Source organism: Pedobacter heparinus, from assembly GCF_032678725.1.
Lineage (GTDB): Bacteria > Bacteroidota > Bacteroidia > Sphingobacteriales > Sphingobacteriaceae > Pedobacter > Pedobacter heparinus_A.
The window spans coordinates 115,343-230,685 of the sequence record NZ_JAVTSC010000008.1; the positions used below are offsets into that span (position 1 = coordinate 115,343).

The window sequence follows — 115,343 nt, forward strand, 5'->3', positions numbered from 1 at the left end:
AAAAATTACAGGCTTCGGAGATCACCAGGGTATTTTTTATGGCTTCAGGATGTTTCCGGAACAGCCGCTGCATTTCCGCAACTTCTTTAAGGTAACGCTCGGCATTCTGGTGCAGCCGGAAACCAGCCTCCTGGATGGTGCATTTTTCCCTTACGCAGGTCAGCACATCCTGCAATTCCCTGCGGGAAGGATCGTGGTAATGCACGTCGTTGGTGGCTACCATCGGAATGTCATAAAAGTCGGCCAGCTGTTTGGTCCGGAAGATCAGTTTATCATCGTTTCCCAAGTAAGACCTGGTTGCTGCCAGGTACAGCTGCCCGCCCAGTGCTTCCCGGTACTGGGCAACTGCAGCGATAAATGCAGGTTCATACTCAAACCTGCGGTTCAGCATGCCTGGCATGACGACCGTAAAGATCATCCCTTTGCTGTGCGCATATACATCGGCGCGTGACAGGTGACAGGAACCTTTTTCTGCACGCATATTGCCCAGTGTCAATAATGCGGATAACCTGCCATAAGCTTCTTTATCGGTAGGGTAAGCCAGCAAGCTTGGCCCGTCCAGCAGGTCCAGCCTGCAGGCCGGTATCAGCTTTATATTTTTTTTCCTGCAGGCTGCATGGGCACGGACAATGCCCGCCAGGGTATTATGATCCGTTATTGCAATTTTTTTGTAGCCAAAAGCCTCGGCTTGTTTTACCAGCTCATGCGCATGGGAAGCCCCCCGCAAAAAACTGAAATTTGAAGTTACCTGTAATTCACTATAGCCCATAACCCCATTCTTTAAGCAAAAAATCCATGAATAAACCATTGGTACTTCTGATCACCACCATAATGACCGGAACGAAAAAGCCAATACCGCTTGCCCTGATCGTCTTCCACCTGGTAATAATCCCGGTGTTCCCCGGTATCCAGCCACCATTCCCGTTCTATGCGCTCCGGCCCGTCAGCTTTGACGACCTGGTGCCGGACCCCTTTATAAACAAAAAACTTAGGCGGATGATCGGGGATGAGCGCCATCACCTCAATAGGATCGGGACATTTCAGTAATTCAGTAGGACGTGGTTTCTCTGTCCGCCAGTCAGCTAAAGGCTGCTCTGTAATGGAACTGGCCCTTAACACTGCCCGTTCCGGCCAGTAACGTGTAGCAGGCAGGTACCGGTGGATGACTTCTGGTCCAACCTTTCCCGCTACCCGGTCTAATAACCTGATGACACTCTGGTCATCCAGCCCTGGTTTGACTGTCCACATCGCTTCCTGCGGAACCTCGACATCATCCACCTTTGACGCATCCAAAACAAAGAGCTCAATTCCCAGTGCCGGGCGGATTTGGTCGATCTTTAACTGGAAGAGCTTGAATAAATGGCTGACGCTATGTGTGGCACCACTGGTTCCTATGGTTATTTGGACAACTTTGCCATCTATCCGGTAACCGGTTAATGTGCCTGTCCGCAGACCTTTTCCTTCAGTTTGCATGCGTTTGCACAAACTTTCCAGCATCCTGGTAATGGCAATCTCTATCCCTGTGCGGGTTTTGATCGGCTCCAGGCAAGGCAGGCGTTCCTGGAAAGGAACAGGAACCTGCAATGGAACCAGCGGTTCGTCTTCAGTTCCCAGTGCCTGTGCCAGGCGCAAGAGGAAATCTTCTCCAAAACGCCTGCGGAGTACAGACCTGGGCATGCCGATAAAACTTTTGATCTGGTAAAAGCCGAGCTTACGGAGCCTGGCCAGTACCGGCTGCTCCAAACGTAAAGCCTCCGGCACCAGACCAGGCAAAGCTTCGGGATGCCCGCCTATGGGAATCAGCGGCGTTACTTTGCCAAAATGCGATACCGCCCAGGCAGCTCCTGGTGTGTCCGCAATCGCCACCCGAACGGTATATCCCTTAGTTTTTAACCTGGAAACAATCTCTTTTAAATATTCGCGCTCCCCGCCCCAGAGGTGCGTGCAACCACTGACATCCATCAGCAGGCCATCCATTCCAAATTCATCAATGGCCACAATGGGGGAGTACCTTACGCACCATTCGCCAAGACCGCGGAGCAAATTGCGGGGACGCTCTGGCTTATCGTTCAGCACTTCCAGCCCAGGGCAAATTGCTTTTGCATCCGCTGCCCGCATACCGGGTTCCACACCAGATGCAGCAGCCAGTGGATTTACCGCCGTGATCATCATCCGCCCATGGTCTGGCGCCGCAAAAACAAAAGGCACCTCAGCCAGTTCCGGGCGACGGATGAGCTGCCAGTTTGCCAGCAGCTGGCGAAACCATATAGATACAAAACGCTTTTGCATGATACCTATCCAACTTGCCTGTCCTCCTGTTCAGACCAAACTGTTTCTTGAACCACTGGGGCAACCTCTTCAAAACCTTCACCGGCCCATTCCAATATCCAGCTGCCCGGATTGCCGTTCCGGACTTTTAACAGGTCAACCTGCCAGCGAGGGAAACCCAAGCCTGGCATCCCATCTATATTTTCAGTACGTACAGGACTGATCTTCCATCGTGCGGTTGCTACTGTACTGGCAGCTTTGCTGGCATCCTTACGTAATATAAAACCAGTAACCCCACTTTCTTCTACAGCAAGCTGTAACCTGCGGGACTCAATTAAACTCAGGTTATTCAGTTCGGCTACTACAGCGGCCAGCCCCTCGCACTTCAAGGCTTCTTCGGTTATCCAAAGCACATCTTTTTCCGTTTTCACATCCATAAAGATGATCCGCTCGGGCTCCACATTGAAAGTGCTGAGTGACGCGGGAAATAACTGTCTTGAAGTACTGACCCATATACAGGCCGCTCCGTTCTGCATCAGGATAGCGAGTAAACCGGCAATAAAACCATCGCTGGCTGCTGCATCTTCCGGTAAAACGGTGATAAATTCATGGATTGCCCGTTTGGGAAATACGCCACCTGGAAATGCCTGCTCGATTTGGCCGAGACCTATTTGTTCAGCACTGCCTGCTGCCTGGGGCTTAAAGCCCTGCCAGAGCAGAATGTCCTGCTGCAGTTTGATCAGTATTTCCTTTTTAGCATCCATGATTATCCCCTATAATTAACAGCCAAATATTTTAGCCTGTTAATTATATAACAAACGTAATACTAAAATTGTTAGTAAATATTAAAATGTGGAAAATTTAGTGTTTTTTGTTAATAATCATCATCTGTAAATCAATTAGGAATTTTCATTACTAATATTTTTAGTTTTTTTAACAAAATTTTTATATTTGTATAATGAAGCTATTTGCAGAAACGGAATTATTTGACGGAGGTGTAAAGCGCTATACGGACTTTGCCTTGCCTGATACCGAGTTGCGGTTATGGCAGCATTTTTTTGATAGACAGCAAGCCAGCAATTACTACAACATTCTTTTAAATGAGACCCCATGGCAGCAGCGCATGCGGAAGATGTATGACAAGCTGATTCCGGATCCCCGGCTGACCGCTTATTATGGCGGAGAAAATGGATATCCATGGACACCAATATTACTCGAAATTAAAAAAGCAGTAGAAATGGTCACGGAAATTCGTTTTGACCGGGTTTTGCTAAACCTCTACCGGAACGGGAAAGATTCGGTGGCCTGGCACAGCGACAACCTGCCAGCAGACGGTAAACATCACCACATTGCTTCGGTTACATTTGGAGATACAAGGATATTTAAGGTTCGTCATAAATCAAAGAAAGAAATCCCACAAATAGACATCCCACTAACCCACGGGAGCTTATTGTTAATGGGCGAAAGCATGCAGGAGCATTATGAGCATCACATTCCTAAAACCGCAAGAGCAGTCGGCCCACGCACTAACCTTACTTTCAGGATTTCAGAATCCTCAAAACCAGTTTATTTTGCCGGGATAAATGATAATTTATAGGTATATGGTAAATTCTCTATTTGGTAAAAGAAAGCTTTCATGATATGGGATAAATGGATTATTAAGCATACCTTTTCTCGGGCTGCATAATTATAGTCAATTACTTAATTCAATATGCTATGGAACAAATAGATAAATTTGTCATAATTTTGATTTAGTAAAAAAATGCATGTTGAATATACAGCCTCTTGTCTCCCATTGCAATAAGTTCTGCAACATTGAACCGGAAAAATTAAGTTTACTGGAACCGTTCTTTGAGTATAGAACCTATAAAAAGAAAGAAATGCTGCTTAGAGAGGGACAACGTTGTAATGAGAAGTTCTTCATTGTAAGGGGATGTATTCATCTGTATTACCTCAGACAAGATGGAATAGAACAGACCATTGATTTTGCTATAGAGAACTGGTGGACCTCAGATTTTATGGCCTTCCAGCACAACTCGGCAGCGCAATTCTCTATCCGCGCGCTAGAAACTACTGAAGTGCTGTGCATTACCGCTGACAACCAGCAGCAGCTGTTAACTGAAATGCCCGAACTGAATGCCTATTTTCATTTAATATTTCAGAAGGCCTATGCCGCTGCTCAAATGAGGTTTAGGATGCTTTACGAACTTTCCAAAGAAGAACTATATTTGGATTTTCGGCGCAATTTCCCTGCTTTTTTGCAGCGGGTTCCGCAATACATGCTGGCTTCCTTCCTGGGATTTACGCCTGAATACCTGAGTGAAATTCGTAAAAAGTTTATTTCTTAAACCAGTTTAAGAGCACAGGGACTTTTGTTTAGCAACTTTGTTAACGAATTAAAATAAAAAAAGTTATGCTAAATGTTATTAAATACCGCCTTGACGTATGGGAAGAAGAACCAATATATTGGGAACACATGGTCGGGATCGACAGACGTCTTTATGCTTCCTCATTGACGCGAAGTCTGATAGAGCTGATCAAAATCCGTGCTTCACAAATTAACAAATGTGTCTATTGTATTGACTATCATACGCAGGAAGCGATAGCGTATGGAGAAAGCCCGCGCAGAATATTTTTACTGGCTGCCTGGGAGGAAAGTCCGCTGTTTACAGATAAAGAGAAAGCAGTTCTTGAGGCAACTGAAGAAATCACCCACATTTCTGAGCATGGCCTTACTGACCAGACTCATCAAAAACTTCAAAAGTATTTCAGTAAATTAGAAATAGCAAATATCATTGTCTGCATTTGCCATATTAATTTTTTGAATCGGGTAGGCATCGCAACCAGAACAGTGGCAACTTAATAAAGTTAGAACTATGACAATACGTTGCTTCGGTTTTTCATGATCTGGGCCTCACACCCCATTACAGCAGTCGGGATAAAAGATTTGAAGTGGACGGGGCTAATGCAGCAAGGGAATTCCTGAAAGGCCATGGGCTCGCCCCACAGACTCTTCAATTGGTATGGGACATAGTTGCTTTACATACCAGCCCTGGCATTGCCGAGTATAAGGAAGCTGAAGTAGCATTATTAAATTACGGCGTAGCACTGGATGTAGTTGGCAGAGGTTATCAAGACCTGTCTGAGCAACAACGTCAGGAAATTATTATGCAGTTTCCACGTACCGATTTTAAGAAAACAATTATTCCTACTTTTTACGAAGGTTTTAAACATAAGCCTGATACTACCTTTGGTAATATGAATGCAGATATATGTGCATGTATGGCGCCTGATTTTCACAGAAAGAATTTTTGCGATGCTATCCTTTATTCTCCATGGGCGGATTAAAAATGCCTCGGGTATTCCCCTACCATAGTTCCAAATAAGAGCCAGGAGTTATTCTGGCCTATCCAAAAGTCTCCTTTGCCTTACCAATAGCTGCGATCATATCGATACCTTCAGCCAAAACACCTGTAAACAGGTCACCGGTCTCTTTCAGACGGTCTGGCGCATTGTGGATCGTAAAATCCCGCATCGTCAGCCCTGGCTTCACCTCATCCCAATGCAGTGGCATAGAAACCGTAGCGCCTGGTTTAGGCCGAAGGGAATACACCCCGGCGATTGTAGCGCCTGGGCGGTTTTGCATAAAATCCAGATACATTTTTCCGCCCCTGTTTGCAATCATCCTTTCCAAAGTGGTATAATCAGGAAGTTCTTTGTGTACCAGCTTGACTACCACCTGGGCAAAAAGCTGACTCTGATCATAGCTGTATTTAGCACCTAATGGCACATAAATGTGGATGCCGGTTGAGCCTGAAGTTTTTACATAGGACGGTACACCCATGCCATCTAAAACGGTTTTGGTCATCTGCGCGGCCTCGATCACCTGTTCAAAGGTATTTTTATCCGGGTCTAAATCTATCACGCAGTAATCAGGATGGTCCGGTGATTGTACCCGGCTAAACCAGGGGTTCATTTCAATGCAGCCCAAAGTCGCCATCCAAAGCAGCGTTGCCCGGTCGTTGCCCAGCAGATATTCCTTCTTTTCGCCTTTTTCGTTGATATGCGGCATAGTGCGTGCCCATGAAGGCGCTGTTTCTGCCACATTTTTTTGGTAAAAACTTTGTCCATGGATCCCGCCAGGAAAGCGGTTCAAAGACATCGGGCAATCTAGCAGATAAGGAACCATATAGGGCGCAACCTTATCGTAGTAATTGAACATATCCCTTTTGGAGATGCCATCCTCCGGCCAATATAATTTATTAAGGTTGGTAAATTTAATCAGGTGGCCATCTATCTTTTTTTCGGAAGTTTCATTTTTTCCATCTAATAGTCGCTTTTCAGGCATCTTGCGCTTAAGGCCGGCAATACTGGATTGATTAACCCTGGTGGCTTTCTTTACGTCTTTTTTTGCGAGATGATGTTTACTGGTATCCTGTTCCAACTCTTCAGCAAAGGTTGCAACAATCTCGGCAGTGTCACCCGCAATTTCCAGCACCACGTCTGCCGGGTCTTTATCCTCACGTAATCCTTTAAAAGAGGCCTGTCTCAATTTACCATCACTGGTTATCTCCGCAAATTCCACTTCGCAAACTAATTTTGGCCGTAGCCAGGTGGGTTTGGCACCCAGCCGCCGTGGTCGAAACCGTGAAGGTTCATCCACATCAGGTTCCACATCAAAGGGGCATGCCTTTGTTTCCAAAGGTTTAAACCGCTTGAGCAGATCCTTCTGCAAGGCATCGTTAAAGCCCGTACCTACTTTGCCAATATAGCGAAGCACTCCTGAAGCATTATAAACGCCCAGTGCCAGGGCGCTGAAAAACTTATTGGAATCCTCATTCCTGGTATATCCAGCAATGACCACTTCCTGCCGGTGCTTGGCTTTAACCTTTAGCCATTCCCGGGAACGTGAATCTCCGGTGTACAAACTATCCGCACGCTTGGCAATGATCCCTTCCAGTTTCGCACGTTTGGCCGTTTCGTAAAACTCCAACCCGTCGACATAAAAAATCTGGCTCAGGCGGATAGTTCCATCATTAGCAGGCAATATCGCTTCCAGGATTTTTCTCCGCTCCAACAGCGTGTAACCAGTTAACAGCTTTCCTTTATACCATAGGATGTCGAACACATAAAAAACCAGTTTCAAATGTTTAGCGTTCCGCCAGTTCTGTAAAGCCCCAAAGTCTGCCAGACCGGTTTCATTGATGACCACAATTTCTCCATCCAGCACTACGTCTAAATTCCAGCTTTCCAGTAATTCATTGATCGGGGAGAAGTGATCGTATACCAGATTGTTCCTGGAAACCAGTTCTACGGTACCTTTTTGTGAAAATTCCAGGGCCCGGTATCCGTCCCATTTGATCTCATAGACCCATCCCGGATCATGAAAGGGCTGGTCTACGGTTGTAGCTTTCATGGCTTTGATTTTTCTGGGCATTAGAGCGGAAGGCGCCTCATCAAGCAGTGTCTGTATTTCAGCGCTCAGGGAAATATCGGCGTCTGAAGGGTTACCGCCTTTTTCAGCAAGCTCAATCCAGACCGGTGCATGGTCACTGGATTTTTCCCAGCCACGCACTTCCTTATCCACACCGCCTGAACGCAGCCGCTCAGCGAGCTCAGGATTTAATAAAAAATGATCCAGGCGCAAACCGGCATCCCTTTCATAGGCCTTGCGGAGGTAATCCCAAAAGGTATAGATCCTTTCTCCGGGATTAAGCTCACGGATCGCGTCTGTCCAGCCCTGGTTTACCAGATTAGCATATGCTTTCCTGATTTCCTTCCTGAACAGTGCATTGTTAATGTATTTTTCCGGTTTGTAGGTATCCAGTTCGGTAGGCATCACATTATAATCGCCGATGAGCATTACGGGTAGCCCGGTGTTAAGCAAGGCCTCACTGTGTTTAGCCAGCCTTTTAAACCAACGCAGCTTATAGTCAAATTTGGGCCCTGGATAGGGGTTGCCGTTGGGCAGGTACAAACAGCCGATTACCATTCCAAAAGTAAAGCCTTCAATGTACCGGCTATGGATAAAGGAATCATCCTTCCCGGGCAGATCATCTCTTAAGCGTTTGATCTCAGCTTTTGATAGTATGGCTACTCCGTTCCAGCTTTTTTCTCCCTGCCAGATGGAATGATACCCGGCATCCTGGATTGCCTTTTCAGGGAAACGGGAATTTTCGCATTTGAGTTCCTGCAAACAAACTACATCAGGCTGCGCCTGTTTTAACCAACGCAGGAGGACGGGTAAACGGCCGTTGACGCCGTTAATGTTGTATGTTGCAATTTTCATGTGGAAGTTTAAAGCCCTTTCGGCTATAACAAGTAGTGTGAGCAATGGTTTTTAATTAAGCATCACTTTTCCCGGGCTGCATAACCACGCTGAAGGGGGTGGAGACGCTATGCCCTTGAAAAGGATGCAGAATTATGGTCAATTGCAGGATGGAGCCCTTAACTGTCATTATACGGTAATTAGGAATAGAATATAAATCCGTTTAGCTTTCTAATACGTTTGTTAAACAGAAGGCGTGAGATAGGAAGGTGAGGTTGAGTTGAGGGTGAACACACAGGGAGAGTTGATGGGGTAGGAGAAAAACCCGGCTTAGGCCGGGTTTTTCATTTTTGTATGATTTAAATACAGTTGCTGCCTTGAGCAGCAATGATGCCAATTTTGGTTTTTGTGATCCTTTTTTATGTTTTTTTCGCAAACTGTAAAGTATGTTGTGAAAAAACTGAGAAAATCCTGTAAAATTCTTTTAATTAACAAATTGATAACCTTTTACGATGGTTTTGAGCTGGATTTTGGTATGCAATTTGATTTATGGACAATTTGATTTATGGGTATTACCTAATTAAAAACAATTAAACATTTCATCTACTTATGGAAAACATTTCTTTGAACCACCAGATTTGTAATCATCGCTCTTGCCTGGAAAGCTTTGCGATGAAATTTACCAATGATGACAAAAAAATGCGGGGATTGATTTACGGCTTATATTATCCATCACTAAAAAGAATTGGACATTGCGGCATAACCGAGCGGCTGCAGGGAGACCTTATTTTTGGAATTGAGGCGAATACCAGTTTGGCAGGTTCAAGAGAAGGCGATGGGGTGTACCGAAAAATCAGGCACAAGCGGACTATTTATTGCTATGCGGACTGGACAAGGAATGGAGCTGTAAAATGAAAGCTGTAGAAATAAAAATGACCGGAGCAATCCGTAAACTGAAATTTGAATCCCTTCTCAGCTTTGAACTCTTTCAGTTCAAAATACCATTCTTTCATCTGATCCCTGTCAGTAATTGCTTTCCAGACCTTTTCAATCGGTGCATTGTAGCTGCGTTCTACAATTAGTGGTTTTGTTTCCATGCTAAAGTTTTTAAGATAGGATATTATAGTTGTGATAAGTCTTCGTTGTCAGGATGCTCCAGAAACTCGCCTGGTCCAATTAATTTATTTTTTATCTATGGAGAGCCTTTTGCTGAACATAATTTACTTATAAATATTTTTAGATTTTTAAAAGATCTGGATAAAACTCCTTTAGAACGAGGTGCTTTATCAGACGACAAGTGTTTGAAGAATTCTGCAAATGCATGATACGCGTCTGGATCTGGAATGATATTGGTTTCTACAGACAAGGCAGACTGAGCCATGATTACATCGTAATCCGTGCTGTTTCCGCAATGGGTTCCACTGGTGTCATGGCCGATATTGGTTACCAGAGATTGACCTGGATAGAGTGTTAATTTCTCTGCCAGAAATGCGGAGGCATACCACCTGATATCCCAATGTGTAGTATTGCCGATTGCCTGTTCTTTTAATGCTTTGAAATAAGGATAGGTATTGTTAAAATCAAATTCTTTCTGGAGTCCCTGCGCTATAATTCGATTTAACAACTTCATCCCATCATGTTCAAACAAGTTCCATGCTCTCCTCCATGTGGCCCATCCCCAGCAATCAGCCCCCTTTAAAAAGAAAACTTCTTTTAATTTTTGCTGAACGGGATAGACATATCCATGTATAGCAGCAACATCGTGTTGGTTTTCATAAAATTCGAGCGCTTCATTCATGAACTTTAAAAACCAGGGTGAGGTAACCAAATCGTCTTCAAGTACAATAGCTTTACCGTGTATATTGATCACCTCAGTTACACCTTGAATGGTATTTTCATCGACTCCGAGATTAGTTTCACGTAAATAAATATGAACGTTTTTAAAACCGGTTATGGTGGGTAAATAACTTCTAAGTTGGTTCACTTTATCGAGGGCATCTGAATCCTTTGCAGCATCAGCATAGATGTACAACTCGCTTTCTTGTGATAAGAAATTTTTCCTTAAGGCGGCTATAACCTGCTGTGTATGTAATACGCGGTTATATACAAAAAGAATAATTGGTGCTGTATTGGTCATTTGTTTTTTGATGTAGAAAATACCGATGTTTGAACATTCTCTAAAAATAGCACGTTTTAAGCTATTCTCTCCAATTTAAATGCGAAATGATAATTTTGCAATTCCTTAAACAAAAAATTGACCGACAGAAAATGAAAAGTTATTCCTTCCATGCAATGATAGAAATAATAGGGATTAATCCATATGTGCAAGTCCCGGAAACTATTTTGACCGAAATCTTTATTCAGGCAGGTAAAAATAAAGGACATATTCCCGTTACCGGGACTGTAAACAGTTTACCGTATCAACAGACCTTACTAAAGTACAGTGATCTTTGGCGACTTTATATCAATACATTAATGCTTAAAAATTCTCCCAAACGTATTGGAGAAACCATTAAAGTGACTATTGAATTTGACCCATCGGATAGAACGATAAAACCGCATCCCAGGTTAACAGAGGCATTAGAAAATAACATAGCAGCAAAGTCTGAATTTGATAAGCTCATCCCTTCAATGCAAAAAGAAATGGTCAGATACATTTCCTCCTTAAAGACAGAGGAAAGTAGAAATCGAAATATTGAAAGAGCCGTTAATTTTTTGTTAGGTAAAAGTTCGTTTATAGGAAAAAAGACGCTTTAATATTTTAATTGTCCCGAAAAAATATAAACGTCTTAATATTTTGTAACTTGCAGTGAGCAACATACCAAATATGCAAAATTACAGTGTATTTTCAGATCAGGAACTTATGGAAATGATCCGGAAGGATGATGATGTGGCTTTTGAAATGCTATACCAACGTCACTGGCAAAAACTTTATCAAAGTGCATTTAATGTTTGCAGGGATCGGGAAATCTGTATGGATGTTTGCCAGGATGTATTTATCTGGTTTTGGGAGCACCGGAATTCAGTAAGTTTCATCAATACTGTGCATAGTTATCTGCTAACTGCAGTCAAGTATAAAATGATCAGTTACATCAGGAAAGATAAGGTGAGAGCGAATTTTTTAATGATTGCTAAAGATCTGTCGGAAAGCTATACGATAGAAGAAAATATTCAGGTAAAGGAACTGCAGGCCATTATAGCCAGATTTGTAGGGGCACTCCCTGAAAAATGCGGTGAGATCTTTAAGATGAGCCGGAATGAGCACCTCAGCAATAAAGAAATTGCCGGAAAACTGGGTATTTCAGAAAAAACAGTAGAGAACCAGATCACTATAGCACTCAGAAAACTTAAAGGATCATTGGGTAACCTGAGGTGCTGGCTTATGCTGATGTAAAAAAAATAATTTTTCTTTTGGGGGCTAGGGTATTTTGAAACGCCTTACAGTTATATATCCCCATACTATGGAAAAAGAAAAATTGTCTGAACTTTTAGAAAAGATGGAATCTGGCACAGCTACAGCTGAAGAAGTGGCGATGTACAATCGGCTTTACATGCATTTTCAAAAAGTTGAAGACTGGGATATCACTACCATGGGCGAAAGAGCAGAAATTGAAGAAGAGCTCTATGCAAAGATCACAGCGGGTATCCAGGTTGCTCCAAAAAGGACTGGATCTTATCCGTTTTTCAAATATGCCGCTGCAGCGGCAGCCATATTTATGGCCATTTCCATCGGGATTTATTTCTTTAAAGCAAATCATTCGCCGGTGATAAGGGAACAAGCCTCAAAGTTGGTTGGCACTCATGATAGGTCACCTGGTGGCAATAAAGCGACACTAACGCTTGCGAATGGCACTAAAATTTCTCTTACTGATGCAACTAATGGTGATCTTGTAAAACAATCGAATATATCCATTACCAAAACTGCTGACGGACAGTTGGCTTATAAGGTTTCGGGTGCTGTTAAAAGACCTGGCAATGCCGCTTCAGAATTTAATAGCATTAGCACACCAAATGGAGGACAATACCAAGTCCTGCTGTCAGATGGATCAAAGGTATGGCTGAATGACGCTTCTTCATTGAAATTCCCAACAGTTTTTACTGGTGAAGCGCGTAGTGTTGAGTTGACCGGTGAGGCTTATTTCGAGGTGTCAAAAAATGAGAAAATGCCTTTTACTGTAAAGGCAAATGGCATGCAGGTGCTGGTTTTGGGAACACATTTTAATGTGATGGCGTATCCTGATGAAAAGCAGGTTAAAACGACATTGCTGGAAGGCGCAGTCAAATTAATTCATGCAGATGATGTGGCTTTTCTTAAACCAGGCCAGCAGGCAACGATAACAGAGAACGGAGCGGGATATCAAGTTAGTAAGGCAGATGTCGCTTCGGCCATGGCCTGGAAAAACGGATATTTCCTGTTGGACAATGCAAGTTTGCCACAGCTGATGCGTCAGATATCAAGATGGTATGATGTGGATGTCATTTATGCTGCAAATCTTAAAGATCACGAGTTTGTAGGGGAAGTAAGCAGGAAGTACAGCCTGATGAAGATTTTGAAAATTCTTGAACTAAGTGGAGTGACCTTTAAACTGGAGGGAAGAACATTAACCGTTAAATAACCAAATATAAACCAAGTATAAACCAATTAATGCATATGGAAAAATAGCTACCAGACGCCTTCAAAGGTTACCCTAGTTCCTTACTTAGGAACGAAAAGAAAAAACCAGATCCCGATTCCCGTCGGGACCTGGAAAAGTCAGGCTAACCTTAAAATTCTTATTGACAGAAATCTAAACCATTAACCTAACCGTACAAAAGTATGAAATTAAACCTATGTGGTAAAATTCCTCCTTTGTGGATTTTGCCCCTGAGCCAAACCATCAGGGTTATGAAACTAACCGTAATTCTATTAACCATTACCTGTCTACATGTATCTGCTAAGGTGTTTTCCCAACGCATAAACCTTAATGAAAAGAATGTAGCCTTTTCAGCGATAGTGAAATCTATTGAGCAGCAAAGTGGCTACAAATTTTTTTACGACAATAAACTGATCAATCCGCGGATAAAGCTTACGGTATCCCTTAAAAATGTCCCGCTGGAAGAGGCGCTGGAACAGTTGCTTGAAGATAAGCCGCTAACTTATACTATCGTCGATCAGATCATCGTATTGAAGCGGATGGATCTAAAAGCTTCAGTACCAGTTATGTTTGATCGGGTTACCGGCAGGGTAGTTGATGAAAAAAATATGCCAATGCCGGGTGTGAGCATTAAAGTTAAAGATAATACAGGCAAGGCTGTTACAGATGCTGACGGAAAATTTCAGCTGGTAGCAAAAAAAGGGGATGTATTGGTTTTTAGCTTTATCGGCTACACCAATAAGGAAGTAGTTTATGATGGGCAGGCTAATATGAGTGTTTCTCTTAGTGTTGCGAATATTGAGATGAATGAAATTGTAGTGGTTGGATACGGTGAAATTAAAAAGCGTGACCTTACCGGTGCACTTTCTTCGCTCCAGTCAAAAGACATTGTCAGATCTAACCCGGTACTGGCCGCAAAAGCCATACAGGGAACAGTTGCAGGAGCTACTGTTACCAAGGCGAGTAACCGGCCTGGGGCGCCCTATAACATTACCATCAGGGGCGAAAATACGATCAACAATTCTACCCAGCCGCTGATCGTGATCGACGGGCTGATGGGCGGAGACTTAAATACACTTAATCCTAATGACATCCAATCCATGGATATCCTTAAAGATGCTTCTTCCACTTCAATTTATGGTGCACGTGGTGCAAATGGAGTAGTGATTGTTACCACAAAAAAAGGTGTGTCTGGTGAGCTGAAGTTAAGTTATGATGCCTATGTGGGCATGAAGAAGATGGCCCATGGACCTGAAATGATGACCACACCGCAGTTTTATAAACTTGCCTATACAGATATGGTGGCAGCAGGCCTTACAGGAACGGTTTTCACGATTGCCGAAACCGCAAACATTGATGCAGGAAGAACTACCGATTGGGCCGATCTGATTACCCATAACGGTATTCAGACCAGTCATAACCTGAGCTTATCCGGTGGTACAGATAAAACAACCTACCGGTTTTCGGGAGGTTATTTAAATGAACAGGGTAATGTTAAATATACTGGCTATAAACGCTACAACTTAAACGCAGGTCTGGACAGCAAATTGGGGGAGCACGTAAAGGCCGGATTTACTTCTTATGTAACCTATAGCGATCAGAACTGGGGCTCACAGGAATCTTTAAGAGGCGCATACAGGGCGCGTCCTACCGGAACTCCTTATTATGCAGATTTAACCAATCCAAGCCAGAATGCGGATATCAATGTGGATGGCCTGGCCATATGGATGGGTATCAATGATAAACAGGTACCGAATCCGCTTGCCGATATTGATCCCAAAACATCTTTGCTTAAAACAATGACGCTTACTGCCCTGGGCAATGCTTACGTTGAAGTTTCTATCCTTAAAGGCTTGTCTTTCAGGAGTTCTCTTTCAGCTTCTTACAGCAATGCTAAAATAGGAGACTGGCGGGGCACCTGGTCGAAATCACAGATCGGGAGTTTGCCAAGGACCCAATTGGATACCAAGGGAATGGCGAATTATACTTTCGATAATATCCTCAACTATAAAAAGGATTTTGGAAAGCACTCCTTTGGTTTTACTGGTCTTTACAGTGCCTATTATCAGCGGGACGAAACCACCAGTATTGCCGTTAAAGACCTACCCTATACTTCTTACTGGTATGCTTTAAACACCGGTACGATAACTGCAAGGAGTAGTAACCTGGTGGAGCGTTCGCTGCTGTCTTTTATGGGCAGGATCAATTATGCTTACGATGACAGGTATTTACTGACAGTTACCGGCCGTTCAGACGGTGCTTCTCAACTTGCAACAGGTAATAAATGGGCATTTTTTCCATCTGTTGCTGTAGCCTGGAGAATGAGTGAAGAGCAGTTTATTAAACAGCTTGACCTGTTCTCTAACCTGAAATTCAGGGCCAGCTACGGTGAGGTGGGCAATGCTACGGTAAATCCTTACAGCACACAGGCGCTCCTGTTAAATACAGGCTACGATTTTGACGGCGCGGCTGCAAATGGTTTTGCGCCTGCGAACCTCGGTAATAAAAGCTTGAAATGGGAAAGAAGTAAAGAGCTAAATATTGGTATTGATGCTGGATTTTTCAACAACCGCATTACTGCAGCGATTGAAATATACAACAGGAAAACAGTAGACCTGATCCTGAATCAGAAAATGCCGACCATAACAGGGTTCGGCGAGGTAATTGCCAATGTGGGTAAAATTCAGAATAAGGGGGTAGAAATAACCTTGAATACCCAGAACATCACGACATCCGACTTTGGTTGGAACAGTACCTTTTCTTTCACGAAAAACAACAACAAGCTGCTGGAATTGTATGGCGGGGGCCAAACCTTTGATAAAGGGAACAAGTTGTTTGTAGGTTATCCTATACGTGCTAATTTTGATTACCAGTTTGCGGGCATCTGGCAACTTGCCGATATAGACCAGGCAAAAATTTATGGACAATTGCCTGGTTCCGTACGCGTGGTTGATCAGAATAATGACAATAAAATATCTTCCTCCGGTGATATTGATGACAGGGTAGTGCTGGGCACACAGTTACCCAATTGGTTGCTGGGGGTTACCAACCGTTTCAATTACAAGAATTACGATCTTTCTTTCTTTTTGTATTACAGGAATGGCGGACAGTACAGCAATTCAACCCTCTCCGGCACATTTGGCGAACTGGGTACCCGCTATAATTCATTGGCATCTTTAGATTACTGGACAAAAGACAATCCATCCAATACCTATTTCTCGCCGTATGTAGCTAATCCTTACAGAAGTGCGATCAACTACCAGGATGCAAGTTTTTTAAGGATATCTGATATCACTTTGGGGTATACCTTGCCAAAGAACGTCCTGCGCACATATAAAATTGCCAATGCCCGGTTCTATGCTCAGGTTTCCAACCCTTTTATTTTTACTAAATATACAGGGTTTGATCCTGAATTTAATTCGGCCATTTACCAGGATGATGTACCCTCTGCAATTTATTCTTTAGGTGTAAACATTAGTTTCTAACTTAAATTGACTACAATGAAATCAAGATTCACTTCAAAATATACCATACTGGCCATTGCTTTAATGTTGCTGGTTGTACCTGGATGTAAAAACTCTTTTCTCGATGAAACGCCGGTTTCTACACTCACAACAGACGTTTACTACAAAACAGAAGCGGGATTCGAAGATCTGGTGAGGTCCTGCTATCCTTTGTTGCGAAATATTCATCAAAGCCGGAGCCTGGTTTTACTGGGAACCGATCTTTTTAGTCCGGGTGCTTACAATGATCCGAAATTTGCAACAACAACACCTAATGCGGGTTCATTGAATCAATATGACGCGGGCCTGAACGCTTCTCTGGACGAATTCAGGGTGCTCTGGACGCTCTTGTACACAGAACTTGGACGGGTAAATACGGCCATAGGAAGGGCTGATGGAGTAACTGGGATGAATGAGACCTTAAAAAGTACCAGGGTATCGGAGGCGAAATTTTTACGGGCATTGATGCTCTTCTACCTGGTGCAGCAATGGGGTGATGTACCGATGCCACTCACAGAAACCCAAAGCGCCAGTAAAGTAGCAACAAGGATAGCCTCAGCAGAGGTGTATAAACAAATTCTGACTGACCTGCTGGATGCAGAATCGAAACTTCCCGCCGTGGCATCCAATTACGGACGCATTACAAAAGGTGCGGCGCAATTTCTGCTGGCCCGCGTATATTTAACCCGTGGCTGGAATTTTAAAAATTCCCTTGGGGGTTCCAATGCTGATTTTACTTCAGCATTGCAATATGCGGATAAGATCATAGCGGCCTATCCGCTGGCGGCAAATTATAAAGACCTGTTTCCAACACGTTCTAAAAACCCACTTGCACAATACACCGGTGCCCAGAATGATAAAAATGCGGAGATCGTTTTTTCTGTCCAGTATAATCCGGATGTGCTGACCAATAAAACGGACCCGGCATTTGCAGTAGATGCTGCCGGAGGCAATAACCTTCATTCTGTTTTTGGTGGTGGTGCCGAAAGCTTTCCTGGCAGCAAAGGCAGAACGAGCGATTACAACCGTACCCAACCCATTTATCCATTGGCGGCTACAACATACCGCTTATATGACCCTCAAAATGACAGTCGCTACGACCATAATTTTTTGGAAGTTGGTTATGCTTTGCTGCCAGTAACAGGTTTTAAACCCTTACCATTGTTAAACGCAAATCTTAGAATAAATATTAAAGCTGGCGATACTGTAGTTTATTATCGTCCCTGGAACAATCCTGCAACTGCCCTTAAAGACAGAGGGATAGATGTAGGTGGTACCAGGAATTATTCCGTGATCAACGGCGATGAGTGGGGAGGAGGCTATAATATTGTGAATGGTGTAGCCGCAAGTGGTTTTCCAGCGGGAGAACCGCATATGTGGAAATTCTGGCAGCCAAATATTCCTTATGGTGATGCTTATGGAACTTTCAATGAATCTATATTCCGTTCTGCCGAAGCTTATTTAATTGCTGCGGAAGCTATTGTTAAAGGGGCTACCGGGGGTCAATTGGGTACTGCTGATGTATATTACAATAAGGTGCTGAACCGTGCCCTTGGTACTAAAGTAGCTGCTGATCCAAAATGTGCGAAATTCCCTGGTGATATCAAATCCCTGGAAGCAGTTTCGTACCGGGCTACACCGGCCAATATTTCTATCGACCTTATTCTGGATGAAAGGGCCCGTGAATTATTAGGGGAATACGACCGCTGGTTCGATTTAAAAAGAACAGGCAAATTGATTGAGCGTGTAATGAAATATAATCCATGGGCGATCAAAAGCAATACGATCACAGACATTCATTATTTGCGGCCAATTCCTCAAAGTGAAATTGACCTGTCGTTTCCTGCCATGTCTCAGAATCTGGGTTATTGAGCTAAGCATTTGCTAAAAAAGGATTTATTCGCATCGTTCACATTTATGTGAATAAATCCTTTTTTCTTGTTTTTTATAATTTCATAAGGTGTGAATAGCTATGCTATTGAATCCTAAAAACAGAACAATACGATTATATTTATGAAAAGATGCCTTTTAACCCTGAGCATTTTATGGGCAACCAGTGCCTGCATTTTTGCTCAAATTACTAAGCGGACTGCACTGTCAAAGACAGAGCTGGTTGAGCCCATGGTGGATGCGTCCCATTCGCGATTCTTTTATTTCAGTTCTGCATCAAGACCTTTTGGCATGGTTAACCTGAGTCCGGATATGGAACTGAATGGTACCTGGAACTCTGGTTACCGTTATGACGAGGATACCATCAAATGTTTTAGTCATATTCACTGCTGGGAAATGTCGGGCATTCCGGTGTTGCCTACTACCGGTGAGTTTAAGGGACATCTGGGACCATCCGCTTATGGCTCTTCCTATACGCACCAGCAGGAGGTAGCCAGACCTGGCTATCATAAAGTGGTACTGAAAGATTACGGAATTACTGCTGAGCTGACATCTACCACAAGGGTTGGTTTTCATCGGTATCGTTTTCCAAAATCCTCATCTTCCAGCATTTTATTTGATTTTACAACGGTGCTCGGCTCATCCGGTACACAATCGGCCAGTGTTAAAAAAACGAGTGCGCATGCAATTGAGGGGGCGGTAACCATGGCTGCAACGATAAGACGCCCTAAACCGGTTACCATATTTTTTACAGCCGAATTTGATAAGGATTTCGAAAGCTTTGGTGGCTGGAAAAATGGAAAAATATTACCTGTAACGGAAACTGTTGAAGGCGAACATACAGGGGTTTTCCTCAGGTTTAAAACTGCAGAAAATGAAGTCCGGAAAATGAAAGTGGCCATTTCGTATGTGAGTATTGCAGAAGCGAAAAGAAACCTGCAGGCAGAATTGCCACATTGGGATTTTGATCGTGTGGTAAAGGAATCTGCCAATGATTGGAATGCCTGGCTGGGCCGTATTGAAGTAGAAGGCGGTACACTGACAGCCCAAAGACGTTTTTATACCGATCTGTGGCATGCCTTGCAAGGCAGGCGCATTGTAAGTGATGTAAGCGGTACCTACATCGACAATACCGGAGCAAGGTCAATTACCAGGCAAATGCCATTGGATGCCAATGGAAAACCACTGTTCAATTCCTACAATTCAGATTCCTTCTGGGGTGCGCAATGGTCGCTCAATACGCTATGGCACCTGGTATATCCGGAAGTAACGGAATCATTTATCAATTCTTTTTTAGAGATGTATAAAAATGGTGGCTTAATTCCACGTGGACCTTCGGGAGGCAACTATACTTATGTGATGACCGGGGCCACGATGACTCCTTTTATTGTAAGTGCGTATATGAAAGGCATCCGTGGCTTTGATGTCAATAAAGCCTATGAAGGGATGCGGAAAGACCATTTCCCCGGTGGAATGATGAGCAAGGCGGGATATGAACACAGCACTTTTAAAGGGGGGGGCATAGAAGAATACATCGGCATGGGTTACGTGCCTTATCCGCTGAGCAGTATCAAGTATGGCTACCACCAGGATGGAACCGCCCAGACACTGGAATACGCTTACCAGGACTATGCGCTTTCGCAAATGGCAAAGACGCTGGGTAAAACCGACGACTTTCTTTTGTTTGGCAAAAGGGCCCTGAATTATAAAAATGTTTTCAATAAGGATATCGGCTGGATGTGGACAAAGGATAGGACAGGTAAATGGAATCAGCCGGTAGATATTTTACAGTACGAACATGGATTTGTGGAGGGTAATGCAGCACAATATTCCTGGTTTGTACCACAAGATGTAAAAGGATTAGTCGAATTGATGGGTGGGACTGATTTGTTTACCAGCAAGCTGAATGGAGCTTTTGCCAAAGCAAAAACGCATGGTTTTGTTTCAGGTAAATCAGAAAATCCTAAAGACCAGGAACTAAACAGAAGGGTTTACATTAACTACGGCAACCAGCCTTGTATGCAAACCCCTTTCCTGTTTAACTATGCAGGTAAACCATGGCTAACCCAATACTGGACAAGACAATTGATTGATTCGGTTTACAGTGGCATTTCGCCACAAAAGGGCTACAGTGGCGATGAAGACCAAGGTTTGATGGGATCGCTTGCCGTGCTTATGAAAATTGGCTTATTTTCTACTAACGGCGGTACTTCGGAAAAGCCATTTTATGAAATTACCAGCCCCATCTTTGACAAGATCACCATTCACCTTAATCAAAAGTATTATAGCGGGAAACAATTTGTAATCAGTACTAAAAATAATAGCGCTGAAAACCTATACATCCAATCAGCCAGCTTAAATGGAAGACCTTTAAATCAGCCCTGGTTTTTACATCAAACATTGGTAAATGGTGGTCAATTGACCTTGCAAATGGGGGGACGCCCCAATAAATCATGGGGTAGCAATTTAAAAATGGCTCCGCCATCTATGTCTACAATACAATAAAAATGGATTTCAACATGGAAAAAAACACTTATTTTAAAAAGCGGGTATGGTTAACCCTGGTTATTCCTGTGGTTTTTCTGGTCCTTGTCAGTAAAACAAAATTACAGGCACAGCAGCAAAAGAACTTGCCCAATATTGTATATATCCTGGCTGACGATCTGGGCTATGGTGATATTAAAATTTATAATGCGGATGCAAAAGTAAATACGCCCCATATCGATAGGCTGGCAAACCAAGGCATGCGCTTTACAGATGCACATACTACCTCATCGGTCTGCACACCTTCACGCTATTCCATTCTTACCGGTCGCTATCCCTGGCGCAGCAGACTTCCGGTGGGTGTATTAAGAGGGTATAGCAGAGCATTGATTGAAGAAGGATTGCCGACGGTAGCCAGTTTATTAAAAACAAGATCATATCGGACAGCGGTAGTTGGCAAATGGCATTTAGGACTGGATTGGGTACCAAAAGACGCATTCAAAGATTCCATAAATCCTGCTTATAACAAAGACAGGCTGTACGGCATTACCGATGAAATGAACCCTGATCAGATTGATTTTTCGAAAGCGCCTGTTCGTGGCCCGCTTACACAAGGTTTTGATTATTCTTATGTGCTGCCAGCCTCTCTGGATATGCCGCCTTATTGTTATCTGGAAAATGACCAGCTAAAGGAGCCGCTTACAGGTTATACACCCGGCAATAAATTAGCAAGCGGTTATACCGGGCCATTCTGGAGAGCCGGATTAAAAAGTCCGTCATTTGATTTTTACGATGTATTACCGGCCTTTACCAATAAGGCTACTGATTTTATCAAAAAACAGGCTACTGCAAAAAATCCTTTCTTCTTGTACTTCCCCATGCCGGCACCACATACCCCATGGATGCCCACAGCCGAATACAGGGGCAAATCGCAGGCAGGAGAATATGGCGATTATCTGCAAGAGGTTGATGCTGCAGTTGGCAAAATAATGCGGGTATTGGACAGCCTGGGCTTATCAAAAAATACCTTAGTGGTATTTACCAGTGACAACGGACCTTACTGGCGGGATGATCTTGTGCAGAAATATGACCACCAGGCCGCGGGGCCATTCAGGGGAATGAAAGGTGATGCATTTGAGGGCGGGCATCGGGTTCCTTTCATCGTACGTTATCCGGGTAAAATAAAAGCAGGGAGCATTAGCCAGGTAAGTACTACACTTGCCAACCTGATGGCAACCTGTGCCGACTTAACAGGTAACCATGCTGTCCAATTTGAAACGGAAGACAGCTATTCCATTTTACCGGTGTTACTGGGTAAATCTGCAGGGATTGCAGAACAGCCTGCCATTGTTAATATTTCTTCCAAAGGATTTTATGACATCCGCAAAGGCCCCTGGAAATTAATTACCGGTTTGGGCTCGGGTGGCTTTTCAGTTCCTTCAATAATCAAGGCTGCTGATGGGCAGCCGGCAGGGCAGTTGTACAACCTGGATACAGATATCAGGGAAGAAACAAATGTATACAGCCGGTATCCTGAAAAAGTAAAAGAACTGAGTGCCCTGCTGGAAAAAATAAAAGCTGCACCGAAAGGGAAATGGGCAAAATAAAATTGAATAAAGATGAAAAGAATATTTGTACTTATCGTGTTGTTTTGTTTTGCTGGAGTATTGTCCGGACAATCGCAAAAGATCAACTATGTTCCAAAATTTGCAAATGAAAACCATGAACAGATCGGTTATTGGTTTATTACACCGGCACTGATAGGCAACATAGATAAAGCACTGGCCAATATAGACAGCATTGCCACCAAATGTAATTATACTATGCTGTTCTTAACGGCAAGGGAAGGTGCCGACTTCTTTGATTTGAAATTGCTGCATCCTTTTTTTAAACAACTGGTAGCCGAAGGGCACCGGAAAGGAATCAAAGTTGGTTTGCAGCTTTGGGGAAATTACAAAGATCAAACGATAGAGGGATCACAGCGGATGATCGTTGAAAATGAAGTTACATTGGATGAAATGGGCAGTGCTTCTTTTCTGGCAAAAGCCAGATACATCCGTTTTGAAGACCGATTGCTGAAATCGGACCTGTTTAAGGTATATGCGTTTAAAAAAACAGGTGAAGGATTTTATGATCCGGCTACGTTGAAGGACATCAGCAACCATTGCGAAGTCGTTTTACCCGATAAAGCAACTGTGCAGGTAAGCATCAAAGCTGGTGTAGCCTTAAAAGGGCTAACGGCCTGCATCATGACACAGCAGTACTGCAGCCAGAGCAGCATGTGGGATGATGTGGAAATCAAGGGTTTTACGGAAGCAATGACCGCATTCGCAGATATCCCTTTTGATGGATTTGCACTGGATGAATACGGCAATAAATTTATTGAAAGGATATTTGACCCGCATACGTCAAATCCCTTCAGGGGCCGCTGGTATTCTGCAGCAATGGAGAAAGCATATGCTGCTGAAACAGGAAATGACCTGGCCAAAACATTATTTGATGGCCGTTATGCACCCGAAGGAAAACCCGAAGTAAGGATAAAGGCGATCAATGCCTACATGGAATTTATGCGCAAGGGAGCACTAAGAGTGGAAACAGCTGTATTCCATAAATCAAGAGAAATATTCGGTAAAAATAGCTTCAGTGGCATTCACAATACGTACCACAATAGTCTGATCAATGATGAAATATGGGCCAATGGAATTGGCTGGTGGACTGCACCTCGTGCTTACGGACAAACGGATGAGAAAACATTTTTGCCAACACAAATGGGGGTAGCGATGTCGCACCGCATGAACGCTATGTACAATCAATACTATGATGCAGAATTGTCACCTGTAATTGTAAAAGCCATCCACGACCTGCGTTATGGCATCCGTACCCATTATCATGCCCTTAATGACAAAAGGCCATTGCGGTTTGACCTGGAATTCCCGGAAGCCATAGACAGCATTAACAAAATTGAAAATTGCGCCCGCCTGTTAAACAAGTTCAATCCATCATTGCCGGAGGTAAAACTGCTGGTGATTTTTGGCATGGAAGCCCTCAGCAACTGGTATCCGAATGATGCGGACCGTGGTGTATATGATATCAATGATAAACTGGGGATAGAAAGTAAAGCCCTGGAAATCTGGAAGGCGGGCTATCTGAATGCGCTGGTGCCTTCTGATTTAATTGTAAATCAGGTTTTAACCATTGGAAAAGATGGCAAGCCGGTAATGAACGGTCATAAGTTTGATGCGGTCTTATTTCTGAATCCGCAATACGCTAGGGAACCTGTTTTGGAATTTCTGGAAGCTTATCAAAAGCAGGGTGGTAAACTGATGGTCGAAGGAAAAGCCGACCGGGACTTTAAAGGCAACCTGATTACCGCAAGGTTCAAATCCATTTATGATCAGGCCACCGTTGTGGGCTATGCTATCAGCAGTCTTTCAAATCTTGGCTTGACAAAGAACTTTTTGCCTGATGGTTGTAAAAACGAAGATGGCTCCTATGTGTTTACAGAGCTGAATTCACTCAGAACCGGTCAGCCTGCGCGCTTTCTTGTTAGCATCAATGGTGACCGGTATACCGGCGAATATAAGGGGCTTGCGGTTCTTGCAGCAGATCAGAAAACAGGTGTTAAAAAATTTGCAGCAGCCGGCTGTAAATCATTAAGCCGGAACGGGAAAGTGATATTAAGTTTCTCGAAGCCAGTCGATTTTTATGCGGAAAAAAAGAACGGTGTCCTGCAGATGACCATAGCAGATGGTACAAAATCAGTTAAGCCATTGATCAATAAATTATAAAACACACAGTCCTGTAAGGGACCATTAAAAATAAAAGGTTATGAAAGGTAAACTACTGTTATTGTTTTCATTGGTGTACAACATCTCTGCAAACTGCCAGGTAAAAGATCAGTTGATCACAGCCAATGGAGCCGTGGCCGACGGGCAAACCAATAATGCTGCTGTTATTCAAAAATTGATTGACAAAGCAGCTGCAGGTGGAGGCGGAAGGGTAATCATTCCGCCGGGTAATTTTATGTCAGGTCCGGTGTTTTTAAAATCTGGCGTAAACCTGCATCTGGAACTAGGCGCCCGTTTACTCGGATCAACCAATCGGTCTGATTATGGAATTGAAGCCGGAAGACCGGCACTCGTTTCTGCAAAAGATCAGAACAACATTTCCATCAGCGGTAAAGGGATCATTGATGGGCAGGGCCAGGAACTGATGCTGGACATTTTTAAAAAACTCAGGAACGGGGAAATGAAACAGGATTCGGCCTGGCTGTACAAGCGGCCGGGAACAGGAAGAACAATGATCCTTACCTTTACTTCCTGTACCAATATAAAGGTAACGGGTGTTACCCTGAAAGATGCAACAGACTGGGTACAGGATTACCGGGAATGCGATGGGATAATCATTGATGGCATTACCGTACAAAGTACCGCCTATTGGAACAATGATGGCCTTGACATTACAGATTCTAAAAACGTAAGGATAACCAATTGTTTCATCAATGCATCTGATGATGCATTATGTTTTAAATCTGAAAACCCGGATAGTTTCTGCGAAAATGTTTTTGTAGACAATTGTACTTTGAGGTCCAGCGCAAACGGGCTGAAGTTTGGCACCAGGGGTGCCGGGGGCTTTCGCAATTTTAAGATCCGCAATCTTACCATCTTTGATACTTACCGCTCTGCAATTGCTCTGGAATCGGTAGACGGTGGTTTTATGGAAAATATTGACATTCAGCATGTGGTGGCTAAAAATACCGGTAACGCAATTTTTATACGCCGGGGGCACCGCAATGTAACCGGAGCAGTTGGCACATTAAAAGGAATCTATATCGCGAATGTAAAAGTGGAAACGCCTTTGTTAAAACCCGATCAGGGTTACCCGATTGAAGGGCCGCCTGACCACCTTCGTCCAGGCTTTGATAAAATGCCGGTACGTCCTTCTAATTTTCACATTTACGGACATCCCTTTTTGCCATACAACCTCATTCCTTCCTCCATTGTTGGTTTGCCAGGCTATCCTGTGGAAAATGTTACCCTGGAAAATATAGAGATCAGCTATGGTGGCAGGGCCAGTAAGGAAATTGCATATATTCCCCTTGATAAGATCAGTGAAATTCCCGAAAACCCGGCTAACTATCCTGAGTTTTCCATGTTTGGTGAACTGCCTGCCTGGGGATTTTATATCCGGCATGCGGCAGGGATAAAAATGATCAATGTAAAGATAAGTTACCTGGAAAATGATTTCAGACCTGCTATGGTGCTCGATGATGTGAAAGGAATGGAATTTACAAAAATGAAAATCCCAACAGTAAAGGAGCTGCCGGTGATCCAGCTGAACAATACGGCTGACATCAGCTTTAAAAATCTGGAGATGCCGGTAACTGAAGCAAAAGGTATTGTCAAAACAAATTACCGGTAATATGGGGCTACAGCAAATGTTTAAAGTGATGCTGTTTTATACAGCTTGTTTTTTGGCGGAACCCAACCTGGTTTATGCACAGAAAAACAGTGCCGTCTGGATGGACGATTTAAGTATCCGTACTTTTTCGGAAGGGATCCCGGCAGTGCTGGCAAAGAGTTCCGGCTCCGGTGAGGCGATTAGTATGAAGGGAACCAGATACAGTAGGGGTGTAGGCGTAAATTCTACCAGTGTACTGAGTTTTTTACTGAATGGGAATGCGCTGGAGTTTTCTGCGGTGGTGGGTGTAGATGACAATGGGGTAAAAAAACTGCCGCACCTGTTTTATGTGATCGGAGACCGGAAAATTCTTTTTGAAAGCGGAACAATGAAATGGGGTGATGAACCCAGAAAAGTAAAAGTAAATCTGGCTGGAGTTAAACGTTTGGGTTTGTTGGTGATTGTTGAGCTGGGCATTACCAAAACTTATTCTAACTGGGCTGATGCCCGGTTCATCATGAAAGACCAACAGCTTCCCTTGAATATTCCCAACACGGACGAACGGATTATTCTGACCCCTGCTGCGGGCAAAGCACCTAAAATCAATTCGGCTGCTGTTTTTGGGGGCAGACCTGGAAATCCATTTTTGTATACCATTGCCGCAACGGGCGACAGGCCTATTGTATTTTCTGCAGGCAATTTACCGGCAGGGCTCCGGGTTGATACCAAAACAGGTATCATCACAGGTAAGGTTGCCGCGAAAGGGGAATATACCGCAACATTGAAGGCTAAAAATTCAGCTGGTGAAGCGGTTAGACAGCTGCGGATAAAAATTGGGGATACCATTGCATTGTCGCCGCCTATGGGATGGAATGGATGGAATTCATGGGCAAGAGAAATTGACCAGGAAAAAGTAATTGCATCGGCAAATGCCATGGTAAAGATGGGCCTGGCCAACCATGGCTGGACCTATATCAATATCGATGATGCCTGGCAGGGTCAACGTGGTGGAAAATACAATGCCATTCAGCCCAATGAAAAGTTTCCTTCTTTTAAACAAATGACGGATTACATCCATGGGCTGGGTTTAAAACTCGGGGTATATTCTACACCCTGGATTACCAGCTATGCGGGTTACCCGGGTGGTTCTTCTAACCTGGAAAATGGTTTTTTCCCGGATGCTGTGCGGGACAATAAAAGAGATTTTCGTTATGTGGGTAAATACAGGTTCGAAAAAGAAGATGCCCTGCAAATGGCAGAGTGGGGAGTTGACTATTTAAAATACGACTGGCGGATAGATGTACAGTCGGCAGAACGCATGTCTGTGGCCCTGAAAAATTCGGGTAGGGACATTTTTTACAGCATCTCCAATTCAGCACCCTTCGGCCAGGTAACAGACTGGGCCAGGCTAACCAATAGTTACCGTACAGGGCCAGACATCAGGGACAGCTGGTTAAGCCTGTATGTCAGCGCATTTACGCTTGATAAGTGGAGCCCTTACGGTGGCCCTGGCCACTGGAACGATCCGGATATGATGATATTGGGTAATGTAACTACCGGTTCTCCTTTGCATCCTACCAGGCTTACACCGGATGAGCAATACAGCCATGTGAGTTTATTCAGTTTACTGGCGGCCCCACTACTGATCGGCTGCCCCATAGAGCAGCTGGATGCCTTCACTTTAAACCTGCTGACCAATGATGAAGTGATTGCTGTAAACCAGGATGCACTGGGTAAGCCTGCAAGGTTGGTAAGTGAAAAGAACGGTGTACAGATCTGGTTGAAACAGCTGGAAAATGGCGATTATGCAATTGGCTTGTTCAACATCAGTGGTTACGCGAAGACGCCAGCTTCTTATTTCCGATGGGGCGACGAAAAGCCGGTATCCTTCAGACTGGATTTAGCAAAAATCGGCCTGAAAGAAAAATACAACATACGGGATGTATGGAGACAAAAGGACCTGGGAGAATTTAAAGAAACATTTAATACCAGGATCAGGCATCATGGAGTGGTCATGGTCAGGTTATCAGCCCATCAATCAACAAAATATTAAAATACTATGCAATTAATTAAAAAAATAGTTCGGCTAAAAATATATGTACCAGCATTGTTGCTGCAGACCTTTCTAATGGTCAGTTTTTCATTACAGGCCCAGCCAAAACAGGATATCCAGGTACAGGTTGATGCCAGAACAGGAAATTATTCGGTAGGCTCTTCCAGTCTCAACTGGACCATGAGTGGCAGCATAGGAAAAGCCTTGCACCAATTAAAAAAGGAAAAGGGAAAAGACGCCATTGGCGCATATACCCGGATCTCTTTTCAATGGGAAAGCAATAACCTGTACATCGGCAGTATCCGCTGGTATACCGCATCTCCGGTAGTTGTGTTTGGGCTTACTACACCAAAGGGAGCAGATGGCCAATCTCTGGAAGCATTCCCTGATTTTACCCGCATGCCAGATTCATTAAATCACTTCAGTTACCACAACCGGATATTTCCGCTGGCACAATATTTTTTAGAGGAAACGTCTACTCCCTGGTTATTCTTCAACGATAAAAATGATGCTGCTATCTTATCTCCGGCATCGGATTTTATGGTGTCGCTGATGACAGGTGATGGCACTACTCATGTCAGGAGTGGCCTTAATCCGGAAGTGCAAAAGCTTCCTGCCGGTTTTACCCATTCTTCTATCCTGGTGATGCGCAAGGGTATACGCAATACCTGGGATGAATGGGGTGCCGCGTTGCGTAAAACCTATCACAGAAAAATTCCGGCAAATGATGCCGATGTAGTGTTGAAATATTTTGGCTGCTGGACCGATGTGGGTGGTGATTATTATTACAATTACGATCCGGCAAAAGGCTATGACGGTACCCTGCTGGCCCTTAAGGATCATTATAAAAAAGAGGGCATTCCATTGGGTTATATGCAGCTGGATAGCTGGTGGTACCAGAAATCGACCACCAATGTGCACAATGTGCCGAGTGGAAAAATAAAGAAACCGGAATTTCCCGAAGGCCCCTGGAACCGGTCAGGAGGTTTAATGGAATATAAAGCTGACACGGCCTTGTTTCCGAATGGGCTTGCTGCCTTTCAGCAACAGCTGGGCTTACCGTTGGTAACCCATAACCGCTGGATTGATCGCGCCAGTCCTTATCATAAAAGATTTAAGATCAGCGGGATTGGAGCAATTGATCCGGGTTTTTGGAAGGAAATTATGACTTATCTGAAAAGTTCAGGGGTAGCGGTATATGAGCAAGACTGGATCAATTACATCTATACCAATAACCCGGAGATGAAATCGGACATTACTGTGGCCAATGCTTTCACAGACAACATGGCGAAGGCTGCGCATGACGTGGGCATCAGTCTGCAATATTGCATGGGCTTGCCCAGGTATTTTATGCAGGGTGTAAAATACAATAACCTGACCACCATCAGGACAGCGGGAGACCGCTTTATGCCCAAAAGATGGATGTACTTTTTATTTACTTCACAGCTGGCTTATGAAATGGGCATCTGGCCATGGAGTGATGTTTTTAAGAGTGCTGAAATGGACAATATGATTGTATCTGTGTTATCTGCTGGTCCGGTGGGTACGGGTGACTTGATAGGTACAGAAAATAAGGCAAACATCCTGATGGCCTGCCGTGCGGATGGTGTGCTGGTTAAACCTGATGTGCCTTTGTTGCCGCTCGACCAGAATTACGTACAAATGGCGCGTAAAGAAGAAAGGCCGATTGTGGCAGCTACGCACACCCTTCACGGTAAGCTAAAAACGGGATATGTCTTTGCTTTTGGAAACGATACCACTAAGATCAACCAGTTCAGTTTTGGCTTGTCCGAGCTGTCGATGCAAGGCCGGTCGGTTGTATTTAATCCACAAAAGCATACGGTAGAAGTGCTGGAAGCTGGAAAAAGATTCAGCGCAGATTTGCCGGAAGAGAAATACGCTTTTTACATTGTGGCACCCATCACTACTTCGGGCATTGCTTTTTTAGGGGATGCAGGAAAAATAACAGCTACAGGTAAAAAGCGCATCACCGGTATTTCCGATGCCGGAAAAAAACTACAGGTAAAAGTATTGTTTGCCAAAGAAGAGTCAGCAGTAACCCTAAAAGGGTATTCCAGGCAGCGCGTAAAATCCAGCAAAGGAAAACTGAGCCAGGATATGGCTAATCATTTATTTACCATAGTGGTGTCCAGGCCCGTAAAAGGTGATGTGGAAACCATAATACTTCAAACAAACTAACATGAATAAGCTCATATCTGCGTGTTTTACACTTTTTTTAATCTTGTCGGTTTCCACAATTGTTGCGCAGCAAAGCCATACGGTATGGCTGGATGACCTTCCTATACAAAGTTTTTCAGATGGCATTCGTCCGGTGGAGGTAAAAGCCAATTATGGTAAAGATACCATGAGTGTAAAAGGTATTAAGTATTTAAGAGGACTGGGGGCACAAAGCATCAGTATCCTTAAATTCGACCTTTCTAAACAGGCCATACGTTTTTCGACAATGGCGGCTGTGGATGACCATGGAAATAAGGACATCGCCCTGAAGTTTTATGTATTGGGCGACGGAAAAATATTGTTTGAAAGCGAGGAAAAGCGTGTTGGAGATGAACCCCTGAAAATAGCGATAGACCTGAAGGGAATCAAACAACTCGGATTGCTGATCACGGATAAGGTAGGTGGCGTTGCTAATAAAAGGACTTATGCCAACTGGATCAATGCCAAACTGGAAATTATGGAAGGTCATTTTCCCGGGCATGTGCGGTATGCGGATCATAAATACCTGCTAACGCCGCCAGCCAAACAAAGTCCTAAAATAAATTCGGCCAGGGTATTTGGGGCAAGACCGGGCAACCCGGTTTTATATACCATAGCTGCATCGGGTAAAAGGCCCCTACAGTTTTGGGCGGTTGATTTACCCAAAGGTTTATCGGTATCTGCCTCAACAGGTATCATTACCGGGGTTGTTAAAGAAAGAGGCAACTACAGTATACTGCTGAAGGCTAAAAATAAGCTTGGTGAGGCGAAGCAAAAATTGCTGCTTAAAATCGGGGATACCATTGCATTGACGCCTCCGCTTGGCTGGAATGGCTGGAACTCCTGGGCAACGGAGATCGATCAGGAAAAAGTAATGGCTTCTGCCAGGGCTATGGTAAATAAAGGTTTACGCGACCATGGCTGGAACTATGTCAATATTGATGACAGCTGGCAGGGGGTCAGAGCAGTACCAGACCATGCCCTGCAGCCAAATGAAAAGTTCCCCGACTTTAAAGCTATGGTTGATGGCATACATGCATTGGGTTTAAAAGCAGGCTTATATTCCACACCTTATGTTTCCAGCTATGCAGGTTATGTAGGCGGTTCATCCGAGTTCCCGGCAGGTGGAGAAACACATGAGCGCATTAAAGTTAACCGACAACCTTTTATGCACATCGGCAAATACAGGTTTGAAGAAACTGATGCCAGGCAAATGGCCCGCTGGGGATTTGATTTTTTGAAATATGACTGGAGAATAGATGTAAATTCTACGGAACGGATGGCTGATGCCTTGAAAAAATCCGGGCGTGACGTGGTATTCAGTTTATCCAACAATTCACCTTTTGAAAAAGCAAATGACTGGATGCGTCTGTCGCATATGTACCGTACCGGTCCTGATATTAAAGATAGCTGGAACAGTCTGTACGCTACGGTATTTTCACTTGATAAATGGGCGACTTATACTGGTCCGGGACATTGGAGTGACCCGGATATGATGATTGTGGGTGAGGTGACCATTGGGCATGAAATGCAGCCCAGCCATTTAACAGCGGAAGAACAATATAGTCATGTCAGCATATTCAGTTTGCTGGCAGCCCCCATGTTGATTGGTTGTCCGATTGAAAAACTGGATGCATTTACGCTAAATCTGTTAACCAATGATGAAGTGATTGCCATCAACCAGGATCCGCTGGGAAAAGCTGGACGGCTTTTGTTAAAGGAATCTGGTATGGAGATTTGGGTAAAGCAACTGGAAGAGGGGGCTTATGGCATAGGAATTTTCAATACTGACGGATATGGTACCACACCCCGGTCTTATTTCCGCTGGGGTGATGAAAAAGAAAAATCGTATACACTGGATTTTACTAAGATCGGCCTGAAAGGTAAATGGCAGATCAGGGACGTGTGGAGACAGCAATCCCTCGGACAGTATAACGGAGTGTTTCGGACTACTGTTCCTTATCACGGTGTGGTCATGCTTAAGGTTTCGCCGGTTGGCCCGGCCTTATTGAAATAAAAATTTTATCAGTTATAAACAGAAAAACTATGAAGATAATCGTAACGGTAATCGTAATCCTATTGAGTATAACCGGCTTTGTGTTAAGAGTAGCGGCACAGGATCAGCGCTATAAAGTGCCTTCGATGCCGAACCCCGCGGCGCGCAAAGCTGTTTTGGAAAAGACATGGGCAGCACTGCAAACCAATCCTCCGCAATTGGCTGTGAGGGAGTGTTTTCTGTTTTTGGCGGATGCACTGGATACCCGCTTTCTAAAAGATGAACAAGTGGAATGGTTGTTGAAAAAAGTACAGCGTAGAATATTAAATGATCCGGCAGCGGGTAGACGCTATGGAAACATCTTCTTTGGATGGCAGGAAAGTGGTTTCAATATACTCGATGAGAATAACGTGCAGTTCTGTGTTCAATATGGTATGCTGATAAAGTTATTGTTTAATGACCGCCTTTCTAAAACGGCAGCCAAAACACTAGACGAAATTTTTGCGCTGGCTGCCAAAGGAGTAGTCAACCTGGAAGTACGGATTTCCTACACCAATATTTACTTAATGAAAATCTGGAACCAACTGGCGCTTGGACAGGTTTATCATGAGCCTGGTATGTTCGAAAACGGGCGTAAGCTTTTTGATATATGGCTGAGCCACGTAGCACAATATGGTAACCGCGAATATGACAGCCCTACCTATAGCGGGGTAGATCTGGAATCCTTGTTGCTGATGTATACCTTTATTAACGATACAGACCTCAAAACAAAAGCCGGGGATGCCCTTAACTTCTTAATCACAGATTTAAGTGCACATTACAACAAACGGGCCGGCATACTTGCAGGGGCCCATAGCCGTGACTACAATCGGGTTTTTAGCCGTGACCTGTTGGAGGAAAAATATTTTAATCCATTGCTGGGTGGTAAGAATAACAATACGCACCTATTTAACCAGGTTTGTTTTGCTGCCTTGCAGAAATTGGGTTTGTCAGCCAATCAGAAAGAGTTGATGAGCCGGAAGAACCGTTTTATGGTACAGCGCTGGGATAGTCTGGCCAACACTTATGCCTGCAATTTTGTAGGTAATAAGGCATCCATAGCTTCAGCCAACCAGACTTATAGCCCGGATGACAAGCCTTTTGTGATGTACCTGAGTAGTCCGCGCATACCAGCTATGCCGAACATTGCTTACGTATTGGAGGGGCGTGACGACCATTATGGTACCTGGGCGGCCACGGGTATGGGCGAAAAAATGAAAAGCCGGATGCCTGCCAATTACCCGGTAAATGGGGGCTGGAACAAGACCAGGCATCTGATGCCATTTCTGCAGTCTGCTCAGAACAAAGGTGAATTTGTGATGTTGGCTGCCGGAGAGAAAGACCACAATTGCACCAATGCTTACCTCAATTCCACCATTATTTTGCCCAATGCGTTTGATGAAATCTGGCTGGGTAATAAAAAAGTAAATGTACCTGATGCAGGCAAGAGCATTGAATTGGATACCAGCAGAACGTTCTTTGCCAGATTTGAAGATGTAGCCATTGCCTTCCGTTTTATCTGGGACGATACCGGAAATGGTGTTGCATCACTTTACAACGATGGTTTTAATTATCAATCTGCCAGGGAGAAATTTCAATTGAAACACAATAAAACCATGCGGCTGACCATGCGCCATGCTGATAATGGTAAAGCAGGCATCGCCATGTGGTGGAAGCAGGAAGAAGGGATAAGAACAGCTGCCGACTTTTTAGAATTCAGGAAGAGAGTACTGTCAGCTCCAATGACCGTAAATGTGCAAAATGGAGTGGTAGATATTGCGGTAATGACTGCGGAAGGAAAGCTGGGCGTAAAAGCAGATCTGACCAATAAAAAACGACTGAGCTATTATAATCCGTCACCGATGCCTGCCAGCTTTTTGTTCCAGGTAGATGGAGTAGAAATTGGTAAACCCATTATGCAAAAATACATAGTAAACTAACCTGCTAACCAAATATAAAATTATGAAAAGAAGAGACTTTATGAAAACCGGTTCAGCTGCATTGGCAGCTATTGCCGGCTGTATGATCCTCCCATCCCATGTAATGGGAAAACCATTTGGCCATATTTCACCAAGTGATAAGGTAGACCTGGCTGTTTGTGGCATTGGCAACAGGGGTGGCGAGCTGCTGAGTTCCCTGTACAAGACAGGGCTGGTAAATGTTGTTGCCCTGTGTGATGTAGATATGGGAGCGCCACATACACTGGAGAATATGAACAAGTTTCCGAATGCAAAACGTTTTAAGGATTTCAGGGAAATGTTTGATAAGATGAGTAAGGAATTTAATGCGATCTGTATTGGCGTGCCTGACTTTTCTCATTTTCCAATAGCCATGCTGGCCATGAACCAGGGTAAAAACGTGTATGTAGAAAAACCGATGGCGCATACTTTTAATGAAGTGACACTGATGATGAAAGCGGAAAAGAGGTATAAGGTAAAATGCCAGATGGGCAACCAGGGGCATTCCGAAGAAAATTATTTTCAGTTCAAAGCATGGACTGAAGCTGGTATCATTAAAGACGTTACCGCAATTACTGCTTTTATGAACAACGGCCGCAGGTGGCATGGGATGACCGCTACTGGCTTTTTACCTGCACAGCCCATTCCTGAAACCCTGGATTGGGATAGATGGCTCAGTACAGCTGCTTTTAAAAATTATAATAAAGGCTATATCAATGGCGATTGGCGTTCCTGGTATGAATTTGGAAATGGAGCTTTAGGAGACTGGGGTGCGCACATCATTGATACGGCACATCAGTTTTTAGAACTGGGTTTGCCTACAGAAGTTAACCCTATAAAAATGGAAGGGCACAGTAGCTATTTATTTCCTCAGGGCTCTACTTTATTGTTTAAGTTTCCAAAGCGTAAGCAGATGCCGCCCTGTGACATTACTTGGTATGATGGTTTTAATAACCGCCCGGACTTGCCTGAAGGTTTTGGTGAATATGTAAGGGCCAAAAATATTCCACCGCCCACAGCTGGTGCGGCCAATACCAAACGTTATCCCGGAAAAATAATTTACTCAAAAGAGTTAACCTTTAAGGGGGGCTCACATGGTTCGCCGCTTGAGATCATCCCGGCAGAAAAAGCTAAAGAAATGGCAGCTATGCTGCCGGTTGTGCCGGAAAGTCCATCGAATCATTTCGCAAATTTTTTAAAAGCCTGCAAAGGCGAAGAAGATTGCCGCTCTTCTTTTGCTGTTGCGGGTCCATTGTGCCAGGTGATGGCACTGGGTGTGTTGGCGCAGCGTTTAAATACCAGGCTTGTTTTTGATGCCCGTAAACAGCAGATCACCAATAGTAAAGTTGGTAACCAGCTGCTGACAGGTCCTCCACCAAGAAAGGGCTGGGGGCAATTTTATAAAATGTAAAGGGGCTTTTTAAATTATTTATTGATGAAACACTTAAATTTTTTTCCATGAAATATACTTTTTACTTATGGACAGTTTCCCTTTTGTTCATGGTTTCTGCTACTGCTTTTTCGCAGTCATGGGTTGATGGTGTAGACCGCCATGGCCGTGAGGTTTATATGCCTGCAGCTCAATACAAATGGGATTGGGGACAGGCCACTTTTCTGAATTCGTTGGTCCATCTGTACAACGCTTCAGGTGATGTGCAGAAAAAAACATACTTCAATTATATTAAGCAGGCCATGGACGCCACTTATGCCGTTGCCAACGGTAAACATCCAAATGCAGTAGCCTCTGCCCATGGAATGGCCTTTCTTGCCAGGATCACAGGTGAAAAAAAATACCTTGATAAATGTAAGGAGATCTATGCAGACTATTTAAAAATCCCGCGTGCACCAAACGGAGGTGTTTCTCATCGGGCAGAAACTATAGAGTTATGGGACGATACGGTTTATATGCTGAATATGTTTTTGCTGGAAATGTACCGGCTTACCGGTGATGAAAAATACATTGCAGATTTTGTGGAGCAATTTAATGCGCACCATGAAAAGCTGGTTGATGCCAAATCCGGTTTGTGGGTACATGGCTGGGATGCAGATCAGATTGACTACAATGATGGTTGTAGCATTATGGGCTGGCCAGATCCGGTTAGCAGGAAAAGCAGCGAAATCTGGGCCCGTGGAAACGGATGGATCGGCATGGCACTTTCAGATGCCCTGAATACCATCTCCGGGAAATCAAAATACCGCAAGCCACTGGAGAAGGCTTTTGTACAATATGTAGCAGCCATTGCACCATTGCAGAACAAGGAATCGGGGCACTGGTATCAGTTAATGACCTTGCCTGATGCGCCAAAAAACTTCCTGGAAAGTTCTGCTACTGCCATGTTTGCCTATACCATTGCCATGGGCTTGAAAATGCATCTGCTGGATCAGAAAAAATACGGGCCTATGGCAGCGCGCGCTTATAACGGCATTATAAAAAATAGTCTTAGGGATGCGGGCAACGGATACCAGGTGCCAGCAATGGTTTCTGGTGGCACCTGTATTGGCGATGAAAATTATTACCTGGGCCGTAAAATAACAGAAGGTACCGGTTTTGGCTATGGTTCATTCATCATGTTTGGGCTTGCTTATGAACAATATAAAGGATTACGTAAATGAACATAAAAAAAATAATTTCACTGCTGCTGTTATTTAGTACTGCAGGTGTATATGCCCAAAAAGCGGGTTGGAAAAATCTGTTTGACGGAAAAACACTGAAAGGATGGCACCAATTGAATGGCAAAGCAAAGTATGAAGTGGTTAATGGTACCATTGTAGGGACAACCGTTAGCGGGGAACCAAATTCATTTTTGGCCACCAATGAAGATTATGGAGATTTTATATTTGAGTTGGAATTAAAAGTAGGTCAGATGAATTCCGGTATACAATTCAGGAGTTTATCCGATCCTGCTGATCACAATGGCAGGGTTAGGGGATACCAGGTGGAAGTAGATCCTTCGGATAGGGCCTGGTCGGGTGGTATTTATGACGAAGCGCGGCGGGGCTGGATGTACCAGACAGAAATGCATCCTGCTGCAAAGAAAGCATTTGTAAAGAACGGCTGGAACAAGTATAGAATAGAAGCCATCGGACCAGTGATCAGGACCTGGGTAAATGATGTGCCTGTTGCGTATGTGGTTGACGATATGACCCCTAAAGGTTTTATCGCGCTGCAGGTACATGGTGTAAAACAGCGGACAGGTGGTGCACAGATCCAATGGCGGAACATCAGGATACAAACTGGTGCAGCTATGCGGCCTAGGCCATTGGATCTGTCGGTACCCGTGGTCAATTATACACTCAATACCATTTCGGCCCTGGAAAAGGCGCAGGGTTTTAGTTTATTGTTCAATGGAAAAGATCTAACCGGATGGCGTGCCGTTTTAAAACAGACGCCACCCGAAAAAGGATGGCAGGTAGAAAATGGCATACTGCAGATCATGCCTGCCGACAGCAGCGAAAAGACCAAATTTGGCGATCTGCTTAGTACAAAACAATACAAGGCTTTTGAGTTGAATTTTGATTTCAAATTAACTGAAGGGGCAAACTCCGGTGTAAAATATTTTGTAACTGAGTCGGAAAAATCAGCACGTGCCGGGCTGGGACTGGAATACCAGGTATTGGATGATGAGCGTCATCCCGATGCAAAACTGGGCACTGAAGGAAATCGTACGATGAGTAGTTTGTACGATTTGATCCCTGCTGATAAACTGGATCCACGCTTTCAGAAAAAGATAGGCGAATGGAACCAGGGCAAGATCATTGTCTATCCCAATAACCTGGTGCAGCATTGGTTAAATGGGTTTAAGGTAGTTGAATATATGCGTGGAAGCAATATCTACAAAGTATTGGTGGCACATAGCAAATTTGCAGGTAAAGAAGGTTTTGGTGTTGCTGAACGAGGACCTGTTTTACTACAGGATCATGGGAATGCGGTATATTATAAAAATATCAAGATGAGGGAGCTGAACTAGATGCTTTAGTGGATCAGGCCCGGTTTCCAAACCGGGCCTTTTTTTATCTCCATTTTAGAATTATATAGGTTTGTTGGTATTAAAATAGCTTTTCCTGTGGAGGCTTAACTCCAGCCAGGCGAAGATATACTGTTGTTTGCCCACGGTGATGTGCCTGATGTTCAAAAACCTTAGCTAAAACCATCCTTCTAGTCATATCAAATTTTCCAAACAACTTGATGCTTTCATCCAGTTGCACTTCGGACATCTTTTTGATGTTATCGATCACGAAATCATAGCTGGCAAGCACCAATTTGGTCACATTCGCTTTGGATTTATCATCGGTTTTTTCTAATTCGCCCTGACCATAAGGACTTTTCGTACCTGTTGCAGCCGAGGCGAAAGCATAGTTGGCATCTCCCAGGTGTAATACCTGCTCTGCAAAAGACCGAATTTCTGGTGTGGGCTTTAAAGCATAGCCACTTTCAGGCATTACATCCAGATATTCCTTAGTATAAGCTTTTGACCTTTCCCATTCCTTTACTATATCAGCTACTTTTACTTGTGCCAGTGCAAATTTACTACCTATGATTAAACATAGTACAATTGCTAAACTTTTAAGTTTCATATGATTAGTGTTTAAAATGAATAACTAGTTTTTTTGTCTGTTAAATTTACTGATTTTTCTTATGTTAAACTAAATTAAGTGGTTGCCCTTGTCCTGACAAAGTTATATAAGCTTTACTTAATGAGTTAAGGACCACTGCCGGAGAATATACAGGTGATATGGCATATTGCTGGAAACACCATGCAAATGTAGAAGGGATGTTGTGAGTACAAGTGTATACCTGTTGAACATTTGGCTTGACATTCAGAAAAAAACAAAACCGATTGCCCTTCCAATTGTTGTTAAACAATACGTCGTAATACATCGCATTAGCACGCATAACATGAGGCCTATCCCTGGCTAACATTTTTATGGTAAACATCCGGTCACGAGACCGATATCAAAGATAAAATCGATTTTTTTGGGCGGTTGAAGGGTGCGAAACAATTTCAGTGTACAATTAATTTAAATTCAAACCATATGAAAAGAGTGTTACATTCATTCAAACATGGTCAGTACCTGTTGGCATTACTTGCGGTAATGCTATGTGGCGAAATGACCCTGGCACAAAGTGCCAAAATTACCATTAGGGGTGTAGTAAAAGATGCCAGAGACAGAATGCCCATACCCGGGGCAGTTATACGAATTTCTGGAACTACAGCAAGTACGGCCACAGATGGAAAAGGTGCGTATGAGATTGTCGCGACAATCAACGGAACTGCTGTAGTAACTATCAGTTATACAGGATATAGTCCCTATTCAAAAACGATAACCGATAATGTCAGGAATGTTACGATAAATGCTGATCTCGCAGAAGGTGCACTTAATCTGAACGAGATTGTAGTAACAGGTACAGCTATTGCAACAAGCAAGCGAGAGCTGGGAAATGCGATTTCAACCCTTTCAGCAAAAGACTTACAAAGCGCTACTGCCACCTCCGTAGACCAGGCAATGGCCGGGAAAATCTCAGGTGCACAGATTTCACAAAACTCCGGAAATGCCGCAGGTGGTATCAGTGTGCGTCTACGTGGGAATTCTACAATAGCAGGTTCAAGTGATCCGCTTTATATTGTTGATGGGGTTATCATTAATAACAGTTCTGATCAGCTGATAGACCTCGGTGGCTATACTCAAAATAGGCTGGTGGATATCAATCCATCTGATATAGATCGTATTGAAATTATCAAGGGTGCAGCAGGAGCTGCCATTTATGGCTCTCGAGCCAGTAACGGCGTAGTGCAGATCTTTACTAAAAAAGGTAAGTCGGGGCAGGCGGTAATCAGTGTATCTACTCAATTTCGTAACAATTCTATACGTAAAAAACTGGACTATAATCACTACCCATTTCGCTTTACAAATACTACGGCTGGCGATTTAAGCCAGGTTCCCGTACAGCGCTACGATTTGCAGGACATGATATTTCAGAGTGCTTATGGTACCGAAAATAACATTTCAGTATCTGGTGGTAGCGATAATACCCAATATTATTTGAGTGGGGGTTTTCTGGGTAATCAGGGGATTATTGGCGGTACAAATTTTCACAGAGCCAGTACACGTTTGAGGTTGGACCATCGTTTTAACGATTGGATTAAGGCCAGTATGGGATTTAATTACAGTTTAAGTAGCAGTCGTGAAATACCAAACGGCGGATTGGTTGAGGCTTATGGTGCTTTAACCGGTTTTATTTTTGCAAACAACTTCATCGATCCGAATGCGAACTCTGTAACAGGCATTTATCCTTCGCTTGCGCCTACAGGATTGTTGCGCACCAATCCACTGGAAGCGATCAATAGGTTTGATTTTAAACAACAGACTTCGCGTTTTATAGGAGATTTTCAATTGACAATCACTCCGTTCAAAAAGATGACCATCAACTACACATTAGGATATGACAATTCTACGCAGCTGGCTACTGGTTTTATTCCTGTAGGTAATACTACACCAAGCTATGCAACAGGTTATTCAAGAAGGGCAGATCGGATAGGTCTTTTGCTCAATAATGACCTTACTGCTTCTTATAAAACTAAAATAGGTTCAGCTATAGAATCCTCTACTTCGTTGGGTGCAACTGCACAAACGGAACGGGTTAATTCTGCTTCTATAACCGCTACGCAATTAAATCCGGTGAGCCAGGTTGCCTCAAGCGGAGCAACAGTGGTGCCACTTGAAGCCCGGTCTACCATGAATATTCTTGGTTTTTTCGCACAGCAAACCTTTGGTTATAAAGATAAGATCTACATCACCGGAGCTATTCGAAATGATGTATCATCCATATTTGGAGCCAATAACAGGTGGCAGTACTATCCAAAATTAAGTGGTACTTATATCCTGTCGGAAGAGGGCTTTTGGAAAAACTCTTCCCTGGCATCAAACATACCTACGTTAAAATTAAGGGCGTCCTATGGACAGTCTGGTAATTTAACTGCTATTGGTGCTTATGACCGTTTAACCAATTATACAAATGTTTCTTTACCAGGGCTCCCTGGTTCTGGCGGACCTCCACAGCTGGGTAATCCGGACATTAAACCGGAACGCCAGATAGAAAAGGAGATTGGCCTGGACGCCAGTTTTTTAAATGACCGCCTGGGCTTTGAGGTTACTTATTACAATAAAGATGTAAAGGATTTATTGTTATTGTCTACGCTGCGGCCGTCAACAGGTTATTTAACCCAGATCCAGAATATCGGTACGATGACCAATAAAGGGATAGAGGTGTTGTTAAGGGCAGTACCCGTGCAAAGCTCAAATTTTAAATGGAACAGTACATTGATATTCTCTGCCAATAAAAACAAAGTGGACAATGTTCCGGGAGGGCTGGTTACTTTTCCTGGAGGCTTTGGACAGGTAGCGGCAGTTGATGGTTATGCTTTAGGAGCATTTTATGCCACATATTTTGCCCGGAATGCGGATGGTTCCTTATTGTTAAATCCAGCTGGATTTCCGCAGACGGAAAAGATTGGACGTGATGCCAACGGACAGCCCCTGGGTTCGAACCGCCTTAAAGTGATTGGTGATCCCAATCCAGACTGGACCGGATCATTTACCAATGAGTTTTTTATCGGTAAAAGCTTTTCATTGAGGATGCAATGGGATGCTTCTTATGGCAATGACGTGTTCAATTTTACCAGGCGCGTGGGGGAAAGGGATATTTATGGAGGTTTAGCCGGCTATGAGGCTGAATTAAAAGGCGAGGTACCTAAAGGAACTTCTGCGGCAACTTACAGCATTTTCGAAAAATTTATAGAAGATGGCTCTTATCTTAAACTGCGGGAATTATCTGCGTCCTATGATTTGAAATTGAAGCTTCTGAATGATAAACCTTTGCGCATTACGGTATCCGGACGTAATTTATTGTCTATCGATAACTATAGTGGCTGGGATCCGGAAACAAATGCAGCAGGTCAGAGTACTGGGGTAAGGGGCTTTGATTTTACTGAGGTTCCTATACCGAGAACCTTTGCACTTGGTTTGAACTATACTTTTTAATCATTCAAATTTAACGTTATGAAAAGGAAAATAAATTATATATATGTATGGGTTGCTGTAATGATCATGTGCTCGTCTTGTAAGCTGGACCAGATCAATCCTAATGCACCTTCAGATAAAGAGACGCTGACAACCAGGGAGGGGATCATTGCCTTAAGTATTGGACTGAGACAGTTTTATTCTACTACTGGCTTGAGCAATACCATGCTTACGCCTTGTGTAACTGCCCGGGAAGTCAAGGGTATTGCTACTTTTACCAATACGCTTGAGTTGGAAGCGGGTGGCACCACGCTTCCTACAGCGAATGGAAATATACTTGCGTTATGGTCTAGTATGCAGCGGGAAATGACTATGTGTGAAGACATCATCAATAATGCGCCTAATGTTACTACTATTGAACCTGCCTTGCTAAGTGGGATTATGGCGCAGGCTTATTTGTTTAAAGCTATAGCATTATCAGAGTTGGCCATGGCATTTGAGCAAGTCAATTTAAACACCAGCATAACAAGTCCGGTTACATTTGTGCCCCGTGCCCAGGTTTTTGCAGAGGCGATGAGGTTGCTGGACCTTGGGATTGGTATGATCGTGGCCAACCCACCAAATTCTGCCTTTACTACTTCGGTAAGCGGGCCTGATTTTGATCTCAGGAATTCTTTATATGCTATACAGGCGCGCATCAGTTTAATGGCGGGCAACAACCAGAAAGCCCTGGATAATGCAAACCTTGTTGACCTGGGAAAAACCTCAGCGTTTACTTATTCTACACTTAGCCCAAATCCACTTTATGTATTGTATAAAGTAACCATATCCTACCGTCCACGCGAGAATTTCGGATTGCCTGCAGGTTTATATGAAGCAGGTGATCAGCGGTATAATTTTTACTTTACTACTCCTAAAGCAGTAATTAACGGGGATGCCGTAACTTCAATGGCTGGGTTTGCAGCTGGTCAGACTACTGCTATTCCGGTGTATCTGCCTGATGAGATCAGGCTGATTAAAGCCGAAGCGATTTTAAGGCTCCGTGGAAGTATTCCTGATGCCATTACGTTGATCAATGCGGTCAGGACACAGACCAGTGGTGATCTCTTCGGGGTAAATGCAGGTTTGGCACCTTATAGTGGTGCTGCAAATTATGATGCTTTATTGGTTGAAGTATACAAACAACGCTGTGCAGAATTGTATTTAAGTGGCCTGAAATGGGAGGATACCCGTAGGTTTGGCCGCCCTGTACCGCCGGCAAATGTTACGGAAAGAAACAGGATATTTTATCCATATCCGGATCAGGAAAGGATAAATAATCCCAATACCCCTGCTGATCCGGCGATTTAATTGATGACCTTACAGGGGGGCTTATTGATGTGGCTTCCCTGTATTTTAAATTCACAGATGAAAAAACGACTACTTACGATGCTCTTTATTGGCTTTAATTCAATATTTGCGCAGCAAAATGTATTAAATCAGCAAATACTACAGAAAGCTACAACTGCCCAGGACAAGCTTCGCCTGCTGAATAACCATAAGGCAATGTTGCCATTGAAGGACATTAAAGATCTGAAAATAGCCAGCATACATTTTCAGGATGCCTATGCCCATGCTTTTGATAGCATAGTGAATAAATATTCCGGCGTTACGAGCATAGATGCCAGTCATATGAGGCTTACAACATCATTTAATGCTTTACACGACCAGCTTAAATTGTATAACCAGCTGTTCTTTTCCTTTAGCACAAATACGAGGTTTAATCCGGCACTGATAGGTTTTTTAAAGGATATGGCCAGCATAAATAAAGTAGTGATCAGGTTAACCGGAAATGAAAAGAGTCTGCAACAGTTAAAAGCACTTAACATTCCCCTGATTTATCTGCCAGATGACAACCAGGAGTCTGCTGCTGTTGCGGCACAAGCTATATTTGGTGGAATCGCTGTTAAGGGCATAAAGAAAATACGGTTGGGTTACAGTTTGCCAGAATCAGTAGGTGTGAACGGTAATCAGCTGGACAAGATCGATTCCTTAATTAAAGCAGGTATAGCTGCGCATTCTGCACCAGCCGTGGTGGTTTTGCTGGTGAAAGATGGGCGGGTAATCTTACATAGAGCTTATGGTAAGCATACTTATGAAGGCAAAATGGCAACTAAACCAGATGATATATTTGACATGGCATCAGTAACTAAAGTTACTGCTACTACCCCTGCAATTATGCGGCTGTATGATGAAAAAAAGATCAATCTGGATTCGGCAATCAGTAAATATGTTGCGTTGTTGAGAAATGTACCCGATAAGCGGGATGTCAAAATTAAGGAAGCGCTGCTGCACGAGGCAGGATTTACTCCTTACATCAAGTTTTATGAGCAATTGAAGCCTGGCGATACAAGTTCTGATTCCTCTGCTATATATCCCACAAAGGTGGCAGATGGTTATTATTTGCGGGCAAATTATTTTAATGATGTGATGTGGCCGGTAACCTTGAAATCTAAATCAGAAACCCGTGGTAAATATGTATATAGCGATTTAAGTATGTATATGATGAAAGAGGTGGTGGAAGAAGTAGCGCAGCAAAAACTAAATGATTTTGTTGCCAATGAGTTCTATCTTCCTTTAGGTATGAGGTCTAGCGGATTTTTACCACGCAATCGCTTCAATAAATCGAGAATTGTTCCTACCACGACAAATGACAATTGGTTTAGAGATATGCTGGTTCAGGGATATGTAAATGATCCGGGGGCTGCGATGGCAGGAGGGGTGGAAGGACATGCTGGATTATTTGCCAACGCCAATGACCTGGCTATATTTTACCAGATGTTAATCAACCAGGGAAATTATGGAGGGCATCAGTATTTAGAACCTGGAACTGTAAGCTTGTTTACTTCGCGACAATCAAAAGTAAGTATGCGTGGGTATGGTTTTGACCGGATCAGCGCAGATCAAAAGCCTGGAAACCCCCGTTCTGCACAGGGTTTTGGCCATAGTGGATATACAGGAACCTATGTTTGGGTAGATCCAAAATATAACCTGATCTATATCTTCTTATCGAACAGGGTTTATCCTGATGATGGCAAAACTTTTGGTCCTTCAAAAATTAACCTGCGACCAGCAGTTCTGGATATTTTTTACGAGGCCATTATCAAATAGGTTTATTTTCATCATTATCATGAAAGCCAGATGCCGGTAAAATTACTACCAGCGTTGTTTCTCCAGCTCTACTTTTAACTCATCTTTCATGTTTTTGGCTTTTTCTATCCACTCAGGGGCTTTTTCGCGCAAGTTATCTACCATAGACCTCCCGTTCATGTCCTTTTTGGTCATGTATTTAATCGCACCATATACTGCGGCGCCGATTAATGCTGTTTTAAATAATCCCATTTATTTTAAGTTTTTATATCATGATTAACACATGAAAAGACAAATAGTTTATTTAATATGCAACAGCAGAACAATCATGAAACTGCCTGATCCTCAGTCTGCACATATTTTTTAGGTTTTTTGTCAAAAATGGGTATCTTAGAGGTCGAGATTACTTATATGATTCAATTACGGGACTATCTCATCGGCAAAAAAACTTCTTTTACTTTAGAAGGCCGGATATTTCACTCTGTTTGTCTGATTGCATTGATGGGGCTTGCTGTATGCATACCATTTAATGCTTCCATGCAATTGTTCCGCCTCTCTCTACTTATGATGGGTATTTTTCTGGCCGTACTAACCATTTATTATTTTTCCCGGTTCAGGAACAAAACCAGCGCAGGTATTGTCATACTTTCGGTAATCAATAACCTGCTGCTTATTGTAAATTATTATTATAACTCAGGCGTCAATGGTCCAAGCACTGTAGTTTTTGCCTTATCATTTTTAATTACTGTTTCCATTGTTCCTAAAAAGCATTTCTGGATATGGCTTCCTTTAAACATAGTGATTGTGCTTGGCCTCTTGTCTTTTGAATTTAGAAATCCGGAACTGCTTAAAAATACTTACCCCAATGAAGCCGCTAAATTTATGGATATTGGCTTTACTTATTTATTGTGCGTAGCTATAATTTTGCTGATTACCTCTTTCATCCGCAATTCTTATTATGGAGAAAGAGAAATTACTATTCAGAATACCTTAGCTCTTGAAGCCAGTAATCATACTAAAAACAAATTGTTATCCATACTGGCACATGATCTTAAAGAACCACTTGCTTCTATACAGGGCTTTCTTGAGTTACTGACAGAATACAAGCTGGAAGAATCTGAACGCTTAAATATGGAAAAACAACTGCTGAGCCGGACGAAGGATACTGCATATATATTGGCAAATGTGCTTTCCTGGACTAAAGGGCAAATGGAAGCCGTTCAGATCAGTTTAGTGCCTTTGCCTTTAAAGGGAACCCTGGAAGGTACTTTTAAAGTAATGGAGGGCATAGCAAAGGAAAAGGGAATAGAACTGAAACAGCTGGTTACCGATGAAATCAGTGTGCTCGGTGACCGCGATATGTTGCAGTTGGTCATCCGCAACCTGATCACAAATGCCATTAAATTTACTTTTCCCGGTGGAGACATCATCGTTTCTGCCAGGGTACAACAAAACGAGTGTATCATCAGTGTTAAAGATAATGGGGCCGGCATACCATTTGAGCAGCAAAGCTCCATCTTTTCGCCGGCACTGAAACCAACTTTCGGAACGGGAAATGAAAGAGGGGTAGGCCTTGGTTTAATGCTTTGTAAAGAATTTACGGAATTACAGGGTGGCAAAATAAGTTTTGAAAGTGAACCGGATGTAGGAAGCACTTTCATGATCAGTTTGCCTATGAGCCAGGCAGCCAAAACACCAAATCATCAGCCTTTGAATATGGAACAGGTCGTTCCTAAAAGTTAGCTGAATGAGGGTTTTTCCTATACAGTAAAATACTTTTTTAACAACACTTGCAGCTCCTCGGCGTGAAGTGGTTTTTTTAACAGTTTAACAACATGTTGACTGGCTTCTGCCTTTTTGATGTCCCCAAAATCAAGTGTGGAAGAAAGCATCGCAATCAGGCATTTTTCAGTAAGCCGCTTGGGTAATTTTTTATAGTACTCTAAAAAATCAAAGCCGTCCATATCCGGCATCTGGATGTCCAGTAAAATGAAATCAGGTAACTTTTGTACATCACTCAAGTGCTGGTTCAGGTACGTTAAACCCTCTTCAGCTGATTGACAGACAACAATTTCATCAAACAGGTTTGAAATTTTAATGAGTTTTGAGTTGATCTTCAGGTCAACATCATTGTCGTCGATTAACAGTACCGTTCTTTGGTTATTTAGCATTGGGGATGGTTATTTTAAAGGTAGTACCTTCAGCTGGATCAGAGCTTACGGCAATTCTTCCATTAATCCTGTTCAATGCTTCTTTTACAATAAACAAGCCTAATCCGCTACCATGGTTAACTTTGCTTTTAAAGAATTGGGTAAAAATCTTTTCCAGGTGTTCATTCAGGATACCCATTCCGTTGTCATTAATAGAGATTTCAACCAGATCTCTTCTTACGGCTATATGTATGTTTACCTTTTTATCAACCTCTGTTTCTTTCTGATATTTTATGGCGTTCGAAATCAGGTTGCCCAATATTACTTCTATCCGGAATGAATCTCCGTAAAAAGCTACTTTCTGGTCTATATTAACATCAAAAGTAGTTTCTTTATCCGCATAAGAATACAGATCAATCAATTCAGGGATTAATTTATGGAAATCAATTAAGCTATTTTCTGAGATCGTTTTGTTGTTTTTGTAATATTGAAGGGTTTTCTGGATATAATAGTCGAGTTTATTGGAACAGGTTTCAATCAAGCTCCAGTATTCACCGCTTGACTCATAAAGGCCTTCCATCTTTACCAGGTTTACAATACCCATTGCCGATACCAGCGGAGCCCTCAATTCATGCGAAATGCTATAAATGAACCTATTTAATTCATCATTGGTCTTTTCCAGTTCCGCTATTTTATTGCGCAGGTCAATTTTAGACTTATAGGCATCATATGCATTTTTAATGGAATTGTGCAGTTCCAGATCGTTCCAGGGTTTGGTAATGTACCTGTATATATCGCCATGGTTAATCGCATCTGCAAGTGCTTCAATATCTGTATAACCGGTCAATAATATCCTTATCGGATCAGGATAGGTATCGGTTATGCTCTTGAAAAATTCCACACCAGTAGTGCCCGGCATTTTTTGATCTGCAAGAATAACCTGTACCGAAATATTCTCCAGTATCTTTAAACCTTCAGCAGCGGAAATAGCTGTATAGATTTCGTACTGCCGCCTAAAACTCGCTTTAAAAGCTTGTAAGTTATTTTCCTCATCATCAATATATAGAACTCTTACATTGTGTGCACTCATAGTACGGGCTTGGTTATTGTGTATTAACAGGTAATGTAATGATGAATTCTGTACCTTGATCTATTTCGGAGAGAACATCGATATGACCTTTATGTTTCTCAATAATACTAAAAACAATTGACAAACCTAGGCCTGTTCCTTCACCAACTTCTTTTGTGGTGAAAAAAGGTTCAAATATCTTATGTTTAACCTCATCGGTCATACCAGTTCCGGTATCTTTAATGCTGATTTTGACATGATCGTCTTCATACCAGGTCCTAATGGTCAGCAGTTCCTCATCCCGCTCCTTGCCATTCGATTTAATGGCCTGAATTGCATTAGAGATCAGGTTCATAAATACCTGGTTAATCTTGCCCGGAAGGCACTCTGTTTTAGGCAGATTGCCAAAGTCTTTGATCACTTTTACATTGTCAGGAATCGAATTTTTTACCAGCACCAGGGTAGAATGCAGTCCTTCATTAAGGTCAATCGGTTTCAGGTCATCCTCATCCAAACGGCTAAAGTTTCTCAAACTTCTGATAATTTCAGCAGTTCTTTTGGCCCCGTCAGTAATACCGGTAAGCAATGATTCTATTTCGTTGTTTATGAATTCCAGATCGATTTGCTTTTTGAAAGCTTCAATTTCCTGAATCTGCTCCATCACATCCGAACTGGAATAGTCAACCTGTTCGTATTTGGTAATAATTTCTTTCAGGTCATCAATATCAAGCTGCAAGGGTTTAATATTGGAAGTGACAAAATTGATCGGGTTATTGATTTCATGCGCAATACCTGCAGTTAACTGGCCCAGAGCGGCCATTTTTTCTGCATCAACCAGTTGCGATTGTGCATCTTTCAAATTTGTCAGGGCTACGTTCAAACTGGAGTTGGTATTTTGCAACTCTGTGGTGCGCTCATTTACTTTTTGTTCCAGTTCAATATTTTGTTCTCTTACCAGACGTTCATTTTCTTTCAATACCAGCAGGGCCTGTTTCTGTGCCAGCTCATTTTGATTTTTAAAGAAATTGATCCGGTCTGCAAGGGCAAATGATAGTAACAGGACTTCCAGTACTGATGCAAACTGAACGGAATACATAGAAAAAATAGAATACGGAATGATCTCATAGTCTTTTAAAATAAAGATCATCATGCCAATAAAAAGAAATGACCAGGAAACCAGGTAATAACCAGCAGGCTTAAAGTCTCTTTTAAAGTAGGCATTTAAAGCACTGATAAAAGTAACAATAGACCCTCCGAAAATTGAGACCTGCATGCCGATAAAGGAAACCTTTTTATAGCCCATAAAAAGTATTATCGTACTGATTACGGTTAGTACAAGTAAAATATTCAATATCTTATGAAGTCTTGCTGTATTTTTTTTGGTATTTAGAAAGGATTTGGTAAACAATATAGAAGCAATCAGCCCCAGGTTAGAGAAAAGAATGATGGATATATTGTTGAACCACAGGTTGTCTATATAAAAATACTTATCAAAATAACCCTGTATGGTAGTTTGCGTAAGCCAGGTAAACAGCACGCAAAATATATAATTCAGATAACTTACGTCCTTTACACTAAAATATAAGAATAGGTTATAGGCGAACATGATTAGCATGATACCCGTATAAATTCCGAAAAATACATCCCTAAGTGAGAACAATTCCAGCAAATTACTGGCCTTACTGATAAAGACCGGCGATATCACTACATCGTCTGAATGCAGTTTGATATAAATGACCGGATTTAAGGCTGCAATATCCCTGGGAATTTTAAAGGTTTTAAGGTTTCCTGAGGTCTTAACAGAAGCGACGAGCGTATAATTATTATACTGGATTTTTTTTAAAACCTGATTGTCCTTTACGAAATAAACCTCTGCCTGTTTTAACCTGGGTTGATCGATTAGAATATTTGAATATGCTTTCATGTCAATCGTTGCAGGTACGATTGTCTTTATCCAGACCGGGTTGGGGTAATTGCCAATATTAATGATATTAGAGGCTGGTTTTTTAAACTCATTCTCTCTTTTGATCACTGAATTGATCCCAAGGGTATCGGACTTGCTAATGTACAATTTTGAAAAGTGCAGGACGTTAATTAACGAATCCGGGGTTTGAATGTCGGCATTTGTTAAACTGTTCCCGTTAAAATTTGCGGAAAAGTATGCCGAAGCATCGTAATAAGTTGCAAACAACAACAAGGTGCTAATAAAAAGCAGATTTTTAATTCGCCCTATGATCATAATGCAATATCGATGTGGACATCAATAAAGCCATCATTCGCTTTATTGGGGATCTGGAATATTTGTTTTGGGCTCGCTTTGAAAGAAAAAATGTTGTTCCGTACCTCATCAATGGCAAGGGGTAAGGTTTGCAGTTCATCTGTAATTACCGCTGTCGCTGTTAAATCCTCTTTGGGGTAATAAAAACGGCCATTAATACCTATTTCTGTAATTACCCTAAAGCCACCCCTTACTGCATTGCGATGCGTAGCCGGTGCAGTTAAACCAAAAAGTGTGGTTAAACCAATTAAACTCGATAAGGCTACACTTACCTGACTTAAAAATAAACTACCCACACCAAGGCCGGCAATTTCCCAGGAGTTCCATACCCCACAAAGTTCGCCTGTCCCCTTTGGAGTCCGTTCGCTTACCATTGCATGGATTCTACTATCCATATAGCCCACGGCTTCCTCAATAGGAAGCGGATTAATGCCATTTGCCTGATGAATCCTCGAACCAGCAAGTGCTTTGCCGTTTTCTTCTGCGCTTACCAATACTGCGTAAACGTCAGGGTTAAGAACCCAGTCTATCTTTGCAGATGTAATTTTAGTAATACCAAATATCTCTAATACGTGTGTGTGTCCTTCAATAAATTTCATACAGGCCGCCCGATCGTCTACGGCCCTGAAAGCTTTAAAATAAAGCTTATTGATCTGCGGTTTATGCTGTTCCAATGGATAAAGTTTTATTTAAAGGTTTTCTAATTGTACGTTGTGGTGATGATTCTGCTTTAAATATTCTAAACAGGAATATTTCTGCAATATTATCAGTTATTTTAAACAAATGTTTGAATTTCTGATGTAAATTGAAAATTTGCTTTCTACTTTCTTCGGGCAGATCATTTAATTCCTGAAAATTATTCTTGTAAAAGAAGATTAATGGAACGTTTACGGGGTGTATCTGATAGCCTAATGCTGTGGCAGCCAGCCACATCTTTTCGGCAGCCATACCGCCTCTCAAATAATTTAGCGGGTTGCTTTCTGGAAAGGTAATTAAGCCAATTGCAGGGGAAGATTGGAATTGTTTAAGCGCAAGTTTTTTAAAGGCGCTGCCGCCTTTTATTTTTTTCAGGAACTGGACGGCCTTTTCATCTTTCATTAACCTTAGACCTATCTGGTCGTTATTGCTCAGGTCCAGGGTATTTATGCCAATGCCATCTTCAGTTTCGACGATTTCTTCTTTGTTCCAGCGCATTTCCTTGTTGATAAAATCATCATGTGCTTCAGGGATGAACATCCTCAGCAAATCTGCTTCTCCTGAAATATCGCCCAATGTCATTTTGTCTTCCGGATCAGTAATCCATTGCAGGTTAATTTCTGTGCCTGAAATAATGGCCTCCAGTTTTGCCAGGTCGGCTTCATTAATTTCAGCTGTCAGGCCGGTTTTTCGGTTGGTATGCCGGTTTGGAATATGGGCCGCCAGCCGTTGTTCTTCCTCACTGGCCTGATGCTCACCTGTGAAATTAAAAAGAGCAATATGGTCGGGGAAATACTCAGGTGTAAACTTCCAGGTTACTCCGAGTTTATTTATGGCGGCTTCGAGTAATAAATTTTCTATGGCCGCACCTAATGAAGTGTACGAAGAAATGTAATCCGGATCCAGGTAAGCACCCGAAACATTTTTGTTCATAAACAGGTGTAAAGTTCTCTGTTCATAGTGCCAGTGCCACGGCTGGTTGTTCCCTCCTGATGGCGCCTTTCCAGCTGCGTCAATTAGTTTACTAATTACTGCATCCGCAATCAGCTCGGCATCTGTACTTGTACTGAGCTGGTGAGTAGATAAATAGCTTTCAATTTCCGAAATATCGAGTTGCTTTCCGGTAAGCTCCTTAGCCCGTTCCTTTACGGGTTTTTCATCTGTGATCAGCTCATCAATATCAATGAAAAAACGGCCAGATACCTTTAAATTACCCAATAATATTTTTCTGGAAATATCGGCGGTAATCCCGCCACCATAGGTAACTGCACTGGCCAGCTGAGGCCAGGTAGAAATGGTAGTCATGATCTCGATAGCCGAGGCTTTCATTCTTGGAGACAAGGTCTCCACGCCGGTAACAGGGGCAATATAAGGCAATTTTTCATCTAAACTTTTTAAGGTTTTAAATGCACTCATGTCCATGTGGGCTACGTACCCGTGTAAAACAGGCCTGTCCGGTTCCAGATCAAAACGCTCAATATCGATCGTACATCTGTCGCTACCTTCCATTAAGACCGGGATGTTCAGTGCTTTGGCTTTTTCCCTGGCGCTGATTTTTACATCAAAACTGTCGCATTCATCAATTAGAAGATCAAGCTTGCCATTTTCAGTTAAAAAGGCATCAATATTCTGTTCTGTAATGCCTTCATGAAAGCAAATTACTTTTAAATAAGGGTCAAGCTCAGCAATTTCACGTGCTACAATAACCGTTTTCTGAAGATGTATATTATGTACACCGGTCCTGATTCGGTTTAAGTTGGAAAGATCAAGTTCGTCAAAGTCTGCAATGCGTAACTCTCCGAAACCCCTTTCAATAGCGAGGGTCAGGGATACAGATTGTCCAACAGACAATCCCATTACACCAATTTTCTTTTTTGAAAGTTCCAGCTGTTCTTCAGCCGTTATTTTATGCTTGTTCCTGTTTGTCCTTACTACCACAAATTCTTCCTCATCCAGCAAGTGTACCAGCTTTTCAGACCATGGATAATACACCCATATTCCGTAGTCTTCCAAGGGGGTATGGCCAATGTGGTTTTCAACCAGTTTTTTTAATTCAGCGGATTGAATACCCGGCTTTAAACATTTTATCAGCTCTTCAATCTGAGCCTGAATGGTGTCAAATACCTGAATGTTTATATTATTTATTAAAAGATCTGCAAGTTTTTGCTTTTCGGTACTGTTTTTGGTATTAAGTAATAAGGGATTGTAAAGTGTATTAAATTGTTTCGTTTTGTGTATTCGCGCTTCTAAATCTAAATCAGGATAAGCTTGAGATTGCATTTTTTTAATGTATGTAAGCTATAAAAATAAAAAAAAATAGGTAAAATATTGAAAGAACTAAAAATAGGCTTTTAAGAGTAATAATAAAAAAGTATTTTTAACTTTTATTTCCAAACAAATGAATGTGAATATCCTTTATGTTGATGATGAACCTCATAATTTAAGTGCTTTTAAAGCTACTTACAGGAGGTTGTATAATGTTTTTACTGCCGAGTCTGCTGATGAGGGCAAAATTATTTTGGATAAGGAAGAAATTCATATCATCATTACTGACCAGAGAATGCCTAAAACCACTGGGGTGGAGTTCTTAGCTTCGATATTAGAGAAGCACCCTGACCCAATAAGAATGATTCTTACAGGGTATACGGATATTGATGCAGTAATCGATGCAATCAATAAAGGGCAGGTATACCGTTACATTCAAAAGCCATGGATGGAGGCTGATCTGAAAATCAACATCGAAAAAGCATACGAAATTTATATGCTGAGAAAAGAAAACAGAGATTTAACTGCAAAATTATTATTGGCAAATCAACAACTTGAGTTTTTATTAAGACAAAATCTTTTATCTTAGATATCCTAAAGGGGTATCTAAGAAATGTACAGATTGGTTTTAATTGTATGGGCGCTCTCGTGTTTCCCATTTAATAATGCGGAAGCCCAGAACACGTCAAATAAAGGAAAGGAGTTTTGGGTAGCTTATACCGGTCATATTGATGGTACAACATCCAAAATGTATTTGTACATCACTTCTGATGTAAGTACAACTGCAGAAGTAAGAATTGGTGGACAACACATTCCCGGTTCTCCATTTACCATTACAGCCAATCAGATTCAGGCGGTGCCCATAGACCCCGCAGTGCTCAATGTATATATCGGTTCATCTGATGTTACGGAGAATGGTAAGGCTATTCAGGTTATTGCCGAAAAGCCGGTAGTGGTTTATGCACATATTTTCAGAGCTGCCAGGTCCGGAGCCACACTAGTACTCCCAACCAAAGTATTGGGGAGAGAATACTATACCGCCAATTATGTTCAGAATAAACCGGGTGGTGCCAATCCTGTGGCTTATTCTCAATTTACCATCGTTGCAGTTGAAGACAATACCATTGTAGAGATTACCCCAAAAGCCAAAGAACTGAATAACCGCTATGCCGCCGGCCAAACTTTTCAGATAACTTTACAAAAAGGGCAAATTTACCAGTATCAGTCTGAAACTGACTTATCTGGTTCGCACATTCTTTCTATAGCGGATGCCAGCGGCATCTGTAAGCCAGTAGCGGTATTCTCCGGTAGCAGCTGGGTAGGGTTCTGCAGCAATGTTACGGGTTCGGGCTCTGGAGGGGATAATCTTTACCAGCAACTGTACCCAATAACGGCATGGGGGAAGGAATTTATAACTGCCCCATTTATCCGTAAACCATATGATGTATTCCGGGTATACTTTAGCAAGGACAATACTACGCTCAACGTTAATGGGACAAATAATCCATCTACCTTTAACAAAGGAACTTTTTACGAATTTAACTCCAGCGAAGCCAACACCATCAAAGCCTCTGAACCGATCAGTGTAGTGCAGTATCAGATTAGCCAGGGATGCGATCCCATGAACCAGGGTTCTGGCGGCAATAATCAACCTCCGCCTCCGCATCCCGGAGATCCGGAGATGACGGTGCTAAACCCGGTTGAACAAACTTTATCAAAAATCACGGTTTATTCTGCCCTGCAAAATCAAACTCAGCCACCTACCAGGATTACAGAGCATTATATCAATGTTATTATCAAGAATGAGTTTAAGTCCTCTTTTACCATCAATGGTATCGCTCCATTGGGTGTATTTGTCCCTATTGGAAATACGGGTTATTCCTATCTTCAGGAAGATGTGACTTCAGCTTCAGCGATTAATCCAACCCATACCTTGATGGCCGATGGGGGCTTTTCGGCCATTGCCTATGGTTATGGAAATGTAGAATCCTACGGATACCTGGCAGGAGCTGATGCTAAAAACCTCTATCAGAACCTACAGATTTCTGATGCCATTACACACATAGAAAAAACTGATGTTTGTGTGGGGGAAACTGCTGCTTTTAAATTGGTTTTACCTTATCTCGCCACCAATATTACCTGGACTATTGACGGTCTTGAAGAACCACCGCTGCTTAATCCTCAACCGGATGAAACCGCGGTATTAAATGGCATTACCGTATATCATTATAACTACGGACGTATACTTCCTTTTTCGCAACCTGGGCCACACACAATTAAAGTAACTTCCTTGAATCCAAATCCTGCAGGATGTGACCCTAATGAAGAGATTAGCCTAGATTTTGAGGTTTTTGATTTGCCAGTCGCCAAATTTTCCACTGGAACACAACAGGTTTGTACAGGACAGTCTGTTACCTTTACAGATGAAAGCAATCCAAATGGGAAGAACATCGTCAAATGGTACTGGGACTTTGGGGATGGTAACCCACCCGTTATACGCCGGTCGGCCGCTCCGTTTGAACACCAGTTTTCCAATAGCGGTGATTACCCGGTAACACTCTACGTAGAAAGCGAATCAGGTTGTGTTTCCACATCCAGTACCCCCACAACGATACACATCAGCAAGTTACCATTGGCCGGGTTCAAATTTACTACTCCTTCCTGCGAAACCCGTACCATTACTTTTACAGATCAGTCGGTAGCCAGTGAAGGTATTATCAGCAAATGGAATTGGACCTTTGGTGACACAAATGCAGCTGGAAGCAATCCTGATGTTTCGACAGACCAGCATCCTGTTCATACATTTTCGGTTCCGGGTACCTATAAAGTTACTTTAACTGTAGAAACAGATAACGGTTGTATAAGCACTGTGCTGGAACAACAAGTGGTGATTAACAACCTACCTTTAAATGATTTTGATACGCCAGATGCCTGTGTGAATGACAATGCCGTAACATTTCACAATAAATCGACCAATCCTGATGGAACAAAAACAGGATTAACTTATTCATGGAACTTTGGCGATCCAGCTTCCGGGACAGCAAATACTGCAACCACTACGGATGGCATACATCAATATACTTCAGCGGGCAATTATAATGTAACGCTTACCGTAACTACGGCTAAAGGCTGCAGTTTTACCGAAGCAAGGCCATTCAGGGTAAACGGAGCAACCCCATCTGCATCCTTCCAGGTACTCAATGAAGTTAATTTGTGCAGTAACAAGGATTTCCTGGTAAAAGACGGCTCAACTATTGCCGGTTTTGATAACATTACCAGGCTGATCTGGTATATTGATGACCTAAAGGTTTTGGAAAAACAACATCCGGTAAGCAACGATACCTACGCTTTAAATTATCCGGCTTTTACCAGTCCGCTTACCAAAACGGTGCAGTTAAAATTAATTGCCTACTCGGGCGACGTAAAGGGGCCATGTCAGAATGTAAGTCTACAGGATATCGTGATGCATGCTGCTCCGGCTGTAAAATTTGATGCCCTGGCACCGGTATGTATAAATGCAGGGAAAATTCAGCTACTGGCTGAAGAATCTGGCGATGTGATGGGGAACGGTGTTTTTTCAGGGAAAGCTGTAACCAGCGTGGGGCTGTTCGATCCGCTCCGTGCGGGCCTGGGTACCTGGGACATTACTTATACTTATACCGCTGACAATGGCTGTCTGGATGCCAAAACGCAGTCTGTAGTAGTCAATCCGATTCCTAAGATAAACATTGCAAGCGATCTTTATGGATTTATTGATGGTACTATAGCCGTAAACGCCTCAGTAACTGAACCTGGTTTGAGATTTAAATGGTCGCCAGCAACAGGCTTAAGCAGGGACGACATTTTAAACCCAATAATTACTGTTGACGATGACAGGATATATACGCTCACTGTCAGTTCTAGCTTAAGCTGTGATGAAACGGTACAGGTAAGGCTGCATGCTTTAAGAGAGATTGTTCCGCCAAATGCTTTTAGCCCCAATGGCGATGGGGTAAATGATGTATGGAGAATTAACCATCTTGAGTCCTATCCCAATGTCACTGTTGATGTTTTTAACCGGTATGGTGAAAAAGTTTTTTTTAATCAGGGATATTCGATACCTTTTGATGGCAATTATAAAGGGAAACAGTTGCCGGTTGGAACCTATTATTATATGATCAATCCAAGAAACGGGAAAAAGATAATCACTGGCTCATTAACATTGATAAGATAAAGATGAGGTGCTCAATTTTAATGATTTTGGTATTATTGGTATATTGGCTGCCCGTTAAAGCGCAGCAAAAGCCCCAATACACCCAATACATATTTAACAACTACCTGTTAAATCCCGCAATTAGCGGGATAGAAAATTATGCCGATGTAAAAGTAGGCTACCGGAAACAATGGGCAGGTATAGAAAATGCACCACAAACCTCATTTGTTACCGCCCACTGGAACATGGGTAGCGATTACCTATGGAGAAACGCGCTTTCATTGCCCGACAAAGGCGATGACCCCATGAGCAGGAATTACATGCAAAATTACACTGCTTCACCTGCGCATCACGGCATGGGAGTTACTGCTGTTTACGACGAAGTAGGCCCCTTATCTCGATTGGATGCAAACCTGACTTATGCCTATCACCTCCGGCTAAACCATACCTTAAATCTATCAGTAGGACTGGCAGCAGGGATAAGCAGGATTGCACTAGATATCAATTCTTTAAAATTCGAAGATCAGAGCCTTGTTGATCCAGCCGTTTCCAATGGCATTGCAAGCCAACTTAAACCCGATCTGGGCTTAGGTTTATGGCTTTATGGAGGACGTTTTTTTGCAGGTGCATCAGTTCAGCAATTACTATCACAGAAGCTTTCCTTTACCAGCGATCCAAATTATACCACCGGAAAAGAGGTGCCTCATTTTTTTGTTACTGCCGGTTACCGATTGTATGTGGACGATGAAATATCGGCAATACCTTCAGTAATGTTTAAACAAGTAAGTCCGGCTCCGGCTTCCATAGATGTGAACCTGAAAATTGCATTTAAAGAGCGCTTTTGGCTGGGCGGAAGTTATCGTAAAAACGATTCGTTTTCTGCGCTGGCGGGCGTTAATATCAGCAAACTCGTAAACCTTACCTATGCTTACGATTTCACCACTTCGGGCTTAAATCAGGTGAGCAATGGAAGTCACGAAATTGTACTAGGCTTACAATTAAACAATGTTTACGAAGTTTTTAGCACCACCAGGCTGTGGTAGGCATTTAAATTATAGTTCTTTTCTTAACCTGGCTACCGGAATATTCATTTGCTCCCTGTATTTGGCAACTGTTCTCCGGGCAATATTATAGCCTCTTTCTTTTAGAATTTCAGTAAGTTTTTCATCCGCCAGGGGCTTGCGTTTGTCTTCATTGCCGATACAATCTTCCAGTATCTTCTTTACTTCTTTATTGGATACCTCTTCGCCACTTTCTGTCTGGATTGCTTCAGAGAAAAACGATTTTAACAGAAACGTACCGAATTCTGTTTGTACATATTTAGAATTGGCCACACGTGAAACCGTAGAAATGTCCATGTCTATTTTATCGGCTATATCCTTCAATATCATCGGGCGCATTTTACGCTCATCACCGGTTAGCAGATACTCATACTGATACTGCATAATGGCATTCATAGTTTTAAGCAAGGTTTGCTGTCTTTGTTTAATGGCATCAATAAACCATTTGGCTGAATCCAGTTTTTGCTTTACAAACTGTACCGCTTCTTTTAATTTCTTGTCTTTTTGGGCAGCTTTATCATAATGGTCAAACATATCGATATAGGACCGGCTCACCCTTAATTCAGGCGCATTTTTTGAGTTCAGTGTAAGGATCAGCACACCATCATTGTTAGATACATGAAAGTCAGGGATAATCTGTAGCTGTTTGGTGGTCACCTGGTTGGAGTCACCCGGTTTAGGGTTAAGCCTTAATATTTCAGCAATGATCTCTTTTAAATCCTCGCTGTTCAGGTTCAGGGATTTTTCGAGCTTATCGTAATGTTTCCTGGTAAACTCATCCAGGTAATTCTCCACGATCAGAATGGCTTTTTGAATGATGAGGTTATTTGGGTCTTTGCGTTTTAACTGCAAAGTAAGGCATTCCTGTAAGTCCCTGGCTGCAATGCCCGGTGGATCAAAATGCTGAATCACTTTTAACATCTCCAGTACATCTTCCTCTTCCACCATAACGTTTTGAGAGAAGGCCAGATCGTCAATCATCGAGGTGATGGGTCTTCTTAAATAACCATCGTCGTCCAGGCTGCCTATGATCTGCTTACCAATGATGAAATCCTGATCAGAAAGCGGTACCAGGTCTAACTGCTCCTGTAAACTTTCAAAAAATGTACTTTCAATCGCTATAGGTGTTTCCTTTTTTTCCTCATCATCGTCATTGTTATTATATGATGTGCTATAATCATTTACATCATCATCCTGTAAATAATCATCAACATTAAATTCATCTGTACTTTCTTCCTTGTTGCCGGCATCAAAATCCTCTGGTGTATCGTTCAGATCATCGTATTCTCCCTTAGGTTCTTCAGCGATCATTAAACTTGGATCTTCCAGTGCCGGATTTTCTTCCAGTTCTTCTTTTATGCGGGTATCTAATGCAACGGTTGGTACTTGCAGCAGTTTAATAAACTGGATTTGCTGCGGAGATAATTTTTGAAGTAATTTTTGTTGAAGATGTTGTTTTAGCATAAAATGATAAGCAGGAATTTAATGTACCCGTTTCAAAAATACACATTTCAGACAGATAAAAGTAATTACGGAAAGATAAATCAATGATTGTATTGATAAACAGCTGCAGTTAAATGTAAATTAACGGGTCGATATCACTTAGCTTAAGCCATACCACATTTGGAAGTGAAATTATTTTGTGCGTATTTTAGCAGCAACAAACCTGCTAAACTGAATCAAATGATGAAATTAATGCTGACGAGCATTTTAATGTTTTTTATAACTGTTTTTGCCAACATGCTTTATGCGCAAACAGATCACATCATTAATAATGACAATATCAAAATTATGGGTGAGGTAAAAAGCCACAGCGTAGATAAGGTGAAATTTATGCCCGTAGGGGAAAAGAAAGTGCAGAAGTTTAATGCACAGCAAATTAAAGAAGCCTACCAGGCAGGACATGGGTTATTCAGGTCTGTAATTACTGCTAATGGTAAAAAACCTTCCTTTTTGCAGGTGCTGGAAGATGGTAAAATAAAGTTATATGAATATTACAAGGGCACAATGATGTATAGCACCCCCGCATATGGCGGAGGAATGGCAGGGGGTGGTATGGGCTTTGGTACCGTATATAACAATACGAAAAAACGATGGTATGCACAGAAGGATGGTGGAGAAGTAGTTGAGGTCAAATCGAATGGGATATGGGGCAGCAGAAAGGACAGAAAGGATAATTTTTTAAACATGATAAAGGACAACGCACATGTGACGGGACGTTACGAGAAAGCAGATAAATTTAGTTTTGATTTTGTACAGTCGCTGATTGTGGAATATAACAACCTGAAAGCTATACCCTGAATAAATTCCTATTGTTCCTATTTGAAAAATAATTTATAAATGTTTAAAAAATGGTATGATTTTTATAAATTAGAGTAGACTAAAACAACTAAATATGGGATTTGTTAAAGAATTTAAAGAATTTGCAATTAAAGGTAGTGTAATGGACCTGGCTGTCGGTGTAATCATCGGCGGTGCATTTGGTAAAATCATTGACAGTGTTGTGAACGATTTGGTGATGCCGTTAATTTCGGCAGTTATCGGATCTGTAGACTTCAGCAATATGTATGTGGTTTTAAAAGGAACTGTAACAGAAGGTATGGCGCTTGTTGATGCAAGAAAGGTACCTGGCACTGTGGTTTTTGCATATGGTAACTTCATTACCGTAGCCATTAATTTTCTGTTGCTGGCTCTGGCGGTATTTATGCTGGTTAAAGGGATCAATTCGTTGAAACGCAAACAGGAAGCTGCTCCGGCTGCACCTGCAGCTCCATCACAGGAACAGGTATTGCTGACAGAGATCAGAGATCTGCTCAAAACAAAATAGATCAAAGCATTTTTTATACACCCGGATTGGTTATTGTAAGGTAGCCATCCGGGTGTTTTTGTTTCTGGATGTTTTGCTGTGAAATAATTTTCACCGGTGAAATAGCGGGCTTTACCGACTGTAAGTAATTATATACGTAACTCCCCTATGTTATGGTGATGGGTCTGTATACTTTTGATAAAGGATTAATAAAAAAATGGAAGAGATTAAGGATAAAAATTCGGATGCGCTAAAGCATAATAATTCAAGCAGAATTTGTGGAGGGTTGATCATTATTGGGGTGGGATTAGTATTCCTGTTGAAAAGCCTGGGATACGATGTTCCGGAATGGTTAATCAGTTGGCCGATATTACTGATCATCGTTGGGCTTTTGATTGGGTATAAGCGAAATTTTAACGGTCCCGGATGGATGATTATGATCCTCCTGGGTATCTTTTTTACGGCAAGGGCAATTATAGATTTTGACATTTCAAAATACTATTTGCCAATGATATTTATCATTTTGGGACTGGTGTTGCTTTTGAAGCCTAAGCGGTCGGCCCTTGACCGCGACAGGCGCTGTAAAGCCCGGTGGAAAAACAGGATGAGAAGGAAATATGCGGCTATGGGCGACCTGAACATTCCGGGGGAGGAAGGGAGCCCGGAAAATGATGGAAATGGGGTTAAATCTGTCGGACCAGATAAAAACGACATTTTGGAATCGGTTAACTTTTTTGGGGGCAGCCACCAGAAAGTGTACTCGCAAAAATTTAAGGGTGGGGATGTGATCGCTGTTTTTGGCGGGGCAGACATCAATTTAACGCAGGCAGATTTTGAAGGGGTGATCAAACTGGATGTGGTGGCCATATTTGGCGGGGTGAAGATCATTATTCCGCCAGGATGGGAAGTGAAATCGGAAGTGACTGCCATATTTGGCGGCATAGACGACAAGAGGACGCTTGGTGTGGCGGCGGTTGAACCGCGCAAAGTATTAATTATTGAGGGGGTGGCTATGTTTGGGGGAGTTGATATCAGAAACTTTTAAAATACATGAAGATGAAGTGGTTTGTAGTAAGGTATATTTATCAGATCATTACCGGCGAAGGTAATCATGCACCGCAATTTGACGAACAGTTAAGGTTAATCGTTTCCACGGATAATGCCGATGCGCTTTTTAAGGCCGAAGCCCAGGCAGAGGGTTTTCACTTGCCTTTTAGAAATTGCAGAGGCGAAATGGTAACCTGGAATTTCATCTGTGTGGCAGATCTTTATGAGATCCAGTCTCCTACAGATGGTGCAGAGCTGGCTTCTGTGCTGCATGAACCAGCCGATGTAGATGCATTTTTAGATAGTGTAAACCAACATAAGGCTTATCTGCAGCAACTGTTACCATTTTCAACACCCTCAATTAAGTTATTTTGACAAATACTCCATTATCAGTCCGCAAGATCAGGAAAATTGCTGCTATAATTTTTTTTGGCTGGGTATTGATATTTATTTGTCTTTTTTACGGTACGCTTAATTTCAGTCTGGCAATCTCCATCACTGATAGTGTGGTGACTAACAGCATGCTGGCCCTGGTCTGCATCATTTTAAGTAATTTGCTGGGCTATTATCAACCCAAAAATGAAACCATCATTTTTGTGCTCGCGCTTACCTTTATCAAGGCCCTTTTCATTACTTTTATGAGCAGGTTTATACTTGGTCTGTTCTTTGCAGACGAAAGTACTTATTTAAACTTTCTGAATTTTTCCCTTACAGTACGCTTTCTTATTTTATTTGTGTTTCTAGCCTGGTTTGCACTGGCCAATATTTTATGGTACCGGCTGGAAGAACAATCGGCCACCCAGGAAAGATTGCTGGCGGCACAAAATCTGAGCAAAGAAGCCGAATTAAATAAACTTCGCCATCAGCTGCAACCGCATTTTTTGTTTAACAGTTTAAATTCAGTTTATGCTTTAACTATGGTTAATCCTAAAGAGGCAGGAATAATGATTACCAAGCTGGCTTCTTTTTTAAGAGGAACTTTAAAAAGAGATGATGAGGTTTGGGTAAGCGTGGCAGAGGAAATGGAGTATATAGGATTATATCTGGACATAGAAAAAGTACGTTTTAGCCACAGGTTAAATATCGACGTGAAAATAGCTGAAGAAACGCTAAGTTTACGATTACCCGGAACACTTTTACAGCCTATTGTGGAAAATGCCATTAAATTTGGATTGTACAATACAGCTGCAGCGATCACCATTTCGCTTGATGTAAAATTGCAGCACAACCATTTAGTGATCAGGGTACAAAACCCTTTTGATCCGGAAATAAAAGCAGCAGGTGGGACAGGATTTGGCTTAACTGCTATACGCCGGAGATTATACCTGTTATTTGCAGATGAAAGATTGCTTAAAACAGATGTGATGGAAGAAAATATATTTGTAACGACCCTTAAAATACCCCAGCAGCATGATAAGAACGATATTGATTGACGATGAACCCTTAGCGAGAGATGTAGTTAAGCACTATTTGAAGCTTTTTCCGGAGGTGGAGGTTGTAGCCGAATGCAGCGATGGTTTTGAGGGAATAAAAGCGATCACGCAGCACCAGCCGGATTTTATATTTCTGGATATTCAGATGCCTAAAATTAGTGGTTTTGAAATGTTGGAACTGGTAGAAAAACATCCGGCAGTGATATTTACCACTGCATTTGATGAATATGCAATTAAGGCTTTTGAGGTAAATGCAGTTGATTATTTGTTGAAGCCAATAGAGCAGGGCCGTTTTGAACAGGCTATGCAAAAACTCCCCTCCAGGTTGAATCATACTGATGCCGTTACACAGGAACTGCTCGATGTTGCTGCACTCAGTCCGGCGCAGCACAACCGGGTGGTGGTTAAAAAGAACGGTGTGATTAAAATTATTGCTGTATCAGATATCCATTACCTGGAAGCAGATGATGATTATGTAAAACTGAGCACTGCTGAAGGGATTTACCATAAGAACAAAACCATGAGCTTTTTTGAACGGACCTTGGAACCCGGGCAGTTTATACGCATCCACCGTTCATACATTATCAATCTGGCCCAGGTTTCCAGGATCGAACTTAAAGAAAAGGACAGTTATGTGGTATTGTTGAAATCTGATATCTGGCTTCCGGTGAGTAAAACAGGCTATGTTAAATTGAAGTCAGCATTAGGTATGTAACTAACAATTAGGTTTTTGGAGCTGAAAAGTAATCGTTTTTTTTAGGAAAACAAAAACAACTTTAATTGTATTTGCAATTAAATAAAAATCGCCCTATATTTGCACCTCTTATTTAAAAATATTAGTCAAGATATAATACAGTTATGAAAAGAACATTCCAACCTTCGCAAAGAAAGAGAAGAAACAAGCATGGCTTCCGCGAAAGAATGGCTACAGCAAACGGTAGAAGAGTATTAGCTTCCCGTCGTGCAAAAGGAAGAAAAAGATTAACGGTTTCAAGCGAAGGCCGCCACAAAGCATAATTCGTTGATTGCAGCACTAGAAGTGTTGGCAGATCAGGATATCTGCAAATTTGCAATCAAAAAGATGAACACATTCCATAAAGAAGAACGGTTATGTAGCAGGAAATCATTAGACCTGCTGTTTAAAAACGGTTCTTCTTTTTTATTATACCCCTATCGCATATCGTATTTGCTGATTGCAGAAACCCGGCGTTTTCCTGCGCAGGTAGTGATCAATGTAGCTAAAAAAAGATACAGGAGGGCGGTAGACAGGAATCTCATTAAGCGTCGCACCCGGGAGGCTTACCGTTTACAAAAGGAAAAGGAACTTTATGTCTTGCTTACTGATGTAGACCGCTTGTTATTGCTTTCCATACAGTTTGTAGGTAAAAAGATCTATGATTTTTCTTTTTTGGAGAAGAAACTGAGTACTGCTTTTAAACGTTTGTCAGCAGAACTGGAAGTTAAAAAGCCTAAAGAACAGGGATTGGGTGATGAGCTTAATTAAACAGTTGATTGGATGGTTCTTTTTAGGGCTGATTAAGTTATACCAGTGGCTTTTGTCGCCTTTGCTGGGCGCAAGTTGCAGGTTTACACCTACCTGCTCTCAGTATGGAATAGAGGCGATCAAAAAACATGGCCCTTTTAAAGGTGGCTGGCTTACCTTAAAACGCATCGGACGTTGCCATCCCTGGGGTAGTCATGGTCATGACCCTGTTCCCTGATTTTTTTATTCTATTAATTTTAATATCCATGGCTACGATACTTCAAATTGAAACCGCTACACAAGTTTGTTCTGCTGCTATTTCCAGAGATGGGGAAACCATTGCTTTAAAAGAAGAGATGGCCAGTAACATTCATGCAAGTAGTTTAACCTTGTTTATTAAAGCGGCAATGGATAATGCGAAATTGGCTTTTACTGATTTGGATGCAGTAGCGGTCAGTAAAGGACCTGGTTCATATACGGGGTTAAGGATAGGGGTTTCAACCGCAAAAGGCCTGTGTTATGCCCTTGATAAGCCACTGATTGCAATCGATACCTTAAAAATGATGGCAGCTGGTTTTCTAAAGTTGAATACTGGTTATGCAGGCCTGATTTGCCCGATGATAGATGCCCGGCGGATGGAAGTATTTACTGCTGTATTTGACGGTCATTTAACTAACCTGGTGCCTACTGTAGCCAAGATCATAGATGAACAGAGTTTTGTTGAGCTAAGCCCGGCTCAGTTTGCCTTTATTGGTGATGGCGCAATGAAATGCCATTCTGTTTTACAACAGACAAATGCTGTTTTTATGGAGTCGAATTTTAATTCCGCAGCGAATATGAGCAATCTTGCAAATAAGGCTTATTTAGCAGGGCAATTTGAAGATATCGCTTATTTTGAGCCTTTTTACCTGAAGGATTTTATACTAACTACACCGAAAAAGAAGGTTTAGCTATTTTTTCTTTGAAAATACGCTGAATAAGCGCTGAAAGAAGCTTTTCTGTTCATCACCTATCCCCGGCATGGTACTGCTGTTTTGAGGATGCTCTACCGTATTGCCAAATTTAAAGCCAAGTCCCATATAAAAAGAAGCGCCGTTATAGCCGCTGCCAATACCGGCATCTCTGTTAACAGCTCCATTAATTTGCGTTACGGTCTTGAATAAATTATCTGATCCAAGAAAGACTTCGAAATTTGGTGTTTGATACACTCCCTGCAAACCCACGAAAAACAGGTTGTTGAAATTATAGGCCGGGATGGCACTGATGGCAAGATCCCTGTATTTGAGTTTGTTTACAAAAGCTGCATCTCCGCCCTTATAAAATAGATTTTTTGAAATGATCAAACTTGGGGTATAGGTAAAATCAGTTGTAGAAAGGGTAAAGGCTTTGGAAAGCATGAAATCTATTTTGGCGTTAATCGGGCTATAAAAACTGGCGCTGTCAGATTCATCTGTGGCGACGTCAGCAATTTCATTATTGATCTGGGTAGATGATTTTTGAGACAGGTTTTGAATGTTTACAATTGAGTTGATCTTATTTATATAGGCACTCTTTCTCCATTTGATAAAACCCAGATCTTTGACGTTAGCCATTAGAAATACGCCACTTTTAGCCTGGTAACTGGTACCAAAACTAAAGGCCATTCCAGGATTTTTAAAGGTAGGTATCAGGTTTCGTGAGGACAGTTCATCTGTTTCTGTAAAACTGGCTTTATAGCTTCCCTTTACCCTGACATTGATGAGGTCATTTGCCGGATCGAGCAGCAGGTAGGAATCGGAAATGTTGAGTTTATTATAGGTGATACCACTTAACAGACTCAATTTAACCCCAAAAGCAATGCGCTTGTTGTAGTTCTCTCTGTAGGTCATGCTGAACTGATGGTAGGATTGCGCATAGCCATCATTGTTAAATACATCATCATATGGATTGGTGTCAAATCTTTTATAGGTATCCAGGATAGCCAGGGTTTCGTTGGTATAGTCTATATGGGCATCGCTGCGCAGCTGCCAGGAAAAGCCCAGTTCTTTTTGCCATTTATAGGACTTGAATATTCGAAAGGTAAGCAGGTAAATATTGATGTTTTCGTATGCTGAATTGATGTTGCCTGTTCTTAAGGGAAGATTTTGTGCATTGTATTTGCCTTCATTTATGGCCAGTCTGATCAGATCGGAATTGCCTTTGTTGGCGCCACTCAAACCAAAGTAAGGCAGGAAAAAGTTGGAAGCGAATTTTCTGGAGGAATCCAGTACAAAGGTTTTTTGTGCCGGGTTTTCAAAGCCATCAAAAAGGGTTTTGGTATTGAACAATCCATACTGTTGGGCCTTTGATAAAAAAGGGAGAAAAAAAAACAAGCAAAGTATAGTATACTTTTTTAACATAAAGGAGGATTGATATTATAAAGCTAAAGAATCTTTTTGTAAAACTTCCGGCTGTTTGTTGATTAATATATTGGTTTGAAATTTACCCTTATCTCCAGTCAGCTGATAAGTAAAGGAGTCATATTTTTTTAAGCCTTCTGTTGCACTGATGTGTTTATAATAGGACAAATAGATGTTTTTCCTGAAAATATCGGCCGCGTTGCGATGGTCTATATAGAAAGTAATGCTGGAGTTGCCTGGTAGTTGGTTGTTGGCACTAATGTAATTAGGCGTGTTGATCAAAAGTTTATTATTTTTGTAGCTGCTCAAAAAGGAGTGCAGAGTGCTGGGATTGTTAGCAACCACCATATAATTGTCTATAATGGTATAATAAGGCTTTTTGAAAGCGATAAACGGCGCTCCAAAATAAGCATAAAGCAGATCCGGTTCTTTAAATATTTTTATTTCTTCATCGTAATCGTTGCTCAGGTCTAAGAGCAGTTGTGTCATTTTGTCGCCATTGCTTAGGTTTATCGCCCCAATTTTTTCAGCTGTACTGAGCTGGAAGGTGATGAACTGGTTTTTAAAGTATTTCGGGAACAGATCCTCTGGGTTGAGGTGATATTTGCTGTTGATGCCTGTAAGCAGCATTGTTATCTTTTTATCCTCATGGCGATTTAAGAACCAGGTGTCAAGACTCTTTTTCCAATTGGAATAATTGTCTACCGCAAAAATGGTATAGGAAGCGGTATGATCCGGGAGGATGTTATTGATGGTGATTTTTTGAGCCTGCAGGTTGGAAAACAACTGGTAATAATTGTTTGGGTCATCGTTAACCGTGGTTCCCGTTAATAGTACTTTTTCATTGCTGAAATTATAGGTTAAGGCAGCAAAGGCATTCTGGTTGGTAAAAACTGCCAGTTCTCCGCTCAATTTGCCCGCAATGATGTTCTTCAATAACCGGGGTAGCTGGCTAAAATTAATATACAATTGGGCAAGGCTATTTTTAGTGAATCTTTTACTGGCCTGGATGTAAGCTATAAACTCAACGTTTTTTTTCTCTGGCGTTTTGGCAAGGGCAGCGGCAGTTTGTTGTTCTGAATTAGAAATGATGGCCAGCTTATCTTTTATGCCCAGGTAAAAGATACTGCTGTCAGCCAAAGTAAGCCGGGTCAGTTTGTTTACGGTTTCAATGCGGATGCCACTGTTTTTTATAGACTGGAACAACTGTGGGATATATTCCCGACTGCTGATCTGGGTGCAGCATAAAAAGTCTATATCCTGATTAGCATTTGGCACAAAACCGATGTATATATTTTGTTTATCGATCAATTGGTTCACCTTAGGTAAAGCAAGCAGGTGTTTTTTTAAGGAAGTAAGCTGTTTATATTGGTTCGCACCCAGTATTTCTTCAAACAGCTGCTGCTCTTTTAAAATGTCGGTAATTCCTTTTTCGTTTTCGAAGGAGAAAATGAAGGCGGAATTTGCTGTTGCAGACTGCAAACCAACATCGGTAGTGTGCTGGTCGGTATTGAGCTTGGAAAAATAGAGATAGGCCATTGTAACAATGGCTATAAACAGCAGGATAATACTAATGATGAGCTTCTTCATAAATACAATACAAATTTAACTGAATAGTTTGGTTATTTAATTTAATCGTTGTTATTACTCAGTAAATACAGGCATTTTCTTAATTTTGCAAGATAAAAGCCGATCTGTCATGAGTAAACGTATCCTCTTAACCGCATCATTGTTTGGTGCCATTGCTGTAATATTTGGTGCCTTTGGGGCGCATAGTTTAAAGAATGTGCTGAGTTCCGGATCGCTTGAAATATGGGCCAAAGGAGTGGAGTACCAGTTTTACCATACTTTTGCCCTATTGTTTCTTGCGCAGTTCGCTGCCGAAGATGATCCGCTGGTTAAATGGACTTATCGCTTTTTTACAATGGGTATCGTTTTCTTTTCCGGTTCCCTATATTTGCTGGCTACCAGGGATATTTTAAATATTGGTTTTGTGAACTTTATAGGCCCGGTGACACCCATTGGTGGTCTTTGTTTTATACTGGGCTGGTCATTGTTGTTTTTTGCAGCTTTAAAACGTAAATAGGAATGGCTGCTGAACTGCTGGAATTCAGCGAAAGAGAAACTTTATTTGTAGAGGTGATCTTACCTTTGTCACTCGCTAAAAACTACCTATATCGTGTGCCATTCGATTTAAATAACGAGGTTGCGGTTGGAAAACGCGTAGTAGTGCAGTTTGGAAAGAATAAAATTTATACCGCCTTAATTAAAACCATCAGCAAAACTGCTCCTGAACTTTACCAGGCCAAGTACATCATCGATGTGGTAGATGAGCAACCGGTAATTACCGGAACGCAATTGCAACTATGGGACTGGATGACTGGTTATTACCTGTGTAATGAGGGAGATGTTATGGCTGCGGCCTTGCCTACCGGCTTAAAACTTGCCAGCGAGACCATTATAGTGCTCAGGGAAGAGGGCTTGCAGGAAGAGGTTTTAACAGGCAAAGAAAGCATATTGATTGCTGCGCTAAACCTGCAGAAAAGGTTATCCATAGCTGATGTATCTGCTTTGCTTGGACAAAAAACAGTTTATCCGATCATCAATTCATTGCTGGAAAAAGGACTGGTATATATCGCTGAAGAGGTGGTAGAGAAATACAGGCCCCTGCTAAAATCCTTTGTTTCGCTCCATACTTTTTATCAGGAAGAAGAAAATTTAAAACAGCTGTTTGCTATCCTGGAACGTGCACCTAAACAGCTGAATGCACTGCTGACCTTCATAAAGCTATCCAGGCAACAAAATATGATCCCCAAATCTCAGTTGCTGGAAGAAAGTGATTGCGGACAGGCGGCCTTTAAAACCTTGCTGGATAAAGAAGTATTTACGGTAGAAAAACGGCCGGTAAGCCGGTTGAAGGAAAATGACGATGATTTTGTAATGAACTTTGAACTAAGTACCGCGCAGCAACAGGCTTTAAAGCAGACGGAGACGGAATTTGAGCAGAAAGACGTGGTGTTGTTGCATGGGATAACGGCATCGGGTAAAACCCAGATCTATATTAAACTTATCGAAAAGGCAATTGAAAAAGGGGGGCAGGTATTGTTTCTGCTGCCGGAAATTGCTTTAACTACCCAGATTGTTCAGCGGATTCAGCGTTATTTTGGAGATGCCATTGGTGTTTATCATTCTAAATTTAACAACAATGAGCGGGTGGAGATCTGGAATAAAGTGTTAAACGGCAAATACCGGGTAGTACTCGGCGCCAGGTCGGCCGTGTTTCTGCCCTTTAAAGAGTTGAAGCTGATTGTGGTGGACGAAGAGCACGAATCATCTTACAAGCAACAGGAACCATCACCCAGGTACCAGGCAAGGGATGTAGCTGTTTACCTGGCTCATTTGCATAAGGCAAAGGCTGTACTGGGTTCTGCTACACCAGCTATAGAAAGTTATTACAATGCCCTTAACCAGAAATATGGCCTGGTTACTTTAAATGAGCGCTTTGGAGGAGTAGAACTGCCACTGCATGAGGTAGTGAGCATCTCTGAAGAGACCAAGAAAAAAAAGATGGTTTCTTATTTTTCAGGTAAGCTGATCGACGAGATTACGATTGCCCTTGAGCAAAAAGAACAAGTGATCCTGTTCCAGAACCGAAGGGGCTATGCCACCATTCTGATCTGTGCAACCTGCGGTTATGCGCCTAAGTGTGTAAACTGTGACGTTTCCTTAACTTATCATAAAACCAGTGGTAAGCTGCATTGCCATTATTGCGGTTATCATCAAAGTAGCATTAACATTTGTCCGGCCTGTGGTTCTGTACATATAGAGCAGAAGGGATTTGGGACAGAAAGGGTGGAAGAGGAACTCAGCCTGATTTTTCCGGAAGCTAAAATTGCCCGCCTGGACGTAGACAGCACACGTACTAAGAATGGTTTACTGCAAATCATTACTGATTTTCAGGAAAAGAAAACGGATATCCTGATTGGTACGCAGATGGTTGCAAAAGGGCTTGATTTTGATAATGTTACCCTGATTGGGGTCATTAATGCAGATACTTTGTTGAACTACCCTGATTTCAGGGCATTTGAACGCAGTTACCAGCTGCTGGCACAGGTAGCAGGAAGGGCTGGAAGAAGAGATAAACAGGGCAAGGTAATTATACAAGCTTACGACGATTCGCATCGCATCATCAGGCAGGTGATGGAGAACCAGTATCTGGAAATGTACAGGGACGAACTGGCTGAACGCCTTCAGTTTCATTATCCTCCTTTTACAAGATTGATCTTTATCAACGTTAAGCATAAAGACCAGGACCTGTTAAATCTGGCTGCGCAGCGTTTCGCAACTGCGCTAAGGGCTCAGCTTGGTTCCAGGGTATTGGGCCCGGAGCAGCCAATGGTAGCCAGAATCAGGAATTATTACCTCAAACAGGTGATCATTAAAAGTGACAAAGACACCTCTATTCAGAAGGTGAAATCGGTCCTTAAAGAGGTAATTGTTCAGTTCCAGGCGGAAAAGGATTTCCGGACAGTGAACATCCAGGTAGATGTTGATCCTTAAAAATTATTGAGATTGATTCTGTGTTGATTAGGCGTTTTTAACCGGAACGGGATTAAAAACATTGAATTATTAGTTTTCAAAAAGCTATTTTTGGAATGAAATGGCATATAAGTTTGTTGATAATTACAGAGAACAGGGGGCAAGAAAAAGATTGGCAGCACATTTGGAATCGAGAGGGATTGCAGATAAAAAAGTGCTTAAAGCAATAGGCAAAGTACCAAGGCATTTCTTTTTTGATGAAACCTTCTGGAACCAGGCGTATAAAGACATCGCTTTCCCTATTGGTGATGGTCAGACCATTTCGCAGCCTTATACCGTTGCTTACCAGAGCGAACTGCTGCACATCAAAAAAGGCGATAAAGTTTTAGAAATTGGAACCGGTTCTGGTTACCAGACCTGCATATTGATGGAGCTGGGTGCAAATGTGTATACTATAGAACGCCAGGAAAGTATATACCGACATACCATCAGGGTTTTACCGGGTATGGGTTACAATGCGCATTTCTTTTTCGGCGACGGATCTAAGGGAATTGCCGAACATGCACCTTATGACAAGATCATCGTTACTGCGGGTGCACCACTTGTACCTGAAATTTTATTAAAGCAACTCAGAATAGGTGGCATACTGGTGATACCCGTAGGTGATGAACATTCGCAAAAAATGGTCACGGTAATCCGGGTAAGTGAAACTGATTTTGAAAGGATAGAGTTGGATACCTTCAGGTTTGTACCGCTGCTGGGCGATCAGGCCTGGTAAGGATTTATACTTTCATTGCACGGTCCATTTCCCGTTTAGATTCCCTGTCCTTGATGCTATCCCTTTTGTCAAATTCCTTTTTACCCTGGGCCAGCGCAATTTCTATTTTAGCGAAGCCTCTTTCATTGGTAAATATACGCAGAGGTACAATGGTATACCCTTTTTCTTCGCTTTTTACTTTAAGCTTTTTTAGCTCTTTTTTATGGAGCAGCAGGACACGATCGCGCTTGATCTCGTGGTGATGAAAGGAGCTGTGGCTATATTCTGAAATGTGGAGGTTACGTACATAGAGTGTATTACCAATAAACATGCAGAAGGCATCGGTCATGTTGGCCTTACCTTGTCTGATTGCTTTGATTTCGGTGCCTAACAGGGCCAATCCGGCATTATATTTATCAATAATGTGGTAATCAAAGTAGGCTCTTTTGTTCTTTATCTGAATATCGTTCTTCATAACGGCCCGCTAATATCCGAATTTTATCTTACAATGAGCACAGGGATGGACACTTTATGGCGAACCGAATTCACGGTTGTGCCCAGTATCAGGTCTTTTAAGCCTTTATGCCCGTGGGCGCCCATTACCAGCAACTCCAGCTTATTCTCATTGCTGATGTTGACAATGGCTTTTACAGTACCACCATAACCGATGTGTGGACTGGCCTGATAGCCGAGTTCGGCCAGATTGTCGCAATATTTTTGCAGGTTTTCAGTATCACTTTGGGTTTCATAATCCATTACACTGTCGCCATAATACCTTGCTGCGGCAGTTTCTACCACATGGATCAGGTAATAATGAGCCTTTTTACCGCCTTGTATCAACGCATGCCGGATGGTATTGCGGTCGTTTTTAGAAAAATCTACAGTGATTCCAATCCGGAGGTAATCTATTTTTTCAACTGCTCCGATATTGAGTGCCTGTCCATGCGGTACGTTATTGCTTTCGCGCCTGATGCGGCTTAAGATAGGGTATATAAAAATATACAACAAAAGGATAGCTATCAATATGGCTGCTGGAACTACCAGTGCATAAATGTACCATTCACCACTTGCACCCCATGTTTTGATTTCTTCTATAACGAGTTTAACGTTTAAGCTGACAATGATCAGTGAGCTGACCCAGGCCAGTACTTTTACCCAGAGCTTTATGGCAAAACCTTTCATTGTTTGTTTATCGGAGGTGAGGTGGATCAGGGGAATTACCGCAAAACCAAGCTGCAGGCTCAATACCACCTGGCTCAGGATCAGCAAACCCCCTAAAGCATCGTCACCATACCAGAGTATGGTAAAAAATGCAGGTATAATGGCAAGTAAACGGGTAATTAAACGGCGTAGCCAGGGTTGTATGCGCAGTTTAAGGTGTCCCTCCATCACGATCTGCCCGGCCAGTGTTCCGGTTATCGTAGAACTTTGACCGGCAGCGATTAAGGCAATGGCAAACAACGCAGGGGCAACATTACCAAATATATTTTGAAGCAATTTATGCGCGTCCTGTATTTCGGCAACCTCATGCAAACCGTTTTTATAGAATGCTGCTGCTGCGAGGATCAGGATGGCGGCGTTTACAAAAAAAGCAAGATTTAAGGCTACAGCCGTATCTATGAAATTAAATTTTATGGCTTCCTTGATGCCTTTTTCATCCCGCTGGAATTTGCGGGTCTGCACCAGGGAGGAATGCAGGTACAGGTTATGCGGCATTACCGTGGCACCAATGATACCAATGGCAATATATAATGCTTCGCCACCCAGCATAGAGGGCTCAAAACCCCTGACAATTTCTTTTAGCGAAGGTTCTACGATGAACATTTCTACTAAGAAAGAAACGCCAACAATGAATACCATGGAAACAATGAAAGCCTCCATTTTGCGCATCCCTTTGTTGAGGAGGAACAGGAGCAATACGGTATCGAAAATGGTAATGCTGATGCCCCATATCAAGGGCAGGCCAAATAAAAGGTTTAAGCCGATGGCCATTCCTATAATTTCGGCCAGATCGCAGGCCACGATGGCCGTTTGGGCTAAACCAAACAAGGGAATGTTCACCCATTTGGGATAGGCATTCCTGGAAGCCTGGGCAAGATCCAATCCCCTTACAATACCCAGGCGGGCACTGAGTGACTGCAGCAATAAGGCAATAAGGTTGGACATCAGGAGCACCCAGATGAGCTGGTAACCAAACTTGCTGCCACCAGCAAGGTCTGTAGCCCAGTTGCCCGGGTCCATATAGCCTACACTAACCAGGTAAGCCGGGCCGATAAAGGACAATATCCGCTTCCAGCCAGTACGTTTGCTGGTGTCTACGCTTTGATGTACTTCACTTAAGGATTGAGGATCTTTGTGTTCCGCGTGCTTCATGTTATAGTTTGATGAGGATATGTTTGGCTACTTCCCGGCTTACACTGATGTTTTTTTGTTCCAATGTTAATTCTATAGAACCGTCAAAATCATTGATTTCAATTATTTTGATCATTTTTCCCAGGGTTAAACCTGATTTTTCGAGGTGTCTCAGAAAAGCAGAGGAATGTTCGCTTACCCCCATGATCAGTCCCCGGTCCTCCGGTTTAAGTTTGTTCAGTTTGATAAATGCAAGGGCATCGAACTTCCCGCTTTTATCTGGTATGGGATCGCCATGCGGATCACTTTTAGGAAAAGCCAGAAATTCGTCCAGACGCTCAATAAGTTCCGCAGAATTGATGTGTTCCAGTTCTTCTGCAATGTCGTGCACTTCATCCCATTTGAAATTTAACTTTTCAACCAGGAATACTTCCCAAAGCCGGTGCCTGCGGACGATGTTTATGGCTGCAGCCCTGCCAGCCGGACTGAGTTTTACTCCCTGGTACTTTTTATAGTCTACCAATTCCTTATCAGCCAGTTTTTTGATCATATCAGTAACTGATGCTGCTTTGGTCTGTATTTTTTCAGCAATGGCATTGGTTTGAACCGCCTCATCATGATTTTGAGATAAATGGTATATGATTTTCAGGTAGTTCTCTTCTGTGAATGATTGCATTTTTGTTTACCTAACTAAATGTTTAGACAAATCTAAAAAAAAACGGGAGAAATAAACTATAAATTATTTGATTTTTTTTAGAATAAAATTTGGCGGGTAATGTATTCTTATTCTATATTTGGGCATAATTTAAAAATAATGGCGACAGAACTAGATAAAACGGATTTTAAAATTCTTAAATTATTGCAGGAGAACGGCAGGATGACAAATTTACTGTTGTCCCAGGAGATCGGGCTTTCACCTGCGCCAACCTTAGAACGGGTAAGGAAATTGGAGGTTTCTGGATTTATTAAGAGCTATCATGCCCTGGTTGATGAAGAAAAACTGGGTTTGGGAATAAAAACCTTTATACAGGTTCAATTGGATTTTCATAAGAACAATACCATTCAGATTTTTCTGGATGAAGTAAACCAGATTAAAGAAATTACGGAGTGTCACCATGTGACCGGGCAGGCTGATTTCTTATTGAAGGTATATGTAAATGACATTAAAGCTTACGAACGCCTGATTATGGATAAGATCAGCAAGATCTCGGTGGTGAAAACTTTTCAAACCATGATGATCATGTCTACCACCAAGAAGGAGCCTATTGTTCCTTTGGAATATTAAGCAATGAATTTTAAAATTGAAAAAGGGTAAAAGCTGCATTTGCAGCTTTTACCCTTTTTCTTTTAGGTAATTTGCCAGTTGATGGGACTAGCGCCTTGCTCGATTAGCTTAGCATTAGCTCTTGAAAAAGGCCTGCTGTCCAGAAATCCATTGTAAGCTGAGAAAGGAGAGGGATGTGCGGCAGCGATGATGGTATGCTTTTTCTGATCGATTAATGCAGCCTTGTTTTGTGCATATCTACCCCATAGCAGGAAAACCAGGCCTGTTCTTTTTTCTGATAATTCGCTGATGATCTTATCGGTAAAGGTTTCCCAACCTTTACCCTGGTGTGAGCCGGCTTCATGCGCCCTAACCGTTAAAGTTGCATTAAGCAGTAAAACTCCTTCATCTGCCCATTGGGTCAGGTTGCCATGATTTGGGCTGCTGAAGCCGGGAATATCACTGGACAATTCCTTATAAATGTTTTTTAGGGATGGAGGGATGGCCACACCTTTTTGTACAGAAAAGGATAGGCCATGCGCCTGTCCGGTGCCATGATAAGGATCCTGACCCAGGATAACCACTTTCACTTTATCAAAAGGAGTATGGTTAAGGGCGTTAAATATATCAGGACCTTTAGGAAATACAGTATATCCTTTTCGTTTTTCTTCCAGTAAAAAGGCTTTGAGCGATTTCATATAGGGCTTCTCGAACTCATCTTTTAATACCTTTAACCAGCTTTCTTCTATTGAAACAGACATCTATTATTTGAGGTTTATAAAAAATTGACCATTTGCCTTTTTGGTGGCGACCATGAATTGAAAGCAATTCTTTTTTTGTTGAAATTATAAATTAAATCTAATTTTTGGTATTTAAACACGATATTTGCAAAAAAAATATAATAGAATATGCCAAATGTAGTTCGTCTTATTGTAGGTTTTGCAGTGCTGGGAGGTTCGATTGCCCTTATGATCTTTGGTTTCTGGGGATGGGGGATTTTGGCTTTTTTTATCAGTATATTAATTGGAGTTACTTATTTCTTTAATGAGAATATGTTATTGGCCCAGTGGTTTTTAAGAAAAGACAATATGTCCAAAGCAGAAGTTTATTTAAAGAAAATCAGCAATTACGAAAAACAGCTGATCAGGGTTCAGCATGGCTATTACCACCTGTTGACCGGTTTGATTGAGTCTAGAAAAGCACCGATGCAATCAGAGAAATATTTTAAAAAATCGCTTTCCCTGGGTATGCACATGGATCATAACATTGCGCTGGCAAAATTGAGCCTTGCAGGAATAGCAATGGCCAAACGGAACAAGCGTGAAGCCCAAATGTACCTCACGGAAGCCAAAAAGGCCGATAAAAATAAATTACTGGCCGATCAGATTAAACAAATGAAAGATCAGCTGGGCATGCTGGATAAACAGCAGCAGGTAAGATACAGATAAGCAAAAGCCACATCAACGATGTGGCTTTTTATTTTTCGCTTAACCGGTCGAAATTCTCGTGTGCTTCTGAACGATTGGTTCTGCTGATAATGTCATCTTCCATGTCATCCTTGCTCCTACTGAAGAACAGTTGCTCAGACTGTATCCTGGTGATCAGCTGACGGATTAGTGTCAGGTCAAAGGCTTCTTTGCTTAATTTTATACAGTATTCTTTTTCTGTGATCTCTAAACTTGAACTGTTCATAATCTTAGTAATTTAAATATGCATAAAAGTAAAAAAGGCTTGCTACAATTTTTGTAGCAAGCCTTTAAGCTTTTGTTACCTTTATGTTAAGCAAACCAGGTGCTAAACTCTTCTTTGGAAGGCATGACCAGGTCCAGTTTAAGCTTTTTACGCATGCCACCCAGGTCGTTAAAGACCTTATTAGGGTTTGCCGTTTTCAATTCCTCTATGGTATTAATACCCATTTTTCTGATCGCCTGCACCCATTCTGCAGGGACACCCGCATTTACAAAATCTTCATCGGTGGTTATTCTGGCTTTCTTTTCCGGTCTCATTTGCGGGAAGAACAATACTTCCTGTATCGTAGACTGGTTGGTCATGAGCATCACCAGGCGGTCTATACCGACACCTAAACCTGAAGTTGGCGGCATACCATATTCCAGTGCGCGGACAAAATCGTCATCCATGACCATTGCTTCGTCATCGCCTCTGTCAGCTAGTTTTAGCTGGTCTTCAAAGCGTTCACGCTGGTCTATCGGATCGTTGAGCTCCGAATACGCATTCCCGATTTCTTTACCCATTACAAACAACTCAAAACGCTCTACGAGGCCTTCTTTACTTCTGTGTTTTTTAGCAAGCGGGGTCATTTCCAGCGGATAGTCTGTGATGTAGGTAGGCTGGATCAGATTGGCCTCAACTTTTTCACTGAAAAGCTCGTCAATCAGCTTTCCTCTACCCATGGTCGCGTCAATCTCAATATTCAAACTTTTACAAGTCTCTTTTAATTCCGCTTCCGTCATGCCCGATACATCAATGCCGGTATATTTCTGGATGGACTCGTACATTGTCAGTTTTTGATACGGGCCCTCAAAGTTGATCTCGTGATCGCCAACCTTTACAATTGCCGTTCCGTGAATGGCTAAGGCAATTTTTTCCAGGCATTCTTCCAGCATCCCCATCATCCAGATGTAGTCTTTATAGGCGACATAGATCTCCATGGCCGTATATTCAGGGTTGTGTGTTCTGTCCATCCCTTCATTTCTGAACATTTTTCCAAATTCAAATACCCCATCAAATCCTGCAACGATTAAACGCTTTAAGTATAATTCGTTGGCGATACGCAGGTAGAGGGGCATATCCAGCGTGTTGTGATGTGTAGCAAACGGGCGTGCAGCAGCACCACCATGTATAGGCTGCAGGATCGGCGTTTCCACTTCCATCCATCCCTGGCTATCGAAATAACTGCGCATGGTATTGATCACCTTCGAGCGGTTGATGAAGATCTGCTTATAATCCGGGTTAACGGTTAAATCTACATAACGCTGCCTGTACCGCATTTCAGGATCGGTAAAGCCATCGTAGATATTGCCTTCTTCATCGCGTTTTACAATTGGTAAAGGCTTTAAAGATTTAGAAAGTAATTTAAATTCGCTGACGTGTACAGATATCTCACCGGTTTGTGTGGTAAATACATAACCTTTAATACCGATAAAATCACCCAGGTCCAGCAGTTTTTTAAATACTGTATTGTATAAAGTCTTGTCTTCCTCAGGGCAAAGGTCATCTCTTTTTAAATAAGCCTGTATTCTTCCTGTTGAATCCTGTAGCTCAACAAAAGAGGCACTTCCCATAATCCTGCGGCTCATGATACGGCCAGCAATACTGATGTTCTTGTAAGCTGTTTTATCCCGTTCGTAGTTTGCTAAAATGTCTGCAGCATTGGCATTGACCTCAAATGCTTCGGCAGGGTAGGGATTGATGCCCAGCTCACGTAATTGGTTTAGCGAATTACGGCGCAATATTTCTAATTCTGATAGTGCTGTACTCATATATTTTTTTATCAGGCACCTGGCCAGATAGCTGATTTGTATATTAAATTAAAATTAGGCAAAAATAGGGATTTACATCAGTTCTTTATACCTGTTGGTATAAGAAAGGTAAAATAATATTTACAGGACTTAATCGGTCTCTACGGGCGCTGCATATAGCTCATTGATGGCTTCGGCATATTTTGTTTCAATAACCCTGCGTTTGGCTTTTAGTGTAGGGGTAATTTCACCTTCTTCCATACTAAACGGATTGCGTTTTACCTTAAAGTTTTTGATGCGTTCAAACTTGGACAGTTCATTGGCCTGCTTTTTCAGATCCTGTCCAATCCAGTCAATAATCTCCTTTTCAGAGATGAAGACAGCTGGTTGTTCAAAGAAAGACTCCGGCAATTTAAAGGTCTCCTGCAGGTTTTCCTTATTGGGGATTACAATGGCCGTAAGGTATTCACGCTTATCACCAATCAGGAAGATCTGATCTATTTTAAGGCTTTTCAGGTAAACATTTTCTACCGGGGTAGGATAAACATTTTTACCATAAGCGTTTACGATCATATTTTTAAGCCTGTCAGTGATCTGCAGGTTACCGCGGTAAAACCGACCAATATCACCGGTATGGAACCAGTCGTCTTTATCAATGGCCTCAGCAGTTTCTGCCGGCTTGTTAAAATATCCCTGCATCACACAATGACCCCTTACAATGATTTCGCCCTCTGCACATTCAAAATCTTCATTAAAACTATCATGGGTCTGGATGTTGATCATTTGTTTGGTCTCCACATCCTGTATGCCGATCTCAATACCAGGAATTACCCTTCCCACAGTACCATAAACCTGCCTGTGGTATTCTGTAACCGCCATTACAGGTGACGTTTCCGTTAAGCCAAAGCCTTCCAGTATCTTAATGCCCAGGTTTCCGAAAAATTCGCCCACATTCTTGGGTAAGGCAGCACCTCCCGAAATCATGAATTTTAACCGTCCCCCTGTTTTTTCTTTGATCTTGCTGAATACCAGTTTCTCCGCGATGGCTTTTTTTGCACTGCTCACCAATCCCGGGGCTTTCCCTGCTTCCTTGCTGCGCCGGTAATCCTGGCCGGCCTCCAGTGCCCAAAGAAATACCTTAGCTTTAAGGCCGCCACCTGCAGTACCACTTTTGATGGCCTTGTCGTGTATTTTTTCCAGTAGCCTGGGTACACAGCTCATTACCGTCGGCTTAATTTCAGCCATGTTTTTAGCCAGCAGTTCCAGACTTTGGGCATAAGCTATTTTACAGCCCTGTGCACAGCATACATGGTAGGTTGCTGTTCGTTCGAAAACATGCGATAGCGGAAGAAAAGAAAGGAATGTTTCCGTTTCATCAATTACAGGGATCTGCTGTAAACATACTTTTACATTCTCCACAAAATTGCTGTGAGAAAGCATAACACCTTTTGGGGTTCCGGTTGTACCAGAGGTATAAATCAATGAAGAAATGTCGGAAGGCAATACGGTATTCCGGATACTGCTGACCGCTGCAAGCTGACCGGCAGTTAATTTTCCTGTTTTAGCCAATACTTCTGCAAAAGGAATGATCTGTACTTTTAAGTCTTCCGGAACTTCAACTTTTTGATATTCAGCAAAGACCGGTATGATGTATTCCAGCTGCCGGCAATTGGCAGCGATCTTCAGGATCTTTCTATACAGGAAGGTATTGCCGATCAGGATGGCCCGCATACCCGAATCATTCACAATATATGCTATCTCATGTTCGGATAGTGTTGGGTATATGGATACGTTAATGGCACCAATTTGTTGTATGCCCTGATCATAATACACATATTCAGGTGAATTTTCGATCATCAGGCCCATTCTGTCACCTTTAACAATACCTTTTTCCATGAAAAAGGCAGCAATGGCATCTGCACAATCCAGCGTATGCTGATAAGAAATCTCTTCCCAGACCGTATCCTTTTTATGGATCAGAAATGTCTCTTCTGGTTTGTGAATGTTTGTTACAACATTACGCAATAAGCTTGGAATGGTAGAATGCGCATTAAATAGTTCCATGACATTTTGGTTATTTATAAAACAGGCCGGTACAGATGGAACTGTACCGGCCTATGCAAATATAATATTTGTATTTAAACAGAAAAACTCTCGCCACAGCCGCATGAACGGCTCGCATTTGGGTTGTTGAAATTAAAACCCTTTCCGTTTAAACCATCAGAAAAGTCAAGTTCAGTTCCTGCCAGGTAAAGGAAGGATTTCATATCTAAAGCTATTCTGATGCCCTTATCTTCAAAAAACTGATCTCCCGCACTTTCTTCATTATCGAAGTCCAGGTTATATGATAATCCTGAACATCCCCCTCCCTTAACAGATACCCGCAAAAAATAAGTGGTATCCATCTGCGATTCTTCCATTAACTGGTCGATTTTGCTTTTCGCTTTTTCAGTGATTGTAATCATTTTATGTTAATATTTTGATTTCGTGATGGTATAGCTCAAAAGACGTACCAGATTGAAATCAGTCAAATATTGATTAATGATGAGATTTGGCCAGTTCAATTGGCTCCATGCCATTTTTAACGCGGTAATCATTGATTGCTGACTTAATTGCGTCTTCAGCTAAAACCGAGCAATGGATTTTTACCGGTGGCAAAGCCAGCTCTTCCACAATATCCATATTGTCTATTGTCAAAGCCTCATCTATGCTTTTACCTTTTAACCATTCTGTAGCCAGTGATGACGATGCAATCGCAGAACCACAACCAAATGTTTTAAATTTAGCATCGGTAATCATGTTGTTTTCATCAACTTCAATTTGCAGGCGCATTACATCGCCGCACTCAGGTGCACCCACAAGGCCGGTACCAACTGATTTACTGTCTTTATTTAAAGTACCAACGTTTCTGGGGTTGGTATAATGTTCTATAACTTTTTCTGAATATGCCATCTTTCTTGTTTTTTGATTTTAAAAATTAATGTTCTGCCCACTCAATTTTACTTAAATCCACACCCTCTTTAAACATTTCCCAAAGCGGAGAAAGGTCTCTCAGGTGATTTACTGCTTTTTTAGTATTTTCTATTGCGTAATCAACTTCTTCTTCAGTAGTAAAACGGCCCAATCCATAACGGATAGATGAGTGTGCCAGATCGTCAGATAAACCAAGGCTTTTCAATACATAAGAAGGTTCCAGAGAAGCAGAGGTACAGGCCGATCCTGAAGATACCGCTAAGTCTTTCATGGCCATCATTAAACCTTCACCTTCCACATATTTGAAAGAGATATTAGCTACATGAGGTAAGCGGTGCCGGGTATTTCCATTTACATAACTTTCTTCCAGTTCAGTAAGTGCATTTTCCAGTTTGTCCCTTAAAGCTGACAATCGTCTGGCCTCTTCGTCCATCTCTAAACGGCATAACTCACAGGCTTTACCTAATCCAACAATTCCTGGTACGTTTAAGGTACCCGAACGCATGCCACGCTCATGGCCACCGCCATCCATTTGTGCCGTTACTTTTACCCTTGGGTTTTTACGGCGCACATACAATACACCAACACCTTTAGGTCCGTACATTTTATGTGCAGAAAAAGCCATCAGGTCAATTCCGTCTGCATTTACATCTACAGGTATTTTACCTACAGCCTGTGTGGCATCTGTCATGAACAATGCGCCAAATTTATGGGCAATAGCGGATATTTCTTTAATAGGCTGGATTACACCGATCTCATTGTTTCCATACATAATGGTAACCAGGATCGTTTGCTCAGTCATCGCCTCTTCAAGCTCCTGAAGGTCAATTAATCCATCTTCTTTTACTTTCAGATAAGTAACCTTTGCGCCCAGTTTTTCCAGGTGTTTACAAGTATCCAGCACAGCTTTATGTTCCGTAGTAGCTGTAATGATATGGTTGCCCTTTTCCTGGTACATTTCAAATACACCTTTAATGCCCAGATTGTCAGCCTCTGTAGCTCCTGAAGTGAAAATAATCTCTTTTTCAGTACAGCCAATCAATTTGGCAACTTGTTCGCGTGCGTAGTCAACACCTTCTTCGGCAACCCATCCAAATGCATGGTTACGGCTTGCAGCATTGCCAAATTTATTGGTAAAATAAGGCAGCATTGCTTCCAGTACCCTTGGATCAAGAGGAGTAGTTGCGTTATTATCTAAGTAAATAGGAAGTTCCATTATATATTTTTATGCTTATTAATGTACAAAGATACAAAAAAAGATTGCCAACAATTATAAATAATGCCTATGACGGTATAGTTAAAACATGCATTTTTACATTCTTTTAACGTTAGGGTTGCCAGGAATTGACCGTCACATGCAAGTACTGGAAAAACCGGATGAATAGAAAAACAACAATTAAGATGATAAAAATAGAGCATATAGGTATTGCAGTGAAGGATATGGATGTTTCCTGTAGCATTTACGAACAATTACTGGGTACAGCCTGCTATAAAAAGGAACAGGTCGCATCAGAAGGTGTAAATACTGCGTTTTTTAAAACCGGGGAAAATAAGATCGAATTGCTGACCGCTACCACTGCTGAAAGCCCGATTGCTAAATTCCTGGAAAAAAAAGGAGAGGGGATTCATCACATTGCTTTCGATGTACCCGATATCGTAGCAGAGATGGATCGGCTAAAAGCAGCTGGTTTTGTGTTGTTAAATGAACAACCAAAAAAAGGGGCGGATAACAAGCTGGTTTGTTTTGTGCACCCGAAAGGTACAAATGGAGTATTGGTAGAACTGTGTCAGGAGATTAAATAATAATAGTCAATGGAAGATTTTAAGTCCTTAAGCCTGATAGTAGGTAAAGATTTTGAGATAGATGATGTTTTGTATGAAACCTTGTTGCGTGCGCGTTTGGTCGAGGCCTTTGCTTATCTGCTGGACCATAATATTTCTAAAATGATGAATATTCTTTACCGCACAGATGTGAACGAAGAAAAGCTAAAGGCCTTGCTCATCAGCAATTCCAGTTTGCCCTCGGCTGAAGTGATAGCCGATGCTTACATCAGCCGGCAAAAAGAGAAGATCGAAACCAGGAAAAAATACAGCAGATAATTTTTCCACACATACTTGCGATTAAAAAATAAAATACTGATATTTGCATCCTTAAAAATAAGCGACAAATAAGTATATAATAATATTATGAAAAAAGATCTGCATCCATCAAACTATAGATTTGTAGTGTTTAAAGATATGTCAAACGAGTATTCTTTTTTAACTAAATCTTGTGTAGATACTAAAGAAACTATCAAATGGGAAGATGGCAACGAGTATCCTTTATATAAATTAGAGATTTCTCATACTTCTCACCCTTTTTATACTGGTAAAATGAAATTGGTAGATACTGCTGGTCGTATCGATAAATTCAAAACGCGTTACGCTAAAAAGTAATTATACACAAATAAAAAATTATTTAAAGTCCCGGTGCTGTTGCTTCGGGACTTTTTTTATTTTTGTAACTTATGATGATCAATTTATTTGATGATAATGCCTGGCTGTCCCTGCGTCCATTATCTTTTACCAGGCCTGTTGCAGATCTTCGTGTAGGAATTCTGACCATTGCTGAAAAGTGGAAGAGACATTTAAGTGCATCGTATGGCTTTATTACCGCCGAATACCTGTCTGTTAAATACCCTGCGCTTCCAGACGTTCAGTTGTATATCAATGGCTCGGTCTGTCCCGATTACGCGTTGCTTGAAGCAATTTCGGCAATCAAAACCGGAGAATCGCTCCATAAGAACGATGTTTTGATTGCTTATAAAATTGATGCGGGAACAAACCATATCCCGGGTATAGCGGCGCAGTTAAAACCTAAAGCCTATTCAGGGGATTTTGTCAGGATCCTTTTTCCTGAAGATATATTCAGAAATAACGATACAGAACTAAAAAAGGATTTTGCGTTATTGACAAAAGGCAGAACTTCCCGACTGCTTAGCCATACCAATATTTTAATGGGTGACCAGATCTTTGTAGAGGAGGGAGGGGGAGCCGAATGTTCCACATTCAATAGTTTAAACGGGCCCATATATATCGGAGAAAATTCACAGGTATGGGAAGGCTGTCACATTAGGGGCTCTTTTGCGCTGTGCCACAATTCGCAGGTAAAAATGGGCGCCAAGATTTATGGACAAACTACCATAGGCCCTTATAGCCGTGTTGGTGGCGAAATTAACAACGCTGTAATCTGGGGCTATTCTTCCAAAGGCCATGAAGGTTATTTGGGTAATGCCGTAATGGGGCAATGGTGTAACATTGGCGCCGACAGTAACAATTCTAATTTAAAGAATAATTATGCTGAAGTCAGGTTGTGGGATTATGCCGCTGAAACTTTTCGTAAAACCGGTTTACAGTTTTGCGGGCTGATTATGGCCGATCATGTCAAGTGTGGCATCAATACCATGTTCAATACCGGAACGGTTGCAGGGGTCAGCGCAAATATTTTTGGTGCGGGCTTCCCCAGAAATTTCATTCCTGATTTCGCCTGGGGCGGAGCACATGGCTTCGACACTTACAGCCTGAACAAAATGTTTGAAACCTCAGAAAAGGTTTATGAACGCAGAAACATTGCCTTTGACCAGACAGAACAAGACATTTTAGCTGCTATTTTCGAAATGACCAAAAGCTACCGGTACTTTTAACTGACCTGAATTTGAATTAATAACAAGAAACCTACTAATACAATATATAATGACAAGAAAAAAAATAGTTGCAGGAAATTGGAAAATGAATCTGGATTATGCTGCCGGCATATCCTTATTTTCAGAAATAGTTAATATGGTAAGAGATGAGAAAAAAGGCGATCAGATCGCAATTATCTGTGCTCCTTACATTCATTTAAACAGCCTGGCTAAATTAGGCGCTGATGTTGTTAAAGTTGGGGCACAGAATTGTCACCAGAACGATAGTGGTGCCTATACAGGTGAAATCTCTGCAGGTATGGTTAAGTCTGTAGGCTGCGATTATGTAATCATTGGTCATTCCGAAAGACGTGAATATTTTGGAGAAAGTGATGAGCTGCTGGCCCAAAAAACGGTGAAAGCATTGGAACATGGGTTGACCCCTATTTTTTGCATTGGAGAAACACTGGAACAAAGAAACAATGACAGCTATTTTGAGGTGTTAAAAGCCCAGCTGGAGAAAGGGATTTTTGAATTAAGTTCAGCCGATTTTTCTAAAATTGTAATTGCTTACGAACCAGTTTGGGCAATTGGAACAGGCTTAACTGCTTCTTCCGATCAGGCCCAGGAGGTACATGCTTTTATCAGGAATGAAATTGCTGCCAGTTATAATGCTGAAGTGGCGGAGCTTACTACCATACTTTACGGAGGAAGCTGCAACCCTAAAAATGCTGCAGAGTTATTTGCCCAGAAAGATATTGACGGAGGTTTAATTGGTGGCGCCTCACTAAAATCAAGAGATTTTGTGGATATCGTTAAAGTTTTTAATTCTTAAATGAGGTATATACAGGTAACCTTTAGTTTTACAGCCATTGAGGAGTACCAGCAGGATCTTTTGATTGCCGACCTGGCTGATATCGGCTTCAATACTTTTCAGGATACAGACGATGGGTTTGTGGCATTTATAGATGCCGGTACCTACAAAGAGGATGAACTGAAAAATCTACTGGAACAACATGCTGAAGAATTTCAATGCAGCTATGTTGCTGCTGAAATTGCCGGAAAAAACTGGAATGAAGAGTGGGAAAAGAATTTTGAACCACTCCTCATTTCCAATCAGTGTTATGTACGTGCAACCTTTCATCAGCCAGAGCCACAGTATGCTTATGAGATCGTTATTGATCCGAAAATGGCTTTCGGTACCGGGCATCATCAAACCACAACGATGATGATCGAGTATTTGCTGGATGCAGACGTAAAGGGTAAGGCTGTATTGGATATGGGCTGTGGAACAGCAATCCTTGCTATTCTGGCGGCAAAAAAAGGAGCGTCGAAGCTGGTAGCAATAGACAATGATGAAGTCTGCTATCAGAGCACCATTGAAAATGCTGCATTGAACAATATTGTTCATATGGAAGCCTTTTATGGCAGCAAAGAAGTTATCCCTGCAATAGATTTTGACGTTATTCTGGCCAACATCAACCGCAATATCCTGTTAGACCAGATCCCATCCTATGCAGCCGTTTTGAAACCGGGAGGAAGCATTTTCTTTAGCGGTTTTTACGAATCACCGGATCTGGATATGATTAAGACCGCATGTAAACCTTTTGGGATCGAATACGTTGATCATAAAAAGATGGGTGATTGGGTGGCAGCTTATTTTACAAAATAGATTTCAGCAATGCGTATACATTTTATAGCCATTGGAGGTAGTGCCATGCACAACCTGGCCATAGCACTACACAAAAAAGGATTCCACGTTACCGGATCAGATGATGTTATTTTTGAACCCGCCAGCAGCCGATTGGTTAAATATGGCATTTTGCCAGCAGAGATGGGTTGGAATGAAAACAACATTACAGCTGATCTGGATGCTGTGATTTTGGGCATGCATGCCCTTACAGATAATCCTGAATTGCTGAGGGCCCAGCAACTGGGACTTAAAATATATTCTTACCCTGAGTATATTTATGAGCAGAGTAAAGATAAACTCAGGGTGGTTGTAGGCGGCAGTCATGGTAAAACAACCATAACAGCCATGATACTGCATGTGCTGAACTACTATAAAAGAGATTTCGATTATTTGGTTGGCGCACAGCTTGCGGGTTTTGACACTATGGTAAAGTTGAGCAGCGATGCACCTTTAATTATAATTGAAGGCGATGAATACCTGGCCTCTCCAATAGACAGGCGACCTAAATTTCATATATATAAAGCAAACATTGCTGTGATCAGCGGAATAGCCTGGGACCACATCAATGTGTTTAAAACCTATGCAGACTATGTAAAGCAATTTGCATTGTTTATTGATACGATACAATCAGGAGGTAAACTCATTTACTGCAAGACCGATAAGGACCTGGTTAAAGTTGTGGAGGAAGCCAGGGCTGACGTAGAGAAAATTGCTTATGAAATTCCCGGACATCTGGTTAAAGATGGCATTACTTACCTGATGCCTGGAGAAACGCCGCTAAAAGTATTTGGTGACCATAATTTAATGAACCTTAACGCAGCTAAATTAATTTGTGCGCAACTCAATATTAACAGTGGTCAGTTTGATGCTGCCATCAGCTCTTTTATTGGTGCTGCAAAAAGACTGGAACTGCTGAGCAGTGTTAACCAGACCAATGTGTATAAAGATTTTGCACATTCGCCATCAAAATTGAAAGCTACTATTGAAGCGGTGAAGGCCCAGTTTCCCGACAGAAAATTAACAGCGTGTATAGAGTTACATACATTTAGCAGCTTAAATAAAGACTTTTTAGTGCATTATGCCGATACGATGAAAGCTGCTGATACTGCAATTGTATACATTGATGAAAAAACTTTTCAGCATAAAAAATTGGAACCTTTTAGCAAAGATGATGTTCAGACCGCATTTAAAAGTGATAAATTACAGTTTTTTAATAAGCCTGAAGCCTTACAGGAATGTTTATTAAAGGTAAATTTTTATCGTACAAACTTACTTTTGATGAGTTCTGGAAATTTTGGTGCACTCGATCTGGTTAAATTGGCACGCGAGTTGAATACAGATGAACAAGGAATATAATACAAGATTACACACCTAAATTTAAAATATGAATATCATTGGAAAAAACATTAGACAACTGCGCCAAAAAAATGGTTGGAGCCAGGGGGAAGTGGCTAAACGTCTAAATATTTCAATCCCGGCGTTCTCAAAAATTGAAACTGGTATCACTGATATTAACATTTCAAGACTGGCACAAATTGCCAATCTTTTTGAAGTCTCTACGATGGACATCATATCCAAAGAAGGAGAAAATCCTCAATCACTTAATTTCGAAGAAATTAATGGCTTAAAAGAAAAGCTTGCACAAAGAGAAGAAGAGATCATCAAACTTCAGAAGAAAGTGATAGATCTTTATGAAGAAATAAGAGAAAAATAGCGTTAAAAAATTTTCCGCATAGTCAGGTGCCGCTTTCCAAAAGTGGCACCTGTTGCTTGATGGATAGCCAGCATTTTGTCATTAAAGTCGCCTACCCAGGACAATTCCAATTCATCATACTGGTTCATTGGCAATACATACTCTTTTAGTTTAATAAACAAGGCCGATTCCAGGCCATGCTTCTGATAGGCTGCTTTGGTGCCCATGACAATGGCTCGCATGCGGTTTACCCCAAGCCAACGCCTGTAAACAAATTGGAATTTTTGTAGCAGTCCCAGTTTTCCGTTAAACCCTTTGATCATCTGATTCGCATCCGGAATGATGACCACAAATGAGGCGGGTTCCCCATTTATATAGGCAAACCAGATCAGTTTTTCGTCCATGATGGTCTGCATTTTTTTAAAGCTTTCTTCCAGCGTTTCTTTTTTGATGGGTACAAAATTTTCAAAATCTTTCCAGGCATCATTGTAAATTTCCATGAGGTCATTCACATACTTTTCCGCATTTTTTTTAGAAAAATGCTCAAATGTATAACCCGGTTTAGCGGCCACCCAATTGGCTATTTTTGTAAAACGTTCCGGAAAAGGATTTTTTACCGCTAAATGGTTGGTGATCTGCTCATATTCCGTTTTAAATCCATAAGCTTTAAAAAAGTCATGATAATAGGGGTGATGGTAATTCATCCCATAAGATGGTGGTGTAAAGCCTTCCACCAGCAATCCCCAGAAAGAATCATTTTCTCCAAAATTTATAGGGCCATCCATTGCTTTCATGCCATTTTCCCTGAGCCAGGATTTGGCGGTCTCAAATAACAAAAAAGCAGCAGCTTTATCGTTTACGCATTCAAAAAAGCCAATACCTCCTGTCGGCTGCTCATATTGGCACGCTTTTTTATCATTTATAAAGGCGGCAATCCTGCCAATGCTTTTGCCACTGTTATCCTGTAATATCCAACGGATACATTTACCATGTTTAAAGAAAGGATTTTTATGGATGTCAAATATTTGTTCAATATCCTGATCCAGGGGGCAGATCCAGTTTTTGTCATCCTTATAAATCAATCGGGCAAGGGCTAAAAAATCTTTTTCTGAACGCTTTCCGGATACGGTTGTTAATTGCATTGTAGGCTAATAGGAATAGGGTTAAAATAAAAGGCATCCCATAAGGATGCCTTTTTGAACTTTATTTTTACCTGTTAATAAGTGTCGTCATCATCGTCGTCCGAACCAAAGCTGTCAAAAGAGTCCAGGTCATCTAATGGCGCGTCAAAGTCATCCTCATCGTCGTCATATGACTTCTTTTTACTTGTTCCTTCATACGAATCTTCCAGCTCTTCTTCTGGATCTTCTGCTTGACTTTTGTTGATTGGTTTTTTTGGAGTTTTCATTACAAAAAATATAATTCCGTAAAGTGTTTTATTGATATGTTAAATTTACTAAAAATCTTTTTAAATCAAAAGAACGATGTTTTTTTTTAATTTTCAGCCTTTCAAAAGTAAGACAAAAAGAAATTCCTCAAAGAATTTTTTGAAAAAAAATATACACAATTTTTAGCGGGATGTCCTTTACAAAAAAGAAGGAGATGAAGGGGCAAAAAAAATGGTAAAGCTATGAACTTTACCATTTTTTAACACACAAATGAAACCTGAATTGAGATATAGTTTTAGGTTAGGTAAAAATATCTTGATCAATCCTATAAGAACGTTTTTTACAAACTACTGTTTGTTTTAATATCTATAACAAGTTTAATGCTAATTACAGAAGGATTCTTATAAAGTTAGTAAGTGGTATGAATAATTGAGTAAACGGTAATTTAGTGGTTTAATGGGATCAATATAGACACGTAAGTGCCCGAAATACCGTTTTGTCTGATCTCGATCTGTACCGGATTTGCTTCAATCTGGTTCAATAAATTTATCCTTTCCCTGGTCAGGCTCATCCCTTTACTTTGGTGGTGTCCCTTCTTACTGCGCAATGAATTTTCAATTCCAACGCCGTCATCAATGATTTTAATGGACAAATGATCTTCCCCATGCAGGTCAATCAAGATGTCAATTTTTCCGCCCTCCTCTCTGGGCATTAAGCCATGCCATATTGCATTTTCTATATAAGGCTGCAGGATCATAGAAGGAATCATGGTTTCTTCTTTATCAATAAGCGGGCTTACCTGTACGGTATATTTAAATTTTTCGCCAAATCTTTTCTTTTCCAGGCTCAGGTACAGCTCCAGGTATTCCAGCTCTTCATCCAGACTAATAAAGCTTTTTGTACAAATTTCCAGGTTCTTTCTAATCAGCTTTGCAAAACCTGTTAAAATTTTATTGGCCGAATTGGTGTCTTTTGTATTGATATAATGCTGAATGGAGTTCATCACGTTAAAAACAAAGTGAGGGTTCATCATAGCCTGCAGCGCACGCTGTTCCAGTGCCAGGATCTTGTTTTTTAACAGCAGCTGCTGTTGCTCTTTATTTTTTTGTCTTTTTGTAACCACCACCGCGGCTTTGTAAAAGGCCAGTCCGGCTAAAAGGAATATGCCTACCAAAAACCAGGCAGTTTGCCAAAAATGCTTTTTTAATGAAAAATTAACCTTGGCAGGGGCGCTCCAGTTGCTGTTGTTTGATTTTGCACTTAACTCAAACACATAATCGCCAGGTTCCAGGGAAGAAAATTCCTGTCTCCTGTTCTTGGTTTCAGTCCAATTGGCATCTGTTTTTAAACGGTAGCGATAGGTAATGTTCTTGTTTTGAAAATCTATGGCGCTGTAGGTGAAAGTAATGTTGTTATTGGAAGGGGCAAGGTTATAGTTTTGTTTGTTCAGTTCCAGCTTTATCTTATTATTTATGATGGAAGAGATGAACACTTTCGGGGCTTCGTTAACATGATTTGAGCTGCGGTATGAAAAATAGATGAGCCCGTTGTTGGTCGCAAAATAAGCATAGCGGTTGTCTATATATAAGGAGTTCACATCGTCAAGCAGTATGGAATTGGTATACTCAAAGGATTCGACCTTTAACTGGCTATTCTTTAAATAGATCCTGTTGATCCCATTGTTCGTAATGATCCATACGTAATTGTCTTTCACAAACAGCCGTTTACATATGTTATCCGCAAGCCCGTCTTTCTGTGTAATCAATTTTATGATCCGTTTGTTTTTGACGAATATGACCCCATATCCATCCGTAGCGAGTACAATGGTTCCGTCGTCCATTTCCTGTATGTCGTTAATACGCTTGGTCAGGAGCAGGTTATCCCCATAATAACTGTATAAGTTACCTGCCGAATACTCCGATAAGCCGGTGATATTAGAGAACCATAAACTTTGCTCTTTATCATAAAAAACGCGGTAAGAACGGTTACTGAAAGCACTTCTGTCCAGTCTGAATTCGAATTGGTTAATGCGGTCAGGTAAAATAAATACACCGGAGGATAAAGCCAGTGCCATGCGTTTGTCTTTGGCTAAGCTAAAAGCTTTGACCACATAGTTCGCATGGTTACTTTCTTTCAGGTATTCAATTTCCCTGTGCCTGCTATAAATGTTATTTATTCTTCCTAAGCCATATTCAGACGCAAAATATACCGTATGTTGAAGCGTATCATAAACCAGTTGTTTGATGAAATTGTATTTTTTTTTATCAGGCAGGCGGATCTGCTCTGTTGCATAAGTGTTCAGGTTCAGGATATTGATGTTCCCTTCATCCAGGCCAAGCCAAAACCTGTTCCTGCTGTCCTTTATGATACTTTTAACCATATCTGAGCTCAAACCATTGTCTTTATCGAACAGGTACAGGCGCTCATCCTTTTGAGGAAGCATATAGATGCCCGAACTGGTGGTAAACCACATGTTGTTTTTAGCGTCCTTGATCACCTGGCTGGAAGAGATGTTGTTCAGGTACCTGGTGGTTTTTCCGGAGGGTTCCTTATGATAGATGCCATTACTGTTGCTCAACCATAGGTCATCGTTCTTGTCCAGGAAAAAATATCCTGGATCATTGTTCAGTAAAGCGGTATCGATCGGAAATTGTAGATCTTGCCTGCGGCCATTTCTTACCGTCAAACCCTTATGGTCAAGATAAGCCATTTTACGGTCGGGCAGGTTCAGGGAAGTTTTATAGGATAGCGGCAGGCTGGAATGTGGCACCACCGTAAATTGCATATTGCTAAAGATACGCTGACATTTATTGCTGAATGCCCAGATATTTCCGGCCCTGTCTTCGTGGACAAAAGTATTGATGAATTGTCGTTCCTGGTTGGCTGAAATGTATTTCATAATGGTTTTTCCATCCCACATGACCAATACATTTTTGTTGGTGCCAAACCAGATCCGGCCTTTGCTGTCTTCAAAAAAAGAGACGATGACACCATTAAATTTTAACAGCTTTAACAGCCGGTTGTTGTTCTCATTGTAAATCTTGCCATTATAAAAGTAACTCAACTGCCCATTAAGTGCTAAAAACCAGATCTTTCCACTCTTATCTTCCTTGAGCTGCAAAATCTGGTTGTCCGGTAAACCATCATCTATAGAAAAAGTTTCGAATAACTTGCCATCAAACCTGCTCACTCCGGCATCAGTTCCAATCCATATATAGCCCTTGGAATCCTGGAGTGTGTAATAGCAATTGTTACTGGGTAATCCATTTTTTGTACTGAAATGCTGTAAATAAGTAGTTTGCGACCAACAAGGGAGGCCCAAGCTTAGCAATAAGGCCAAAACCAAAATTGACCAGTAAAGCCTTTTACTTATCATGGTTAAAACTGGTATATAATTTAACCTTCTCTGCAAAATCACTTGCACGTCTTCTTGATACCGCAATTTTTTCCCCATTTTTAAGGATAACTTCAAGCCCGTTCTTAGAATTGTATTCTTTCAGGTAATTCAGGTTAACGATGCTTGATTTATGGATCCTTACAAACTGGTTGTCCGGCAGGATCTCTTCATATTCCTTTAAAACCTTCGAAACAGTGATCTTGTCTTTGTTGGCAAAGTAAAAGATAGAATAATTGCTGTCAGCCGCGATGTGTATGATGTCATCAATATTTACCAGGGAATAGCCCTGGCCATTCGGAAGGCTTATTTTGCGGATTTCGTTGCGCTCAGTAAGGTTGGCAGCCAGGTTCTGCAGGCTTTCATTCCGGTTATTTTCATTTTTATTCAGCGATATAAACCGTATTGCTTTGTCTACTGCAATTTTCAGTTCATCAATATCAATTGGCTTTAACAAATAATCAAGGGCATTTGCTTTTATGGCCTTAAGCGCATATTGATCATAGGCCGTAGTAAAAATGATGTGTGCCTTGCTGGATTGGGCATAAGGGATCAGCTCAAATCCATTTTCCCCGGGCATCGCTATATCCAGAAAAATAAGGTCAATGGTATGTTGGGTTAACAGGTTCCTGGCTTCTGTTACTGATTTCGCTATGCCAGAAATGTGTATGTGCGCACAATTTTCCTGTAATAAAAAATACAAGGAAGATCTGGCAAATTCTTCATCATCTACAATAATAGTATTCAGCACGGCTTTATGTGTTAATATGGTGAATCTACTACTTTTTTGATAAATATAAAGCCATCCAAAAACCAATCGGTTTTTTCTTTCGTAAGTGAGGTGAAGACATTTACCTAAAATGACCTAAAAACCTTAAAATTAAAACTACAATTATGAAAAATTTAGAACAAGAAAAGCTGGATATGGTTCTCGAGGAGAGCAGCATACTTACCGCCAGCCTACAGCGTCGTTCCTTTCTTAAATATGCAGGAGCTGGTGCTGCCGGAATTGCGCTGATTGCCGCAGGATGTAAAAAGGACCGCGGCGGAAATCCAATGACAGGGACTACCCTGGATTTTAAAGATGATTTTGGTGTATTAAACTATGCTTATGCTTTGGAGCAGCTGGAAGCTGCATTTTATATACAGGTGGCCTCAAATCCGCCATCAACATTTAGTGCGGCAGAAAAACTTTATTTCCAGGACATTCAATTTCATGAAATTGCCCACAGGGAATTCTTTAAAAAAGCACTAGGTCCGGCTGCAATTGGAAGTTTAGAAGTAGATTTTTCCAGTATCAACTTTACAGACCGCACAAGTGTGCTTGGCGCCGCAAAAGCATTTGAAGATTTGGGTGTTGCCGCATATAATGGTGCCGGTGTAAGGATTAAAACTGATGCTTACCTGGTTATAGCCGGACAAATTGTTTCGGTAGAAGCCCGTCATGCTGCTTACGTCAGGGATTTAATTTCTAATGGAAGCTTTGCAGACTTGAATGACCTTGCTGCCTCAGGCCTGGGCGCAGATAATGCCAAAGGACTGGATGGAGCCTTAACACCAGATAAAGTACTCGGCATCGCTGGCAAGTACATTAAAACCAAAATTAATGTAATCAATCTTTAACCTTAAAACCAGAAATCATGAATATCGTAAATATATTAGAAGAAATTGAAAAGGTCGACGGAGAAATCTATGAGCGTATAAACCCTAGAAGGGCCGCTATGAAAGACTTTTTCAACATGGGTAAAAAGATCTCACTGGCAGCTTTGCCATTGGCGATGGGTTCTATGTTTCAAAAAGCGTATGGTCAGACCACACCAGCTGCGGTAACAGACGTATTAAATTTTGCCCTGGCACTGGAATACCTGGAATACCATTTTTACAACCATGCATTGGTAGCTGCACCAAACTTGGTTCCTGCGGGGGCTCCGAGAACAGCGATCACTACCATCCGCGACCACGAGTTGGCGCATGTTAATTTATTAAAAGGGGCATTAGCAGGTAATGCACGGGCTGAAATTACTTATGCCATGACCGATTTTACAGCAGGTGGAACTTTTCCCCTGGTTTATGACGATTATGTAACCTTTTTAAAAGTTGCTTTGGGATTTGAAGATACAGGAGTGAGGGCGTATAAAGGTCAGGCCCCGGCATTGAAAGGTAATGCTGTATTGACAACCGCCCTGCAGATTCACTCAGTAGAAGCCCGTCATGCTTCCCATATCCGTCAGATGCTGGCAGCAAATGGTGCAACTGGTTTAAAACCATGGATCAGTTTAGGCCCTGGTGGTATATCCAATGATACCGGTGTTTCGGCAGTAGATGCTGTTTATGCCCGCGAAAATACAGATGTACAGGCAGGAATCACCATTACGGGTATTGCTACCGGTGTAACAAAAGCGGCTGCGGTAGAAAGTTTTGACGAGTTCTTATCAAAAGCCGAGGTCGTAACTATTGCAAACTTATTCCTTAGAACAGGATTTAAATTATAAGATTTGTTTGTTTATTTTAAGATGGGGAAGCGCAAGGATTGCGCTTCCTTTTTTTATTCCTTTTAACTGCTAATAATTGATCACCTGTTCTTCCAGGTGATCGGGCAGGTCACGGTAATTGTATTGCTGTCCCCTCAGCTGTGGCTCAAAACCAGCTTCTCTGATGGCATCCTGTATACCTTTTGCCGTAAAACGATGTGGTGCACCGGCAGCAGATACCACATTCTCTTCAATCATAATCGATCCAAAATCGTTTGCACCGGCATGCAGGCAAAGCTCTGCCACATTTTTACCCACAGTAAGCCAGGAAGCCTGGATATTTTTGATATTGGGCAGCATGATGCGGCTTAAGGCCAGCATTCTGATGTATTCGTCTCCCGAAATAGTATTGCTGATGCCCCGTAAGCGTTTCAGCAAAGTGCCATCATCCTGAAACGGCCATGGAATGAAGGCCAGAAAACCCTTGGCATCCGCTGGTTTTTCACTTTGTACTTCCCTGATCCACACCAGGTGTTCAAAGCGTTCTTCTATGGTTTCCACATGGCCAAACATCATGGTTGCAGAGGTAGTAATGTGCAATTGATGCGCAGCACGCATCACATCCAGCCATTCCTGTCCGCCGCATTTTCCCTTGGAGATTAGCCTCCTTACCCTGTCGTTTAGTATTTCTGCACCTGCACCAGGCAAAGAATCCATACCTGCAGCTTTCAGGGCGGTTAATACTTCCGTATGTGAAATGCCTTCCAGTTTAGCTACGTGCGCTATCTCGGGCGGGCCCAAAGCATGCAGTTTTAAATCAGGATACAATTCTTTAAGCTGTTTAAACAGATCTGCGTAGAATTTTAAGCCCAGATCAGGATGGTGCCCCCCCTGTAACAGCAGCTGATCACCACCCAGGCGAAAGGTTTCCTCTATTTTCTGCTTGTAGGTTTCTATATCAGTGATGTAACTTTCCTCGTGTCCCGGGCGCCGGAAAAAGTTACAGAATTTACAATTGGCGATACAAACATTCGTGGTGTTCACATTTCTGTCTATCTGCCAGGTTACCTTTCCACTTGGTACTTGCTTTTTTCTCAGTTCATTGGCTACATAAGCCAATTCAGCTGTTGCTGCATGATGGTATAAAAACACACCTTCTTCTTTTGTTAAAAAGTCAAAATGCAAAGCCCTCTGTAATAATTCGGCAGTATTCATGGTACAAAATTAGCTAAAATTGCCATAAGTTCTTTTCTTTTTATTTCACATTAATATCACAATTCGCCACCTCATATTTCCTATCTTTGCCGCAATTATTTTCAAAATATGGTAGATTTTAATCGTTTTACATTGGCCAATGGCTTGCGTGTACTGGTACACGAAGATGATACCACACCCATGGCGGTGTTAAACATTTTATACGATGTAGGTGCAAGAGACGAAGAAGAAGGTAAAACAGGTTTTGCCCATTTGTTTGAGCACCTCATGTTTGGCGGCTCTGTAAACATTCCAAGTTATGATGAGCCATTACAGCGGGTAGGTGGCGAGAACAATGCCTTTACCAGTAACGACATCACCAATTATTACATTACCCTGCCGGCAGTAAACCTTGAAACTGCCTTTTGGCTGGAAAGCGACCGGATGCTGAGCCTTGCTTTTTCCGAAAAAAGCCTGGAAACACAGCGTAACGTGGTTTGTGAAGAATTTAAACAACGTTACCTGAACCAGCCCTATGGCGATGTCTGGTTGAAATTAAGGCCATTGGCCTATACCGTACACCCTTATCGCTGGGCAACCATCGGGCAAGACCTGCAGCAAATTGAAAATGCTAAAATGGAAGATGTGAAAGCATTTTTTAAAAAGCATTATAATCCTCAAAATGCCATTATGGTAGTGGGTGGGAATGTAAAAACAGCAGCGGTAAAAGCCCTGGCCGAAAGGTGGTTTGCACCAATTCCGGCAGGAGAAAAGTACCTGAGGAACTTGCCCAAAGAGCCGCGGCAGACCGTGGAAAGAAAGGAAACCGTTACCGCTGATGTACCTTTAAATGCCATTTATATGGCCTTTAAAATGCCTGCCAGAAACGATAGTGAATACCAGGTATACGACCTGATGTCCGACGTGCTCTCCCAGGGGCAATCCTCCCGCTTATACAATAGCTTGCTTAAAGAGCAGCAGCTGTTCAGCGATATCCATGCCTACGTGACCAGCAGTATAGACGAAGGCCTGTTCGTCATAGAAGGTAAACTGGTGGAAGGCGTAAGTATGGAAACTGCAGAAAATGCCATATGGAATGAGCTGAACTACCTGAGCTCGGCACTAGTTACCGATCAGGAGATCACCAAAGTGAAGAACAAGTCGGAATCGATCATGGTATTTGCCGAGATGAACCTGCTGGATAAAGCCATGAACCTTGCATCCTACGAATTACAGGGCGACGCCGCAGGATTGAATACCGAAATCGATAAATACCTGGCCGTTACCCCTCAGCGGATGCTGCTGGCTGCCCAAAAAACTTTTGTGAAAACACAATGTTCAACTTTATACTATTTAACTGCCAAAGATGCTTAACCGTACACTAGCCCCGGAATCAAAACAGGTTGATGAAATTAATTTCATTGAGCCATTAAAACAAACACTGGATAACGGCATACCGGTTTTCACCATCAATGCAGGTAAACAGGAATTGGTACGCATTGAATTCATCTTTGAAAATGTAAACTGGGATCCTTCAAAGCCCTTACAGGCCATTGCCGTAAGCCACCTGATCAACAATGGTACAACCCATCTCAGTGCCAAAGAAATCGCAGATAAAGTAGATTACTACGGGGCCTTCCTGCAAACAGAATATGGCGCCGATCAAACCTGCGTGAAACTCTACACGCTGAATAAACACCTCTCTGCAGTATTGCCTATTGTCAGGTCTATCCTGAATGAAAGCATTTTTCCTGAGCAGGAACTGGCTATTTTTATCCAGAACCAAAAACAATCTTTACAGGTAAGCCTGCAAAAGAACGATTTCCTGGCGAGGAAACACTTTGCAAATGCGCTGTTTGGTGATACCCCTTACGGTTCCAATATCGGGCTTTCCGATTATGATGGATTGAAAAGGGCTGACCTTTTAAACTATTTTAAAGCAGCTTACAAGCCGGAAAACTGCACCATATTTGTCGCCGGTAAGTTTGAGGAGCAGGAATTTAATACCCTGAACGCCATTCTCGGAAAGGCCTGGGACAATAAAGGACAATCAATACCCAATAAATTCAGCTTTACCAACAGTCCTAAAGGAGAGATCCTGATCGATAAACCTGAAGCCATACAATCAGCAATCAGGATGGGTACCCTGGCCATTACCCGTAAGCACCCCGATTTTCCTGGTTTCCAGGTATTAAATTGTTTGCTGGGTGGCTATTTTGGTTCCAGGTTAATGGCCAATATCCGCGAAGATAAAGGCTATACCTATGGCATTGGTTCTGCTGTAGCTTCTTTAAAAGATGCCGGTTATTTCTTTATTGCCACAGAAGTAGGGACAGCCGTATGTGAAAGTGCAATGCTGGAAATAGAAAAAGAAATCGATATCCTTAAAACAGAGCTGGTTGCCGAGGATGAGCTTACGCTGGTAAGAAATTACATGCTGGGTGCTATGCTTGGTAGCCTGGAGAATGCTTTCTCCCATGCCGATAAGTTTAAAAATGTATATTTCTCCGGTCTCGATTACAATTACTACGAAAACTATATCGAAACGGTAAAGTCCATCTCGGCAGCAGATTTAAAAGCCCTGGCCAATACCTACCTCAATACCGAAAACTTTACAAAAGTGGTAGTGGGTAAAAACTAAATTATCCTGGCTATTCAACTTTAGCCAGGATACCTTTTTGTTTATCAGCTTGATAAATCTTTCTATGAAAAGCCACAAAGTCGTTGTACTTTTCTGGCGGATAGGCCTTGCTGGTCATGGTTTTTGTGCGGGTATAAACCAACGTATTGTCCTTAGCTACCACTTTCGCCGTATATTTGCCAAACTCCGATTCGATCAGCACATCTTTGGGCATAAATTCTACTTTATACCCTTTCGGTATGGTATAGGTGATCTCATCTTCATCATTAAAACTATAGTCAATGCTGAAAAAGGTTTTCCGGTCTTCCAGGGCAGTTACTGCAGTTTCCTGCCTGTTCAACAGGTTCAGGGTCATAAATAACTTATCTCCACCCTTGGTCAGCAGCTGTGAACATTTTAAACCGATCTGCTCCTTCAGTACAGGCAGATTCTTATCCGGTTGCGTATAGCTCAAAGTGCCAATCTGCATGTTGGGGATGCTTAGTGAATTCATGATCCTTTTCCGCTGTGCAGTAGGGTCTATCACCAACATGGATACATTGTCTTCATACTGGGCATTACCATACTGGGTTTCAATGCTGATCTCAGCAGCACCCTCTTCATCCAGGTTCACTTTTGTACTGCGTTTCTGGTAATTGCTTGCCGGATAATATGCCGGCGTCTGCACCAGTTTACCCCCGTTTTCGGTGATCAGCAATACCGTTCTGTTGGAATTGGAGTTGCCAATAAAACCTGCCGGCATTAACTGGCTGGTACATTCCAGCCATACCGTATCTTTTTCCAGCGGAACGCATAGAATCATGTGATTGGTCTGGTTCATGCTTGCATATTGTTTATTTAAGGAAGGCAGATCGTTACCAATAATTACCAGTTCCGATTTGATGCCCGCTTCCTGCAACATCGCTTTCATGTAATTTGACAAACCCTTGCAATCCCCGTAATTAACAGCAGCAACTTTATCTGCAGCAATGGGTTTATAACCGCCAATGCCCAATTGTACCCCCACATATCTGGTATTCGATTGCAGGTAATTGTACAATATCTTTATTTTTTCTTTTGGATCCTTCGCATCTTTAACAAGCCCCTGTACCAGGGTTTTTTTGGCTTCAGGAAGTACCTGCATGCCGTTGCTCAGGTTAAACAGCCAGGAACCAAGGTTAGACCAGTTTTCAATATTGGCTTTTGAATTGTCAAATTCAAACTGGTTTGGTGCCACCGATACCCAGGGCATCACGTTTTTTAAACCTGTACTCATCGATTCATATTCCAGTGCCGGGATGTTTTTACAGCTCCATTGGTACTGCATTTTATCCTTCAGCTTTAAGGAATCGGTTTTTACCTGCTTACTTTTCAGGTATTTGAAAGTCATCGTTTCAGGAATCCTGAAGGTGTACTCAGATTTCTCTATCGCATAGCCCCAGCTGCTTGCCGGATACCAGGTTGGATAAGAGCGGATGCCACTATAATCTACTGTATAGCTAAATTCTATCGTATAGGGGTAATCCGTATACATAAAATCGAGATATTTTACCCTGTCATCCTGGTACAGTGTGCCATCCGAAACCGCACTTCTGTCCTTAAAATCTGAGCTCCTGTAATCTTTAACCTTAATTCCCTTGTCATTATAAAGGCAGGCTTTCAGGTTAGAAATACTCGAGAACTTATCGTAAAACTCGTGCATGCTGGAGGCATCCTCTCCGTTCTTGTTCAAAATGGTTATTGCGGTCTTATAGTTTAAAACGGCATTTCCCGGATTTTTCACTTCATACACCTGTTCTTCATTTCTGATGATTACTGAAGCGTTTTTCATTAAATCAGCAGGAATTTTACTCACATCGTAAAGCCCCTGGGCATTTACGCCGCTAAAGGTCAGTAAGATAACTGTCAAAAGGACTGATCTTTTCATGCTTAACTTTTCTTAAATACAATTTGTTCGGCCTGTTTTCTCACGATATTCTTAAAAAGTTCTTTTAAATAATGATATTCTTCCGGACTGAAAAATGCTTTTTTCAGGGAGATCTTACTTGTGATCATCAGTTTATTTTCTTCAGCAGCAAATATAAAAGTGAAGGAGGCGGCATCATCCGGTAATACTACTTTTTCATTTTTAGGCGATTTATCCAGGTGGTATTCTTTAGGGAATTCCAGGGTGATGCGGTAATTTTCTTCTTTAGGATAAGCAAAATCAACAGGATAAATCCTTTCTTCCAGTTTAAACGGATTTTCCTTCGTTCTTTCAAACAACAGCGGCGCAAAATAAGCCAGGTTTCCCGCTTCCTCCACGTTGTCTTCGATCGTTACATCCATACTTTCCACCAGTGGCTCTCTAAGATCAGCAAGGTTCTCGATTTTGTAATTTTTTATACCCAGGCCCGGTCTGTCGGTTTTATAACTCTTCAGAAAATCAGTTTCATTTGTGGCTAAATTATACTTTCCCCTGCGGTTTAAGGCTTCATAATGGGTAGAGGACAGAAATAATTTACCACTAAGTTTATTCTCCTTGTCCAGGGTCAGCATTAAATTGATATTTGTTTTACTCAGATTGGCTTCTTCCAGCGATATCCATGCGGCCGTGACGTCAGGAAGGTTTACTTTCAAACCCTGATGGTTCAGGTTTTCGTAGCCAATCATGTTGGGCGCGTGGTCTTTATCGGTAGCATCTAAAAGGATCATCCGGTCACCAATTTCTGCCTGAACAATAACATTATTAAAATCGGTGATCATCGGGAAGCCAGGATGAGCACCATTTTCGCGCGTACTCAGCAAAACAGGGGAGGCATTAATGTTTGCTTCCTTTAAAAGGCTCAGCAGACAAAGATTGATATCGGCCGAATTCCCGACTTTTTTCTCGAAAATTGTTTTGGGATTAGTTTCTGAAGTATAAACGCGATAATTGTCGTTCCATTTGATGTGATTTTTTACATAATTAAAAATGAGCTGCAATACCGTATCCGGTTGTGTGGCTGTTTTAACAATGTCTTTTAAAATGCTTTTGCTGTAACTTTTCTTAGTTAGAAAAAGGCCAAAGTTCTCTTCGGCTTTCAATCCTGTAACAATTTTAGGCCAGGAAGACGTATATTCCCTGTACACTTGTCCGGGCACAGTTACCGAACTCAATTCAAAACCTACTTTGCTGACGTAATCTTCCATCGTGGTGATGAAGTTTTCTTTCTTCAGGGCAGGCACATTTTCAACCTGATAGTGCATTTTTAAACAGGAGGTATTCAAGGTTTCTCCCGACGCCATAAAAGTTTCATTCACCGTTTCCTGTTTAGGGTTTAAAAACAGATAGCCACCAGACCTTACCTTGTATTTATAATATTCCGGAATGCTGACTTCGAACTCCGAATACAAAGTAGGAATACTTCTTTGGAAATACCAGGGCTGAAGGGTGAAAATAAAGTCAGATTTTGTTTTGTATTTATATTCCACAATAGCGCCTTCCTTGATATTCGGCAGGGCAAACTTTTTAAGGGTATAGTTTTTATCCTGCTTTTCAGAAAATTTGGCATCTTTATTTATTTTGCTGACTACAATTTTACCGTTTTCCAGGTTGTAGGTGGCAGCATCCATAGATTCTAGTTTTTCTTCGGCCGAATTCTGCTTGTAAAACCGAAGCTCCAGGTTTCCGTAATCGTACCCGGCCTTATTGATGATCTGATAACGGATGTGCCTTTCAAAAACGAAGGCAAAATCACCGGTTTTTGGGCTGATCTCAAAATACCCTTTTCCAACATCAAAGAGGGTTATTGCAGCAGCAGCCGAATCTGCACCCATAGCTTTGGTTTCAAAGTCTGCGGGTGCAATTTTTCCGTATTTAAAAGATTTCGATTTGCTGACTACATTTTCCTGGGCATACGAAAATGATACTAGCAGGAGCAGGCAGCATAAAAAAAGATTTTTCTTGCGCATGGAGCGATAATTTATTTACACAATTATAACACATATCAGCAGAAGAAAAAAATTTATTTACTTAACCGTCAGCAGCGTCACAAATCCATCCATTGTGGCTACCAAAATGGCATTTTTGCTCAGTACATTTACAGTATTTACCATGGAGTTGTCTATTTTATGTGCCCAGACAGTTTTGCGGACTACAGGATCAAATGCATAAACTACGCCGTTGCGGGTGCCAAAAAGTACCTCTTTGTCTTTTGCGATGAGCATGGAAGGTACATGTTCATAGCCAAAACCCATATTTAACCGCCAGAGTACACCCGGATCTATCGCCTGAGTTTTATAAGCTACAATTTCATCATTCATGGTTTTTCCAAAAATCATGGATCCATCTTCGGAGAGTCCTGTCGATTCCCTTACTGTAGCTTCCTTATTTCTCCAGAGTGTCGTACCGTTATTTACATCAAGGGCGGTAAGTACCCTGTCTGGAGCCGCAAAATAAACTATGTCATTGTGGGCAACAGGTGTACACATGGCCGGTGAGAACATGCGGTTGGCATGTCCATTGTTCCATTTCCATAACAGACGGCCATTGTTTTGGTCAAGGGTATACAAATGCCGGCCCCAGGAACCAAATAGTACTTTACCTTTATACAGCAAAGGTTTCCCCACAATAGTACCTTCAACCTCATTAAAAGCCCAGATCTGTTTGCCAGTCTTCAGGTCAATCGCCCGGAAGTGGTTGTCGCTTCCGCCAATGAAAACTACACCATTATCAATTACCGCTGAACCCAAAACAGCAGCTCTGGTGTTAAACTTCCAAAGCAGTTTACCCGTGTTGAGCTGCAGTGCATAAATGCTCCCGTCGCCAGAACCCAGTACAACCGAATTTCCTGCTATCGCAGGAGAAGAGTAAATAGCCCCTTTTGTTTTGTAGCTCCATTTTTTGCTTCCGTCCTTAAGCGACAAGGCTTCTACTTCTCCAATGGCGTTGCCGAATATGACTAGGTTGTTGCTGGCAGCAGGAGTGAGTACGACGTTGGCAGGGGCATGGTAGCTCCAGGCCTTTTTTACCTGCGGATAAGTGTTGTTTATGGCATAAGATGGTCTTTCTACCTTTCCGGTACTGCTGGACGTAAATTTACCCAATGCAATTTTTCTCCAGGGGTTTTCCAGAGAAAGGCCAGGTTTTTTTACTGCAAACAATACGGAGTCTTTGCGCATGGTTACGATATTATACCCACCCAGGCTATCTTTTGCCCTTAAGTTGGAGCGGCCCATAGTGCCGGGAATACCTTCAAAATTAAGCGCCTGATTGGAGTGGCCATGCCCGCATATGGCATATTGGATGTTGTATTTTTTTATCCTGTCGGTTGCCTCATACCAGTTGTCTAAACTGCTGTCAACAGGGTAATGGTTGATAAAAATAACAGGCATGGTAGCTGAAGTATTTTTTAATATCTTATCCATCCAGATCACGGCGTCCCTGGGTATGTGCCCATCAGACATCCTGACATAAGGTCCGGAAGCACAAGCTATAAAACGGAAACCGTTGTGATCAAAAGTAAATTTATCATCTCCAAACTCCCTGATGAAATCTACTCCACCGGATTCTGACCAGCCGGTATCATGATTGCCGGGAATTACATAATAAGGCTTTTTCAGTTGGCTTAAAATGGATTTCGCAAGCTTGAGCTCCAGTTTTGTGCCCATTTCAGTTACATCACCCGTAACCACAATAAAATCGAGTTCTGTTTGTTTATTGATGTCAGTTACCGTCCTTCTTAAATCTTCTTCACCAGTTGCGGTGCCCACATGGGTATCGGTAACAAAAGCATATTTAAAAGTCTGCGCATTGCTGTTTGAAAAGCAACAGATGAAAATGGCAAAAGAAAGGAGCAGTCTCATGTTTTACGGTTATTTTTTGTGTCGCTCAATTTACAGCTTTTTGATGAGATCTGAAAAGAATAGACCCGCAATCGTATGCTCAATTATCTATTAAAAAAATTATTAAAACATTATTAGAACATTTATAAATCTTTCTAAAGGTTATTTAACCTAGCAAGGACCTAGCAACGTCCTATAAAGGTCCTAATAAAGATCAAAAAAGTTTAAAAAAATAATTAGGCAGTAGTTGAGCTGTTTAACCCTTTAAATATGCGGGAATTGTGCTTAAATTTAATACCAGCAGGATAGCTGCAATAAAACTTAATCTGATTGTAATGTTTTAAAATCAATAGCCTTAATTCGCAAAACTATTGCGTAGTATCAATAATAATCGTATTTTTGCCCGGCAAATAGTAACTCTTAAATTATTTGCTATGCAACTCGATCCCAATAAATTTATTGCTGAAGGACTAACTTACGATGACGTATTATTAGTGCCCGCCTATTCTGAAGTTCTGCCACGTGATGTGGATACCGGAAGTTTCCTGACCAAAAAAATACGCATTAATGTTCCCATAGTTTCTGCCGCAATGGATACGGTAACCGAAGCTGGCCTGGCCATTGCCATTGCCCAGGCAGGTGGTATAGGTATGTTGCACAAAAACATGAGCCTTGAACGCCAGGCAGAGGAGGTAAGGAAGGTAAAACGCTCAGAAAGCGGTATGATCCAGGATCCGGTTACCTTAAGTGCCAATGCTAAAGTTGCTGATGCTTTCCAGATCATGAAAGATTTTAAGATTGGTGGCATCCCGGTTATTGATGCAGATAATAAACTTGTCGGTATCATCACCAACAGGGATCTGCGCTTTCAGAAAGATATGCAGCGTAAAGTTTCAGAAGTGATGACCAGGGAAAACCTGATTACCGCACCTGAAGGCACCACGCTTTTACAGGCAGAAGAGATTTTGCAGGATTATAAAATTGAAAAACTTCCGGTGATTGATGCACAGGGGCATCTGGCCGGATTGATTACTTTTAAAGACATTCAGAAATATAAAAACTACCCCAAAGCCTGTAAGGATGAACGCGGCCGTTTACGTGTAGGCGCTGCGGTGGGTGTAGCTGCCGATAATATTGACCGTGTTGCGGCACTGGTACAGGCAGGAGTGGATGTGGTTACTGTTGATACTGCCCATGGTCACTCTAAGGGTGTAATTGATATGGTAAAGGCCATTAAAGAAAGATGGCCGGAACTACAGGTGATTGCCGGTAACATTGCTACAGCTGATGCTGCACTGGCTTTGGCAGCTGCAGGTGCTGATGCCGTTAAAGTAGGTATTGGCCCGGGTTCTATTTGCACTACCCGCATCATTGCCGGGGTAGGTGTACCCCAGTTGTATGCGGTTTTTGAATGTGCCCAGGCGCTTATCGGAACAGGGATTCCGGTTATTGCCGATGGGGGTATCAAACAAACCGGAGATATTGTAAAGGCTATTGCTGCTGGTGCCAGTTCAATTATGGCGGGATCCTTATTTGCAGGGGTGGAAGAGTCGCCGGGTGAAACCATCATTTACGAAGGTCGTAAGTTTAAATCTTACCGTGGTATGGGTTCGGTTGAGGCCATGTCACAAGGATCAAAAGACCGTTACTTTCAGGATGAAACCGATGTAGTAACCAAACTGGTTCCGGAAGGTATTGTTGGTCGTGTACCTTATAAAGGAACATTGGCAGAAGTGATTTACCAATATGTAGGTGGCCTGAGGGCGGGCATGCACTATTGCGGTGCGGCTACTATTGAAGATCTGCAGAAAGCTAAATTTGTACGCATTACAGCAGCTGGTATGAGAGAAAGTCATCCACATGATATTTCAATCACTAAAGAAGCGCCAAATTACTCAAGATAGTAATTTCTACTTTATATAAAAAGGCCTGTTTATGATTTAACAGGCCTTTTTGTGTATTATAAAAAATCATTCGGGCTGATCTCCCAGGTCCAGGGTTTTTTAAAACTACTAAATGTACGCAGGGTCTTTACGGCTAAAGGTTGTTCAAAGGTTTCATTTGCCGATCTTCTGTTGCTGACGGTGCCGCTGGTAATGGTACGCTTTTTATTGATAAAATCGTATTGCTTATCATTCATTTCGCCCGAACCCGAATGCCAGGCATAATTATTAGCCTTGGTCAGCTGCCAATCCTTATCCTGGTACTTAAAGGTATAGTGCAGTTTCCAACGCCAGTTTGCGCCGCCTTCAAAGGCCAATGAAAGCTTATTGGAATCAATGCTTATAGGCCTTAAAGGGTCGCCCATGGCTCCTCCTTCTTCAGAACGCAGGATGAAATTGTTATTTTGGGCAGCGATCCGGTAAGCGCCCGAAGCGGAACGTCTGAAATAGATGGCCAGTATCCTTGGTTTTTGCACTTCCGTAATGATTTCGGTTTCATTGTCCCCGTAGGCGCGGTTTTCTTTTACCGGCCGGTAAAATTCGAGGATAAGGGCCAGGTCTTTGACCTTGTCGTTGTTCAGGTCTCCGGAAATGCTGTCAATGACCGTCCAGTTTTGCGGAACAAGTACAGTTACCGATTTTCCCTGTTCCGGGAGTACAGGAAATACAAAAGGCTGGGCCTGCAATGCGGTATAGCAAATTAAAAATAAGAGGGTCAGTTTAAGCTTCATATAGGAGAAGGAACGCTAAATATCGTTAAATAGTGTTCAGGAATTGATTTTGGGCAGCTGAAAGGAAAAGGAGACCGAACTGTCGGTAAGCTTAACTTTCAGTTCGCTGCCATTGGCTTTAATGTATTCCCGGCACAAATGGAGCCCCAAACCTATCCCTTTTTCCTGCCCTGTACCATAGCTGGCTTCAAAAGTATTTGGGTTGGTCAGGTTCTGTATGTTTGGCCCCCTGGCATCGGAAATAGGGTTGCTCACATAAATTTCGGTATGGTGATGGTCTTCTGTCAGGCTGATTTTGATGCTTTGTGATGCCGCGGAGAACTTTATGGCATTGTCAATCAGGTTACGGAATACCAGTTGTATCTGGTTCTCATCCGCATAAACAATCAGGTTGTCTGGCAATTCCAGGTCTATGCGCAGACCTTTCAGCTGAGTTAATGGGGAATAGACCAATACCAGGTCTGCAATAAGCAGTTTCAGGTCAAATGCGGAAGGTTGTGTGTTTAGGCCCTCCATTTGGCTTTTTGCCCAATATAACAGGTTATTTAAGGTGTTGTGTATGGTATCAATGCTTTTTTTATTCTCATTAAGCAGCATTTTAAGTTCATCCAGGTTTAGCAGGTTCATGTCCTTTAAGGAGAAAATACTGACCAGGCTATTGAACGGACTTCTCAGATCGTGGGCGATAATAGAGAACAATTTATTTTTTACGGCATTAGAGTCCTTGAGCTGTACAATGCTTTCACTTAATTTTAAAGTACGGTCTGCCACCTGTTCTTCCAGCCGCTGGTTTTGGGACTGTACCAGTAAAAGATTCTCTTCACGGGTGATCCGTTCCTTACTGATAATGCTGCGGTAACGGTCGCCCAGGGCAAAAGCCAGCAATAGCAATTCAATTGTTGAACCTACAGGTACAAATTCAAAACTGTAGTCATGGTAATCAAATATTCCTTCCATGCTCAGTACTGCAGCAATAATGGTCAGGGCAATAAAGGTCCAGGCCAGTACATAGTATCTGGCTGGGCTATAACCTTTTTTATAAGCCATTAAGCCTAAAGTCCATAAAATAACAGAAGAACTGATAGAAATATATTGGGCCAATGTTGCTGATATGCTTTTATAACCTGCGATACTCGTCAGGAACATGAGGATGGAAATGCCAATTAAAAAATTACATACCTGTATAGCGCGTGGTAACGTCGTCTTCAGGTTCAGGATCTTTTTAGAAAAGAGGATGCAGGAGATGGAGGATATGCTTAACAGCAGGTGCGGGTATAGGTTGATGAACATTTTGAAGTTGTTGCCCAATAAATAACTATAGCCCCTTAAATAGCCCACTACATACAAAGCCAATGAAAAAACATAGAGACTATAATAAAGATAGGTCCTGTCTTTCATGCTAAAATAAAGAAAGATGTTAAACAGGAACAGCGTAAGCAACACGCCGATATAAATGGCTTGCAGTTTGCTTTTTACCGATTGTCCGGGTAAAAAATTCTCTGAAGTAGCCATTTTAATGGGAAGTAACATGATGTTGTTTGTTTTTACGCGCAACCAGATGCTGGACGGACCTGTGTTTTCTGCCTGGGCGGGCAAACTGAAAATATAGTTATTTGTGGAAATAACACCGGGAACAGCAGGATATAAAGCACCTGTTCTTCTGTGTATAAAGCCTTTTTTGACAGGAATATACGCATCTATGTGCTCAATGTTAGGTACATCAATAATCAGGTAATCCCGGGTATTGTTAACACTTAAGTATTCGACTTTCAGCCAGAAGGCGGATTTGGTATTGCCCAGGTTAAGTATTTCTTTTTGGCCCTGCTGAAATTTTCCGGCCTTTTCCAGGCTGATCACCTGGCTGAGTTTAAGACTGGCGTTTTTATCTTCAAAATAAGTCAGCGCTTTACCCAGGTTATGATGGGGCGTATGGGCGTCAAGGCGTATGGGTTGTGCAAAGGTATTGACATTCAGGTATCCTAAAAAAAAGAGAAGGAGAGTAATTAAACGCATATAATTCGGTAAGGACTATTCTAATGTAAACAATTTACTAAAGAAACTGAACAGAAGCTGTAATTTTACAAATAGGCAGGAATAAATAGCAGATCATGAATGAGCTTTTAAAACAGGATTTATTGAATATTGCAGGGATACTTGAGCAGGTGAAGGTGGAGGGGCTCGACTTTTTGAATGGAATAAACGGGCGGCCAACCAGCGTGGATACGCCAATGCAGGCCAACCCAGCTTTACTGGAAGAAAGGGGAATGGGAACATTGGAAGCGCTTAAGGAATTTAAAGCAAGCTTTGACGCGATTATTGTGGCTGCTGCAGGGCCACGGTACTGGGGTTTTGTAACCGGAGGGACAACACCGGCTGCCATTGCCGGCGATTGGCTGACTTCAGTTTATGATCAGAATACACAATCCATAAAAGGGCAGGGCGATGTTTCTGCACTGATAGAGCTGGATACCATTCAATTGTTATTGCAATTGCTGGGTTTGCCAGATGATTATACCGCTGGCTTTGTAACGGGTGCCACCATGGCTAATTTTACCTGTCTGGCTGTGGCCCGACAATGGGCAGGTAAGCAGTTAGGGCTGGATGTGGCCAGAAATGGTGTTCCGGCGGGCATAAAGGTATTATCGGCCATGCCGCATTCCTCTGCTGTAAAATCGCTGGCCATGCTGGGGATAGGCAGCCAGAATTTTATTAAACTGCAGGTATTGCCCGGTAACAGGGAAGCCATGGCTATAGCCGATTTGGAAGCGAAAATACAGGAACTGGATGGGCAGCCTTTTATCCTGATTTCGAGTGCAGGAACAGTAAATACGGTAGATTTTGATGATTTTGAAGCGATCTTTAAGCTGCGGGATAAGTATAATTTCTGGTGGCATATTGATGCTGCTTTTGGTGCCTTTGCAGCATGTGCGCCTGATTACCGGCATTTGCTGAAGGATTGGGAGCAGGCAGACAGCATTACGGTAGATTGTCATAAATGGCTGAATGTGCCTTATGAAAATGCCTTTTTCCTGATTCGGAAACAGCACCAGCACCTGCAGGTAGAAAGTTTCCAGAATTCTAATGCACCTTACCTTGGCGATCCTATGGATAATTTTAGTTACCTGAACTTTTTGCCCGAGAACTCCAGGCGCTTAAAAGCCTTGCCGGCATGGCTCTCCTTAAAAGCATACGGGCGTGCCGGGCAGCAAGACATTGTCATACAGTCAATAGCCATGGCTAAAGCGCTGGGCGATTTTATCGCAAACAGTACTGCTTTCGAATTGCTGGCGCCAGTACGTTTAAATACCGTTTGTTTTACGTTGAAAGGCGACGAAAATCAGGACAAAGTTTTTAAATACCTTCATTTGTTAAATGAAGGGGGACGGGTGTTCATGACCCCTACAGTGTACCAGCAAAAAAATGCCATCAGGGCCGCTTTTGTAAACTGGCGCACCAGTCAGGAAGACATGGACATCGCCATTGCAGAAATGGAAAATGCGCTGCTAAGTATCTTTCCTTAAAACTTCAAGGGGTGGCTGATTCAATACTTTTCTGCTACTCCACACACCGGTAATGATGACCATTAGCGTTATGGCTGCAAAGAAGGCCACTATGGGCCAGATTGCAGGTGTAAAGCTGGTAGAGAAACTGTATTTGGCCAATACCCAGCTTCCGGCCATGGCCAGGATCATTCCGGCTGCTGCGGCCAGCGCGCCCAGAAACAGGTATTCAATTGCGGTGATGCTGAAGATCTGTTTTCTGCTGGCACCGAGTGTTCTTAACAATACACTTTCGCGCAAGCGTTGACCTTTACTCGTCAGTACGGCCGAGAGCAGTACAATCCAGCCGGTGGCCATGCTGAACAGGGCCATAAACCGGATTACAAAACCTATTTTACCGAGCAGTTCATCCAGTACCTGCAGGATCAGGCCAAGGTCTATGACCGAAACATTTGGGAAATGCTGCACAACCGCTGTTTGAAAAGCTGCAGATGCTTTGCCGGAAGGTACACGTGTCATCAATACATGGAACTGCGGGGCATCTTCGAGTACACCTTTTGGAAAAACCACACGGAAATTGGTCTGCATCCTGCTCCAGTTTACTTCCCTTAAACTGCCTACAACGGTAGGGATCAGTGCGCCCTGGACATTAAACAGTATGCTGTCGCCTACTTCTACATGGATGCGTTTGGCATAATTTTCTTCCAGAGATACGTATACGATATGATCAGGGGCTTTTACTGTTCCGCTCCATGTGCCTGCTGCTATTTTTTCGGCAGCTGTCAGTGTATCCTGAAAGGTAACCCGGAGTTCGCCCCGGAATGCCCTTTGTGAGGGTTCCCGTTGTTTGGAAGTGGTATCGGTACTATCGGCCGCTGCCAGTGCCGCGGCGGTTTTACCGTTGATTTCGGCAATGCGTACAGTGACAATAGGCACCTGGTTCATTACTGGGAGCTGATGTGACTTTACCAGTCTGGCCACGGCTTCCTGCTGGTCGTTCTGGATATCGAATAAGATCATATTGGCCTGGGTTTTACCGGAGGAAAGCGTTACGCGGTTCATCAGGATGCCCTGCACAAAGAAGAGGGTACAGATAAAGGCGGTAGACAAGCCAATGGATACCGTAAGCATCAGGGTTTGGTTGTTGGGCCGGTAGAGGTTGGCAAAGC

Annotated in this window: 94 protein-coding genes (2 of these 94 running past the window's edge); 57 read left to right on the forward strand and 37 right to left on the reverse strand. The window is 42.1% G+C overall.

Annotation, left to right across the window (positions count from 1 at the left end; translation table 11 throughout):
* The 3 genes in view from R2Q85_RS13665 to R2Q85_RS13675 are tightly spaced (at most 11 nt apart) and all read right to left on the reverse strand, a layout consistent with a single transcriptional unit that may run on beyond the window.
* Positions 1 to 769, reverse strand: partial view of an error-prone DNA polymerase gene (locus tag R2Q85_RS13665; RefSeq protein WP_316812355.1) — the start only. It extends 2,462 nt beyond the left edge of the window; only the first 769 of its 3,231 coding nucleotides appear in the window; its start codon is at positions 767 to 769; the stop codon falls past the left edge of the window.
* Positions 770 to 780: 11 nt separating this feature from the next.
* Positions 781 to 2,289 carry a DNA polymerase Y family protein gene (locus tag R2Q85_RS13670; RefSeq protein ID WP_316812356.1) on the reverse strand — a complete coding sequence of 503 codons (1,509 nt, stop codon included), beginning with the start codon at positions 2,287 to 2,289 and terminating at the stop codon, positions 781 to 783.
* 5 nt (positions 2,290 to 2,294) lie between these two features.
* Positions 2,295 to 3,032: an Error-prone repair protein ImuA gene (locus R2Q85_RS13675; protein ID WP_316812357.1), complete on the reverse strand. Its 738-nt coding sequence runs from the start codon at positions 3,030 to 3,032 to the stop codon at positions 2,295 to 2,297.
* A gap of 194 nt (positions 3,033 to 3,226) precedes the next feature.
* Here R2Q85_RS13675 and R2Q85_RS13680 point away from each other — a divergent pair, with 194 nt between their 5' ends.
* From R2Q85_RS13680 to R2Q85_RS13695, 4 genes are all read left to right on the forward strand, one after another.
* Positions 3,227 to 3,865: an alpha-ketoglutarate-dependent dioxygenase AlkB family protein gene (locus tag R2Q85_RS13680; protein WP_316812358.1), complete on the forward strand. Its 639-nt coding sequence runs from the start codon at positions 3,227 to 3,229 to the stop codon at positions 3,863 to 3,865.
* Between the two features lie 169 nt (positions 3,866 to 4,034).
* Positions 4,035 to 4,616, forward strand: coding sequence for a Crp/Fnr family transcriptional regulator (locus R2Q85_RS13685; protein ID WP_316812359.1), 582 nt, complete (start codon positions 4,035 to 4,037; stop codon positions 4,614 to 4,616).
* 65 nt (positions 4,617 to 4,681) lie between these two features.
* Positions 4,682 to 5,131 carry a carboxymuconolactone decarboxylase family protein gene (locus R2Q85_RS13690; protein ID WP_316812360.1) on the forward strand — a complete coding sequence of 150 codons (450 nt, stop codon included), beginning with the start codon at positions 4,682 to 4,684 and terminating at the stop codon, positions 5,129 to 5,131.
* Positions 5,132 to 5,220: 89 nt separating this feature from the next.
* A complete protein-coding gene (locus tag R2Q85_RS13695; protein ID WP_410478889.1) occupies positions 5,221 to 5,616 on the forward strand; it encodes a hypothetical protein in 396 nt (131 codons plus the stop codon).
* Between the two features lie 58 nt (positions 5,617 to 5,674).
* On the opposite strand, the gene ligD is transcribed toward R2Q85_RS13695, so the two are convergent.
* The gene (ligD, locus tag R2Q85_RS13700) at positions 5,675 to 8,557 is read right to left on the reverse strand and encodes a DNA ligase D (RefSeq protein ID WP_316812361.1); all 2,883 of its coding nucleotides are present in this window, start codon (positions 8,555 to 8,557) and stop codon (positions 5,675 to 5,677) included.
* Between the two features lie 588 nt (positions 8,558 to 9,145).
* Here ligD and R2Q85_RS13705 point away from each other — a divergent pair.
* Entirely contained in the window at positions 9,146 to 9,451 is a 306-nt protein-coding gene (locus R2Q85_RS13705) for a hypothetical protein (protein ID WP_316812362.1), read from the forward strand.
* Here R2Q85_RS13705 and R2Q85_RS13710 read toward each other — a convergent pair.
* Together R2Q85_RS13710 and R2Q85_RS13715 are read right to left on the reverse strand one after the other, a co-directional pair.
* Entirely contained in the window at positions 9,415 to 9,633 is a 219-nt protein-coding gene (locus R2Q85_RS13710; protein ID WP_316812363.1) for an SRPBCC domain-containing protein, read from the reverse strand. The genes R2Q85_RS13705 and R2Q85_RS13710 overlap by 37 nt on opposite strands.
* A gap of 95 nt (positions 9,634 to 9,728) precedes the next feature.
* Positions 9,729 to 10,673: a glycosyltransferase family 2 protein gene (locus tag R2Q85_RS13715; RefSeq protein WP_316812364.1), complete on the reverse strand. Its 945-nt coding sequence runs from the start codon at positions 10,671 to 10,673 to the stop codon at positions 9,729 to 9,731.
* Between the two features lie 131 nt (positions 10,674 to 10,804).
* Here R2Q85_RS13715 and R2Q85_RS13720 point away from each other — a divergent pair, with 131 nt between their 5' ends.
* The 16 genes from R2Q85_RS13720 (at position 10,805) to R2Q85_RS13795 (ending at position 38,678) form a co-directional block, all read left to right on the forward strand.
* Entirely contained in the window at positions 10,805 to 11,293 is a 489-nt protein-coding gene (locus tag R2Q85_RS13720; protein WP_316812365.1) for a YdeI/OmpD-associated family protein, read from the forward strand.
* Positions 11,294 to 11,363: 70 nt separating this feature from the next.
* The gene (locus R2Q85_RS13725; protein ID WP_316812366.1) at positions 11,364 to 11,930 is read left to right on the forward strand and encodes an RNA polymerase sigma-70 factor; all 567 of its coding nucleotides are present in this window, start codon (positions 11,364 to 11,366) and stop codon (positions 11,928 to 11,930) included.
* A 67-nt stretch (positions 11,931 to 11,997) separates the two neighbouring features.
* The gene (locus tag R2Q85_RS13730; protein WP_316812367.1) at positions 11,998 to 13,152 is read left to right on the forward strand and encodes a FecR family protein; all 1,155 of its coding nucleotides are present in this window, start codon (positions 11,998 to 12,000) and stop codon (positions 13,150 to 13,152) included.
* Positions 13,153 to 13,352: 200 nt separating this feature from the next.
* The gene (locus R2Q85_RS13735) at positions 13,353 to 16,655 is read left to right on the forward strand and encodes a TonB-dependent receptor (RefSeq protein ID WP_316812368.1); all 3,303 of its coding nucleotides are present in this window, start codon (positions 13,353 to 13,355) and stop codon (positions 16,653 to 16,655) included.
* 15 nt (positions 16,656 to 16,670) lie between these two features.
* Positions 16,671 to 18,545: a RagB/SusD family nutrient uptake outer membrane protein gene (locus tag R2Q85_RS13740; protein WP_316812369.1), complete on the forward strand. Its 1,875-nt coding sequence runs from the start codon at positions 16,671 to 16,673 to the stop codon at positions 18,543 to 18,545.
* A 141-nt stretch (positions 18,546 to 18,686) separates the two neighbouring features.
* Positions 18,687 to 21,068 carry a GH92 family glycosyl hydrolase gene (locus tag R2Q85_RS13745; RefSeq protein WP_316812370.1) on the forward strand — a complete coding sequence of 794 codons (2,382 nt, stop codon included), beginning with the start codon at positions 18,687 to 18,689 and terminating at the stop codon, positions 21,066 to 21,068.
* A 14-nt stretch (positions 21,069 to 21,082) separates the two neighbouring features.
* Positions 21,083 to 22,654 carry an arylsulfatase gene (locus R2Q85_RS13750; RefSeq protein ID WP_316812371.1) on the forward strand — a complete coding sequence of 524 codons (1,572 nt, stop codon included), beginning with the start codon at positions 21,083 to 21,085 and terminating at the stop codon, positions 22,652 to 22,654.
* Positions 22,655 to 22,666: 12 nt separating this feature from the next.
* Positions 22,667 to 24,835, forward strand: a complete 2,169-nt coding sequence (locus R2Q85_RS13755; RefSeq protein WP_316812372.1) for a hypothetical protein — start codon at positions 22,667 to 22,669, stop codon at positions 24,833 to 24,835.
* A 40-nt stretch (positions 24,836 to 24,875) separates the two neighbouring features.
* Entirely contained in the window at positions 24,876 to 26,468 is a 1,593-nt protein-coding gene (locus R2Q85_RS13760) for a glycoside hydrolase family 28 protein (RefSeq protein WP_316812373.1), read from the forward strand.
* A gap of 1 nt (position 26,469) precedes the next feature.
* Positions 26,470 to 28,500, forward strand: a complete 2,031-nt coding sequence (locus tag R2Q85_RS13765; protein WP_316812374.1) for an NPCBM/NEW2 domain-containing protein — start codon at positions 26,470 to 26,472, stop codon at positions 28,498 to 28,500.
* A 6-nt stretch (positions 28,501 to 28,506) separates the two neighbouring features.
* A complete protein-coding gene (locus R2Q85_RS13770; RefSeq protein ID WP_316812375.1) occupies positions 28,507 to 30,699 on the forward strand; it encodes a hypothetical protein in 2,193 nt (730 codons plus the stop codon).
* Position 30,700: 1 nt separating this feature from the next.
* Entirely contained in the window at positions 30,701 to 32,734 is a 2,034-nt protein-coding gene (locus R2Q85_RS13775) for an NPCBM/NEW2 domain-containing protein (RefSeq protein WP_316812376.1), read from the forward strand.
* Positions 32,735 to 32,763: 29 nt separating this feature from the next.
* Positions 32,764 to 34,692 carry a hypothetical protein gene (locus R2Q85_RS13780; RefSeq protein WP_316812377.1) on the forward strand — a complete coding sequence of 643 codons (1,929 nt, stop codon included), beginning with the start codon at positions 32,764 to 32,766 and terminating at the stop codon, positions 34,690 to 34,692.
* Between the two features lie 22 nt (positions 34,693 to 34,714).
* Positions 34,715 to 36,121, forward strand: coding sequence for a Gfo/Idh/MocA family oxidoreductase (locus R2Q85_RS13785; RefSeq protein ID WP_316812378.1), 1,407 nt, complete (start codon positions 34,715 to 34,717; stop codon positions 36,119 to 36,121).
* 47 nt (positions 36,122 to 36,168) lie between these two features.
* Positions 36,169 to 37,323: a glycoside hydrolase family 105 protein gene (locus tag R2Q85_RS13790; RefSeq protein WP_316812379.1), complete on the forward strand. Its 1,155-nt coding sequence runs from the start codon at positions 36,169 to 36,171 to the stop codon at positions 37,321 to 37,323.
* Positions 37,320 to 38,678: a DUF1080 domain-containing protein gene (locus R2Q85_RS13795; protein ID WP_316812380.1), complete on the forward strand. Its 1,359-nt coding sequence runs from the start codon at positions 37,320 to 37,322 to the stop codon at positions 38,676 to 38,678. Before R2Q85_RS13790 ends, R2Q85_RS13795 begins: the two co-directional genes overlap by 4 nt.
* Before the next feature lie 79 nt (positions 38,679 to 38,757).
* Here the strand turns inward: R2Q85_RS13795 and R2Q85_RS13800 are convergent, their stop codons facing one another.
* Positions 38,758 to 39,285, reverse strand: a complete 528-nt coding sequence (locus tag R2Q85_RS13800) for a DinB family protein (protein WP_316812381.1) — start codon at positions 39,283 to 39,285, stop codon at positions 38,758 to 38,760.
* A 459-nt stretch (positions 39,286 to 39,744) separates the two neighbouring features.
* On the opposite strand from R2Q85_RS13800, the gene R2Q85_RS13805 reads away from it, so the two are divergent.
* The 3 genes from R2Q85_RS13805 to R2Q85_RS13815 are packed head-to-tail and all read left to right on the forward strand — an operon-like array spanning position 39,745 to position 45,879.
* A complete protein-coding gene (locus R2Q85_RS13805; protein ID WP_316812382.1) occupies positions 39,745 to 42,750 on the forward strand; it encodes a SusC/RagA family TonB-linked outer membrane protein in 3,006 nt (1,001 codons plus the stop codon).
* Between the two features lie 18 nt (positions 42,751 to 42,768).
* A complete protein-coding gene (locus R2Q85_RS13810) occupies positions 42,769 to 44,079 on the forward strand; it encodes a RagB/SusD family nutrient uptake outer membrane protein (RefSeq protein ID WP_316812383.1) in 1,311 nt (436 codons plus the stop codon).
* A gap of 57 nt (positions 44,080 to 44,136) precedes the next feature.
* Positions 44,137 to 45,879, forward strand: coding sequence for a serine hydrolase domain-containing protein (locus R2Q85_RS13815; protein WP_316812384.1), 1,743 nt, complete (start codon positions 44,137 to 44,139; stop codon positions 45,877 to 45,879).
* Positions 45,880 to 45,924: 45 nt separating this feature from the next.
* On the opposite strand, the gene R2Q85_RS13820 is transcribed toward R2Q85_RS13815, so the two are convergent.
* Entirely contained in the window at positions 45,925 to 46,110 is a 186-nt protein-coding gene (locus R2Q85_RS13820; RefSeq protein WP_316812385.1) for a YtxH domain-containing protein, read from the reverse strand.
* Between the two features lie 159 nt (positions 46,111 to 46,269).
* Here R2Q85_RS13820 and R2Q85_RS13825 point away from each other — a divergent pair, with 159 nt between their 5' ends.
* Entirely contained in the window at positions 46,270 to 47,601 is a 1,332-nt protein-coding gene (locus tag R2Q85_RS13825) for a HAMP domain-containing sensor histidine kinase (protein WP_316812386.1), read from the forward strand.
* A gap of 17 nt (positions 47,602 to 47,618) precedes the next feature.
* On the opposite strand, the gene R2Q85_RS13830 is transcribed toward R2Q85_RS13825, so the two are convergent.
* The 5 genes from R2Q85_RS13830 to R2Q85_RS13850 are packed head-to-tail and all read right to left on the reverse strand — an operon-like array spanning position 47,619 to position 54,331.
* Complete coding sequence (locus R2Q85_RS13830) at positions 47,619 to 48,029, reverse strand: response regulator (RefSeq protein WP_316812387.1); 411 nt, start codon at positions 48,027 to 48,029, stop codon at positions 47,619 to 47,621.
* Complete coding sequence (locus tag R2Q85_RS13835; RefSeq protein WP_316812388.1) at positions 48,019 to 49,098, reverse strand: hybrid sensor histidine kinase/response regulator; 1,080 nt, start codon at positions 49,096 to 49,098, stop codon at positions 48,019 to 48,021. Before R2Q85_RS13835 ends, R2Q85_RS13830 begins: the two co-directional genes overlap by 11 nt.
* A 13-nt stretch (positions 49,099 to 49,111) precedes the next feature.
* The gene (locus R2Q85_RS13840; RefSeq protein ID WP_316812389.1) at positions 49,112 to 51,268 is read right to left on the reverse strand and encodes a 7TM diverse intracellular signaling domain-containing protein; all 2,157 of its coding nucleotides are present in this window, start codon (positions 51,266 to 51,268) and stop codon (positions 49,112 to 49,114) included.
* A gap of 44 nt (positions 51,269 to 51,312) precedes the next feature.
* Positions 51,313 to 52,029: a hypothetical protein gene (locus tag R2Q85_RS13845; protein WP_316812390.1), complete on the reverse strand. Its 717-nt coding sequence runs from the start codon at positions 52,027 to 52,029 to the stop codon at positions 51,313 to 51,315.
* Positions 52,016 to 54,331: an Rv1355c family protein gene (locus R2Q85_RS13850; RefSeq protein WP_316812391.1), complete on the reverse strand. Its 2,316-nt coding sequence runs from the start codon at positions 54,329 to 54,331 to the stop codon at positions 52,016 to 52,018. The genes R2Q85_RS13845 and R2Q85_RS13850 overlap by 14 nt, the downstream gene beginning before the upstream one ends.
* Positions 54,332 to 54,449: 118 nt before the next feature.
* Here R2Q85_RS13850 and R2Q85_RS13855 point away from each other — a divergent pair, with 118 nt between their 5' ends.
* Genes R2Q85_RS13855 through R2Q85_RS13865 form a run of 3 tightly spaced genes read left to right on the forward strand, consistent with a single transcriptional unit; the run spans position 54,450 to position 59,551 of the window.
* Entirely contained in the window at positions 54,450 to 54,905 is a 456-nt protein-coding gene (locus tag R2Q85_RS13855) for a response regulator (protein WP_316812392.1), read from the forward strand.
* 24 nt (positions 54,906 to 54,929) lie between these two features.
* Positions 54,930 to 58,529, forward strand: a complete 3,600-nt coding sequence (locus R2Q85_RS13860) for a PKD domain-containing protein (protein WP_316812393.1) — start codon at positions 54,930 to 54,932, stop codon at positions 58,527 to 58,529.
* 20 nt (positions 58,530 to 58,549) lie between these two features.
* A complete protein-coding gene (locus R2Q85_RS13865; RefSeq protein WP_316812394.1) occupies positions 58,550 to 59,551 on the forward strand; it encodes a type IX secretion system membrane protein PorP/SprF in 1,002 nt (333 codons plus the stop codon).
* 9 nt (positions 59,552 to 59,560) lie between these two features.
* Here the strand turns inward: R2Q85_RS13865 and rpoN are convergent, their stop codons facing one another.
* Positions 59,561 to 61,033 carry an RNA polymerase factor sigma-54 gene (gene rpoN / locus R2Q85_RS13870; protein ID WP_316812395.1) on the reverse strand — a complete coding sequence of 491 codons (1,473 nt, stop codon included), beginning with the start codon at positions 61,031 to 61,033 and terminating at the stop codon, positions 59,561 to 59,563.
* A gap of 219 nt (positions 61,034 to 61,252) precedes the next feature.
* On the opposite strand from rpoN, the gene R2Q85_RS13875 reads away from it, so the two are divergent.
* The 10 genes from R2Q85_RS13875 to tsaB all read left to right on the forward strand — a co-directional run bounded on the left by R2Q85_RS13875 (position 61,253) and on the right by tsaB (position 67,288).
* Entirely contained in the window at positions 61,253 to 61,870 is a 618-nt protein-coding gene (locus R2Q85_RS13875) for a hypothetical protein (protein WP_316812396.1), read from the forward strand.
* Positions 61,871 to 61,964: 94 nt separating this feature from the next.
* The gene (mscL, locus tag R2Q85_RS13880; RefSeq protein ID WP_316812397.1) at positions 61,965 to 62,396 is read left to right on the forward strand and encodes a large conductance mechanosensitive channel protein MscL; all 432 of its coding nucleotides are present in this window, start codon (positions 61,965 to 61,967) and stop codon (positions 62,394 to 62,396) included.
* 196 nt (positions 62,397 to 62,592) lie between these two features.
* Entirely contained in the window at positions 62,593 to 63,420 is an 828-nt protein-coding gene (locus tag R2Q85_RS13885) for a LiaF transmembrane domain-containing protein (protein ID WP_316812398.1), read from the forward strand.
* An 11-nt stretch (positions 63,421 to 63,431) separates the two neighbouring features.
* Complete coding sequence (locus R2Q85_RS13890) at positions 63,432 to 63,797, forward strand: DUF4288 domain-containing protein (RefSeq protein ID WP_316812399.1); 366 nt, start codon at positions 63,432 to 63,434, stop codon at positions 63,795 to 63,797.
* Complete coding sequence (locus tag R2Q85_RS13895; RefSeq protein WP_316812400.1) at positions 63,794 to 64,855, forward strand: sensor histidine kinase; 1,062 nt, start codon at positions 63,794 to 63,796, stop codon at positions 64,853 to 64,855. Before R2Q85_RS13890 ends, R2Q85_RS13895 begins: the two co-directional genes overlap by 4 nt.
* Positions 64,833 to 65,570 (forward strand): LytR/AlgR family response regulator transcription factor, encoded by a 738-nt coding sequence (locus tag R2Q85_RS13900; RefSeq protein WP_316812401.1) that lies wholly within the window; start codon positions 64,833 to 64,835, stop codon positions 65,568 to 65,570. Before R2Q85_RS13895 ends, R2Q85_RS13900 begins: the two co-directional genes overlap by 23 nt.
* Positions 65,571 to 65,713: 143 nt before the next feature.
* Positions 65,714 to 65,872, forward strand: a complete 159-nt coding sequence (rpmH, locus tag R2Q85_RS13905) for a 50S ribosomal protein L34 (RefSeq protein WP_015807371.1) — start codon at positions 65,714 to 65,716, stop codon at positions 65,870 to 65,872.
* Positions 65,873 to 65,936: 64 nt separating this feature from the next.
* Positions 65,937 to 66,359 carry a ribonuclease P protein component gene (locus R2Q85_RS13910; protein WP_316812402.1) on the forward strand — a complete coding sequence of 141 codons (423 nt, stop codon included), beginning with the start codon at positions 65,937 to 65,939 and terminating at the stop codon, positions 66,357 to 66,359.
* The gene (gene yidD, locus R2Q85_RS13915; RefSeq protein WP_316812403.1) at positions 66,346 to 66,576 is read left to right on the forward strand and encodes a membrane protein insertion efficiency factor YidD; all 231 of its coding nucleotides are present in this window, start codon (positions 66,346 to 66,348) and stop codon (positions 66,574 to 66,576) included. Before R2Q85_RS13910 ends, yidD begins: the two co-directional genes overlap by 14 nt.
* A 28-nt stretch (positions 66,577 to 66,604) precedes the next feature.
* Positions 66,605 to 67,288: a tRNA (adenosine(37)-N6)-threonylcarbamoyltransferase complex dimerization subunit type 1 TsaB gene (gene tsaB, locus R2Q85_RS13920; RefSeq protein ID WP_316812404.1), complete on the forward strand. Its 684-nt coding sequence runs from the start codon at positions 66,605 to 66,607 to the stop codon at positions 67,286 to 67,288.
* On the opposite strand, the gene R2Q85_RS13925 is transcribed toward tsaB, so the two are convergent.
* Positions 67,289 to 68,644, reverse strand: coding sequence for a DUF5723 family protein (locus tag R2Q85_RS13925; RefSeq protein ID WP_316812405.1), 1,356 nt, complete (start codon positions 68,642 to 68,644; stop codon positions 67,289 to 67,291).
* 87 nt (positions 68,645 to 68,731) lie between these two features.
* Positions 68,732 to 70,306 carry a hypothetical protein gene (locus R2Q85_RS13930; RefSeq protein ID WP_316812406.1) on the reverse strand — a complete coding sequence of 525 codons (1,575 nt, stop codon included), beginning with the start codon at positions 70,304 to 70,306 and terminating at the stop codon, positions 68,732 to 68,734.
* A gap of 109 nt (positions 70,307 to 70,415) precedes the next feature.
* Between R2Q85_RS13930 and R2Q85_RS13935 the strand changes: the two genes are divergently transcribed.
* The 3 genes from R2Q85_RS13935 to R2Q85_RS13945 all read left to right on the forward strand — a co-directional run bounded on the left by R2Q85_RS13935 (position 70,416) and on the right by R2Q85_RS13945 (position 74,033).
* Positions 70,416 to 70,802 (forward strand): DUF423 domain-containing protein, encoded by a 387-nt coding sequence (locus R2Q85_RS13935; protein ID WP_316812407.1) that lies wholly within the window; start codon positions 70,416 to 70,418, stop codon positions 70,800 to 70,802.
* A 2-nt stretch (positions 70,803 to 70,804) separates the two neighbouring features.
* Positions 70,805 to 73,276 (forward strand): primosomal protein N', encoded by a 2,472-nt coding sequence (gene priA, locus R2Q85_RS13940; RefSeq protein WP_316812408.1) that lies wholly within the window; start codon positions 70,805 to 70,807, stop codon positions 73,274 to 73,276.
* Positions 73,277 to 73,376: 100 nt separating this feature from the next.
* On the forward strand, positions 73,377 to 74,033 hold the full coding sequence (locus tag R2Q85_RS13945; RefSeq protein WP_316812409.1) for a protein-L-isoaspartate(D-aspartate) O-methyltransferase: 657 nt from the start codon (positions 73,377 to 73,379) through the stop codon (positions 74,031 to 74,033).
* Between the two features lie 4 nt (positions 74,034 to 74,037).
* Here R2Q85_RS13945 and smpB read toward each other — a convergent pair whose 3' ends face one another.
* The 3 genes from smpB to R2Q85_RS13960 are packed head-to-tail and all read right to left on the reverse strand — an operon-like array spanning position 74,038 to position 77,040.
* Positions 74,038 to 74,487, reverse strand: a complete 450-nt coding sequence (gene smpB, locus R2Q85_RS13950; protein WP_316812410.1) for an SsrA-binding protein SmpB — start codon at positions 74,485 to 74,487, stop codon at positions 74,038 to 74,040.
* Between the two features lie 23 nt (positions 74,488 to 74,510).
* Positions 74,511 to 76,385, reverse strand: a complete 1,875-nt coding sequence (locus R2Q85_RS13955; protein WP_316812411.1) for an Nramp family divalent metal transporter — start codon at positions 76,383 to 76,385, stop codon at positions 74,511 to 74,513.
* 1 nt (position 76,386) lies between these two features.
* Entirely contained in the window at positions 76,387 to 77,040 is a 654-nt protein-coding gene (locus R2Q85_RS13960) for a metal-dependent transcriptional regulator (RefSeq protein WP_316812412.1), read from the reverse strand.
* 138 nt (positions 77,041 to 77,178) lie between these two features.
* Here R2Q85_RS13960 and R2Q85_RS13965 point away from each other — a divergent pair, with 138 nt between their 5' ends.
* On the forward strand, positions 77,179 to 77,649 hold the full coding sequence (locus R2Q85_RS13965) for an Lrp/AsnC family transcriptional regulator (RefSeq protein WP_015807383.1): 471 nt from the start codon (positions 77,179 to 77,181) through the stop codon (positions 77,647 to 77,649).
* Between the two features lie 62 nt (positions 77,650 to 77,711).
* On the opposite strand, the gene ung is transcribed toward R2Q85_RS13965, so the two are convergent.
* Positions 77,712 to 78,389: a uracil-DNA glycosylase gene (ung, locus tag R2Q85_RS13970; RefSeq protein ID WP_316812413.1), complete on the reverse strand. Its 678-nt coding sequence runs from the start codon at positions 78,387 to 78,389 to the stop codon at positions 77,712 to 77,714.
* A 147-nt stretch (positions 78,390 to 78,536) separates the two neighbouring features.
* On the opposite strand from ung, the gene R2Q85_RS13975 reads away from it, so the two are divergent.
* A complete protein-coding gene (locus tag R2Q85_RS13975; protein ID WP_316812414.1) occupies positions 78,537 to 79,076 on the forward strand; it encodes a DUF2892 domain-containing protein in 540 nt (179 codons plus the stop codon).
* Positions 79,077 to 79,104: 28 nt separating this feature from the next.
* On the opposite strand, the gene R2Q85_RS13980 is transcribed toward R2Q85_RS13975, so the two are convergent.
* The 6 genes from R2Q85_RS13980 to R2Q85_RS14005 form a co-directional block, all read right to left on the reverse strand.
* Positions 79,105 to 79,320 carry a hypothetical protein gene (locus tag R2Q85_RS13980; protein ID WP_316812415.1) on the reverse strand — a complete coding sequence of 72 codons (216 nt, stop codon included), beginning with the start codon at positions 79,318 to 79,320 and terminating at the stop codon, positions 79,105 to 79,107.
* 86 nt (positions 79,321 to 79,406) lie between these two features.
* The gene (gene lysS, locus R2Q85_RS13985; RefSeq protein WP_316812416.1) at positions 79,407 to 81,128 is read right to left on the reverse strand and encodes a lysine--tRNA ligase; all 1,722 of its coding nucleotides are present in this window, start codon (positions 81,126 to 81,128) and stop codon (positions 79,407 to 79,409) included.
* A gap of 129 nt (positions 81,129 to 81,257) precedes the next feature.
* Complete coding sequence (locus R2Q85_RS13990) at positions 81,258 to 83,171, reverse strand: long-chain fatty acid--CoA ligase (protein WP_316812417.1); 1,914 nt, start codon at positions 83,169 to 83,171, stop codon at positions 81,258 to 81,260.
* A gap of 74 nt (positions 83,172 to 83,245) precedes the next feature.
* Positions 83,246 to 83,572 carry an iron-sulfur cluster assembly accessory protein gene (locus R2Q85_RS13995; RefSeq protein ID WP_316812418.1) on the reverse strand — a complete coding sequence of 109 codons (327 nt, stop codon included), beginning with the start codon at positions 83,570 to 83,572 and terminating at the stop codon, positions 83,246 to 83,248.
* A gap of 73 nt (positions 83,573 to 83,645) precedes the next feature.
* Positions 83,646 to 84,059 carry a Fe-S cluster assembly scaffold IscU gene (iscU, locus tag R2Q85_RS14000; protein WP_316812419.1) on the reverse strand — a complete coding sequence of 138 codons (414 nt, stop codon included), beginning with the start codon at positions 84,057 to 84,059 and terminating at the stop codon, positions 83,646 to 83,648.
* 25 nt (positions 84,060 to 84,084) lie between these two features.
* Positions 84,085 to 85,296, reverse strand: a complete 1,212-nt coding sequence (locus R2Q85_RS14005) for an IscS subfamily cysteine desulfurase (RefSeq protein ID WP_316812420.1) — start codon at positions 85,294 to 85,296, stop codon at positions 84,085 to 84,087.
* 185 nt (positions 85,297 to 85,481) lie between these two features.
* On the opposite strand from R2Q85_RS14005, the gene mce reads away from it, so the two are divergent.
* The 8 genes from mce to R2Q85_RS14045 all read left to right on the forward strand — a co-directional run bounded on the left by mce (position 85,482) and on the right by R2Q85_RS14045 (position 91,149).
* Positions 85,482 to 85,883 carry a methylmalonyl-CoA epimerase gene (gene mce / locus R2Q85_RS14010; RefSeq protein WP_316812421.1) on the forward strand — a complete coding sequence of 134 codons (402 nt, stop codon included), beginning with the start codon at positions 85,482 to 85,484 and terminating at the stop codon, positions 85,881 to 85,883.
* A gap of 9 nt (positions 85,884 to 85,892) precedes the next feature.
* Entirely contained in the window at positions 85,893 to 86,180 is a 288-nt protein-coding gene (locus R2Q85_RS14015) for a hypothetical protein (RefSeq protein WP_316812422.1), read from the forward strand.
* A gap of 87 nt (positions 86,181 to 86,267) precedes the next feature.
* A complete protein-coding gene (locus R2Q85_RS14020; protein ID WP_084292318.1) occupies positions 86,268 to 86,516 on the forward strand; it encodes a type B 50S ribosomal protein L31 in 249 nt (82 codons plus the stop codon).
* Positions 86,517 to 86,587: 71 nt separating this feature from the next.
* Positions 86,588 to 87,763 (forward strand): GlmU family protein, encoded by a 1,176-nt coding sequence (locus tag R2Q85_RS14025; RefSeq protein ID WP_316812423.1) that lies wholly within the window; start codon positions 86,588 to 86,590, stop codon positions 87,761 to 87,763.
* A gap of 49 nt (positions 87,764 to 87,812) precedes the next feature.
* Positions 87,813 to 88,577 (forward strand): triose-phosphate isomerase, encoded by a 765-nt coding sequence (gene tpiA, locus R2Q85_RS14030; protein ID WP_316812424.1) that lies wholly within the window; start codon positions 87,813 to 87,815, stop codon positions 88,575 to 88,577.
* Positions 88,578 to 89,414 carry a 50S ribosomal protein L11 methyltransferase gene (gene prmA, locus R2Q85_RS14035; protein WP_316812425.1) on the forward strand — a complete coding sequence of 279 codons (837 nt, stop codon included), beginning with the start codon at positions 88,578 to 88,580 and terminating at the stop codon, positions 89,412 to 89,414. It abuts the gene before it with no gap.
* A 9-nt stretch (positions 89,415 to 89,423) separates the two neighbouring features.
* Positions 89,424 to 90,791: a UDP-N-acetylmuramate--L-alanine ligase gene (locus R2Q85_RS14040; RefSeq protein ID WP_316812426.1), complete on the forward strand. Its 1,368-nt coding sequence runs from the start codon at positions 89,424 to 89,426 to the stop codon at positions 90,789 to 90,791.
* A 28-nt stretch (positions 90,792 to 90,819) separates the two neighbouring features.
* Positions 90,820 to 91,149, forward strand: a complete 330-nt coding sequence (locus R2Q85_RS14045) for a helix-turn-helix domain-containing protein (RefSeq protein WP_015807399.1) — start codon at positions 90,820 to 90,822, stop codon at positions 91,147 to 91,149.
* A gap of 2 nt (positions 91,150 to 91,151) precedes the next feature.
* Here R2Q85_RS14045 and R2Q85_RS14050 read toward each other — a convergent pair whose 3' ends face one another.
* The 4 genes from R2Q85_RS14050 to R2Q85_RS14065 form a co-directional block, all read right to left on the reverse strand.
* Positions 91,152 to 92,270, reverse strand: a complete 1,119-nt coding sequence (locus R2Q85_RS14050; protein WP_316812427.1) for a GNAT family N-acetyltransferase — start codon at positions 92,268 to 92,270, stop codon at positions 91,152 to 91,154.
* A 74-nt stretch (positions 92,271 to 92,344) separates the two neighbouring features.
* Positions 92,345 to 92,536, reverse strand: a complete 192-nt coding sequence (locus R2Q85_RS14055) for a hypothetical protein (protein ID WP_316812428.1) — start codon at positions 92,534 to 92,536, stop codon at positions 92,345 to 92,347.
* Positions 92,537 to 92,961: 425 nt separating this feature from the next.
* Positions 92,962 to 95,892 carry a two-component regulator propeller domain-containing protein gene (locus R2Q85_RS14060; protein ID WP_316812429.1) on the reverse strand — a complete coding sequence of 977 codons (2,931 nt, stop codon included), beginning with the start codon at positions 95,890 to 95,892 and terminating at the stop codon, positions 92,962 to 92,964.
* Positions 95,882 to 96,661, reverse strand: a complete 780-nt coding sequence (locus R2Q85_RS14065) for a LytTR family DNA-binding domain-containing protein (protein WP_316812430.1) — start codon at positions 96,659 to 96,661, stop codon at positions 95,882 to 95,884. The genes R2Q85_RS14060 and R2Q85_RS14065 overlap by 11 nt, the downstream gene beginning before the upstream one ends.
* A 143-nt stretch (positions 96,662 to 96,804) precedes the next feature.
* On the opposite strand from R2Q85_RS14065, the gene R2Q85_RS14070 reads away from it, so the two are divergent.
* Both R2Q85_RS14070 and R2Q85_RS14075 read left to right on the forward strand, forming a co-directional pair.
* Positions 96,805 to 97,533 carry a ferritin-like domain-containing protein gene (locus tag R2Q85_RS14070; RefSeq protein WP_316812431.1) on the forward strand — a complete coding sequence of 243 codons (729 nt, stop codon included), beginning with the start codon at positions 96,805 to 96,807 and terminating at the stop codon, positions 97,531 to 97,533.
* Between the two features lie 17 nt (positions 97,534 to 97,550).
* The gene (locus tag R2Q85_RS14075; protein WP_316812432.1) at positions 97,551 to 98,402 is read left to right on the forward strand and encodes a ferritin-like domain-containing protein; all 852 of its coding nucleotides are present in this window, start codon (positions 97,551 to 97,553) and stop codon (positions 98,400 to 98,402) included.
* A gap of 69 nt (positions 98,403 to 98,471) precedes the next feature.
* Here the strand turns inward: R2Q85_RS14075 and mqnC are convergent, their stop codons facing one another.
* Complete coding sequence (gene mqnC, locus R2Q85_RS14080; protein WP_316812433.1) at positions 98,472 to 99,596, reverse strand: cyclic dehypoxanthinyl futalosine synthase; 1,125 nt, start codon at positions 99,594 to 99,596, stop codon at positions 98,472 to 98,474.
* A gap of 108 nt (positions 99,597 to 99,704) precedes the next feature.
* On the opposite strand from mqnC, the gene R2Q85_RS14085 reads away from it, so the two are divergent.
* Both R2Q85_RS14085 and R2Q85_RS14090 read left to right on the forward strand, forming a co-directional pair.
* Positions 99,705 to 100,949, forward strand: a complete 1,245-nt coding sequence (locus R2Q85_RS14085; protein ID WP_316812434.1) for a pitrilysin family protein — start codon at positions 99,705 to 99,707, stop codon at positions 100,947 to 100,949.
* Entirely contained in the window at positions 100,942 to 102,216 is a 1,275-nt protein-coding gene (locus R2Q85_RS14090; protein WP_316812435.1) for a pitrilysin family protein, read from the forward strand. Before R2Q85_RS14085 ends, R2Q85_RS14090 begins: the two co-directional genes overlap by 8 nt.
* A 10-nt stretch (positions 102,217 to 102,226) precedes the next feature.
* On the opposite strand, the gene R2Q85_RS14095 is transcribed toward R2Q85_RS14090, so the two are convergent.
* From R2Q85_RS14095 to R2Q85_RS14105, 3 genes are read right to left on the reverse strand one after another with little or no spacing between them, the layout of a single operon-like run.
* The gene (locus R2Q85_RS14095; RefSeq protein ID WP_316812436.1) at positions 102,227 to 104,122 is read right to left on the reverse strand and encodes a DUF3857 and transglutaminase domain-containing protein; all 1,896 of its coding nucleotides are present in this window, start codon (positions 104,120 to 104,122) and stop codon (positions 102,227 to 102,229) included.
* 2 nt (positions 104,123 to 104,124) lie between these two features.
* Entirely contained in the window at positions 104,125 to 106,128 is a 2,004-nt protein-coding gene (locus R2Q85_RS14100) for a DUF3857 domain-containing protein (protein ID WP_316812437.1), read from the reverse strand.
* Between the two features lie 57 nt (positions 106,129 to 106,185).
* Positions 106,186 to 108,021 carry a PQQ-binding-like beta-propeller repeat protein gene (locus R2Q85_RS14105; protein WP_316812438.1) on the reverse strand — a complete coding sequence of 612 codons (1,836 nt, stop codon included), beginning with the start codon at positions 108,019 to 108,021 and terminating at the stop codon, positions 106,186 to 106,188.
* 413 nt (positions 108,022 to 108,434) lie between these two features.
* Here R2Q85_RS14105 and guaB point away from each other — a divergent pair, with 413 nt between their 5' ends.
* Positions 108,435 to 109,904, forward strand: coding sequence for an IMP dehydrogenase (gene guaB, locus R2Q85_RS14110; RefSeq protein WP_316812439.1), 1,470 nt, complete (start codon positions 108,435 to 108,437; stop codon positions 109,902 to 109,904).
* Between the two features lie 56 nt (positions 109,905 to 109,960).
* On the opposite strand, the gene R2Q85_RS14115 is transcribed toward guaB, so the two are convergent.
* Both R2Q85_RS14115 and R2Q85_RS14120 read right to left on the reverse strand, forming a co-directional pair.
* Positions 109,961 to 110,674 (reverse strand): hypothetical protein, encoded by a 714-nt coding sequence (locus R2Q85_RS14115; RefSeq protein ID WP_316812440.1) that lies wholly within the window; start codon positions 110,672 to 110,674, stop codon positions 109,961 to 109,963.
* 36 nt (positions 110,675 to 110,710) lie between these two features.
* Positions 110,711 to 112,687 carry a sensor histidine kinase gene (locus tag R2Q85_RS14120; RefSeq protein ID WP_316812441.1) on the reverse strand — a complete coding sequence of 659 codons (1,977 nt, stop codon included), beginning with the start codon at positions 112,685 to 112,687 and terminating at the stop codon, positions 110,711 to 110,713.
* A gap of 95 nt (positions 112,688 to 112,782) precedes the next feature.
* Between R2Q85_RS14120 and R2Q85_RS14125 the strand changes: the two genes are divergently transcribed.
* Positions 112,783 to 114,195, forward strand: coding sequence for a pyridoxal phosphate-dependent decarboxylase family protein (locus tag R2Q85_RS14125; protein ID WP_316812442.1), 1,413 nt, complete (start codon positions 112,783 to 112,785; stop codon positions 114,193 to 114,195).
* On the opposite strand, the gene R2Q85_RS14130 is transcribed toward R2Q85_RS14125, so the two are convergent.
* A protein-coding gene (locus R2Q85_RS14130; protein ID WP_316812443.1) for an ABC transporter permease crosses the window boundary here: on the reverse strand, positions 114,178 to 115,343 show its 3' portion. The gene runs 1,420 nt beyond the window's last position; only the last 1,166 of its 2,586 coding nucleotides appear in the window; the start codon falls outside the window, past its right edge; the stop codon is at positions 114,178 to 114,180. The two genes, R2Q85_RS14125 and R2Q85_RS14130, sit on opposite strands and share 18 nt — an antisense overlap.

Bases quoted from the DNA above. Each gene is read 5' to 3' on its own strand.
- R2Q85_RS13720 (WP_316812365.1), top strand. From the start codon at position 10,805: ATGAAAAGTTATTCCTTCCATGCAATGATAGAAATAATAGGGATTAAT.
- R2Q85_RS14105 (WP_316812438.1), bottom strand. From the start codon at position 108,021: ATGAGACTGCTCCTTTCTTTTGCCATTTTCATCTGTTGCTTTTCAAAC.
- R2Q85_RS14025 (WP_316812423.1), top strand. From the start codon at position 86,588: ATGATGATCAATTTATTTGATGATAATGCCTGGCTGTCCCTGCGTCCA.
- R2Q85_RS13775 (WP_316812376.1), top strand. From the start codon at position 30,701: ATGAATAAGCTCATATCTGCGTGTTTTACACTTTTTTTAATCTTGTCG.
- R2Q85_RS13760 (WP_316812373.1), top strand. From the start codon at position 24,876: ATGAAAGGTAAACTACTGTTATTGTTTTCATTGGTGTACAACATCTCT.
- R2Q85_RS13960 (WP_316812412.1), bottom strand. From the start codon at position 77,040: ATGCAATCATTCACAGAAGAGAACTACCTGAAAATCATATACCATTTA.
- R2Q85_RS13790 (WP_316812379.1), top strand. From the start codon at position 36,169: ATGAAATATACTTTTTACTTATGGACAGTTTCCCTTTTGTTCATGGTT.
- R2Q85_RS13865 (WP_316812394.1), top strand. From the start codon at position 58,550: ATGATTTTGGTATTATTGGTATATTGGCTGCCCGTTAAAGCGCAGCAA.
- R2Q85_RS13825 (WP_316812386.1), top strand. From the start codon at position 46,270: ATGATTCAATTACGGGACTATCTCATCGGCAAAAAAACTTCTTTTACT.
- R2Q85_RS13705 (WP_316812362.1), top strand. From the start codon at position 9,146: ATGGAAAACATTTCTTTGAACCACCAGATTTGTAATCATCGCTCTTGC.
- R2Q85_RS13955 (WP_316812411.1), bottom strand. From the start codon at position 76,385: ATGAAGCACGCGGAACACAAAGATCCTCAATCCTTAAGTGAAGTACAT.
- R2Q85_RS14050 (WP_316812427.1), bottom strand. From the start codon at position 92,270: ATGCAATTAACAACCGTATCCGGAAAGCGTTCAGAAAAAGATTTTTTA.
- R2Q85_RS13780 (WP_316812377.1), top strand. From the start codon at position 32,764: ATGAAGATAATCGTAACGGTAATCGTAATCCTATTGAGTATAACCGGC.
- R2Q85_RS13725 (WP_316812366.1), top strand. From the start codon at position 11,364: ATGCAAAATTACAGTGTATTTTCAGATCAGGAACTTATGGAAATGATC.
- R2Q85_RS14055 (WP_316812428.1), bottom strand. From the start codon at position 92,536: ATGAAAACTCCAAAAAAACCAATCAACAAAAGTCAAGCAGAAGATCCA.
- R2Q85_RS13885 (WP_316812398.1), top strand. From the start codon at position 62,593: ATGGAAGAGATTAAGGATAAAAATTCGGATGCGCTAAAGCATAATAAT.
- R2Q85_RS13855 (WP_316812392.1), top strand. From the start codon at position 54,450: ATGAATGTGAATATCCTTTATGTTGATGATGAACCTCATAATTTAAGT.
- R2Q85_RS13815 (WP_316812384.1), top strand. From the start codon at position 44,137: ATGAAAAAACGACTACTTACGATGCTCTTTATTGGCTTTAATTCAATA.
- R2Q85_RS13995 (WP_316812418.1), bottom strand. From the start codon at position 83,572: ATGATTACAATCACTGAAAAAGCGAAAAGCAAAATCGACCAGTTAATG.
- R2Q85_RS13900 (WP_316812401.1), top strand. From the start codon at position 64,833: ATGATAAGAACGATATTGATTGACGATGAACCCTTAGCGAGAGATGTA.
- R2Q85_RS13980 (WP_316812415.1), bottom strand. From the start codon at position 79,320: ATGAACAGTTCAAGTTTAGAGATCACAGAAAAAGAATACTGTATAAAA.
- R2Q85_RS14100 (WP_316812437.1), bottom strand. From the start codon at position 106,128: ATGCGCAAGAAAAATCTTTTTTTATGCTGCCTGCTCCTGCTAGTATCA.
- R2Q85_RS13795 (WP_316812380.1), top strand. From the start codon at position 37,320: ATGAACATAAAAAAAATAATTTCACTGCTGCTGTTATTTAGTACTGCA.
- guaB (WP_316812439.1), top strand. From the start codon at position 108,435: ATGCAACTCGATCCCAATAAATTTATTGCTGAAGGACTAACTTACGAT.
- R2Q85_RS13910 (WP_316812402.1), top strand. From the start codon at position 65,937: ATGAACACATTCCATAAAGAAGAACGGTTATGTAGCAGGAAATCATTA.
- R2Q85_RS13975 (WP_316812414.1), top strand. From the start codon at position 78,537: ATGCCAAATGTAGTTCGTCTTATTGTAGGTTTTGCAGTGCTGGGAGGT.
- rpoN (WP_316812395.1), bottom strand. From the start codon at position 61,033: ATGCTAAAACAACATCTTCAACAAAAATTACTTCAAAAATTATCTCCG.
- R2Q85_RS14020 (WP_084292318.1), top strand. From the start codon at position 86,268: ATGAAAAAAGATCTGCATCCATCAAACTATAGATTTGTAGTGTTTAAA.
- R2Q85_RS13670 (WP_316812356.1), bottom strand. From the start codon at position 2,289: ATGCAAAAGCGTTTTGTATCTATATGGTTTCGCCAGCTGCTGGCAAAC.
- R2Q85_RS14075 (WP_316812432.1), top strand. From the start codon at position 97,551: ATGAATATCGTAAATATATTAGAAGAAATTGAAAAGGTCGACGGAGAA.
- R2Q85_RS13750 (WP_316812371.1), top strand. From the start codon at position 21,083: ATGGAAAAAAACACTTATTTTAAAAAGCGGGTATGGTTAACCCTGGTT.
- R2Q85_RS14070 (WP_316812431.1), top strand. From the start codon at position 96,805: ATGAAAAATTTAGAACAAGAAAAGCTGGATATGGTTCTCGAGGAGAGC.
- R2Q85_RS14115 (WP_316812440.1), bottom strand. From the start codon at position 110,674: ATGAAGCTTAAACTGACCCTCTTATTTTTAATTTGCTATACCGCATTG.
- R2Q85_RS14040 (WP_316812426.1), top strand. From the start codon at position 89,424: ATGCGTATACATTTTATAGCCATTGGAGGTAGTGCCATGCACAACCTG.
- R2Q85_RS13805 (WP_316812382.1), top strand. From the start codon at position 39,745: ATGAAAAGAGTGTTACATTCATTCAAACATGGTCAGTACCTGTTGGCA.
- ligD (WP_316812361.1), bottom strand. From the start codon at position 8,557: ATGAAAATTGCAACATACAACATTAACGGCGTCAACGGCCGTTTACCC.
- mce (WP_316812421.1), top strand. From the start codon at position 85,482: ATGATAAAAATAGAGCATATAGGTATTGCAGTGAAGGATATGGATGTT.
- R2Q85_RS13745 (WP_316812370.1), top strand. From the start codon at position 18,687: ATGAAAAGATGCCTTTTAACCCTGAGCATTTTATGGGCAACCAGTGCC.
- R2Q85_RS14120 (WP_316812441.1), bottom strand. From the start codon at position 112,687: ATGCGTTTAATTACTCTCCTTCTCTTTTTTTTAGGATACCTGAATGTC.
- R2Q85_RS13785 (WP_316812378.1), top strand. From the start codon at position 34,715: ATGAAAAGAAGAGACTTTATGAAAACCGGTTCAGCTGCATTGGCAGCT.
- R2Q85_RS13685 (WP_316812359.1), top strand. From the start codon at position 4,035: ATGTTGAATATACAGCCTCTTGTCTCCCATTGCAATAAGTTCTGCAAC.
- R2Q85_RS13680 (WP_316812358.1), top strand. From the start codon at position 3,227: ATGAAGCTATTTGCAGAAACGGAATTATTTGACGGAGGTGTAAAGCGC.
- R2Q85_RS14095 (WP_316812436.1), bottom strand. From the start codon at position 104,122: ATGAAAAGATCAGTCCTTTTGACAGTTATCTTACTGACCTTTAGCGGC.
- R2Q85_RS14015 (WP_316812422.1), top strand. From the start codon at position 85,893: ATGGAAGATTTTAAGTCCTTAAGCCTGATAGTAGGTAAAGATTTTGAG.
- R2Q85_RS14045 (WP_015807399.1), top strand. From the start codon at position 90,820: ATGAATATCATTGGAAAAAACATTAGACAACTGCGCCAAAAAAATGGT.
- iscU (WP_316812419.1), bottom strand. From the start codon at position 84,059: ATGGCATATTCAGAAAAAGTTATAGAACATTATACCAACCCCAGAAAC.
- R2Q85_RS14085 (WP_316812434.1), top strand. From the start codon at position 99,705: ATGGTAGATTTTAATCGTTTTACATTGGCCAATGGCTTGCGTGTACTG.
- R2Q85_RS14005 (WP_316812420.1), bottom strand. From the start codon at position 85,296: ATGGAACTTCCTATTTACTTAGATAATAACGCAACTACTCCTCTTGAT.
- R2Q85_RS13800 (WP_316812381.1), bottom strand. From the start codon at position 39,285: ATGAAACTTAAAAGTTTAGCAATTGTACTATGTTTAATCATAGGTAGT.
- mqnC (WP_316812433.1), bottom strand. From the start codon at position 99,596: ATGAATACTGCCGAATTATTACAGAGGGCTTTGCATTTTGACTTTTTA.
- R2Q85_RS13690 (WP_316812360.1), top strand. From the start codon at position 4,682: ATGCTAAATGTTATTAAATACCGCCTTGACGTATGGGAAGAAGAACCA.
- R2Q85_RS13850 (WP_316812391.1), bottom strand. From the start codon at position 54,331: ATGCAATCTCAAGCTTATCCTGATTTAGATTTAGAAGCGCGAATACAC.
- R2Q85_RS13835 (WP_316812388.1), bottom strand. From the start codon at position 49,098: ATGAGTGCACACAATGTAAGAGTTCTATATATTGATGATGAGGAAAAT.
- lysS (WP_316812416.1), bottom strand. From the start codon at position 81,128: ATGAGTACAGCACTATCAGAATTAGAAATATTGCGCCGTAATTCGCTA.
- R2Q85_RS14125 (WP_316812442.1), top strand. From the start codon at position 112,783: ATGAATGAGCTTTTAAAACAGGATTTATTGAATATTGCAGGGATACTT.
- tsaB (WP_316812404.1), top strand. From the start codon at position 66,605: ATGGCTACGATACTTCAAATTGAAACCGCTACACAAGTTTGTTCTGCT.
- R2Q85_RS13890 (WP_316812399.1), top strand. From the start codon at position 63,432: ATGAAGTGGTTTGTAGTAAGGTATATTTATCAGATCATTACCGGCGAA.
- yidD (WP_316812403.1), top strand. From the start codon at position 66,346: ATGAGCTTAATTAAACAGTTGATTGGATGGTTCTTTTTAGGGCTGATT.
- R2Q85_RS13755 (WP_316812372.1), top strand. From the start codon at position 22,667: ATGAAAAGAATATTTGTACTTATCGTGTTGTTTTGTTTTGCTGGAGTA.
- R2Q85_RS13710 (WP_316812363.1), bottom strand. From the start codon at position 9,633: ATGGAAACAAAACCACTAATTGTAGAACGCAGCTACAATGCACCGATT.
- ung (WP_316812413.1), bottom strand. From the start codon at position 78,389: ATGTCTGTTTCAATAGAAGAAAGCTGGTTAAAGGTATTAAAAGATGAG.
- mscL (WP_316812397.1), top strand. From the start codon at position 61,965: ATGGGATTTGTTAAAGAATTTAAAGAATTTGCAATTAAAGGTAGTGTA.
- R2Q85_RS14090 (WP_316812435.1), top strand. From the start codon at position 100,942: ATGCTTAACCGTACACTAGCCCCGGAATCAAAACAGGTTGATGAAATT.
- R2Q85_RS13965 (WP_015807383.1), top strand. From the start codon at position 77,179: ATGGCGACAGAACTAGATAAAACGGATTTTAAAATTCTTAAATTATTG.
- smpB (WP_316812410.1), bottom strand. From the start codon at position 74,487: ATGAAGAACGATATTCAGATAAAGAACAAAAGAGCCTACTTTGATTAC.
- R2Q85_RS13715 (WP_316812364.1), bottom strand. From the start codon at position 10,673: ATGACCAATACAGCACCAATTATTCTTTTTGTATATAACCGCGTATTA.
- R2Q85_RS13990 (WP_316812417.1), bottom strand. From the start codon at position 83,171: ATGGAACTATTTAATGCGCATTCTACCATTCCAAGCTTATTGCGTAAT.
- R2Q85_RS14060 (WP_316812429.1), bottom strand. From the start codon at position 95,892: ATGATAAGTAAAAGGCTTTACTGGTCAATTTTGGTTTTGGCCTTATTG.
- rpmH (WP_015807371.1), top strand. From the start codon at position 65,714: ATGAAAAGAACATTCCAACCTTCGCAAAGAAAGAGAAGAAACAAGCAT.
- R2Q85_RS13770 (WP_316812375.1), top strand. From the start codon at position 28,507: ATGCAATTAATTAAAAAAATAGTTCGGCTAAAAATATATGTACCAGCA.
- R2Q85_RS13735 (WP_316812368.1), top strand. From the start codon at position 13,353: ATGAAATTAAACCTATGTGGTAAAATTCCTCCTTTGTGGATTTTGCCC.
- R2Q85_RS13675 (WP_316812357.1), bottom strand. From the start codon at position 3,032: ATGGATGCTAAAAAGGAAATACTGATCAAACTGCAGCAGGACATTCTG.
- R2Q85_RS13875 (WP_316812396.1), top strand. From the start codon at position 61,253: ATGATGAAATTAATGCTGACGAGCATTTTAATGTTTTTTATAACTGTT.
- R2Q85_RS13935 (WP_316812407.1), top strand. From the start codon at position 70,416: ATGAGTAAACGTATCCTCTTAACCGCATCATTGTTTGGTGCCATTGCT.
- R2Q85_RS13945 (WP_316812409.1), top strand. From the start codon at position 73,377: ATGGCATATAAGTTTGTTGATAATTACAGAGAACAGGGGGCAAGAAAA.
- priA (WP_316812408.1), top strand. From the start codon at position 70,805: ATGGCTGCTGAACTGCTGGAATTCAGCGAAAGAGAAACTTTATTTGTA.
- R2Q85_RS13820 (WP_316812385.1), bottom strand. From the start codon at position 46,110: ATGGGATTATTTAAAACAGCATTAATCGGCGCCGCAGTATATGGTGCG.
- R2Q85_RS13740 (WP_316812369.1), top strand. From the start codon at position 16,671: ATGAAATCAAGATTCACTTCAAAATATACCATACTGGCCATTGCTTTA.
- R2Q85_RS13810 (WP_316812383.1), top strand. From the start codon at position 42,769: ATGAAAAGGAAAATAAATTATATATATGTATGGGTTGCTGTAATGATC.
- tpiA (WP_316812424.1), top strand. From the start codon at position 87,813: ATGACAAGAAAAAAAATAGTTGCAGGAAATTGGAAAATGAATCTGGAT.
- R2Q85_RS13730 (WP_316812367.1), top strand. From the start codon at position 11,998: ATGGAAAAAGAAAAATTGTCTGAACTTTTAGAAAAGATGGAATCTGGC.
- prmA (WP_316812425.1), top strand. From the start codon at position 88,578: ATGAGGTATATACAGGTAACCTTTAGTTTTACAGCCATTGAGGAGTAC.
- R2Q85_RS13765 (WP_316812374.1), top strand. From the start codon at position 26,470: ATGGGGCTACAGCAAATGTTTAAAGTGATGCTGTTTTATACAGCTTGT.
- R2Q85_RS13830 (WP_316812387.1), bottom strand. From the start codon at position 48,029: ATGCTAAATAACCAAAGAACGGTACTGTTAATCGACGACAATGATGTT.
- R2Q85_RS13930 (WP_316812406.1), bottom strand. From the start codon at position 70,306: ATGAAGAAGCTCATCATTAGTATTATCCTGCTGTTTATAGCCATTGTT.
- R2Q85_RS13860 (WP_316812393.1), top strand. From the start codon at position 54,930: ATGTACAGATTGGTTTTAATTGTATGGGCGCTCTCGTGTTTCCCATTT.